This is a genomic window from Streptomyces sp. STAM6, assembly GCF_054963715.1.
In genome coordinates this window covers 1-93,075 of record NZ_JBUEFZ010000027.1, presented here as the reverse complement: position 1 = coordinate 93,075, position 93,075 = coordinate 1, and the positions used below count along the sequence as shown (strand labels likewise).

The window sequence follows — 93,075 nt, the reverse complement described above, 5'->3', positions numbered from 1 at the left end:
TCGAGCCCGGAGGGGCCACACCCCCCACCCACCGGCAGGCACCGAGGCCGCACCCGCAAGGAGGCGGGCCCCCGCCGGCCGGCACCGCACCCGCGCCCGGGGGCGGCGGTCCACGTACTGACGAGCGGCGCCCCCGCAGGGGGCATCCGACTGGGCGGTGGCATCCCGGGCCGCCGTCCCCAGAGGCCTCGGGCGGAGGCCGGCGTGCCCGCGGCCGGTCACGCCGCCTCCGCCCGGGGCCCGCACGCGCGGAACGCGCGAGGAGACGAGAGAACCCGCGCAGGAGAGGACGTCATGCTCGACCACCTGATCAAGGGCGCCACCGTCGTGGACGGCACCGGCGCCCCCGCCCGCACCGCCGACGTGGGTCTGCGGGAGGGCCGCATCGCGACGGTCGCCCCGCCCGGCACCGTCACGGAGCCCGCCCGTACCAGCGAGGACGCCACCGGCCTGGTGCTCGCTCCGGGCTTCGTGGACCCGCACACGCACTACGACGCCCAGTTGTTCTGGGACCCGTACGCCACGCCTTCGATGAACCATGGCGTGACGACGGTCGCGGGCGGCAACTGCGGCTTCACGCTGGCGCCCCTCAATCCCTCGCGCCCCGAGGACGCCGATTACACGCGGCGGATGATGTCCAAGGTGGAGGGCATGTCCCTGGTCGCCCTGGAGGAGGGCGCCCCGTGGAACTGGCACAGCTTCGGCGAGTATCTCGACGCACTCGAAGGACGTACCGCCGTCAACGCGGGGTTCATGGTGGGGCACTGCGCCCTGCGCCGGTACGTGATGGGCCCGGACGCCGTCGGCGGGCAGCCCACCGACGTCCAGCTCCGGCGGATGCTGGACCTGCTGCACGCGTCGATGGACGCCGGCGCCTGGGGCCTGTCCACCACCCGTTCCTCGACCCATTCGGACGGCGACGGCCGCCCCGTGGCCTCCCGGCACGCGAGCCGGACCGAACTGCTCGCCCTGTGCGAGGCGGTCGGCGAGCACGAGGGCACGCAGATCGAGGCGATCGTGGCGGGCTGCCTGGACCAGTTCGAGGACGCCGAGATCGACCTGCTGGTCGACATGACGGCGGCCGCGGGCCGCCCGCTCAACTGGAACGTGCTGACCATCGACGCGGCCGTGCCCGAACGGGTTCCCCGCCAGCTGGTCCCTTCCGAGCGCGCACGCAAGGCCGGTGGCCGGATCGTCGCGCTCACGATGCCGATCCTCACACCGATGAACATGTCGCTCGGGACGTTCTGCGCGCTGAACCTGATCCCCGGGTGGGGAGAGGTCCTGTCGCTCCCCGTCCGGGAGCGGATCGCGAGGCTTCGCGATCCCGCCGTGCGGGCGGAGATGCTGCGCCGCGCCGACTCCAGGGAGGCCGGTGTCTTCCGGCGTCTCGCGCATTTCGGCCGGTACGTCATCGGCGACACGTACAGCGGGGCGAACGAGGGCCTGACCGGCCGGGTCGTGGGGGACATCGCCGCGGAACGCGGACAGGACCCGTTCCAGTGCCTGGTCGAGATCTGCGCCAACGACGATCTGCGTACGGTCCTGTGGCCCATGCCCACCGACAACGACCCCGCTTCCTGGGCGCTGCGGGCCGAGACGTGGGAGCACGAGGACGTCATGCTCGGAGGCTCCGACGCCGGCGCGCACCTCGACCGGATGTGCGGCGCCCCGTACACCACCCGCTTTCTGGGCGACTGTCTGCGCGGTCGCGGGCTGACCGGTCTGGAGAACGCGGTGAGGATGCTCACCGACGACCCGGCGCGTCTGTTCGGCCTGCGCGAGCGGGGCCGTGTCGCGGAGGGGTACCACGCGGATCTGGTCCTGTTCGATCCGGAGCGGGTGGACGCGGCCGCGGCGACCCTGGTCCACGACCTGCCGGGCGACAGCCCGCGCCTCGACTCGCGTGCGGTCGGCATCGTCTCCGTCCGGGTCAACGGCGTGGAGACGATCCGCGACGACGAGATCACCGGCGCCGTCCCCGGCAAGGTGCTGCGCTCGGGCCGCGACACGAGGACGGTGAGCACCAGGTGAAGGGGGAGCGGCTGTTCATAGGAGGGGAGTGGACCGAGCCGGACGCCGGCCACTACGAGGTGGTCGACCCGGCCACGGAGGAGGTGGTGGGTCTCGCGCCCGAGGCGAGCCGCGCCCAGGTCCACGAGGCGGCCCGGGCCGCCCGTGAGGCGTTCGCGTCCTGGTCGCGTACGGCGCCGGAGGAGCGGGCGGCGGTCCTGGCCCGGGCCGCCGACGTCATGGCCCGGGACTTCGAGGGGCACGCGGCTCTCGCGCAGGCGGAGAGCGGCGCGACGACGGCCACAGCCCGCGGTATGCAGGTGGCGGTCGCGATCGCCCGCTTCCGGCGGTACGCGAGGGGGGCGCTGGAACCGGTCGAGGAGGCTCTGCCGCCGCAGGTCGACGAGGGGGGACCGATGGGCCCCGCTGGTGTGGTCGGGGCGGTGGCCGTGCGCCGCCCGGTCGGTGTGGTCACCTGCGTCACCTCGTACAACAACCCGTGGGCGAACGCGGCGGGCAAGGTGGCCCCGGCGCTGGCGATGGGCAACACGGTGGTGGTGAAGCCCGCCCCGCAGGACCCGCTGTCCGTGTACGGCATGGCCCGCGCTCTGGAGGAGGCGGGCGCGCCGCCGGGGGTGGTGAACGTCGTCACCGGTTCGGGCCCGGACGCGGGCCGGGCGGCGGTCGACTCCCCGGACGTGGACATGGTCAGTTTCACCGGGTCCACGGCCGTCGGGCGGAGTATCGGGGAGGTGTGCGGCCGGGGGATGAAGCGGCAGCTGATGGAGCTGGGTGGCAAGGGCGCGGCGCTCGTTTTCGAGGATGCGGACCTGGACGCGGCGGTGCGGGGGATCGGCACCACCTTCTCGTTCTACAGCGGCCAGATCTGCACGGCGCCGACCCGGGTGATCGCGCACCGTTCGGTACACGACCGGCTGGTGGAGAAACTGTCGGCGTACGCGGGTCTCCTGAAGGTCGGCGATCCGCGGGCGCGGGGCACGGTGGTCGGCCCGGTGATCTCGGCGGCGCACCGCGACCGGGTGGAGTCGTACGTGGAGCTGGGCAGGAAGGAGGGCGCCCGGGTGGTGGCGGGTGGGGAGCGGCCCGCGTTCGGCAAGGGGTTCTATGTCGCCCCCACCCTTCTCGTGGACTGCACGAACGACATGCGGGTGGTCCGGGAGGAGATCTTCGGTCCGGTCGTGGTGGTGGTTCCGTTCGAGGACGAGGAGGAGGGTGTCGCGCTGGCCGGCGACAGTGAGTACGGCCTGATCGACTACGTGTGGTCGGGGGACGTGGCCCGGGCCTTCCGGGTGGCGGGGCGGCTGCGCGCGGGCGGAGTGGGCGTGAACACGATCAGCCGCAACATGGAGGCGCCGTTCGGTGGCTTCAAGAGGAGCGGGGTGGGACGGGACGTGGGCTCGTACGCCCTGCGTGCGTACAGCGAGCTGCAGGCGATCGTCTGGCCGGGCTGATCCGGGCTGATCCGGGCCGATCGGGACTGATCGGGGCTGATCCGGGCTGACCCGGGCGGCCGAACCTGTCGGCACCCGGACGGGCGAAGCCGGGAATGTCCTCGCCGAAAAAAGGCTTGGGAAACTTTGTAAAGGGGTAAATCGGACAACGCTGCGGTTCCCGTATGTCGAACGTCGGCCACCGTGCCCGCCAATCGCTCGGCACCGCTCCGCTCGGATCTTCTATTCCTTGCCAAGCAGGGGCATTGACCCATGTAATGCAAGGAAAAGATCGCGGAGTTCCATCGTCCGTATGTGGAAACCGCAGCACCTAACGTCCTGTTCATGACTCAGGTGGAAGCACGGCCCCAGGCCGGAGACACGGTAAGGGGCGTCAACGCCACGGGCGACACCCTTGACGTACGAACCAAGGGGCTCGGCGGGAACTCCGTCGGGCTGATGGGCAGTGCCGTCATCGGCATCTCGACGGTTGCCCCCGTTTACTGCCTCACCTCCACGCTCGGCTCCACGGCCGGCGAGGTCGGGCTGCAGATGCCCGCCGTTTTCCTGGCCGGCTTCCTGCCGATGCTCCTGGTGGCCTTCGCCTACCGCGAGCTCAACCGGGCGATGCCCGACTGCGGCACCTCCTTCACCTGGACCGTGAAGGCCTTCGGCCCGAAGGTCGGCTGGATGTGCGGCTGGGGCCTCGTCATCGCGACGATCATCGTGCTCTCCAACCTGGCGGGGGTCGCGACCTCGTACTTCTGGCTGCTCGCCGGTGAGATCGCCGGCAACCCGGAGATCGCCGCGCTGGACGACAACAAAGCCGTCCACATCCTCACCTGTCTGATCCTGATCGCCATAGCGACGGCGATCAGCTACCGCGGCATGACGGCCACCAAGGGCGTGCAGTACACGCTGGTGGGGCTGCAGCTCGCCGTCCTCGCCATCTTCGTGGTCATGGCGTTCAGCAAGGTGGACAGCCCCGAGTTCACCACCGGCACCGACTTCTCCTGGAGCTGGCTGAACCCGTTCGCGGTGGAGTCCTTCTCCGCCTTCACCGCCGGCCTCTCCCTCGCCATCTTCATCTACTGGGGCTGGGACGCCTGCATGGCGACCAACGAGGAGACCACCGGCAGCGCGAAGACCCCCGGCCGCGCCGCGCTCATCACCATGGTGGTGCTGGTCGGCTCCTACCTGGCCACCGGCATCGCCGCCCAGATGATCGCCGGCTCCGGCGACAAGGGCCTCGGCCTGGCCAACCCCGACACCTCGGACAACGTCTTCGCGGCCCTCGCCGGCCCCGTCATGGGCGGCGTCCTCGGCATCACGCTCTTCGTCGCCGTCCTCGCCTCCGCCACCGCGAGCCTGCAGACCACCTTCATCCCGGTCGCCCGCACGGTCCTCGCGATGTCGACCTACGAGGCCCTGCCGCACTCCTTCACGAAGGTCCACCCGCGCTTCAAGACCCCGGGCCTCGCCACGGTCGTCGCGGGCGTCGCCACCGGCGTCTTCTACACGGTGATGACCCTGGTCAGCGAGAACGTACTGATCGACACGATCTACGCACTCGGTCTGATGATCTGCTTCTACTACGCGCTGACCGCGTTCGCCTGCGTCTGGTTCTTCCGCAAGGAGCTCACCCACTCCGCCAAGGACGCGTTCTTCAAGGGCGTCCTGCCGGCCCTGGGCGGCCTGATGCTCACCGCGGTCTTCGCCAAGACGCTGTACGACATGTGGGACCCGGCCTACGGCTCCGGCTCCGCCGTCCTCGGCATGGGCTCGGTCTTCGTGATCGGTGTCGGCCTGCTGCTGCTCGGTGTGGTGATCATGCTGGTGATGCAGCGCCGCAGCCCCGCGTTCTTCCGGGGCGAGGTCCTCACCAGGGAGACGCCGTCCCTGGTCATGGAGGACTGACCTCCCAGGACGGGAAGGGCGGGCACCGTGGGACGGCACGGCGCCCGCCCTTCCGTGCGCGTCGGCGCCCCTCCGTAATGCGTAGGGGCGCGCGGACGGGCAAGGTGGACGATATGGACGACGTCAACACTTACGACCTGCACGTCCTCGCCGAGGAGTACCTGGCCGCCGCCCAGAACGACGAGCACGGCCGCAGCGCCAACCTGATCGTGCGGGACCGGCCGCTGCGCCAGACCGTCATCGCGCTCACCGCGGGCACGTCCCTCGGCGAGCACGACGCGCCCCCGGCCGCCTCGCTGCAGGTGCTGCGCGGCACGGTGAAGGTCACGGCCGAGTCCGGGGAGGTCGAGCTGACCCGGCACTGCCTCTACCTGCTGCCACCGGAACGCCACGGGGTGACGGCGGTGACGGACGCGGTGATGCTGCTCACGGCGGTCAACGACTGAGACGCCCCGCCCCCGCCGTACGGCCCGGCGACGGTGCACGGCGCTTCCCCGCCGCGCGCGCCCGAGAGCTTTCGGGACCGGGCGCCTCGGACCCGGCGTCCTCGGGGGCGCTTCGGATCCGGCGTCCTCAGGCCCGGGGGCTCAGCTCGGCCATGGTGTTCCAGCCCTGGCCCTCCACCTCGACGTTGATGATCTCCGGTGTCGCCGCGATCGCCCCGGCCATCGTCTCCAGACCCGCCTTGAAGTGGTCGGACGCCACGTGAACCGCCCCCGCGTCCGCGTCCGCGAACGCCTCCAGCAGGACGAACAGGTTCGGGTCGTCGGCGCTGCGCGACCAGTCGAAGAAGAGGTTCCCCGGCTCGGCACGGGTGGCGCGCGTGAAGTCGTCGACCAGCGTGAGCCACTGGTCGCTGTACTCGGGGCGGACGGGGAAACGGACGGCGATGAAGATCATGCCGTCCACGGTGGCCCGGCGCGCCCGGCCCGTCCAGCTACCGCGCCCAGGATTCCGGCACTGCCGGAAACGCGCCCGCCGCCCGGACCACGGCCGCCCGGATCCGGCCCTGCCGGTGGCGGAACTCCACCGTCGGCAGCGACACCGACAACGCGTGCAGCCGCCCGTCGCCGCGGGCGGGCAGCGCCACGGCGAGACAGGTGTACGCCGGGTCCGCCTCGCCCACCGACACCGCGAAGCCCTGCCCGCGCACCCGGGACAGCTCGGCCTCGAACCGCTCGGCGTCGGTGATCGTGCGGTCCGTCAGCCGGGCCATGCCGTGATCGGCCAGATAGCGCCGCCGTGCCGTCCGGGACAGCCCGGCGAGCAGCGCCTTGCCGTGCGCCGTGGCGTGGGCCCGCACCTCGGGCCCCGGCACGAACGGATGATCGGTCTCGGTGACCGGCGCCGTACTGTCGATCATGGTGATCCGGCCGTCGTGGTACGCGGAGAAGTACGCCTCCGCCCCGCCGGCCCGCCGCAGCCGGCCCAGCACCTCGGCCAGTCCGGGGCCGGCCGCGGGCCCGAGCCCGACGTGCCGCTGGAAGGACCGGTGCAGCACGGTGAGACGCGGCCCCGGCGCGTACCCGCCGTCCGCCCTGACCAGGTGCCCGCGCTCGGTCAGCGGCCCCAGCAGGTGGTACACGGTCGACAGCGAGCACCCCAGGCGCCGCGCGAGCGCCTTGGCCCCCACCGGCCCGGACGCCTCCGCCACGACGTCGAGGATCTCCAGCGCGCGGTCGACGGACCGGGGCCCGGTGGGGCCGGTGGGGGAGGTGGTCATGCCGACGAGCCTACGGGGCCACCGCCGGCCGGGTGCTCACCCGCCCCCGCTCCTCCGGGGCTCCGCCGGGTCACCCGCCGCCGAGGAACACCGGGTTCGTGAACGCGGCCACGGGGCCGGGCAGGCCGGGCACCGAGGGGGCGTGGCGCACCTCCGCGCGCACATGGGCGGCGTACGCGGGGGTCGTCGTCCACTCCACGATGCCGTCGCCCGACGCGGGCAGCGCCGCCGTGTGGAGCGTGCCCCGGTCGGTGACGAAGTGCGCCGTGCGGCCGGGTGCGCCGGTCACCTCCAGACGCACCGTCACCGGCGTGTCCTGCGGCACCCGCAGCCGCTCCCCGATGCCCGCGCGGGCGCCGCGGGCGCCCGTCGCCGAGAAGGCGAGCGAGACGGCCGACGACTCGGCGACGTAGACCCGGCCCGCCCGGATGCCCGCCAGGATCGCCTCGCGCGTCAGGTCGTCGGCCAGCACCACGGTCTGCGGGGTGCCGACGCGGTCGGGGTCGCGGTGGGCGTCGCTGTTCCCGATCGCCGGCAGCGGGCGGCCCCGGGCGAGCGTCGCGTCCCACGCCTGCAGGGACACCTCGTCGTCCGCGGTGAAGGGCCCGTTCCACACCTCCACCGCGTCCGCGTCGCCGAAGCCGAACTTCCAGGCGCAGCCGACGCACGGGGCGTGCGGGTGGGCCGGCACGACGAGCCCGCCGGCCCTCCGGATCTCCCGTGCGAAGCGGCCGAACCGGTTCTCCCGGGCCCGGTAGCGCCAGTCCACGAACGTGCCCGGGTCGGTGCCGACCGCCACGACGTGACCGTTGCGGGTGGTGATCTCCTCGCCGAGCAGCACCAGCAGGTCGTCACCGGCCGCGTCGGCCCAGTGGGCGTGTGCCGCATGGGTGTTGTGCTCGGAGGAGTTGATGAAGTCCAGGCCCGCCGCCCGGGCGAGAGCCGCGATCTCGGCGGGGGTGCGGCGGCCGTCCGAGTACCAGGAGTGCAGATGGCAGTCGCCCCGGTACCACGCCCGGCCCCGGCCCTTCGCCCGCTCCGGCGGGTACACCGGCGCGGGCGTCCGGCCCGGCGCGCCGAAGCGCAGGGTGACCGTGACCGTGTACGCCAGTCCCTGGGGCGCGACCGTGTAGGGACCGAGCACGACGTGCCAGGTCCCGGCGCGCACCGGCCCCGGGAGGTAGCCGGGCGTCGCCTCGTCCGCCCGGATGAAGAACTCCGTACGCGCCCCGCCCGACCAGCCGCGGAAGCCCCGAGCGCCGAGCTCGGTGCCGCGCTCGTCGAAGATGCCGATGTCGAGGGCGTTGCCCTGCGTCCCGGCCGGGACGGGAGGACGGTCGTACGCGTACGAGACATGGATCTCCCGCACCCCGCGCGGTACCTCCACCGGCAGGTAGACGTAGTCGGGCGAGCCGGGCGGCAGCGTGCCGCGCACGACCTCGGTCCGGTCCCCGCCGCCGGGCGCGGCGTTCGCGAAGCTCACGCCCCCCAACGTAAGGGCGCTCGCGGCGCCGGTCACGACCAGCCCGCGTCTTCCGATCGATCCGCTCATGGGTGCCACCCTCCTGGCGGTCCGTAAACGTGCCGACAACGGAAGGCGACCCTCTCGGAATTCGCCGCGGTACGCCATACGTTGGCCCCATGCGCATCGCGACGACCATCTTCCTGACGGACGAGACGATCACTCCCGTACGGCTCGCGCGCGAGCTGGAGCAGCGCGGGTTCGCCGGGCTTTATCTGCCCGAGCACACCCACATCCCGACCGAGCGGACCAGCCCCTATCCGGCGGGCGGCGAGCTGCCGCGCGAGTACGGCCGCACGCTGGACCCGTTCGTGGCACTGGGTCAGGCCGCCGCGGTCACCGAGCGGCTCACCCTGGGCACCGGCATCACCCTGGTCGCCCAGCACGACCCGATCGACCTGGCCAAGCAGGTCGCCACCCTCGACCATCTCTCGGGCGGCCGTTTCACCCTCGGCATCGGCTACGGCTGGAATCGCGAGGAGGCCGCCGACCACGGTGTCGAATGGACCACCCGACGGGCCCGCACCCGTGACCGCATGGCTCTGATGCGCGCCCTGTGGGCCCCCGAACCGACCGCGTACCAGGGCGAGACCGCCTCGGTACGCGCCTCCCACGCCCACCCCAAACCGGCCGGCGGCGCCCCGCGCACCCTGATCGGCGGGGCGGAGGGCCCGAAGCTGTTCGCCCACATCGCCGAGTACGCCGACGGCTGGCTGCCGATCGGCGGCCGCGGCCTGACCGAGTCCCTCCCGCGCCTCCGCGCGGCCTGGGAGGCGGCGGGCCGCGACCCGAAGAACCTGGACGTCGTGCCCTACGCGGTCCGCCCCACGCCGGGCAAGCTCGCGCACTACGCGGACCTCGGCATCACCGAGGTCGTACTGCAGCTGCCCCCGGCGGACGAGGCGGGGGTGCTGCGGGTGCTGGACGAGTTCGCGCGGTACCTCTAGGAGTCGGCCTTCGCGTCCTCGAAGCAGCGGGAGACGACGGTGACGTAGAGCACCGACGTCGGGTCGGGGTCCTTGCGGTTGTCCATCAGCCTGATCTCCGCGGAGAAGTCGCCGTCGGGAGAGTCGGCCCCCATGGTGGGCGTCTTCGCCTTGCTCTTGTTCGGGCCGTCCGAGGTGATCTTCCAGCCGTTCTCGGGGAAGGCCGTGCGCATGCGCACGTAGCCCTTTTCGAGCTCTTCGAACGGGAGGCCGTAGATGCTCCAGGTGTGCACCATCTGAACCACTTTGCCCTCGGGCTCGTAGCCCGAGCAGGCCAGCGGCCCGGGGCCGGGCTTGGTGACCTGCCCCTTGAGACCGATCATCTCCAGGATGCGGCTGGAGGTCTTGCCCGTCTCCGTCTCCATCCGCTGGGCGTCGCGGACCTCGGCCGTCTTCTTCTCCATGGATGAGCATCCCGTCAGTAGTGCGCACACCAGCAGCGCCGCCAGGGTCGGTGCGAGTCGCTTAATTGTGGATCACCTCGTCGTACTTGCCGGCCATGACGGCCGCCTGGTTGGCGAGGCTGCGGGAGCCCGGCTCCCAGAAGCCCACGTGATCGGGGGAGTCGCTCTTCATGATGTTTCCGCCGAACTCCGGGTCCGTGGGCACGTTCCACCAGTCCCCGCCGTGGCCCACCAGTCGGCCGCCCTTCCGGACGTCCTCGTCGTCGCCACCGCCGCCCATCGACCACACATGGTCGGCGCCCACACCCAGTTCCCGCGCATGCCCCACCTGCATGCCGGGGCTGCCGACGGGAATGATGTCGTCGGCGATGGGACCGGCGCTCTGACCCTGCTGGGTGGCCACACCGATGACCAGGGAGCCGTAGCTGTGGCCCATGAGGCTCGTGTGTGATTTGTCCGGGCCGCCCTGGGCGGTCTCCAGACCGTTCATGAACTGGCGCAGAGTCGGCGCACCCTCGTCCGCGAACTTGTTGCGCGACGCCTCGGTGTAGATCGTGTCCGGCGCGTTGTAGTCGAACCAGGCGATGGTCGAGACCTTCTGGCCGGGCACCATGCCGTTGGTGGCCGACCACAGCCGGTCGATGCGGTCGAAGTCGCCGCTGATGGTCGGGAGGTTCGTCTTCGTTCCCGGGACGTACACCGCCGTGTGGTCCGCCGTGTCCGGGTTGCCGTTCGCGAGGATCACCCGGCCGTCGTCCTTCTCCGGTTGGAACTGCAGCAGGTACGCCTCGGGGAGACCGCTGTTGTGCTGGCGTTCCAGACGCGCCTCGATGGCGTCCAGACCCGGCTTGAGGGATTCCAGTTTCTCCTTGCGGTCTTCGTACTTGTGGTGCCAGTCCAGCCATTCCTTGGTGTACACCATGCCGCCGCGCGGGCCGTGCGACTGGAACTTCTTCGGCTCCGGCGGGATGGCCGCCAGCTCCAGGTCGTACTTGGCCCTGGTCTCGGCGAAGACCATCCGGTTGGCGTCGTCGCGGACCGTGGAGGGGAGGCCGTCGAGGGCGCCGATGGAGGCCGGGTAGAGGGTGGCGTACTCGTCGCGCTGTTCCTGCGTGAGGCCCTTCCACCAGGCGGCGTTCTCGTCGGTGCTCTTGCCCTTGGGGATCTTGCTCTCGTCGACGTACTTGCCGGCGGCCTCCTGGACGGCCTTGGTGTCCGCGGCGGCGTCGACGAGGGTCTTGTCGTCGACGGTGAGGCCGGGGCCGGCCTTGAGCTTGGCGAGGACACCGGAGTAGCGGCCGTCGATCTCGGCGGCCTCGCGCACGGCGGTCGCGATGCTGTTGGCGATGGCCTGGGCCTTGGCCTGGTTGGGGTTGCCGCCGGTGAACCCGGGGAACGGGCTCTGCGGCTGCAGCAGCGACGGGCCCTGCGGCTGGAGCAGCGGCGGGTTGAGGAGGGGGAACTGCGATCCGGAGGCGCTGCCGCCCGGGATCGGCTTCTTGTCGAGGAGGTTCTCACCGCCGGCCGGGTACTGGACCGAACCGTCCGGATTGACCGTGAACTTGAGGTTCTCGGCGTCCTCGAGTGCCTGCTTCAGCTTCTTCTGCGGGCCGGCGAGTTCGGACGCCAGACCGTTGAGCGCCGTGCGGATCAGTCCGCACTCGGTGTGCAGGTACTGGTAGTTGCGGCTGAGCTGCTCCAGGTCGGAGGTGGCGGCCTTGGCCGCGTCGCCCGTTTGACTGCCGCGGATCTTCGCCAGCATCTCGTTGTCGACGCGGTCCTTGTCCCCGTTGGACCGGCCGGAGACCTTGCCCCAGCCGTCGGCCGCGTCCGTGTACTCGGACAGTTTGACGTCGCGCAGCTGCTGCCAGGTGGGCATCGCCGGTCACCCCCCGGTCTTGGGCTGCTGAGGCGGCACCGCCTTGGCGATCTTGTCCTTGGTGGTGACCTCGCGCTCCCCGAACTCCTTGCCTGCGGTCTTCAGCGCGCCCTGCAGACGCTCGCACTCGTCGCGGACCGCGGTCAGGCGGGTCTTCCACGACTCCAGCACCTCATTGAGCGTGCCGGTCGAGGAGAAGCCCTCGGTGCCGCCCGCGACGCCCTCGCTCGCGGTGGTCAGATCGGTCAGCGAACCCGCCGTCGAGATCTGCAGCGATCCGGCCACGCCGCCGGCCTTGGTCCAGGGCCCTTCGTCCGCCTTCAGGTCCGGGCCGCTCGGACCGCCTCCGCCGCCGCTGTCCGCCGCCGCCGTCGAGGCCAGCTGCATCCTGGCCCCGGAATCACCCGTTCCGAACAGTTCGTCCCACTTGGTGTTGAGTGCCACCAGCGTTCCCCCGAAAACTTGATCAGATGCCGGGCGCCATCCTAAGCACCGGCACGCGGCCGGGCGTGAGTACAGGTACTCAATCCGTACCGGCTTGTGCTCGCCTCCTCGCCCTCGCGGCGCGGCTCGTATGCTCGCTGCATGACGTCTCACGAGCCCGGACGACCCACCGAGAACGCCATGCGCCGTGCCCTGAAGCGGGCGCGGGACGGGGTGGCGCTCGATGTGGGCGAGGCCGCCGTGCTGCTGCAGGCGCGCGGGGAGGACCTCACCGATCTCGCCGCGTCGGCCGCGCGGGTGCGGGACGCCGGGCTGCGGGCCGCCGGGCGGCCGGGGGTCATCACGTACTCGAAGAGCGTGTTCGTGCCGCTCACCCGGCTGTGCCGGGACAAATGCCACTACTGCACCTTCGTCACCGTTCCCGGCAGACTCCGCCGCGCCGGGCACGGGATGTTCATGTCGCCCGACGAGGTCCTCGACATCGCCCGCAAAGGCGCCGAACTGGGCTGCAAGGAAGCCCTCATCACCCTGGGCGACAAGCCCGAGGACCGGTGGCCCGAGGCCCGGGAGTGGCTCGACGCGCACGGGTACGACGACACCCTCGCCTACGTCCGGGCCATGGCCATCCGCATCCTGGAGGAGACCGGCCTCCTCCCGCACCTCAACCCCGGCGTCCTGTCGTGGACGGACTTCCAGCGGCTCAAGCCCGTCGCGCCGTCCATGGGCATGATGCTGGAGACCACGGCCACCCGCCTGTGGTCCGAGCCGGGCGGACCGCACTACGGCTCGCCCGACAAGGAGCCGGCCGTGCGGCTGCGGGTCCTGGAGGACGCCGGGCGCTCGTCCGTTCCGTTCACCAGCGGGCTGCTCATCGGGATCGGCGAGACCTACGAGGAGCGCGCCGAGTCGCTGTTCGCGCTGCGCCGAGTCGCCCGCGCCTACCACGGCGTCCAGGAGCTCATCATCCAGAACTTCCGCGCCAAGCCGGACACGGCCATGCGCGGCATGCCGGACGCCGAACTCGACGACCTCGTCGCGACCGTGGCCGTCGCCCGGCACATCATGGGCCCGGCCGGCAATCTGCAGGCCCCGCCGAACCTCGTCGACGGCGAGTACGCGCGGCTGATCGGCGCCGGGATCGACGACTGGGGCGGCGTCTCGCCCGTCACCATCGACCATGTGAACCCCGAGAAGCCGTGGCCCCGGATCGAGGCGCTGGCCGAACGGTCCGCGGCCGCCGGATTCGAGCTGCGCGAACGCCTCTGTGTCTACCCCGAGTTCGTGCTGCGCGGCGAGCCCTGGCTCGACCCGCGGCTGCGGCCGCACGTGCGGGCCCTGGCCGACCCCGACACGGGCCTGGCGAACCCGGACGCCGAGGTCCGCGGCCTGCCCTGGCAGGAACCCGACGAGGGCTTCACCGCCGCCTCCGGCCGCACCGACCTGCACCGCACCATCGACACCGAGGGCCGCACGCACGACCGGCGCGACGACTTCGACGAGGTGTACGGCGACTGGGACGCGCTGCGCGAGGCCGCCGCTCCCGGCATGGTGCCCCAGCGCATCGACACCGACGTGCGCCAGGCCCTCGCCGTCGCCGCCGACGACCCGGAGCGGCTCACCGACGACCAGGCCCTGGCCCTGCTCCACGCCGACGGGCCGGCGCTCGACGCCCTGTGCCGGGTCGCCGACGACCTGCGCACGTCCGTCGTCGGCGACGACGTGACCTACATCGTCACCCGCAACATCAACTTCACCAACGTCTGTTACACCGGCTGCCGCTTCTGCGCCTTCGCCCAGCGCCGCACCGACGCCGACGCCTACACCCTCTCGCTCGACCAGGTCGCCGACCGCGCCCAGCAGGCCTGGGAGGTCGGCGCGGTCGAGGTGTGCATGCAGGGCGGCATCCACCCCGACCTGCCCGGCACGGCGTACTTCGACATCGCGCGGGCCGTGAAGAAGCGCGTCCCCGGTATGCACGTGCACGCCTTCTCGCCGATGGAGGTCGTCAACGGCGCCTCGCGCACCGGGCTCTCCGTCCGCGAATGGCTGACCGCCGCCAAGGAGGCGGGACTCGACTCCATCCCGGGCACCGCCGCCGAGATCCTCGACGACGAGGTGCGGTGGGTGCTGACGAAGGGCAAGCTGCCGGCCGCCACCTGGACGGAGGTCGTCACGACCGCCCACGAACTGGGCATCCGGTCGTCGTCGACGATGATGTACGGGCATGTGGACCAGCCCCGCCACTGGCTCGGCCACTTCCGCACCCTGGCCCGCATCCAGCGGGAGACGGGCGGTTTCACGGAGTTCGTCACGCTGCCCTTCATCCACACCAACGCCCCGGTGTACCTGGCGGGCATCGCCCGGCCCGGGCCCACGGTCCGCGACAACCGGGCCGTCACCGCCATGGCACGTCTCCTCCTCCACCCGCACATCCCGAACATCCAGACCAGCTGGGTGAAGCTGGGCGCGGACGGCGCGGCCGAGATGCTCCGCTCCGGTGCCAACGACCTCGGCGGCACGCTCATGGAGGAGACCATCTCCCGCATGGCCGGCTCCCGTTACGGCTCGTACCGCTCCATCAAGGACCTGGTCGCCATCGCGGAGGCGGCCGGCCGGCCCGCGCGGCCGCGCACCACGCTGTACGGCGACGTGCCCGAGGAGCGCCAGCGCACGGCGACCGCGTCGGACGGTCATCTGCCGGAACTGCTGCCGGTGCTGACGGACTGACCCATACTGGCCTCATGAGGTCCGGAGCGGGGGCGGGGGCCGCGCGGCCGTCGATGCGGGAGCTGATCGAAAGGCGGCGGCGCGCCGGATTCGTCGGCAGGGGCCACGAGAAGGCCCTGTTCCGCGACAACCTCGACACCGCACCGGACGACGAGCGGCACCGGTTCGTCTTCCACGTCCGCGGCAACGCGGGCGTCGGAAAGACGACACTGGTGCGGGAGCTGCAGGAGGCGGCCGACGCGCGCGGGGCCCTGACCGCGTACGTCGACGAGGACGTCAACAGCGTGCCCGAGGCGATGGCCGCGATCAGCACCCGTTTCGCCCGGCGGGGCCACGCCCTCAAGGCGCTGGACCGGCAACTCGCGACCTACAGGCAGCGCCGCCACGAGGCGGAGATGTCCGCGGTCGCCGAAGCGGCGCCGCGGCCGGACGGCGCCACACCCGCCGTACCGCCCTCCGCACCGTCCCCCGGCAGCATGGCCGCCGCGCAGGCCGGGCTGATCGCCGCGGGCATGCTGCCGGTGGTCGGCGCGTTCGCCGGCGCCTTCGACCCCGCCCGGGTGGCGCGCCGCGGGGACCAGCTGCGAGCGGTGCTCAGCGCGCGCTTCCACGACCCCGCCGACGTGCAGCTCGTCCTCGACCCGCTCAAGGTGCTCACACCCGTGCTGCTGGGCGAACTGGACCGGGTGGCCGCCGAGGTCCCGTGGGTGGCGCTCTTCTTCGACACGTACGAGCGCACCGGGCCCTTCCTCGACACCTGGCTGCGCGACCTGGTCCGCGGCACGCCGTACGGGGCGCTCCCCGGGAACGTCGTCCTCACCCTGGCCGGCCAGCCGCGTCTCGACCCCGCCTGCTGGGCGGACCTCGCCGAGTTCGTCGAGGACCTGCCGCTGGAACCGTTCACGGAACCCGAGACGCGCCGGCTGCTGTCCGCCAGGGGCATCGTGGCCGAGCCGGTGGTCCAGGACGTACTGCGGCTGTCGGGCGGACTGCCCGTCCTGGTCTCCACGCTGGCCGAGAACCCCGGCGAACCGAACACCGCGGGTGCGACGGCGGTGGACCGCTTCCTCAAGTGGGAGCACGATCCCGACCGCCGGGCCGCCGCCCTGGCCTGCGCGCTGCCGCGCCGGCTGAACGAGGATGTGTTCACCGCGGCCACCGGCGGCGACGGGCAGCTGTTCGGCTGGCTGCGAAGCCTGCCGTTCGTGTCCGAGCGCGACGACCACGCCCAGTACCACGACGTCGTGCGCGACCCGATGCTGCGCCTCCGGCGGACGGACTCGCCGCTCCGCTGGCGGGAGGCACACGAGCGGCTCGCCGCGACGTTCGCCCGGGCCCGGGAGGAGGCGGCCCACGGGCTGGACCCGGACCGGCGCTGGAAGGACCCGGTGTGGCGCGAGGCCCGCGACGAGGAGCAGTACCACCTGCTGTGCGCCGCACCGCGCACGGCGCTCCCGGCGGCCCTGCTGGACGGCGTGGAGGCCTGCCGGGAGGGCACGGCCGTCGCCCGCCGCTGGGCGCGCACCCTGGCCGCGGCGGGCAAGGACGGCGACGCGGAGGTCCTGCGGCGCTGGGGGCGGGACTGCCTGGACGCGCTCGGCGACGAGCGGCAGGGCGTCGTCCGGGTGCTGGGACTGCTGCTGGCACGCGGCGGCCTCGACGCCGACGGGCAGGTGCGTGCGCTGACCGCCCGGTCCTTCCGTCACCGCGTGGCGGAGCGGTACGACGCGTCGCTCGCCGACTGCGAGCGGGCCCTGGCCCTCGCCCCGGACGACTGGCGCGGCTGGTTCGACCGCGGACTCACCCACCGCGCGGCGGGCGCATGGGACGCGGCGCTCGCGGACCTGACCCGGGCGGAGGAGCTGCGTCCCGGTACGGCACGGATCGCCCGCGAGCGGGGCGAGACCCACCGCCGCGCCGGCCGTGCGCGCGACGCGCTCACGGAACTGGACCGGGCTCTCGCCCTGGACCCGTCCGACGCGACGGCCCTGGCGACCAGGGCGGCGGTGCACGAGATGCTCGACCGGCCGGTCGACGCCCTGGCGGACATCGACCTGGCGCTGGACATCGAGCCGGACTACGTGTGGGCGCTGCACCGCCGGGCCCACATCGTGCGGGGCACGGGCGACACCGAAGGCGCACTGCGGGACCTCGACCGGGCGGCGGAACTCCGCCCCGACGACCCCTGGATCATCGGTGAGCGCGGCGAGACGCTCCGCCACGCCGGGCGGTACGAGGAGGCCGTCGCCGAGTTCGACCGGGCCGTCGCCGTCGACCCCGCCTACGCGTGGGCGTACGGCAGCCGCGCCATGGCCGAGGAGGCGCTCGGCCGGACGGACGCGGCGCTGGCGGACCTGGCGAGGGCGCTGGAACTGAAACCGGACTATGTGTGGGCGCTGGTCCGGCGGGCCGAGATCCGCCTGCGCCGAGGCGATACCTCAGGCCACTTCGCCGAGCTCGACCGGGCCGTGGCGGCCGCACCCCACGACGGCTGGCCCCGGACGCGGCGCGGCGTCGCCCACAGGGACGCCGGGGCCCACGAGGCGGCGCTCGCCGACTTTTCCCGGGCGCTGGAGATCGATCCGGACAACGCCTCCGCCCTCACCTGCCGCGGGCAGCTGTACGAGAGCCTGGGGCGCCTCGAAGAGGCCCGCGCGGATCTCGACCGCTCGGTGGAGCTGGACGGCACCAGCGTATTGACGCTGACCGTGCGCGCTTCGGTGAGGCGGGTCCTCGAAGGCCCCGGTGGGGAACTGGCCGACTGGGCACGGGCCGCCGCCCTCGAACCCGGGAACCCGAAGCTCCTGACCCTGGCCGGCGAGAGGCACCGGCGTGCCGGCCGGCACGAGGAAGCGATCGGGTACTACGACCGGGCCGTCGCGCTCGCCCCGGACGACTACTGGCCCGTCGGCAGCCGTGGCCAGTCGCTGAGGGCCCTCGGGCGGTACGACGAGGCCCTGCGGGACCTCGACCGCGCGGAGGCGCTCGCGCCGGACAGGGCCTGGATCGTGGCCGAGCGCGGCGGTGTCCTCCAGGACCTCGGGCGGTTGCAGGAGGCCGGGACGGAACTGGACCGTGCCGTCGCCCTGGACACCTCGGAAGGCCACGCCCACCTGCTGCGGGCCCTGTTCCACCGTGCGACCGGCGCCGTGGCCGCGGCGCTCGCCGACCTCGACCGCTGTCTGGAACTCGGCTACGAGACCGACCTGGCGCGCGGTGAGCGCGAGCGGCTGGAGCGTGCCCGGAACCGGCCCGAAGGGCGTCCGGCCACATAACGCTCCCGCACACCGGGACCTCCCCACCCGTTCGATTACAGTGCTGCGCGCAGGCGTACGTCGACCAGTGGGCGAGTGACGGATGGAGGCTCGGTGAGCACAGCAGCGACGGCCGTCTGGGGCCGTGCCGAGCAGCAGGACTTCCGGGCCCGGGTACGCGGCTGTCTCCTCGGGGCCGCCATCGGCGACGCCCTCGGCGCGGGCGTGTCCGCGCTGTCCGTGGAGGCGATCAGAGAGGCGCACGGCGCCGACGGGGTCGCCGACTTCGTGCCCGTCCACGGCCGCCGGGGCAGCATCACCTCCGCCACCCAGCTGACCCTCTTCACGGTCGACGGGCTGATACGCGCCCAGGTCCGCCGGGACACCGGTGCCTGGCACCCGCCCACCGACGTGCACCGGGCCCATCTGCGCTGGGCGGCCACCCAGCGGGAGTGGGGCCCCGACGAGCGGCGCAAGGACAACGGCTGGCTCGCCCAGGAGGAGTGGCTGTACGCCCGCCGCGACCCGTCGCGCGCCACGCTGACGGGTCTCGGCGACGAGATCCTGGGCACCCTGGACAACCCCAAGAACCCCGCGGCCCGGGACGGCGGCGCGCTGGTCCGGTCCGCGCCGTTCGGGCTGCTCGTCGGCTGGGAACCGCAGCTGGTGTGCCAGCTGGCCGTGGAGTGCGCGACGCAGACGCACGGCCATCCCGCCGCGTACCTCGCGGCCGGCGCTTTCGCGGTGATCGTGCACGGCCTGGCCCGGGGCGAGACACTCGACGGTTCCGTCCAGCGGGCCTTCGCCCAGCTCGCCGCCCGCCCCGGCCACGAGCCGGTGACCGAGGCGCTGAAGCAGGCCCTCGGAGCCGTGCGTCAGGGAATCCCGAGCCCCGCCCGGATCGCGTCCCTGGGCGACACCGACGGGGAGATGGCGGAGGACGCCCTGGCCATCGCCGTCTACTGCGCGCTGGTCAGCGAGGACGTCCGGCACGGGCTGCGCCTCGCGGTCAACCACGACGGCCCGTCCGAGGTCACCGGCGCGCTGACGGGGGCGCTGCTGGGCGCCCTGCACGGCGAGACCGCCCTCCCGCCGGCCTGGCTGGCCGAACTCGAAGGACGTTCCACGGTCCTGGAGCTCGCCGACGACTTCGCCATGGAGATGACCCAGGGCCCGGCTCTGCACGGCCCCGCGGTGTCGGCGCCGGGCTGGCTGGCCCGCTACCCCAGGGGCTGACCGTCCGGCACGGCCGCGGCGGCGCCGCCGGCCCCGGCCCCGTCGCGGTTGATCCGGCTCAGGGCCTCGTCCCGCTCCGCTGCCTCGCGGTGGGCGCGCAGGCGCTACCGCATCAGTTCACCGGCGTTGACGAGCAGCGACTGGCCGGTGATCGCCCGGGCCCTGTCGGAGGCGAGGAACACCACCGCCTGCGCCACGTCCGCGTCCGTGGCCAGCTCCGGCAGGACCGTCCGTTCCGTGAGCCGGCCCAGCACCTCGCTCTCCGGTACGCCCTCGGACCGCGCCGTGAGCCGGACGTACGCCTCGACGGGCGGGCCCCACATCCATCCCGGCAGCACGGTGTTCACCCGTATCCGGTGCGGGCCCAGTTCACCGGCCAGCGAGTACATCGCCGAGGTCAGTGCCCCTTTGGACGCCGCGTACGCAGCCTGCCGGACCTGCGACGGCGCGGCCACCGCGGACTGCGTGCCGATCAGGACCACCGAACCGCCGCCGCGCTCCTTCAGGGCCGGCAGACAGGCCCTCGTCATCCGGAGGGTGCCCAGCAGGTTGACGTCGAGGACACCCCGCCACGTCTCGAAGTCGGCGTCCTCCAGGCCACCGAAGTCGCTGTCCCGGGCCGCCACATGGACCACCGCGTCGATGCCGCCGAACCGCTCGCAGGCCAGCGCGGCCAGCGCCGCGCACCGCTCCTCGACGGTGATGTCCGTGGGCAGGTACGCCGTGTGCCGCCCCTCCGGGTCGATCTCCGTCGCCGACGTGGCCAGACGGGCTTCCGTGCGCGCCCCGAGCACGGCGTTCCCGCCGTCGCGCACGACCGCCGCGGCGACCCGGTGGCCCAGTCCGGTGCCGACGCCGGACACGATCACGGTCTTCCCCTGGAGCAGCATCCCGGCGCCTCCCCGGCCCTGGCCATCTATCTGACGGACCGTCAGAGTAGGGGGTGTGAGCCACGACGACAACGACACCCGCAGCGCGGTGTACGCGGATCTGGCGGCCGTCGGGCCGTACGGCGTCCGGCCCGGCCATGCCCTGATCACCATGGTCGAGCCCCACCCCGGCCAGGAATACGCCTACAACCGCTGGTACGAGGACGACCACTACTACGCCGGCGCGATGGCCATGCCCTGGATGTACGCGGGCCGCCGCTGGGTCGCCACCCGCGAACTCCAGCTGCTGCGCTACCCCGAGAAGTCCGCCGTCGCCCAGCCGGTGACGGCCGGCTGCTACCTCTCCACCTACTGGATCACCGAGGGCCGCTACGCCGAGCACATGAAGTGGACCGTCGCCATCAACAAGCGGCTGAACCGCGACGGCCGGGTCCACCAGGCCCGTACGCACGTCTTCACCGCCTTCCAGGACCACGAGGCGACCGTCTACCGGGACGGGGCCGCCGGCCCGCGCGACCACCACGCGCTGGACCACCCCTACGGCGGGCTCGTCCTGCAGGTGATCGACGCCGAAGACCCCGAGCGACGGGCCGATCTCCTGGAGTGGCTGCGGGGGCGCCACCTGCCCCTCCGGCTGGCCGGCACACCCGCCGCGATGGTGACCGTTTTCCGGCCGACACCACTGCCCGGAGACCGCATGACGTATGTGCAACAGGTGGAGGGCGTCCACACCCGGCTGACGCTGCTCTGGTTCCTGGAGCGCGATCCGCGCGAGTGCTGGGAGGCGCATTTCGCGGACCTCGACGCGGGCGGCCTGGGGCGGGTGGAACTGGTGGCGCCGTTCATCCCGACGGTGCCGGGCACCGACCGGTACGTGGACGAACTGCGCTGAGACACACCGAAGCCCCCTCGGCCGGGACGGCGGACCAGTCGAGAGGGCTCTTCGGTGACGCGGGGCCGAACTCAGAGAGTCCCGTTGCCGACTTCACGCACGAACGCGTTCCAGGACGCGGGTACGAACGTGATCGACGGGCCCGCGGGAACCTTCGAGTCACGGACCGCGATCTCCTGGACGACGGGGGACTTGACCTCGACGCATGCGCCGTTACCGCCGGAATACGAGGACTTCGTCCAGGTGTCCGTGGCGCCCTGAGTAATTGCCATTTTCTCCGCTCCGGTTCTTGCGGTGACGAGTGGTGACATGCCGACCCGAACCTGCGGGCCGGCGTGATCGACGCTACTCGTCGGCATCGGTGCGCGGGACAGTCGTTCACTCGACTGGATGGCATATTCCATGCGGGACTTCCGCTGGAAGGTGAAGGGGTGTACCGTACCGGCCTCTTCCCCGGCAGGGGCGGCCGAATCCCCGTGATCCGGGACAGAATTGGCGGATTCCCGAAAGCTGCTCAATGGCTCAGGTATCGGCACCGGAATCCGCTTAGCGTGCGTAGTCCTTGACGACATCCGCGATGAACTGCCGAGTCTGTTCCACATTCAACGCCTGGGCACGCAGGTGCTCGTACATGACGCTGTACTTCTGCACGTCGTTCGCCTTCTCCAGATAGAGGTCACTGGTGACCCCCTCGATGTAGACGACGGACGAGTCGGAAGTGTCCGGGAATTCCAGGATCGCGTAGTGGCCGCTGATCCCCGGGTGGGCGCCCATGTCGAAGGGCAGCACCTGCACCGTGACGTGCGGCTGGTGCGACTGCTCGATCAGATGCTCCAGCTGATCGATCATCAGCTGCTTGTCGCCGACCCGGCGGCGCAGCGCCGACTCGTCGATCACCGCCCAAAGGCGCAGCGGCGCCTCCGACTCCTTGATGCGCTCCTGGCGCCGCGCGCGAACGTTGACGCGCTTCTCGATGTCCGTCGGCGACGTCTCCGGCAGGGCGCCGGTGATCAGCGCCTCCGCGTACTGCCGGGTCTGCAGCAGACCGGGCACGATCTGCGGCTCGTACACCCGCAGCGAGGCCGCGTCCGTCTCCAGGCCGATGTAGACGCTGTACGGGATGTCGCCGAAGGCGTGCCACCAGCCCTGCTGGCGGGAGTCCTTCGCCATCTGCATCAGGGAATCGACGATCCGGTGGTCCTCGACCTCGTACACCCCGCACAGGTCACGGACATCGCGCTGACTGATCGAGCGGCGGCCGTTCTCGAGGCGGCTGATCTTCGACTGGGAGACCAGCAACCGCTCCGCCACCTCCTCCGCCGTCATGCCCTTGAGCTCGCGCAGCCGGCGCAACTCCTGGCCCAGTCTGCGTCGCCTGACGGTGGGGTTGACGTTGGACGCCACGGGAAACTGCACCTCCGGCTGCACTAGCGGTAGCAAGCGTCACGCTGCTCTGCGTTGCTCTGCGTATCTACTGCTCAGCAGACTGCCACCAAAGCGCTTGCCGCGCTGGAAAATCGCCATACGCGTGCGTACGTGCGAACGCGCGGGGCGGGCCTGGCCGGCCTGCCCCGCGCGCTCATGCGGCTCCCGAATCGGGCTTCGTGCTCATGGTGCATCGTGCATCGCGCGTGGTGCGTGGTGCTCGTGTCGGTCACGTGCGTCCGTGGTTCAGTGCGCGACGACCCGGGCCATCGACCCGCTGCGCGCCTGGTGCTGCATCGGTACGGCCGCGGCCTGCCGGCCACCGCCTCCCGGGCCGGGGCTCCGGCGTGGCTGTGCCGCCGCACCGTTCTGGACGTCCATCACGGCGTGCGCCACGAGACCGCCCATGGGGTCGTGCCGGATCAGATCCCGCAGCCTGGAGCGGGACGACCGTCCTTCATTGCCCGGGTAGAGGTGCTTGCCGAGACCGACCGCGTGGGCCAGCGCGGCGAGCGCCGCGGTCCGCGGGTCCGGCGGTACACCGGTGCGGATCGCATTGTCCAGCCGGGACCTGATTTCCCGGCTGATCGCCGTCTCCGTCGCCTGGTAGCGCGTCGTCGGCAGCACCCCGCACATCTGACCCTCGACGGCATGCACCATGCCGCACCGTTCCAGATGCGAGAGATACGTCTGGCGCAGCCCCAGTCGGGGCCCGCCGATCCAGTGGACGGCCCGCACCGGGCTGCCACGCCTGCGCAGCAGTTCCAGCGCGGAGTCCAGTGTCGGATCTCCTGTGGGCCGTGGCATCACCACGGCGATACGATCCCCGTCTGGGGCTATCCGTCCTGCCAGAGCCAGCTCCACTAGCTGTGCTCCGGCCAGGCCGAGGTCGAGCGACTGCGGCTGCGCTGTGGTACCCGTGGCCGGGTCCAGAGCGAGCAGCAGAAGCTCCTCCGGAAGTGTTCTGCGGCTCCTGCCCATCCATGCCTCCCCGCGTGGATGAATGACAGGGTGACCCCTCTCACATTGGTCTGTCGAGAGCGCCTGGGTGCTTCGTACGGGAACCGGTAGGTATGTCGTTCTCGTCTTGCAACCTGAGCCGAGCGCTCACACAGGACACTGGTACATGGTTCGGGCAACGCGTTGTTTGAAGGAGGCACGGTGGCGGGCGAGTCCCCCGACAAGTCGGAGCAGCAGAAGTCGTCGGGGGAGACGGCTTCGGACGAACGCGACCCGAGGCTGGCCGTCTTCGGTGACGCACCGTCGTCGAACGGGGACGGAGAGGTGAAGGTCGACCAGCCTACCGCCGTCTTCAAGACCGTGCCCGAGCGGGCCCCGGCGGCGGAGTCCGCCGCCGCGTCGGACGGCGACGCCCGCCTGCGCGCGGCGGTCGCGGCATGGGTCGCCAAGGGCGACGGCGACGCACCGGAGGAGACGGAGAACCCTTCCCCGGGTGAGCCCGAGGCCACCACCGAGTCCGACGCTGAGGCCACCACCGAGCCCGAGGCCGCCACCGAGCCCGAGCCCGAGCCCGAGTCCGCGGCCGCTTCCGAGCCCGGGGACGGCACCGAGTCCCGGGAGGGCTCGGCCGGGGACGGGGACGCGAGAGCCCCCGAGGGGGTCAGCGACCGTGACGGCGACGAGGCTTCGGCCCCGTCGCCTCGTTCCGCCGGGGCCGGCGTCGCGGCCGACGCGTCCGGGGACGCGAAGACCGACCGGACCTCTTCCGCGCCGTCGCGCCCCGCCGGGGACGCCGTCCGCGCCGAGGCGGCGGCGAGCAAGGACGAGGAGGGCGACGAGCCCGCGTCCGCGCCGTCGCGCCCCGCCGGCGGCGCCACCGAGGAAGCCGGCAGCGCCGAAGCCGCGAAGGCCACTGAGTCCGCGAAGGCCGCCGAGGCGCCGGAGCGCCGTGGTGACGCCGGCGACCGTGCCCCCGCGTCCGGGGAGCGGAAGAGCCCCGCTCCCAAGTGGGCCGCCAAGGACACGGCCGAGGACAAGGACGGCGCCGACGCCGACGCGGCGCCCGTCGATCAGCCCACCGCCGTGTTCAAGGCCGTCCAGCGCAAGCCGGTCGACCAGCCCACCACCGCCCTGAAGGCCATGGGCCCCAAGCCGGCGCAGGAGCCGGCGGCCGAGCGGACCAGCAAGTTCGTGCCCCTGCGCAGGGACGACGTGCGGCCCGCCCCGTCCCCGTCCACGCCGTCGCCCGCCGCATCGTCGGCCCCCGCCGCGCCGTCGTCCGCCGCGGCTTCGGCCGCGCCCGCCGCGCCCGAGGCCGCCGCCCCGCCGCCGTCCCTCACCGAGGCCGAGCGGACCAAGCAGCAGCCCGTGCCGCCGCTCCCGCCGCTCGATCTGCTCGCCGAACTGACCAATACGCCGCCCCCGCCGCAGACCCCGGTCCGCACGGTCGTCCGGCGTATCAAGATCTGGACCCCGCTGGTCGTCCTGCTGGCGATCATCTTTGCGATCGTGCAGTTCGTGCGGCCGCTGCCGGCCCCCAAGCTGACGCTGGCCGCGGAGCCCACGTTCACCTTCGAGGGCGGGCAGCTGAAGATGCCGTGGCCCAGCGAGGGTCAGGGCGCCGTCGAGGTCGAGGGGGTCGGCTCGCTCGGTACGTACGGCGCGCAGAAGCCCGCCCCGCTCGCGAGCGTCGCCAAGACGATGACGGCGTACGTGATCCTCAAGAACCACCCGATCAAGGTCGGCGCCAAGAGCCCGGTGCTCACGATCGAGAAGCTCACCGCCGAGCAGGCGAGCAACCCGGACTGGTCGGTGGCCCACGTCAAGGAGGGGCACCAGTACACCCTGGAGCAGATGCTCCAGATGCTGATGATCCCGTCCGCCAACAACGTGGCCCATCAGCTGGCGCGCTGGGACGCCGGCACCGAGGAGGCGTTCCTCGAGAAGATGAACGACGCCGCCAAGGACCTCGGGATGACGAACAGCACGTACACCGACCCCAGCGGCTTCGAGAAGACCACCGTCTCCACGCCCACCGACCAGCTGAAGCTCGCCAAGGCGGTCATGCAGTTCGAGGTCTTCCGCGACATCGTCAACCGGCCGAACCTCACACTGCCCGGTGTCGAGAAGCGGATGGAGAACGGCAACACGATCATCCTCAGGGACGGGGTCTCCGGCATCAAGACCGGCTCGTCCACCCCGGCCGGCGGCAATCTGCTGTGGTCCGCCAACGCCGTCGTGGACGACGAGCCCCGCCGGGTCCTCGGGATAGTGATGGGTGCCCAGAACGCCAACGGCGTGCGCGAGAAGCTGAGGCTGGCCGTCGAGACGTACAGCTACAACCTCATCAAGGCCGCTCAGGACGGCGTCACGTCCGCCACGGTCGTCAAGAAGGGCGAGGTCGTCGGCCATGTCGACGACGGGCTCGGAGGGCTCACCCCCGTCGTCGCCACCAAGGACCTCAAGCCGGTCGGCTGGGCGGGTCTGGAGGTCGACCTGGAGATCGGGAACGGCGGCAAGGGCATCCCGCACTCCGCGCCCTCGGGCACGGTCGTCGGCCAGATCTCGGTCGGCTCGGGCACCGGCAAGGTCAGCGTCCCCGTGGCGCTGAAGGAGGACCTCGCGGAGCCGGGCCTCGGCGCCAAGCTCATCCGCCTCGGCTGAGCCGGTGCCGGCCCCGGCCCCGCCGGGCCGGCACCGATCCGGACACCGACACCCGCACGCCGCACCGGCGCCCCGGATCTCCGGGGCGCCCCCGTGTTAGCGTCCGGGCAACTGCGAGCCGCCAGGAGGCGTCTTCGCAGAAGACAAGGGGCCCCTGGGACGACGCAGAGAGCAGAGAGCCGCGTGACCACCGTTGAGTCCACCCGGGCGGAGGACGAACCCGTCGGGGCCGCCGACACCGCCCAGTACCGGCCGGCCGGTACGGCGCGAATAGAGCGGGGGACCCGGACGGGGCTCCTGCGCCACCCCGTCACCGTCGCCACGGCCCTCGCCGCCCTCACCCACGTCGTGTGGTTCCTGTTCTTCGCCAACAGCGGTGGCGACCTCGCCGCGCAGGACGCCTGGGCGGAGTTCGTGGGACGGCACCCCGACTCCGCGTACAACCTCGCCTGGTACGGCGGGATGCACCCGGTGTCGTACAGCGTCGTCTCGCCGTACCTGATGTCGCTGCTCGGTGTGCGGGCCACGATGATGCTCGCCGGCACCGCGTCGGCGGCCCTGACCGCGCTGATCCTCGTGCGCGTGCGGGCGGTCCGCAATCCGCTGGCCTGCTCGCTGGCCGCGGTCTTCGCCTTTCTGTGCAACGCGCTGTCCGGCCGGGTCACCTTCGGGCTCGGCATGATGTTCGCCCTGGGCGCGGTGGCCGCCGTCTTCTGCTGGCCGGTGCGCTGGCGGCACAAGCGGTGGGCCAAGGCGGCCGCGGCCGCGCCGCTCGCCGGGCTCGCCACCGCCGCGAGCCCGGTGGCCGGACTGTTCCTGGGAGTGGCGGCGGCGGCCCTGTTCCTGAACAAGCGGCGTCCCGGGGCCTACGCGCTCGGGCTCGCCCCGGTCGCCGTGGTGGCGCTGTCGTCCTGGCTGTTCCCCTTCTCGGGCACGCAGCCGATGTCGTTCGGCTCGACGCTGCTGCCGTTCACCTTCGGCGTGCTGGTCTTCCTCCTCGTCCCCGAGGACTGGCGCACGGTGCGCACCGGCGCGGCCGTGTACGCCCTGGGCACGCTGCTCACCTGGCTCATCGACTCGCAGATCGGGTCGAACGTCTCACGCCTGCCGATGCTGTTCGCCGGTGTGGTGCTGCTGGCCGCGCTGCCGTACACCGTCCCGCGCACCCGCAGGTGGTACGCGGTGGTCCTCGCGTTCGTCGCGCTGAACGGCTGGATCGGCTTCAAGAGCGCCGACGACATCATCCGCACCGCGCCGGACGCGTCCTGGGCGCGTGAGGCGGCACCGCTCATCAACCAGCTGCAGAAGCTCGGCGCGGAGAAGGCCCGCGTCGAGGTGGTCCCGGCGCGCAGCCACCGGGAGGCGTCCGCGCTCACCCCGTACATCAATCTGGCCCGCGGCTGGAACCGGCAGGCCGACATGGAACGCAACCCGGTCTTCTACGACGACACGCTCAACTCCGCCACCTACCGGGACTGGCTGCACCGCTGGGCCGTCCACTACGTCGTGCTGCCCAAGGGCGAGCCGGACACCGGAGCCGAGCAGGAGGCCGAACTCGTCCAGGACGGCCAGCCCTACCTGAAGCCGGTCTGGTCCGACGCCAATTGGCGGCTGCTCGCCGTCGAGGACCCGACCCCGCTGGCCGATCCGCCCGCGACGGTGGACCGCGCGGGTGCCGGCGAGGTGACGATCCGGGTGAAGACGGCGGGACGGGTGCTGATCCGCGTCCCCTACTCGCCCTGGCTGGCGCTCCTCGACGAAGAGGGCAAGAAGGTGGAGCCGCCGCAGGAGACGGAGGCGTCGAAGGAGCGCGAGGAGGGCCCCCCGACCTTCACGAACACACACGGCTGTCTGCTCAAGGCGGAGGAGGACCGCGAGGGCGACGAGTGGACGGAACTCCTGGCGCCGAAACCGGGCGTGTACCGGCTGGCCGCACCGTACAAGATCTTCCCCCGCGGCACTCCCTGCCCGGAGGAACTCCGCTGACCTCTCCTGTTACCGGGGGTCCGTATGCATAGTGGTCGCCTATGGCGAGCGACCGACTTCCCCGTAGGCGAAAGACCGTGCTGGCCGCGGCGGTTGTGGCGGCCTGCGGCTGCCTGACCGTCGCGGCCGCCCTGTTCGGCGGCAGCACCGAGCAGAAGGCCGCGGCACGGGACGACTCCCTGCCGGAGCGCTCGGTCCCGTCACGGATCGCGCCGACGGGGACGCCCGAGCAGGAGACCTACACGGCATGGGCGGGTCCGGGGTGCGACGGGGTGACCGGCGCCGGCGGCAAGAGCGGCACGTACCGCGAGACCGGCCGCTTCGAGAACGGCGACGCCGCCTGGTACACCGTCCGTTCCGGCGGACATCGCGGCAACGGCTGCGACGGCCGGTTCACGGCGGTGCCGATGTCGGGCAGTCCCACGCGCGACGGCACGGGCTCGGCGACCTGGACCTGGCCGGTCGGCGAGGGGTACGAGCGCTGCGCCCTCGCGGTGTTCGTTCCCGACGGCCCGCGCGACATCGATGTCTCCGGCAACCCGACGATCTACCGCGTCCTCGCCGACCCGTCCGACCCCGGCTCGGCCTACGCGGCCTTCGGTGTCCGCCAGACCGTCCACCGGGGCACGCTGGTCCAGGTCGGCAGCTACCCGGTGCGCTCGAAGACCTTCGCGGTCCGCCTCACCGACCGCGGCCGGGACTGGGGCGCCGCCACCCTCAGCGGCGCCCACCACGCGGCGGCCCAGCTCCATCTCACCTGCCGGCCCGCCGACGGCTGACCCTCACACGGACAGGGGCACGGCGTGGATCTCGTCGGCGGCGTGCCCGGTCCGCTCGTGGATCCGCTGCACGGCATCGGCCGACGGCGCCTCGGAGAGGCAGTACACCGTCCCGGACTCGGGGTCCGCCCAGGCCCGCTCGAAGTGCACCCCTTCCTCCTTCTCGATCGCGAGATCCGCCCGGTGGGCGGCGCTCAGCTGCTCGGACGTGATGCCCTTCATCCCTCGGTGGACGTCCATGTACTTCGTCATGGCTGTTGCACCTCCGAATCACCTCTCGACGACAGCCTCACCTCTCATGGTCCGCTCGCCGCGCGGCCTGTGCTACTTCCGCCGGGTGCGTGCGAGACCCCGGATGGCCTTCCCGGTGAGCGCAAGACGACACGCCGATCTAGCCTCCGAAAAGAGCGCTTAGTGGATCTATTGACGGTGCGCTCTACTCAGCTCAAGGAGGAGACATGCGCAAGCTCCACAAGGCCGCTGTGGCGGTCGCGATCATTGGTGGAATCGGCCTCATAGGCACCGGCCCCGCCACCGCTCGGCCCGCCGCGGGAGGCGGCGGATGCCACTCGCACGACATGAACATCGACATCCTCGGTGAGGTGGGCATCCTCAACGGCTTGGCAGGCAACCTGCTGAACGGCGAGGGCAGCCCCGGGGCGCAGTCCACCGACATCGGTTCCGACTGCAGGCACGGCCATTAGCCGCCTCGCGTGAGGCGCTGAACCGGGTCCTCGCCCGGGCCGCAGGCCCGGCATCCGCCCGGCCGACAGTGGCTGCTTGTGTCATCCAGGAGTGAATGGGGAAGGCCCCGGACCGTGATCGGTCCGGGGCCTTCGGGTGTGGTGCCCCGGCAGGACCCGAACCCGCGGCACCCGCTTCGGGAGTCCGGTCCGCGCCCCGGGTGACCTCGGTGCACGGTCGGTCCCGGTCCGGCGTGCCTCAGCGCAGCGCGCCATTCCGCCGCCACTCGGCCCACGAGAGATTCCACGCGCCGAAGCCGTTCCCGGGCGCGACGACGCCCTTGGTGTCCTTGCCGGTGATCTCGAACGGGTCGCCCGGCCGCACCTGCCCGTAGAACCAGGCCGCGTCCGCGTCGCTCATTCCTATGCAGCCGGAGCTCTGATTGGCCCTGCCGAAGTAGCGGGCGTTCCACGGGGCGGCGTGCGCGTACATGCCCGACCAGGTCAGCCGCATCGAGTGGTCGACCATCTTGTCGTAGGCGTCGGCGAGGCCCACCGTCTCGGAGTTCATGTTGATCGTGCCCTCCTTCGCCATGAGTACGGCGGTTCCGCGCCAGGAGCGCTTGTCACCGCCCGGGGTGCCGCCGGAGACCGGTATGTGCCGGACCTTCTCGCCGTCGCGGACGAGGGTGAGCCGATGACGGTCGAGGTCGACCTTGACGATCTGCCGGGCGCCGACGGTGAAGGTGGTCGTGTAGTCGCGTACGAACCAGCCGCCGTCAGGGCCCGAGTCGGTGCCGTTCAGCTCGGCGTTCAGCGTGACCCTGGTCCCGGGCTTCCAGTACTCCTCGGGCCGCCAGTCCACCCGGTCCCTGCCCGACCAGTCGCGCATCCAGCCCCAGGAGCCCTCCGTGCCGTTCGAGGTGGTGATCTTGAGCTGCTTCTCGACCTCCGCCCGGTTCCCGACCGGACGGTCGAAGACCAGGGAGACCGGCTGGGCGACACCGACGGTGGTCCCGGTGCCCGGCCGCCAGTCCACCTTGTTGACCTTGTCCGCCGGAGCCGTGGTGAAGGCGGCCCCGGTGCTCTTGGCGGCGCCGCCCTCGGTGCGGGTCGCAGCCGTCACCGTGTACGCCGCGCCGGGTACGGCCTTGCGGTCGGAGACCCACGACCGGCCGTCGGCGGCGATCTTGCCGGTGAGCCGGTGGCCCTCGGCGTCGGTGACGGTCACCGAGGTGAGCCTGCCGCCCGCGGCCGTGACCCTCACGGGCCGGCCCGCCGGGACCCGTTCTCCCCGGGGCGTCACGGTGACCGTGACGGGTCGGTCGCCGGCGCCCGGCGTCCCCCCGGCGTCCGGGGCGCCGGGCGAGGAACCCGTCGAGCAGGCGGCGAGCGGCGCCAGCAGCGCGGCCACGACGGCGGCCCGGACGCGGCCGGTGGCGAACGGACGGGTGCGCGGCAGTACGCGTGTGCGCGACAACGGGACCTCCGGAAAGGACGGGAACGGGGGTGAGCGCGGGAGTGCGTGCGGGGTGAGTCGGCGATGCCGTGACTGTAGAGCCGGAAAACCCGAGGTCAGCCGCTATGGGGCAATGTGACGGCGACTGGTGAGGAACGGTCATGGACCGGTCACATTCGCCGGACGGGGCGGTCATGGACCGCTGTGAGCCTCCTGTGTGTCCCCGCGACAGGTCCGGGGAGAAGGAGAGGCTCAGACTGTGTCAGCGCTGCTCGTGCCGCCCAGCCGCGTGCCCCCGGCACGGAACCGGGACTTGGCCCTGCGAACCATCACCGCGGAGACGTACCGCGCCTTCCTCGCGTCCCCCGGCGGCGAGGCGCTCGGCGCCGGTTTCCTGCAGTGCCCGTCCTGGGCCGACGTCAAGGAGGGCTGGCGCGCCCAACTGCTCGGCTGGGGACCCGACCCGGAGGCGGGCGCACTGACGGGCGTCGCCCTGGTGCTGCTGCGGCAGTTCCCCGGCACCCGCAAGCACTTCGCCTACCTCCCCGAAGGGCCCGTCGCCGACTGGACCGACCCCGACGTCGACGGCTGGCTCGGCCCGCTGCTGGAACACCTGCGCCGCACGGGCGCCTTCGCCGTGCGCATCGGCCCGTCGCCCGCCTACCGGCGCTGGGACGCCGCCCTCCTCAAGCCCCTCGCCGGCCCGGGCCGGCGCCTGGGCGACGTCCTCGCCAGTGAGGTCGACCCGCTCGGCACCGCCGTCGCCGAGCGGCTGCGGGCCCGGGGCTGGCGCCGCTGCGGCGGTGACGGGACCGGAGACGACGGGGACGCCCAGCCCCGGCACGTCTTCCACGTGCCGCTCGCCGGACGCACCACGGAAGACCTGTGGTCCGGGCTCAACCAGGAGTGGCGTCGCAATGTCCGCCGAGCCCAGAAGCAGGGCGTGGAAGTAGTGGTGGGCAGTGCGGCCGAACTCCCCGAGTTCTACCGGCTGCTCGGCATCACCGAGCGACGCGACGGCTTCCGGCTCGGCCGCTCGCTCGCCTACTACGAGCGTCAGTACGCGGCGCTCAACGCCGAGGAGCCGGGCCGGATGAAGCTGTACGTCGCCCGCCACCGAGGAGAGATCCTGGCCGCCCACACGCTGATCACCGTCGGTCGCCGGGCCTGGTACCAGACCGGCGCCTCGGCCGACCACCGGCGCGAGGTCCGGCCCTCCAACGCCCTGCAGTGGCGCATGCTGCAAGACGCCCACGCCCTCGGCGCCGACGTCTACGACATGCGCGGGGTACCCTCCACTCTCGATCCTGAGGAACGTTCGTACGGACTGCTGCGGTGGAAGCTCGGCACCGGAGGACAGGTCGTCGAAACGTTGGGGGAATGGGAGAGACCCTTGGGCGGCAGCGCCAACCACACGCTTTACCGCGCCTTCCAGGCGTACCTGAACCGCCGATGAGGCCGACGACGGCGACCACGCCGACGACACCGGCCGGCACGGACCGTGCGGAAGCGGCGGACCGTGCGAAAGCGAGGGGCGCCGCGGAAGCGAGGGGCGCCGCGGAAGCGAGGGGCGCCGCGGAAGCGAGGGGCGCCGCGGAAGCGGCGGACACCTCGGCGGGAACCAAGGCGGGCTCCGCGGCGCGCGGCAGTGCCGTCATGGCCGCCGGATCCCTCGTCGGCCGGGCCACCGGTTTCGCCCGGTCCGCCGTGGTCGCGGCGGCGCTGGGCACCATCGGGCCGGTCGCCGACGGCTACGTGGTCGGCAACGCCCTGCCCACCATCGTCTACATGCTGCTCCTCGGCGGCGCGCTGAACGCCGTCTTCGTGCCGGAGCTGGTCAAGGCCGCCAAGGAGCACGACGACGGGGGCGCCGCGTACACCGACCGGCTCGTCACCGTCTGCGTCGTCGCCCTCCTGGCGATCACCGCGGCCGCGGTGTGGGCCGCTCCCGCGATCGTCGACGCGTACACCGACTACACCGGCCGGCAGGCGGCCATGACCACCGCGTTCGCCCGCTACTGCCTGCCCCAGATCTTCTTCCTCGGACTGTTCACCCTGCTCGGGCAGGTACTCAACGCACGGGGCCGGTTCGGCGCGATGATGTGGGCGCCGGTCCTGAACAACGTCGTCGTCATGACCGTCTTCGGTCTGTACCTGGCCCTGGCCATGGGCGGCGGTGACACGCTGACCGCGACCGAGACCGCGATGCTCGGCTGGGGCACGACCGCCGGTATCGCCGTCCAGGCACTCGCCCTCGTCCCCGCGCTGCGCGCGGCCCGCTTCCGCTGGCGGCCCCGCTTCGACTGGCGCGGCAGCGGACTGACCCGCCCCCTGCGCTCGGCCGGCTGGCTGGTGCTGCTGGTCCTCGCCAACCAGGCCGCCTACTGGGTCACCACCCGCCTGGCCACGACCGCGGGTCTCGGCGGCGGCCCCGGATACGGCGCGTACAACAACGCCTACGTCCTGTGGGTCGTACCGCACGGCATCATCACGGTCTCCGTGGTGACCGCGCTGATGCCCCGGATGAGCGCGGCCGCCGCCGACGGCGACACCGCCGCCGTACGGCGCGACGTCTCCCACGCCCTGCGCGTCTGCGCATCCGGCGTCGTACCCGCCGCCTGCGCGCTGTTCGCCCTCGCCCACCCGGTGATGGCCCTCGTCTTCGGACACGGCAGGACCAGCGCCGACGACACGGCCGCCATGGCGTGGATCCTGATGGCCTTCGCGCCCGGACTCGTCGCCCTGTCGGGCCAGTACGTCCTCTCCCGCGCCTTCTACGCGCTCTCCGACACCCGCACGCCGTTCCTGCTCAACCTCGTGATCGTCGCCCTGAACGCGGGACTGTCCGTGGCGGCCGCGCAGCTGCTGCCGGCCCGCTGGGCCGTCACGGGCATGGCGGCGGCGTACTCGCTGGCGCTGTGCGTGGGCTGGGCGGTCACCGGCCTCGTGCTGAGCCGCCGGCTCGCCGTCGCCCGCCCCCTGCGGTCGTCCGCCGCCGGCGCGCACGCGCGGCTGGTGCTCGCCGCCGTCCCCGCCACCGCGCTGGGCCACTTCGCGGTCCTCGGCGCGGTCCGGGCGGGGGCCCTGGCCGCCACGGCCGCCGGCGCGGCGGCCGTCGTCCTGACCTTCGCCCTGCTCGCCCGTCCACTGCGCCTCGCCGAACTCGACGCGCTGCTCTCCGGCGTACGCCGGAGACGGACCCGCACCTGACCACCCACCGAGGGAGAACTGCCGATGCCCCGCGTGCTCCTCATCGAGGACGATCCTTCCGTCCGCGAGGGGGTCGAACTCGGTCTGCGCCGCCGAGGCCACGACGTACGGGCGGTGGCCACCGGCGAGGCCGGCCTCGCCGCGCTGACCGAATTCCGCCCCGATCTGCTGCTGCTGGACCTGATGCTGCCCGGAATGAACGGCGTACAGGTCTGCCGACAGGTCCGCGAGCGCAGCCAGCTGCCGATCATCATGCTCACCGCGCGCGGCGACGACTTCGACGTGGTCATCGGCCTGGAAGCCGGTGCCGACGACTACATCGTCAAGCCCGCCCGCACCGAGGTGATCGAGGCCCGGATCCGTGCCGTACTGCGCCGCCTCGACGACGGCGGCGCGGGCCGCCCGGCCGTCGAGGTCTACGGCGAACTCGCCGTCGACCGGGCCGGCCTGACCGTCACCAAAGCCGGCCGGCCGCTCGCGCTCGCCCCCTCGGAGCTCAAGCTCCTGCTGCACCTCTCCGCCGCTCCCGAGCAGGTGTTCAGCAGGCAGCAACTGCTGGAGCACGTCTGGGACCACAGCTACCACGCCGACGCCCGGCTGGTCGACGCATGCGTCGCCCGCCTGCGCGGCAAGATCGAGGACGAGCCCGGCTGTCCCCGCTACGTCCAGACGCTGCGGGGCTTCGGCTACCGCTTCGGGCCGCTGTGATCACCCGCCCTCCACTCGGCCGGCTCCGTCGCGGCAACGACGGAGGACGGAAAGCACGGGACGGCAGGGCCGCCGACGGACGGGCGCGGGTCAGGGCGTTCGGACTGCGTACGCGCCTCTTGCTCGCGTTCCTGCTGGTCGCGGCCGTCAGCGCCGGCACCACCGCCGCGCTGACCTACCGCGAGGCCCGCAACGCGATGCTGCAGACCGCCCAGGACACGGCGGTCACGTCGTTCCGCGACCACGTCCAGCAGACGGGCTTCGGGCTGCCCTTGCAGGGAGGTGAGGGCCTGGAGGAAGTCCTGCGGGACATCGCCCGCAAAGGCAAGCCGCATCCCTGGGTGGTGTTCGCCGAGTACGGGTCGATCCGCGCCTCGTCGGGCGAGAACCCCGTCTCCACCGTCATCACACCCGAACTGCGCCGCGCCGCACGGGCCAATCCGCACGGCAGCTTCGAGCGGGTCGTCAAGGACGGCGTCCCCTATCTGACCATCGCCATGCCCACCGTCTTCAAAACAGGCCCGGACAGCCTGCTGCCCAGCGGACTCGTCCTCTACGCCGTCATGCGGATGACCGACGAGCAGGTCAACGTCGACGCCCTCCTCGTGGCCGCCCGGGACGGCGCCCTGCCCGGTCTCGCCGTCGCGCTGGTACCCGGCCTGCTCGCCGCGCGCAGCGTGCTGCGTCCGGTGCGGGAACTGCGCCAGGCGGCCCTGAGCATGGGCAGCGGCCACCTCGACACCCGGATCCCGGTCCGCGGCAGCGACGAACTGGCCGACCTGGCACGCACCTTCAACGACTCGGCGGGCGAACTCGAGCGTTCCGTGCGGGAACTGCGCGAGGCCGAGGCCCGCGCCCGCCGTTTCGCCTCCGACGTCTCGCACGAGCTGCGGACCCCCCTCGCCGGAATGCTCGCCGTCACCGAGGTCCTCGACGAGGACGCGCACCGCCTGGACGCCGACACCGCCCGGGCGGTCCGGCTGGTCAGCGCCGAGACCGGGAAACTCGCGGTGCTCGTCGAGGACCTCATGGAGATCTCCCGCTTCGACGCCCGCGCGGCCGAGCTGAACGCCGACGAGGTCGACGTCGCCGAGGCCATCCGCAAGACCCTGCAGAACCGGCACTGGACCGACGGCCGGGTCCGCGCCGAACTCCCCGAAGGCATCCGCGCCCGGCTCGACCCGCGCCGCTTCGACATCGTGATCGCCAACCTCGTCGGCAACGCCCTGAGGCACGGCGGCACGCCCGTCACGGTGCGCCTGCGCACCGAGGCACGCTCCCCGGGCACGCCCGTACTGATCACCGAGGTCATGGACAGCGGCCCTGGTGTCCGGCCCGACGCGCTCCCGCACATCTTCGACCGCTTCTACAAGGCCGACGCGGCCCGCACCCGCTCGGTGGGCAGCGGCCTCGGACTGGCGATCACCCTGGAGAACGTGAAGCTGCACGACGGGACGATCCGCGCGGGGAACCTGCCCGGCGGCGGGGCCGTCTTCACCGTCGAGATACCGCTTCACGCGGAGGGGGCCGGCGGATGAGGCGTGCGCGGACGCGCCGGTGCGCGGTGGCCGTCGCCGTCGCGGTGGCCGTACCGCTGCCCGGTGGCTGCGGGATCCAGGAGACCGACGTCATCGAGGCGGGCGGTCCCGCCAGCGTCCAGGCGTTCTTCAACCGCGACCAGGACATGCTGCTCTTCTTCCGTTCCCCCGACGGAGGGCTGAGCCCCGTGATCCGGACGACCGCGCCCCCGGCGGGCTCCGGAGACCGGAGCCCAGGCGCCACGCCGGGACCGGTGCCGACCGAGAAGGTCGTGCTGGCGTTGCTCGCCGGGCCGGGCGAGGAAGACCGAGCCGCGGGCCTGACCACCTCCCTGCCCTCCGCCCCTCCCGGCGGGACCGTCGAGGTGGCGCCCGTCCCCGGCGGCAGGGTCACGGCCCGCCTGCCCCTCGCCCTGACGGGACTCGACGGCACCGCTCTGCGTCAGCTGACCTGCACAATCGCCTACAGCCAGGACACCGACGGCCAGGTCGTCGTGGAACTGACGGGGCAGGACGGCACATCGAGGTCCGGCACCTGCGGCCTCGCCCCCGGCGGCGCCCGGAACACAACCGAGGAGACCGAGAGCCGGATTCGGACCACACCGCCCGCGACGGGCGGCTGAGAAGCCCCCTCCAGGGGGTGCGGCCTTCGGCGCGGCATCCCGTGATCAGCCCGAACCGGGATCGGGGCGGTGGGACGCTTCAGCCGCGGCACGGCGGTACTCGGCGTTGATGCGCTGGGCTTCCTCGAGCTGGTCCTCGAGGATGATGATGCGGCAAGCAGCCTCGATCGGGGTTCCCCTGTCGACGAGCTCCCGGGCGCGAGCGGCGATCCGCAGCTGGTAGCGGGAGTACCGGCGATGTCCGCCTTCGGAGCGCAGGGGAGTGATCAGCCGAGCCTCACCGATGGCTCGGAGGAAGGCGGGGGTGGTGCCGAGCATCTCGGCGGCCCGGCCCATGGTGTAAGCGGGGTAGTCGTCGTCGCCCAGACGATCGCTGAGTGGGGTATCTGCTGCCATGTCACCTCGTTGTGCAACGCGTCGAGGGGCCCTGGTGCCGTACGGCACCAGGGCCCCGAAGGAAATGAAACACCATCTGTCGACCCTGATGCTCTGCCGACCTCCGGTTTCCCGCTGTCCGGCCGGGCAGGGCGGCGGTGCGACGGCGAGACGGCGATACGACGGCGATACGACGGCGAGAAGGTGAAACGACGGCGATGCGACGGCGACCAAAGGCGAGACGGTGAAACGACGGCGATACGACGGCGGCCAAAGGCGAGACGGTGAAACGACGGCGATGCGACGGTGCGGCGCTCACTCCACGTGAGGCGCGATACGACAGTGAGGGCCCTGCCGACGCGCGTCGGCAGGGCCCTCACCGGGTCTCTGGGTGGCGGTCGTCCGCCCGTCCTCACACGTCCCTGGAAGCGGTGCCCCCGAGCAGCACCGAAGCGGTCCGGAGCGCAGTGGGCGCACCCACCGGCGCGCTCTCGGGGTGCTCGTGGCAGGTGAAGCCGAGGCGGGTCAGGGCCCGGACGACTTCGCCGCTGGTGAAGTCGCGGCGGTCCTGACGGGTGATGGCCTGGCCCACTTGCTTGACCGGGTAGCGGCGGCGGCCGATGGTCACGGACTCACCCGTGATGGGCTCGGGCGTGACGCCCTCCATCGAGGCCAGCACCCCGTTCTTGGTCAGATCGAACGGGTACCGGGCGATGACACAGCGCATGAATGCCTCACAGAGAGGAAGGGGGAACGGGCTGACCGGGCGAGGTGGATCGACGAGCGAGGGTGAGGACGGCGCGGGGCCGAGCGGCGGTCGACGTGAACGGTCCGTCGAGGACGTCCCGCAGACGGATCCGGTCCGTGTAGGCGGCGCTGTCGCGGAGCACGGCGAGTCGGGCCAGGGTGATCAGGCCCGTGCTCTGGTCGTCCCCGTCGCACAGGACGAGGTGATCGACACGGGCGCCGGCCATGAGGGACAGAGCCACCTCGACCGTCATGTCGTCACGGACCCGGGGTCCGGACGCGTCCCTGTCGTCGACCACGGTCCTGGGGGAGCGATCCGCTACCTGGTGTCGCGGCTGAGCCGTTGTCACAGCTGCCTCCTACCGGAGTGTGATGGGCTGGTGATCATGGCGGTTCCAGGGCGTGTTCCGACAGTCCCGTCTGGCCGGGGGCGTCCGGCACGCACGCTCCAGACGCCCCCGGCCCCGCCCTCCGGGCGGACGACGCTCCTGTCGAAACACGCTCTAGGCGGCCGAGCCGAAGCCGGCCCGCCGCTGTGTCCCGCGGCGCGCCGCGTCACCGACGGGCCGGCCCTGTCCGCCGCGGCGCCCGCGGCCCCGACGGCCCCGATGCGAGGAAGGGGCACCGTCGCGGGGACGTTCCACCTCCCGCGCGGCGATGACGACGGGGACACCGGAAGGGGCCTGGGCACCTGTGATGCGGCTCAGCTCCGCCTCGCCCGAACGTACTTGGGCGATCCGGGGGGTGATGCCCGCCGAGGCCATCAGGCGGCTCATACCGCGCCGCTGATCAGGGGTCACCAGGGTGACGACGCTCCCGGACTCACCGGCACGGGCCGTACGTCCGCCGCGATGCAGGTAGTCCTTGTGGTCACTGGGCGGATCCACATTGACCACCAGGTCGAGGTTGTCGACGTGGATACCGCGCGCCGCGACGTTGGTCGCCACCAGTACCGTCACGTGCCCGCTCTTGAAGTGGGCCAGGGTCCGCGTGCGCTGCGGCTGGGACTTGCCACCGTGCAGGGCCGCGGCGCGGACACCGCTGCTCAGCAGGTGCTTGGTCAGCCGGTCCACCGCGTGCTTGGTGTCGAGGAACATGATCACTCGACCCTCTCGTGCGGCGATCTCGGTGGTCGTCCGATGCTTGTCCGCGTCGTGCACATGGAGGACGTGGTGCTCCATCGTCGTGACCGCGCCCGCCGAAGGGTCGACGGAGTGGACCACCGGGTCCGTCAGGTAGCGGCGGACCAGCAGGTCCACGTTGCGGTCCAGGGTGGCCGAGAAGAGCATCCGCTGCCCGCCGGGACGCACCTGGTCGAGCAGGGCGGTGACCTGGGGCATGAAGCCCATGTCGGCCATTTGGTCGGCCTCGTCGAGGACCGTGATGCCGACATCGTCGAGCCGGCAGTCGCCCCGGTCGATGAGGTCCTTGAGCCGCCCGGGCGTCGCGACGATCACCTCGGCCCCGGCGCGCAGCGCACCGGCCTGCCTGCCGATGGACATCCCGCCGACGACGGTGGTCAGCCGCAGGCTCACGGAGCGGGCGTACGGAGTGAGCGCGTCGGTGACCTGCTGGGCGAGCTCGCGGGTGGGGACCAGGACAAGGGCGAGCGGCTGCCGCGGCTCGGCACGCCGCCCCGCTGTACGGGCCAGGACGGCGAGGCCGAAGGCGAGGGTCTTGCCCGAGCCGGTGCGGCCACGGCCGAGTACGTCACGCCCGGCCAGGGAGTTCGGCAGGGTCGCCGCCTGGATCGGGAACGGTACGGTCACGCCTTCGTGGCCGAGCGTGGCCAACAGCCGTGCGGGCATGTCGAGATCGGCGAACGACCCGACGGCCGGCAGTGCGGGCGTGATCGTCCTCGGCGGCGCGAACTCGCCCTGTACGGCTCCTCCCGGCTGTCGATTTCCGTAGCCCCTTGAACGGCGGGGACCACCGGAACGATTGCCGCCGGCGCCTCCTCCGAAGCGGTCATACGATCGGGATGTGCGGGAGGTGCGGGCACGCTGCATGCGAAACCTTCCTTGTACGCGGCGCGTGGCAAGGAATTCCCGCAGCAGCTGAGCGGCGCAGAGAATCTCGAAACGACGAGCCGGAAATGATGGGGGGCGATTCGGGCGGACGGGCGGCGTGTCACCGGTCGGCGACGCGGTGGAGTATTTCGTCTCGTGCCTGAAACGCAGCGAGCCGGGGCCCGCACCCCAGAGGTGCGGGCCCCAGCTGCGAAGTATGCGTCAGCGCCGGTGTCAGGCGGAAACGATGTTCTCGGCCGTCGGGCCCTTCTGGCCCTGCGCGATGTCGAACGACACCTTCTGGCCTTCCTGCAGCTCGCGGAAGCCCTGGCTGGCGATGTTCGAGTAGTGGGCGAAGACGTCGGGGCCGCCGCCGTCCTGCTCGATGAAGCCGAAGCCCTTTTCCGAGTTGAACCACTTCACGGTGCCAGTAGCCATTTTATTTTCCCTTCGGAGGCGGTGTCAGGAATTCACCCTGTGTGAATTCCGTGTCGCCGTGATGATTACCCCGTCGGAAATGAACCCTCTGGCAACCACACCTGCAACTGGAATCGACAGTAGCACGGTGCGATCGGCCCTGCACGGTCGATAATTTCACTCCGGTCGACGGTCGAGGAATACTCGTCGTGCCCCACCCCTATTTCTCATCTCACGGATACAGATATCGTTCTCCGTGGGCGCGCTGTTTTCTGCCCCGTGCTTCCTGCCGCGGCGCTGTGACCTGCCCGGACGGGAGATGTGCCGCTGCCGCCGCCGTCGGCGGGCGGCGCGACGGTGAACGCGCCGGGACTCCACTGCAGCGATGTAGGTCACATAACCGGACAAACGGCATGATGGGTGGTGGTGCCGGACAGCCGGACGTGATCGCCCGCACCCTCCTCAAGCGCTCCCGTCGAGGCCGGGCGCCCGATCCTCAAGGGGCTCGTGCGGTCCCGAGGGGCGTCGAGAGACCGCGGCTCCCATGCGGCTCCCGGGAGGCCTCGGTGGGGAGCGACCGGACGCGGCGTCAGTCATCCTGAGCGGGTGCGGCCGACTCTTCTTCCTCTTCCATGAAGCGGATGCCCTCGTGGGTGAGTGAGGCGGTGGCGGGAGTCTTGTGCGACGTCCACTCGACGGTGATCAGGCCCGCGTCGGCCAGGTAGGCGCAGGCCGCATAGAGGTCCGCGTCGGGAAGACGGACCTCGTCACGGAGTGTCGCTCCGCTGACTTCGGGACGATTGCGTTCGACCCCGCCGTACAGGGCCAGGAGAATAGCTTTGCGGTAGGTCTTGCGTTCACGGAGTGTCGCCATGGCTGTCGCTCTCGGGCTCGTGGCCGACGGTGCGGGCGCTGACGGGGGAGGCAGGTTCGAAGCCGTCGAAGTCCGGTCACACCCCGTCCGCGCCGCGGCGTGACTGATCCGCCGGCTGCCGGCCAGGACGGTGCCGACTGGGAGGCGTGCCTGCCGGTCGATGGTGCGACGGAGACGGGGCGCCCCTTCACGGCCGGCGGGGCAGCCGCGCCGCTCCTTCGAGGTGAGCCGCGACGTCCCCACTCGGCGACGCCGCGAGCGGCCTCCGGAGCCGCCGCGACGAGGCGGACCCGGGCATCCGCGGAGACCGGCCGTTCGTCATCCACGCGTACCTCCTGCGGGCGGTGGCGCCGAGGACATCTGCGGCCACCGCGCGGAACCTCCGGCGTCCGGGCGGCGCCGCGCTTCCGCATACGCCCCTTTCCTGAAGCGTAAGCCGCGACGGTGGTTCCCACCGTCGAAGCGGCCCCCACCGTCGAAGCGGCCCCGGGGCCGGGCCGCTCCCGGCGATTCCGGCCCGGGCTACGCGGGGGTGGTCCTGGTGACCGGCTCTGATCCACAGGTGGCGGCCGCGGTCGCGCGACATCGATGCCGAGCCGCCCCTCCTGCCGAGCGCCCGCGTCGCACATCGCGTCCCCGTGGCGCGCGGCGACCGGGACGCGAGGGCCCGCACACGAGGGCCCGACGCGGCGGTCCCGCGCGCGGCGGCCCGGGAAGGCCTCCCGACCGGATGGTCGTCGGCGACCGGATCGTGCGCGGAGGTCCGTGCCGCCCGTCGACCTGCGTGTGCGCGCGAGGGGAGATACAAGTGAGAAAGGAGCCGACGCGACGGATACGACGCTTCGCCGCCCTGCGCTCTCTGCTGAATCTCCCCAGGACCCGAGAAGCCGGGCAGGATGGGCGATGGACGACATGGAGAATGCCGACCCTCTCGGAGACGGCCTCGATCAATCTCCGGATCAGCCCGCCTCGGCCACGGCAGTCGTCGACGCGCGCGGGATCGTGACGGGGTGGAGTTCCGACGCGCAGCGGCTGCTCGGATACCGGTACGAGGACATCGCAGGGCGTCCCGCCGGGCGCCTGCTCGGCGGGAACGCCGACGTCACGGTGGATCTCTCCGCGGTTTTCGAGGGACGAAGCGGGCCGATCCCGCTGAGGCACCGGGACGGCCACCACGTGGAAGCCGAGTTGCAGGCGTACGCGTCACTCGACCGCGAGGGCAACGCACAGTGGCTCATCGTGGCCGGGTCGCCCCAGCGGCCGCGTCCGCACCGGGAGCCACGTCCGCACAAGGACGAGGCGACGACGGAAGAAGCCTTCGCACAGTGCCACCTGCCTGTGATGATCTACGACGCCGAGTTGCGAGCCCTGCGCGCGAGCGCCGGCGCGAGCCGCGAACTGGGTCTCGCCGAGGACCAGATCCGCGGTCGGCGCGTCACCGACATCCTGCCTCCCCACATCTGCACCACGGTCGAAGAGGGCATGCACAGGGTGTTCGAGACAGGAGAACCGGAGCGGTTCCAGGTGCACGGCCGACCGCGGCGCGGAGCGCGCGACAGGTACTGGGCCGTATCCGTGTCCCCCCTGAGGGACCCCGCGGGACAGGTAAGACATGTGCAGCTCATCGCGCTCGACGTCACCCAACAGCACCAGGCCCGGGAGCGGCTCGTCCTGCTGAACGACGTCAGCGCACAGGTGGGCAGCTCCCTTGACGTGATGCGCACGGCCCAGGAGATGGCCGATGTGGCGGTGGGGCGGCTCGCCGACTTCATCAGCATCGACCTGCTGGACGGACTGTTCCGTGGCGTCGAGCCCAGGCCATCCGCCACGGGCACCGTCGCGCTGCGCCGCGCCGCGCAGCGGTCCGTCCTGCCCGGCACCCCCGAGGCGGTGATCCAGCCGGGCGAGGTGGACTACTACCCGGAGTCCTCACCCCCAGCCCGCTGCCTGAACACGGGCCGGTCGTCGCTGCACCGCACCGTGGACGAGGCCATCGAGAGCTGGCAGGTCGCCGACCCCGAACGCGCGGGGAAGGTCCGCGACTTCGGGATGCATTCGATCATGGTCATCCCGCTGCGCGCCCGCGGCACCACGCTCGGCGTGGCCGTACTCGTCCGCCACCGCCGCCGGGACTCCTTCGACGAGGACGATCTGCTCCTCGCCGAGGAGATCGCCGCACGTGCTGCCGTGGCCGTGGACAACGCCCGACGCTTCACCCGCGAGCGGACCACCGCGCTGGCCCTGCAACGAAGCCTGCTGCCGCAGCGACTCGACCTCCAGGAGGCCGTGGAGGTGGCCTACCGCTACCTCCCGGCCCGCTCCCGGGCGGGGCTCGGCGGCGACTGGTTCGATGTGATCCCGCTGTCGGGCGCCCGGGTCGCCCTGGTCGTCGGAGACGTGGTGGGCCATGGCCTGCGCGCCTCCGCCACCATGGGGCGGCTGAGGACCGCGGTACGCACGCTGGCGGACGTCGACCTGCCCCCCGAGGAGCTCCTCGTCCATCTCGACGACCTGGTCACCCACCTCAGGGTGGAGGAGGGCGCGGCAACGGATCCCGAGCTCGAGGTCATCACCGATCTCATCGCCACCTGTCTGTATCTGGTCTACGACCCGGTCTCGCGCCGCTGCGCCGCCGTCGGCGCGGGCCACCCCCCGCCTGCCGTGATCACTCCCGACGGCAAGGCCGAGTTCATCGATCTTCCTGTCGGCCCTCCGCTGGGAGTGGGTGGGCTGCCTTTCGAAGCGGTCGAATGGGAAGTGCCCCGAGGCAGCCTCCTCGTGCTGTACACGGACGGCCTCGTCGAGGTCCCCGAACACGACCTCGACAAGGGCATGGAGCTGCTGCGCCGGCGCCTGGAGCGGCCCGCTCACTCGCTGGAGGCCACCTGCGACGACTTGCTCCAGAGCTTGCTCCCCGCACAGCCGTCGGACGATGTCGCACTGCTCATCGCCCGCACCCGGGCCCTCGACGCGGACCAGGTGGCCACCTGGGATCTGCCTTCCGACCCGGCCGCCGTGGCCGACGCCCGTAACAGGGTCTCCCGCCGCCTCACGGACTGGGGACTGGACGAGGTGGCCTTCACCGCCGAGCTGGTGGTGAGTGAACTGGTCACCAACGCGATCCGGTACGGCACTCCTCCCGTTCAGCTGCGCCTGATCCGCGACACAGCGCTCATCTGCGAGGTCTCAGACGCCAGCAGCACAGCCCCGCACATGCGGCGAGCGCGCATGTTCGACGAAGGCGGGCGCGGGCTGTTGCTCGTCGCCCAGTTCGCCGAGCGTTGGGGCACACGCCACCGGGCTGGAGGGAAGTCGATCTGGGCGGAGATCGGCCTTCAGGACGAGCGCTCATGACGGCGCCCGGCCTCCCGCATCCGCCGCCTTCCGTCCCTCCGCCCCACCCGGCCGGAACGGCCATGGCAGTCGGGCGGGAAGGGGCCGCTACCTCGAGGACGCCGGTGAACACGTCGCCGTCCCGGCAGGTCTTCGAGAACGCCGAACGGCGGTTGGACTCGACGATCCCGGGGTGAACGGATCGGACCGTCGCTCCGTATCTGTATCCGATCGAGGTGCGTATCCGGATGAATCACTCGATCTTCATGGGGTTTGTGCATACGGGTCGCGAGTGCCGCGGCCCCGGTGGGATGTGAGGCGACCATGGCGATGGCGAGTAACACGGTGCGCAGAGGCGCCGTGGTTCCGGTCGACGCGGCGCGCCGGGCGATGTGGATCTTCGTCGTCGTCAACACGGTGATCGTCGAGGCGCTGTTCATCAGTGCCGATCCGGGCAAGAACGGGGTGCTCACGGTCGCCAAGTTCTTCGGACTGCACGCGGCCCTGCTGATGCTGTTCCAACTGCTGCTGGTGGCCCGGCTGCCCTGGCTGGACCGTCGCACAGGGATGGACCGGCTCACGGTGTGGCACCGCTGGGTCGGCTTCACCCTGCTCTGGACGGTCCTCGCCCACGCCACGCTGGTGGTGCTCGGCTACGCGACCCTCGACGACACGTCCATGGGGAAGACGTTCTTCGCACTGAGCGGGGTGCCGGCTTCCCTGCTGGGCATGCTCGCCGCGGCCGTCATCGTCGTGATCGGCGTGATCTCCACCCGGCCCCTACGGCGGCGACTGCGGTACGAGATCTGGCACGGTCTGCACTTGCTGCTCTACGTGGCCCTGGGCCTGTCGTTCGTCCACCAGCTGCAGGAGTCCACGACGTTCACGTCCTCCGCGTTCGCCACGGCCTACTGGTGGATCCTCTGGCTGTTCGCCTTCGGCGCCCTGCTGACCGGACGTGTCGCCATGCCGCTGTGGCGCAACGCCTACCACCGGTTCACCGTCGCGGCCGTGGTACCGGAGTCGGACAACGTGGTCTCCGTGTACGTCACCGGCCGACACCTCGACAAACTCCCGGCCCGGGCGGGGCAGTTCTGCATCTGGCGGTTCCCCGGGCACAACCACTGGTGGCTGGCCAACCCTTTCTCCCTGTCGGCGGCGCCGGGCGGACAAGGTCTGCGCCTGACGGCGAAGGCGGCGGGCAGTACCAGCGCCGGCCTGCGGAACGTCCCGGTCGGCAGCCGCGCCTTCGTCGAGGGACCGTACGGGGCGTTCACCTCGCTGCACCGGACCCGCCCCGGCACCCTGCTGATCGCCGGCGGCGTGGGGATCACGCCCGTGCGGGCCTTGCTGGAGGAGGCGACCGGTGACGTCGTCGTGCTGTACCGGGTGCGCAGCGAGGCCGACGCGGTGCTGCTGAACGAGGTGCGCCAACTGGTCGCGCTGAGGGGCGGACGATTGCACCTGCTCACCGGCAGAACCGGCGAGGGCGGCGCCCCGCCGTTCGGCCCGGGCAGCTTGCACCGGCTGGTCCCCGACATCACCGAACGCGACGTGTACGTCTGCGGCCCGCCCGCCATGACCAGGGCCGTACTCGCCGGCCTGCGAGACCTGCGGGTCCCCGCGCGACAGGTGCACGCCGAGAGGTTCGGCCTGGCATGAACCGGAAACCGACAACCGGCGTCACTGGGATAGGCGCTGTGCACAACTCAAGGAGCGCGCCGCCTTCCCGGAGGCCTTCCTCAAGGCAGTGCCCTCGATGCGTGCCGTGTCAGTCACCCGCATCACGGGCACCGACGGCTGCGGCAGCGCGTCGCTAGGCCGGGGCGAGGGGGTGCCTGAGCGGTTCTCCGGCCTGGTGGAGACTGGCGAGGGCCAACCGGTAGGAGGCGATCAACCCGGTCTCCACGTACGCCACGCCCAGGTCCTCGCAATGGCGCCGGACGATGGGCCGGGCCCTGCGCAGGTTGGGGCTGGGCATGCAGGTGGTGCTCGATCTGGTGGTTCAGCCCGCCCAGTGCGATGTCGGTGAACCGGCCGCCGCGCACGTTGCGTGAGGTGAGCACCTGGCGGCGGAGGAAGTCGGGCGGTCCTCGCCCGTCAGGATCGGCATGCCCTCAGGAGCGGGAAGAACAGGAACGCCTGCCAGCGGCCGATCAGGCGGGGGAGGCCCGTGGCGGCCCGGGCCTGGTCCTGGGACCAGACCAGCAGGTCGGGGTCGAGGTCCTCGTGGTTGGGATGGGCGTGGTGGCGGGTGTGCTTGTCCTGCCACCACCCGTGGCTCATCCCGATACCGGCGCCGGCGATCCGCCCGGATGCTTCGCTGGCCCGGCGGCGGCGGAACACCTGGCGGTGGGCCGCGTCATGAGCGAGCAGGGCGACCTGGCCGAAGACGACGGCCAGGAAGGCGGCGACGGTCAGGGTCCACCAGCTGTCACCGATGAGCGCGACGGGGGCCCACCCACCGACGTACACCGTGGCAGGACAGGGCCGGCGGAGCGGTCCGCGCACTTTCAGGGAAGAACCGGGGCGGCCGGTGAAGGGGGCCGGCTGATCACTGAGGGGCACTCGTCACGGTGACCGGCGAGGTCGGTCGCCAGGCCGCGGTTTCCGTGATGAGGACGGCGACGGTGACCGGGCCCGGGGTGTCAGTGGTGGCTGCCTCGGCCACCGCCTCCCGGACGGCGCGGGCGACGTGCAAGGGATGGTATCCGGGGCCGGCCGCGAGGTGAACCTCGATGTGTCGGCCGGGTGGATCACCATGGTCCTCCACCCTTACCGGGCGGCTGCCCAGCACGGCGGTGAGGTGGGCGACGCCCGGCACACCCGCCGCGACGTCCGCCAGCTCCCCGGCGAGTCCCCGCATGGACCCTGTTCCGGCCACCGGGGGCGAACTCCGCGCGGCCGCAGCTTCCGGCGTGGGCCTCATGGCCGTCGCCGTGGTCCGAGACGCGATGCCTGCCTCCGGGACCTCACGGAGATCCGTTACGCGCATGTCAGCGGTCACCGTGGCCAGCCCGAGCCGTTCCGTGGCCGCGCCCAGCAGTGTGCTCCTCAATTCGTCGGCGGTCTCCGGCAGCGGCCGTACGCGGGATGCCGTGAAGGCGGCCTCAATGGTGAGCGGGCCGGGCGGTAGCGCGCCGGCCGGCGGACGGACGGTCGGCTCGGACACGGGTTGGAGCGGTGCCGGCCCGATGCGCAGGGACTCCAGTCGGACACCGGGGACCTCGGCGGCAGTGCGCCCGAGGGCCTGGACCGCCGCTTGCTCGGTGATCCACGTCCCGTCGTCGGGCCCGCCGAGCGGGAGCAGCCGGCCCAGGCCGAGCCGGGTTCGTACTGCCTGCGTCCACGCCTCGGTCACCGGCCTCTCACCCTTCTTCTCCACGGCCGCGGTTTTCTTCCCGCGGCGCTCTGCCCGGAGTGTCCGCGAGAGCTCGAGGCAGGGGGCCCTGGACTACTCGTCGGACCACCCCGGCTCACGCTCTACAGCCGGGCAAAAGGTACTAAAAGACTATAATCCGAGTGATTGGTGTCCTGTGGCCTCGCGAGGGAGGGATATCCCGATGACCGAGAACACCGGCGTCGGGCTCGGCGCTGCGCCCGGTTCTCGCGGCCGTACGACCATCGCCGATGTGGTGGTGGAGAAGATCGCCGGAATGGCGGTACGGGACGTACGCGGCGTCCATGCCCTGGGCAGCGGATTCGCTCGCTCGATGGGATCCGTGCGGGAGCGGATGCCCGGCGCCGGCAGCGGCAAATCCGTCACGCGCGGGGTCAGCGTCGAGGTCGGAGAGCTGCAGGCGGCCATCGATCTGGAGCTCGTCGTCGAATACGGCGTCGCGATCACGGACGTGGCCGCCGCGGTGCGGGAGAACGTGATCTCCGCCGTGGAGCGGATGGCGGGTCGGGAAGTCGTGGAAGTCAACATCATGGTCAGCGACGTGAAGCTGCCCGACGAGGAGGGCGAAGGGGAGGAGCGGCAGCGGATCCGGTAGCCGGGGCAGCAGCCCGCATGAGTGAAGGAGCGCGAAATGAGCAGGGCCGTGGTGGGCTTGATGGCCGGAATGGCGCTGGGTTTCGCCGCGTATTTCGGCAACTTCTGGGCTTTCCTGCTGGTGCTGGGATTGGGCCTCGTCGGTCTCGTCATCGGGCGGTTCATGGAGGGTGATCTCGAACCGGGCGACTTCGTCCGCCGCCGGGACCGGCAGGATCGGATCCGTGACGACCGGCGACAGGCCCGGGGAGACTGGCGGCGGTGAGCGGCGAAGCCGATGAGCGTCCGGGCGTCCCCCGCGGGGAGCGCGGGGCGACCGCCGTCACCGACCGGGTCGTCGCGAAGATCGCGGCCCGGGTGGCGCGCGAGGCGCTGAGCCGGTTCGCCGAGTCGGCCGGCCACGTACCACTCGGCCGCCGGACGCCACACGTGAGCGCATCCGTACGGCGGGCGCCGGAACGGACCAGCGCGGGACGGGACGCCGAGTCCGCCGCCGAACGGCAGGCGGTGCTCGGCGAGGCACGGCTGCACATCAGCGTCGATCTCGGGTACCCGTCCGACATCGGGGCGCAGTGCGCCGCGGTGCGCCGGGAGGTCACCGAGCGGATCAGGGCATGGGCCGGCATGGAAGTGTCCGACCTCGCGGTATCGGTCGAGCAACTGCACTCGGCGCATACGCGGCACACGGACCGGGAGAGGGTGCGATGAGCGCGAACACCTCGCGGCAGCCGACCGGTGACAGCGACCTCTCCTCCGGTCCGGGACAGGCGGCTCCGTCCGCCGACGGCACCCCGGGGGCGGCCGAGGGCGCTACGAAGGTGAGCGACGGGTCAGGCCGGTCGGCGCACCGGTTCTGGTCGTCGCGGCGGATTCCGGCGGCCCTGGCAGCCCTGCTGTCCGCCGCGGCCGTCGGATTTCTCCTGTACGACGTGGTCGCGGTGCGGGCAGGCCGGAATGCGATGCGTTGGCGGCGGCGGCTCGCCGAGGAACTGGCCACACGGCCCCTGGACGACGTCTGGATGATCGTCGGGGCCGCGGTGGCGATGGCCCTCGGCCTGTGGCTCTTCCTGCTGGCGGTGACGCCGGGACTGCGCAGGCTGCTGCCCATGCGGCGGCCCACCGGCATCCCCGGGACGGAGGACGTCCGAGCCGGGCTCGACCGCCGCGCGGCCGCCCTGGTCCTGCGCGACCGGGCCATGCAGGTGCCCGGTGTCCAATCGGCACAGGTCGATGTCGGCCGCCGGAAGGTCAAGGCCCGGGCACGGGCACATTTCCGCGATCTTGAGGAGGTCCGCTCCGACCTGGACGCCGAGCTGGGCGAAGCCGTGACGTCCTTGGGCCTGGCCCGGCAACCCACACTGGCCGTGCGCGTCCGGCGCCCCAAGAAGGGCTGAGTGATCCTGATGCTCAAGACGGTGAACCGGGTGCTGCTCGGGCTGCTCGGCCTCGGACTGTTCGCCCTGGGCGGCGGCGTGCTGCTGGGCGCACTGGACCTGCAGCGCCACTGGGATTTCGAGGTGCCGGGCTGGTGGCCCTTCCGTGGGCCGGACGATGTGGTGCTGGGCGCCTGGGGACGCACCCGGTGGCGGGACGAGGGCTGGTGGTGGCCGACCGTGATCGCGGTGCTCGCCGTGCTGCTGGCCCTGCTGCTGTGGTGGCTCATCGCGCAGCGCAGACACCGCCTGGACCATGTCCTCGTCGACAGCGAAGACGGCGCCGCGGCCCGACTCAACGGCCGCACGCTGGAGAGGGCCATTGAGGAGGAGGCACAAGCCCTGGATGGGGTCTCGCGGGCTCATGTCCGGGTGACGGGCCGACGTACCGCTCCGACCGCACGCGTACGGCTGCTGCTGGAGCCACACGCGGACCCGGCGCGGACTCTGGGGCGAGTGAGCCGCGAAACACTCGCACACGCACGAGACTCGGCCGGCCTGGACCGCCTCCCGTCCAAGGTCCGACTCCGGGAAGTCCGCCACCGCGCCGAACGCACCACCTAGCCAGGAGTGGGATCGCGTCCTTGCCGGGCGGTGCCCGGTGCTGCCGCGCGGTGCTGTTTCCCCTGGTCGGAACGGCCCAACTTGATCCGGCTCATGCCGCCTTGTGTCGGAACGTCCGCTCACGCATCGCTCACGCGCTGTTGGCTGCCGAGCAGCGCCTGGTCAGACCTGCCCGAGGTCGATCTGCACCGGGAACGGGGCCACCATCTCGGCCGTCATGAAGCACCTCGCGGACACTGTGCTGCGGGCCCGATCCCGCTGGATTCAGCGTACTGTCCGCCATCCGTCCGGCATGCTGATGTCGCTCACGGCCCCTCCCCGGCTGCCGGCATCCGACAGCGAGCTCAGGGTGAGTGAGGAACCAGTGCCGGCCTGCGGAACGTCCTGGTCGTCAGCCGCGCCCGCGTCGAGGGACCGTACGGGGCGTCCACCTCGCTGCGCCGGACTCGGCCCGGTGCCCAGCTGATCGCCGGGGGGTGTGGGGATCACGCCCGTGCGGGCCATGCCGGAGGAGGAGGCGCCCGGCGACGTCGTCGTGCTCTACCGGGCGCGCAGCGAGACCGACGCCGTGCTGCTGAAGAGGTGCGCACCTGGTCGCGCTACGGGGGCGGGCGGCTGCACCTGCTCACCAGCAGAAGCAGCGAGGGCGGCACCCCGCCGTTCGGCCTGGGCAGCCTGCACCGGCTGGTCCCCGACATCACCGAACGCGACGTGCGCGTCCGCGGCCCACCCGCCCGCCATGACCAGGGCCGTGCTCGTCGGCCTACGAGACCCTGCGGGTCCCCGCGGGACCGGTACACGCCGAGAAATTCGGTCTGGCCTGAACCGGAAAGGGGCCCGGCGTCCAGACCCGCTACCGGCCGAGCAGTACCCGTCGCTCACGCAAAACGGCCCCGGACGAGGAGTCCGAGGCCGAGTAGGAGCCCTCCCTCGGGAAGAAACCCCACATCAGAGCGGTAATGCGTTGTGCCCCCGGCAGGATTCGAACCTGCGACACCCGCTTTAGGAGAGCGGTGCTCTATCCCCTGAGCTACGGAGGCGTGGCCGGAGGCGCGTGCCGTCAAGGTCGCGCCGCCGCCGACAGTGTAGCGGGTGGTCCCGGCGCGGCCGCGGGGCCCGGGTCAGGCGGCCGGGAGTGTGCGGTGCAGGCGGACTTCCCGGGAGGCGGGGGTGCGGACCGCCACGGCCGCGGCGTGGGCGGGGTCCACCGCGAGGTCCGCGATGTGCCAGTCCGGCAGGTCGGCGCGGACGTCGTCGGCGGCCAGGTCGCGGCCGAGGCCCGTGCCCAGGCCCTTGAGGTAGGCCTCCTTGCGGGCCCAGAGGCGGGCGAAGGCGGTGGTCCGGGAGGCGGGTGGCGCGGTCTCGATCTCTTCGCGTTCGGCCGGGTGGAGCATGTGCGTGAGCTGGGTGACCGTCTCGGGCTTCGGCAGCGGTTCCACGTCGACGCCTATGGGGGTGGCCGCGACGCCTATCAGCACCAGGTCGCCGCCGTGGGAGAGGGAGAACTCCAGCGGCGCGGGCGTGAGCACGGGCCGGCCGTGCGGTTCGTCGCAGCACGGGCAGGGGTCGCGGGCGAAGCGCAGATCGGCGGGGGCCGTGCCGGTCAGGGTGCCGAGGATCATGCGCAGCGCCGCGTGGGCGAAGCTGTAGCGCACCCGGTCCTCGTCGCGCATGAAGGCGGCCGTGCGGCGGCGCTCCTCCTCGTCCAGGATGCCCAGGTCGGGCATCGGCGGGCCGCTCGCCCCCGGCACCCGAAGCGCCCACACCGTCACGTCGCTGCCCGCCCCTGATTCCATGGCGGCATTTTGGCAGAGGAGGTGAGTCGGAGGAGCGAGCGGGCGTACACGGTGTGTAATATGCTCCGGCACACAGTGAACTGTAAGGGGATCATGGACGCGATCAATTCGCCCGCCCCGCTGGTCTCGGTCGTGACGGATGTCAGCGACCTGAGCGACGCAGAGCTGGCCGAGCTGCCGGACACTGTTTTCGGCGCCATGGTGGCGCGGCTGCGGGACGATGTGCTCCATCCCTCGAGTGAGCCGGTTTCGGCGTTCGGCTCGGCGCTGGTCGAAGTGGGCCGGCCCGGGCGGTGACGCCCCGCCAGTTTCTGCTGAAGCTGCACGGCCGGTGCAATCTGGCCTGTTCGTACTGTTACGTGTACGAGGCCGCTGATCAGAGCTGGCGCGTCAAGCCGCGGCGCATGGCGGTCGAGACGGTGCGCCGGACGGCGCTGCGGATCGCCGAGCACCGGCGTGACGGTGTGGCGATGTCGGTCATTCTGCACGGCGGTGAGCCGTTGCTCGTCGGCCCCCGGCACCTCGACGAGACGCTGAGCGTGCTGCGCGGCGCCCTGGACGGGGGCGCGGGCGAGGTCGTGCTGGGGATGCAGACCAACGGGGTGCTGCTGCGCGACCCGGAGGTGCTGCGGGTGCTGCACCGGCACGGCGTACAGGTGGGGGTGAGCCTGGACGGGACGGCGCGCGACCACGACCGCAACCGGCGGTTCGGGAACGGGCGGGGCAGTCACGCCGCGGTCGCCGAGGGGCTGAGGATCCTCGGGTCGGCGGCCCACCGGCGGCTGTACGCGGGGGTGTTGTGCACCGTCGATCTCGCCAACGATCCGGTGGAGACCTACGAGGCGCTGCTGGAGTTCGCCCCGCCCCGGATGGATCTGCTGCTGCCGCACGGGAACTGGCACGCTCCACCGCCGGGGCTGGAGGGCGGGCCCCCGGTGGGGACGCCTCCCGTGCCCGGGGAGGGGAGGACGCCGTACGCCGACTGGCTGTGCGCCGTCTTCGACCGCTGGTACGGCGCGCCCCGCCGCGAGACCGGCATCCGGCTCTTCGAGGAGCTGATCACGCTGCTGCTGGGCGGCCGGGCGAGCAGCGAGATCGTCGGCACCGGACCCATGGACCTGGTGGTCGTGGAGACGGACGGCACGCTGGAACTGGCCGACAGTCTCAAGGTGGCCTACGACGGCGCCGCGACCACCGGCCTCGACGTCTTCCGGCACTCGTTCGGGGACGTGGCGCGCCATCCGGCGTTCCGTACGCCGGACAGGTCCCCGGTCTGCGGCTCCTGCCCGCTGGAGCGGGTCTGCGGCGGTGGTCTGTACGCCCACCGCTACGCGGAACGGCCGGGCGGGGGCGACCCGTTCGGGCATCCCACGGTGTACTGCCGGGACATGGCCGCCCTCATCACGCACATCGAGGCCGCGGTGGGCCGGGACGTCGCGGCCCTGCGCAGAAAGGCGGTGGTGGGATGACCGCCAGGCACGTGGTTCCCCGCGAGACGTTCCTCGCCCTGGCCCGCGCGCGCGGCGGCGCCGAAGCCGTCGCCGTCCTGCGGGCCGGGCAGCTCAGCAAGCGGCGGCTGCTGCTGGGCGCGGTGCGCCGGGCCGCCGAGGAGCGCCGGCCGCGCGCCGCCCGCGAGGCAGGGCTGGCCGAGACGTACGCGGCCCTGGAGCGGCTCAGGCGGCGCTCCCGCGAGCAGTGGGAGGAGGCGCTGCTCCAGCCGTACGTCGACCTGTGGGCGGCCGAATGTCTGCGCCGGATGTACGGGGAGGGCGGCGAGGAGCCCTGGCTGCGGGGGCTGGCCGAACTGCTGGAGACCAAGGGGCATCTGGTGCGGTTGGAGGCCGCCGGGCACCGGCTGACGCTGCGGATCGACGACCGGGGCCCGTACCGCGAGGCGCACGGGGAGCCCGTGCCGGGGCCGCTCGACGAGGGGGCGCTGCGGGGGTGGCGGGAGGCGCTGGCCGGTGCGTGGCGGGTACTGGCCCACCGGCACCCCTGGTACGCGCGTGCCGTCGGAGCCGGGCTGTCGACGCTCGTTCCGCTCCGGCCGCGCCCGGACGGCACCGGCGTCTCGTCGGCGGTGCGGCGCGGCTACGGCGCGGTGGGGGTGTCCCTGCCGCCCGACCCGGAGCGGCTCGCGCTGGCGCTGGTCCATGAGTTCCTGCACGTCCAGCTCGGTGCGCTGCTGGATCTCGTGCCGCTGCACGGGCCGGACTCGGGTGCCCGCTTCCACGCGCCGTGGCGACCGGACCCGCGGCCGGCCGGCGCGTTGTTGCAGGGGACGTACGCGCATCTGGGCGTGTCCGACTTCTGGCGGGTGGAGAGGGGGGCGTACGCCGGGGAGCAGTACGCGCAATGGCGTGAACGGACCCTGAAGGCCGCCGGGACGCTGCTGGGCAGCGGTGAACTCACCGCGGCGGGCGAGGAGTTCGTGCGCGAGGTGCGGGGGGTCATGGTGGCCTGGGACGGGGCGTAGGCGACTTCTGGCCAGAACGTGACACTTCGCCTGCCGGAAGCGTTCGCGGCGCAATAATCGGCTGACCCGGAGGGTATCCAGGCTTGGCCGGGGGCGCTGTTCGCCTGCGTACAGCATCGGGAACCGTGGGGGCGCGGGTGGGGCCGTACTTCTTTCTGAGCTACGCCAGAACCGACGACAAAGACGCCTATGTGCGGCAGTTCTACGACGACCTGTGCGACCGGATCATCGAGCTGTCCGACAGTGCCGCTCAGGTCCCCGTCGGATTCCGCGACAACAGTTCCATCCGCATCGGCGAGCACTGGAGCGAGCAGCTGGAGCGGGCGCTCGGCAGCTGCCACTCCATGGTCGCCCTCTACTCGCCGGCGTACTTCCGCAGCGAGTGGTGCTCGCGGGAGGCGGGCGTGATGATGCGCCGTGCCGGACAGTACTTCGCCCGCACGCGGCAGGGCTCCTCGGCACTCATCCCGGTGCTGTGGCAGCCGGTCGAGGTGCCGCAGGAGGTCGCCCACATCCAGTACGTCACCGACGGCCTCGGCTCCTGGTACGCCGACGCGGGTCTGCAGCGGCTCCTGCAGCGCGACCCGACGGGGGACGACTACCAGGGCGCGGTCCGGCTGATCGCCCAGCGCGTGCTGGACGTCGCCCGGGCGGAGGAGCTGCCCGTCCCGGAACACCCGGTCCGCCTCGCCCAGGAGCCGCTGTCGTTCCAGCCCCGCACCACCCCGACCCGGCCCGGGAGCACCGTCCGGTTCTTCGTGGCGGCCGGTACGTCGGAGACAGCGCCCGAACACCGGCGCGGGGCGCCCTATTACGGCAGGGCCGGTCTCGACTGGAACCCGTACCACCCGCAGGAGGAGTACCCCCTCTACCAGCAGGCTCAGCGGCTGGTCACCGCACAGGGGTACGGCACCGCCTACGACGAGGTGGGCGCGGGCCTCGCCCGCCGGCTCAACCAGGCGTGGAACGACGACCAGGTCACCATCCTTCTGGTGGACGCCTGGAGCGCGCCCGCCGCGCCGCACCGCAAGCAGCTGGAGCAGTTCGACCGGGCCGAGCACCCCGCGACCGGCGTCCTGGTGCCCTGCCACCCCCAGGAGGAGCGGGACCGGCACGAGCTGTGGAGCGCGGTGACGGAGGTCTTCGAGCGCAAGGCGTCCCGCGGTGCGCACGACCGGCAGTTCCAGATCCGGGTGTGCTTCGGCGACTTCCAGAAGGCCCTCGGGCAGATGGTGTCGGCCGCGCAGAACAACCTGATCCGCAAGCGCCGCGCCACGGTGCCGCCGGGGGAGGACGACGAGGACGGGGCGCCCGCCGCCCGCCCGATCCTGCGCGGTCCGAGCGGCGGCCCGGCCCGTGTCCCGCCGCAGAAACCGGGCGCTTCCGGCACCACCCCGGCGCAGCGCAGGCCGCCCCGCTGGTCCGGCGGCCGCGGGCCGTACATCCCGTACAACCCCTACGCACCGCAAGAGTGGCGCGACCCCCGCAGTGAGGGAGGGCCAGGGCGATGAGCAGTCCCGGCACGGACGAGCACGGCACCGTCGTCACGTTCTACTCGTTCAAGGGCGGAGTGGGCCGCACCATGGCCCTGGTCAACACGGCCTGGATCCTGGCCAGTAACGGGCTGCGCGTCCTCATGGTCGACTGGGACCTGGAGGCGCCCGGCCTGCACCGGTACTTCCACCCGCTGCTCGTCGACCCCGAACTGAACTCCACCGAGGGTGTCATCGACCTCATCCGGGGTTACGCGCTGCGCGCCGACGAACCGGGACCGGACACCCACGAGGACCGCGTCCAGTGGTTCCGCGACCGTACCGACGTGGACCGCTGCATCGTCGGTGTCGGTCTCGACCTCGACGGCGGGGGGCGGCTGGACTTCCTGCCCGCGGGGCTCCAGGACGACGGGTACTCGGCCGCCGTGTCCACCTTCGACTGGGACCACTTCTACACCCGGCTGCGGGGTGCCTCGTTCCTCACCGCGCTCCGCGACGAGTTGCGCGGACGCTACGACTACGTCCTGATCGACAGCCGCACCGGCCTGTCCGACACGGCCGGCATCTGCACCGTCCTGCTGCCCGACGTCGTCGTCGACTGCTTCACGCTCAGCGCCCAGTCCATTCAGGGCGCGGCCGCCGTCGCCGAGTCGGTCCGCGCCCAGCTCACCGCGCGCCCGGTGCGGATCCTGCCCGCGCCGATGCGGGTCGAGTACGCCGAGCAGAAGAAGCTGGAGGCGGGCCGCGACCTCGCCCGCAGCCGCTTCCTGTCGTTCCTGGACGGCATGAGCCGCGAGGAGCGCGACCGGTACTGGGGCGACGTGGAGATCCCCTACCGGCCGTTCTTCGCGTACGAGGAGATCCCTGCGCCCGTCGGTGACCGCCCCCACCAGGGCACCAGCCTGCTCGCGGCGTCGGAGCGGCTCACCGGCCGGATCACCGAGGGCCGGATCACCCGGCAGCGGCCGATGCCGGAGACCATGCGCCGGGCGTTGCTGTCGTCGTACGAGCGGACCAAGCCGCCCGTGCCGTCGGACATCTTCCTCAGCTACGCGCCGGCCGACCGGATGTGGGCCGAGTGGATCGCCGCCCGGCTCACCGGCGTGGGCTACCACGTCGCGCTCAGCGGTGCGGCCGAGCACGCGGGCGCGGACACGCTGACCGAGGTGCGCCGTGCCCTGGACGGGTCGGGGCGGATCGTGGCGCTGCTGTCGCCGGACTATGTGCGCCTGCCGCACGCGCACGAGGTGTGGAAGGCGGTCTCGGCCCGGGACCCCGAGGCGTCGCAGCGGATGCTGATCCCCATCCGTATCCACGCCGCCCCGCTGCCCAACCCCTTCGCCGACCTGGTCGCCGTCGATCTGGTCGAGCGCGACGGGCAGGACGAGGCGGAGGCGGCGCTGCTGGCCGCGGTGGGGCGGCCCGACATCGCGACCCTGGACCGGGTGCCACCCGCGCCGCGCGCCCCGGCCGACGAGGACCGCGGACCGCGTTTCCCCGGCACGCCGCCCCCGGTGTGGCACGTGCCCGCGCGCAACGCCGCGTTCACCGGGCGCGGGCGGACCCTGGAGGAGATCAGGGACGGGTTCGCGGCGGGCGGGCCGCTGGGCGGTCCGCCGCAGGCCGTCTTCGGCATGGGCGGCGTCGGCAAGACCCAGGTCGCCATCGAGTACGCGCACCGGTTCGCCGCCGACTACGACGTGGTCTGGTGGATCAACGCGGGCCAGACGGGGCTCGTCCGGCAGGAACTGGCGGCGCTCGCCCCCCGGCTGGGCCTGCCGACCGGTGACGATGTGACGGTCACCTCCAACACCGTGCTGGAGGCGCTGCGGCAGGGCCGGCCCTACCGGCGCTGGCTGCTGGTGTTCGACAACGCGGAACAACCCGAGGCGCTGGCCCCGTTACTGCCGTCCGGCGGCCCCGGGCACGTCGTCGTCACGTCCCGCAACCGGGCCTGGGTCGAGCGGGCCACGCAGGTCGAGGTCGACGTCTTCACCCGCGAGGAGTCCGTACGGCTGCTGCAGGCGCAGAACCCGGACCTGCCCGACCGGGACGCCGGCCAGGTCGCGGAGGCGCTCGGTGACCTGCCGCTCGCGGTGGCCCAGGCGGCGGCCTGGCTGGAGCAGTCCGCGATGCCGGTGGAGACGTATCTGGAGCTGCTGGAAACCCAGTTGGCCACCATGCTGGAGCAGGACCCCGTCACCGCCTACCCCCGGTCGGCGGCGGCCACCTGGCTGCTGGCGCTGCGGTCCGTGCGCGATTCGATGCCCGCCGCGGCCCAACTCCTGGAGCTGTGCGCCTTTTTCGGTCCCGCACCCATCCCGATGTGGGCGCTGTACGGGAACAGGGCCGGTGAGCTGCTGTCCCGGCACGATCCTCGGCTGGTCGACCCGATGCGGATGGGCGCCCTGTTCGCCGAGATCAACCGGTACGGTCTCGCGCGGACCAACCAGAGCGACAAGACCATCACCCTGCACCGGCTGGTGCAGGAGGTGCTGCGCTCGCAGGTGCCGCGTGAGGAGTGGACGCCGATGCGCGCCCATGTGCACGCGATCCTCGCCGAGGCCAACCCGAGGAACACCGAGGACCCCGCGTCGTGGGACCGGCACGCCGCGCTGCTGCCGCACATGCGGCCCTCCCGGGCGTTCAGCAGCGGGGACAGCAGGGTGCGCCGCTGGATCGCCGAGTCGGTGCGCTACCTGTGGCGCCGCTCGGACTACACCGCCGCGCAGGAGACCGCGGAGCGGGCGCTGGCCTCGTGGATCCCCGACTTCGGCGAGGACGATCCGCTGGTGATCTACCTGCGGACGCAGTACGCCAACGCGCTGCGGTCCAGCGGGCGGATCGACGAGGCGTACGCCATGGACGAGGCGGCGCTGCGCCGTGCCCGGGAGGTCCTCGGCGCCAACGACCAATACACCTTGGTCGCGGCCGGGAACCTGGGCGCCGACCTGCGCAGCCGCGGCGCCTACACCCAGGCGCGGGACATCGACCGGGAGACGTACACACTCTCCCGGCAGGTCTTCGAGCACAACCACGCGCGCGTGCTGTTCGCGGCCAACAACCTCGCCGTGTCGCTGTTCCTCGTCGGCGACCGGCTGGCGGCCCGGGACATCGACCGGGAGGTGTGGCTGGCCCGGCGCGAGGTCACCGGCCCCACACACCCCGACACGCTCAACTCGGCCAGCAACTACGCCCGCGACCTCAGGGAGACCGGGGCGCTGACGGAGGCGCTGAAGCTGATCCAGGAGACCGTGGAGGCGTTCCGGCGGACGACCGGTGAGCGCCACCCCGCGACCCTGCGCGCCAGCCGCAACCAGTCCGCGGTGCTGCGCCGCATGGGCCGGTACGAGGAGGCCAGGGCGCTCAGCGCGGACATCTACGACGCCTCGATGTCGGTGCTGGGGCCCGACCACCCCGACACCCTGTCGGCCGCGGTGAACCTGGCCTGCGCGCTGGTCGCCACCGGCAACGCCCAGGGCGCGCGGGCGCTCGCCCGGGACGCGCTGGACCGGTACCGCACCCAGCTGGGCGAGCGGCACCCGTTCACCCTGGCCTGCGCCAACAACCTGGCGATCTACCTGCGGCTGACCGGCGAGCGGGAGGAGGCGCTCGCGCTGTCCCGCCGGACCGTGCGGCAGTACCGGGAGGTGCTGGGGGAGCACCCCTACACGCTGACCAGCATGATGAACCACGCCACCGACCTGGTGGTGGACGGCGATCTCGACGGGGCGGTCCGGCTGGAGCGCGAGGCGTACGACGCCTTCGTGCGGGTGCAGGGTTCCGACCACTACGACGCGATCGGCTGCGCCTCCAACCTGGCGCTGGACCTGCGGACGGCCGGCGCGGAGGACGAGGCCGCGGCGCTGCACCTCGAAGCGGTGCGGAGGGCCCGGACCACGATGGGACCGGACCACCCGACGACCGCGGCGGTGCGGGGGTGGGTGCGGCTGGACTCCGACATCGAGCCGCCCGCCACCTGACCGAAAATAAGTGGCCCATGCATCTACCTCCTTGACGAGGAGCCGCACGGGCACATAGCGTCACGGGCGCAGTCAGTGAGCAAGCGCTTGGGAAGAGGCCCCGGGGTGTCGTACACCGATCCGTCGACGCACGATCCGCTCACCGCGCCCGGGGCGCCCTTCGAAGCCGTGGACGGGGTGTACGTGTCCGGGCCGCGCACCCTGCGCGAGTTCGTCGAGACCACCTGGGCCTTCGGCGACCGGCCCTTCCTGGTGGCCGGAGACACGACGTACACCTATGCCGAGTTCTTCGCGTCCGCGAGCGCGCTCGCCCGGCGCCTGGTCGAGGTGTACGGACTGCACCCCGGGGACCGTGCCGTCGTCGCGATGCGCAACCACCCCGAGTGGCAGATCGCGTTCTGGGCCGCCCAGCTGGCCGGGCTGGTCGCCGTCCCCCTGAACGCCTGGTGGACCGAGGACGAGTTCACGTACGCCCTCGACGACTGCCGGCCGCGCGTCCTGCTCGTCGACGGGGAACGGCTGCCGCGCGTGCGCGCCTGGTCCGAGCGGCACGGCGTGCGGGGCGTGGTCTTCCACGGGCGGCCGGGGGAGACCGCGGACGGGGACGGAGGGCCCTTCGAGCGGTACTTCGAGCGCTACGAGGACCTGCCGGCCGCCGATCCGGCGCTCGGCCCGCCCGACGCCGACGTCCGGCCCGAGGACGACGCCACGATCATCTACACCTCCGGCACCACCGGCCGCCCGAAGGGCGCGGTGGCCACGCACCTGGCGCAGGCCGCGGCCGCCATGAACCCCCGCTACCAGGCCGCCGCGGCCGCCCTGGCGCGCGGCGACGTGCCGGGGGCGGGCCCGGCGCCCGTGTCGCTGACGACCTTCCCCTTCTTCCACGTCGCCGCGTTCACCTCCTTCTACGCCGTGATGGCGGCCGGCGGCACGCTCGTCCTGATGCGCAAGTGGAACGCCGGTGAAGCGCTGGACCTCATCCACGAGCACGGCGTCACGCACTACGCGGGCGTCCCCACCACCGCACTGCACCTGCTGGACGAGGCCGCGGCGACGGGCCGGGACCTCGGCCCGTTGAGGCACCTCAACACCGGTGGCGCGGCCGCCCCGCCGGAACTCGTCGGCCGGCTCACCGCCCGGTACGGCGAACGCGTCGAGCCGCGCAACGGGTACGGGCTGACCGAGACCTGCGGCGGCGTCACCGCGAACTTCGGCGCCTCCTACCGCCGCTTCCCCGGCAGCGTCGGTCGTCCCACCCCGGTGACCGAGGTGCGGATCGCCGGACCGGACGGGCGGCCCCTGCCCGACGGCGAGGTCGGCGAGCTGTGGCTGCGCGGCCAGTCCCTGGTCCGCGGGTACTGGGAGGACCCCGAGGCGACCGCCGCGGCCTTCACCCCCGAGGGCTGGTTCCGGACCGGGGACCTCGCCACCCTGCACGACGGGCGGGTCAGCGTCGTCGACCGGATCAAGGACATGGTCGTCCGCGGCGGGGAGAACGTGTACTGCGTGGAGGTCGAGGCCGCGCTGCACGAGCACCCCGACGTGCTGGACGCGGCGGTGCTGGGGGTGCCGCACCCGAGGCTCGGCGAAGAGGTCGCGGCCGTGGTCCGGCTCCGGCCTGGCGCCACCACGGGGGCCGAGGAGCTGCGGGCACACGTCGCGCGCGGCCTGGCCGCGTTCAAGGTGCCCGCGCACGTCCTCCTCCAGGAGGGGCCGCTGCCGCGCAACGCCACCGGCAAGGTCCTCAAGCGGGAGCTGCGCGGGCAGGTTCAGGCCCGGGTCACCCTTATGCGGTAGGCGCCCTTCGCGCTCTCGGACAGCACTTCGATGACGACGCCGGTCTCCTCGTCGGTGAACGACTGGCCGGGCCGGTAGGGGGCGTCCGAGAGCTCCGCGTGGACGTTGGGGCGCCGGGTGCAGCCGCCGCTGTCCCGGTCGCTGTCCACGACGGTGATCGGCCCCTGCCCGGTGTCCACGTCCGACTGGACGCGATAGATCAGGACGCCCGGTTCGCACACCGCCTCGTCGTTGCCCTCCCGCGTCCGTACCTCCACCGCGTACCCGGACTCGGCCGACACCGGGACGAAGGCCAGCTTGGTGCCGCCCGTGCGGGCCAGCGGGGTCAGGGTGTAGTCGCGGCTGCCGGGCGTCGACGCACAGCGCACCTGGTCGTTGTCGAGCCAGCCGAGCTTCCACTTGTGCCAGCCCAGCAGGTCGTTGTTGGCGCCCCAGTCCTCGGACATGATGTCCCAGTGCCCCACCGAGCCGCCGCCGTCGGCGGTGTAGAGGTCGGGGAGGCCGAAGACATGGCCGTTCTCGTGGGGCAGGACCCGGTAGCCCGTCTCGTGGTAGCTGCCCGAGCCGTCGTCCTGGCGGCTGTAGACGAAGGACGTGTTGGCGAGCGGTACCCCGTCCGCGTAGGGCGCGTCGCTGTTCCCGGAGAAGGTCACGGACAGCACGGTGTCCAGCGCCGAGGGCCCCGCGTTGGGTGTCACCAGCACATTGACCAGGTCGTACGCGCTGAAGTCGACCTTCGCGTCGGCCGCCGTCACGAGGTCCTCGACCAGCCGGCGGTAGCCCGGCTCATAGGGGGAGCCCCGCTCGATCCCGTACGCCTCGAACGGCTGCGGCATGCGCAGCCAGCCGGGCAGCGGCGCCTCGGGGCGGTAGCCGAGCCGGCCGTAGGAGCTGGTGCGGAACCAGTCGGTGGTCTGCGGGAAGAACTCGTCGTAGCGGCTCATCGCCGGGCCCTCGCCGGGCGCGTCCGGGAAGTCGACCATCAGATTGAGGGCGCGGACCTGCCCGGTGGAGCGGGTGTAACCGGGGGCGGTGGGCATCCCCTCCGACATCTGCACCCCTACGGTCGCCGTGATCCGGCACGGCCCGAGGTTGAGCTCGTCGGGGGCGGCCTCCGTGGCGATGGGGCCGGCCGAGACGCGGGGCGGGGAGGGAAGGATCGAGCTCGCCGTGGCCAGTGAGGCGAGGGCGAGGGTCGTCGCGGCACCGAGCGCGACCGGTCTGCGTATCCGCCGGCGGGTCTGCTGCATGCAATCGCCTTCGGTCGGGCGGCAGCAGGCCGGATCCGTGCTGCTCTCCGTTGCGATCAGCCTGTGGCGGGTGGTGCGCGGGCGCGCGTCGGGGTGGCCCGATCGTGGGTTTCTGACCGCTTCGGTGAGTGATGTGGATCACATGGGGGAGGGGAAATAACCGGGGACTGCCTCCCCGTTTGAACTTGCGTACCGACAAACGGGGAACAGGTCCCCGGATAGGTTCAAGGAGCAGACGTGAGCAGCACCGCCGGCACCACGACGCGCCGCGCGCCCCGGCCGCGGGCGGACGCCCTGCGCAACCGGGAGCGGATCGTCACGGCGGCCCGCGAGATCTTCGTCGAGCACGGCCCCGACGTGCCGTTCGACGAGATCGCCCGCCGGGCCGGGGTCGGCAACGCCACGCTCTACCGCCACTTCCCCGATCGCGACGCCCTCGTCCACGAGGTCGTCCTCTCCGTGATGTCCCGCACCACCGAAGCGGCGCTCGCGGCGGCCGCCGAAGAGGCCGACGCCTTCCAGGCGCTGCGCCGCTTCACGCACGCCGCGGCCGACGAGCGGATCGGCGCGCTGTGCCCGATGCTCTCCGGCGTCTTCGACAAGGACCACCCCGAACTGATCGCCGAGCGCGACCGGCTGGAGGAGGCCGTGCAGGACCTCTTCGACCGGGCGCAGGAATCCGGCAGGCTCCGCGCCGACGTCGCCGTCGGAGACCTGCTGGTCGCCCTCTCCCAGCTCACCCGGCCGCTGCCCGGCACCGCCTGCCCGGAGTTCGACCGGTTCGTCCACCGTCATCTGCAGCTGTTCCTGGACGGCCTCGAAGCGCCCGCGCGCTCCGTGCTGCCCGGCGCGCCCGCGACCCTGGAGGACATGCGGCGCGAGCCCTGATCCCCGCCTCCCCTTCTTCCTTACTCACACTTCTTCCTTACGCACATCCCTTTTCGCCGTTCTTCACCCGATACGCATCCCCAGGTGGCTACCCCCATGGCAAAAACGTCCTCACTTCCCGAGCTCAGCCCTGATCCCAGCCGCTGGAAAGCGCTGGTCTTCATCGCCCTGGCCCAGCTGATGGTCGTGCTCGACGCGACGATCGTGAACATCGCGCTGCCCTCCGCCCAGCAGGACCTCGGGATCTCGGACGGGAACCGGCAGTGGGTCATCACCGCCTACGCCCTCGCGTTCGGCGGTCTGCTCCTGTTCGGCGGGCGCATAGCCGACCTGTGGGGCCGCAAGCGCACCTTCGTCGTCGGCCTGCTCGGCTTCGCCGCCGCCTCCGCACTCGGCGGCGCCGCCACCGGCGAGGCCATGCTGCTCGGCTCCCGCGCCCTCCAGGGCGTCTTCGGCGCACTGCTCGCCCCGGCCGCCCTGTCGCTGCTCGCCGTGATGTTCACCGACGCCAAGGAGCGCGCCAAGGCGTTCGGCATCTACGGCGCGATCGCCGGCGGTGGCGGAGCGGTCGGCCTCATCCTCGGCGGCTTCCTCACCGAGTACTTCGACTGGCGCTGGACGTTCTTCGTCAACATCCCCTTCGCCGTGGTCGCCGCGGCCGGCGCCTACTTCGTCATCCGTGAGCCCGCCGGCGGCCGCAACCGCTCGCCGCTCGACATCCCCGGCGTCGTCCTCTCCACCCTCGGCCTGGTCGCCCTGGTCTACGGCTTCACGCGCGCCGAGTCCGACGGCTGGAGCGACTCCGGCACCGTCGGCCTGTTCATCGGCTCGGCCGTGCTCCTCACCGCGTTCGTCGCCGTCGAGGCGAGGGTGAAGCACCCGCTGCTGCCGCTCCGCGTGATGACCGAGCGCAACCGCGGCGGCGTCTACCTCTCGCTGGGCCTCGCCATCATCGCGATGTTCGGGCTCTTCCTCTTCCTCACCTACTACCTCCAGATCGTGAAGGGGTACTCCCCGGTCAAGACCGGCTTCGCCTTCCTGCCGATGATCGCGGGCATGATCACGGGCTCCACGCAGATCGGCGCCCGGCTGATGACCCGGGTCCCGCCGCGGCTGCTGATGGGACCCGGCTTCCTGACCGCCGCCGTCGGCATGCTGATGCTGACGCAGCTGGAGATCGGCTCGTCCTACACGGCGCTCATCCTGCCCGCGCAGCTGCTGCTCGGCCTCGGCATGGGTACGGCGTTCATGCCCGCGATGTCCCTGTCGACGCACGGCGTCGAGGCCCGGGACTCCGGTGTGGCCTCCGCGATGGTGAACACCTCGCAGCAGGTCGGCGGCGCGATCGGCACGGCGCTGCTCAACACGATCGCGGCCTCCGCCACCACCGCCTACATCGCCGACCGCGCGGCCGCCGCGACCTCCCCGCAGGCGCAGAAGCTGCTCCAGCTGCAGGGCATGGTCGAGGGCTACACCAGCGCCATCTGGTGGGCGGTCGGCATCCTGGCGGCCTCCGCCGCGATCGCCGTGACCCTCATCAACACCGGTCGTCCGGGCTCCGGTTCGGTCCGGGCCTCCGGCGGCGGCGCCGCCGAGGACGAGGTGAAGATCCCCGTCGTCGCCCACTGAGCCACTCCCGAGGGGGAGTTTCCCGCCGGGTTCTTCGGAACCCGGCGGGAAACGTATATTTCCGTACCCCAACTTCTGCTTATGCTTCTGACGTGTTCGATTCCCGGTACATCAAGACCTTTCACGAAGTGGTCAGGACCGGTTCCTACACCGCGGCCGCCCGCTCGCTCGGCTACACGCAGCCGGCCGTCAGCCAGCAGATGAAGGCCCTCGAACGCGACGTCGGCACCCCTCTGTTCACCCGGGTGGGCCGCGGACTCAGGCTCACCGAGGCGGGCGAGGCACTCACCCGCCACACCTCCACCATCCTCGACAGCCTCGCCGCCGCCCAGCAGCAGATCGACGCCATCGCGCGGCTGCGCTCCGGGCGCGTACGCGTCTGCGCCTTCCCCAGCGCCGGGGCCACGATCATCCCCGAGGCCATGGCCCGGATGTCCTCCGAGCACCCCGGGATACGGGTCGAGTTGGTGGAGAGCGAACCGCCCGAGTCCCTGCGGATGGTGGCCCGTGGCGAATGCGACATCACGCTGGCCTTCAGCTATCCCGGGCTGCGGGTCGACATCCCCGACGAACTCGAAGAGGTCCAGCTGCTGGAGGACCCCGTCACGGTCCTGCTGCCCAGCGGCCACCCACTGGCCCGGCGCCGCGCCGTGCACCTCGCCGACCTGGCGCACGAGCGGTGGATCGCCGGCTGCGCGCGCTGCCGTGCCAACTTCCTGCATGCCTGCGCCGAGGAGGGGTTCACCCCCGACATCGCCTGCACCACGGACGACAACCTGGTGATGCAGAGCCTGGTGGCGGCCGGAGTCGGCATCGCCATGGTCCCCCAGCTGGTGCTGTCCTTCCTCTGCCACAAACAGGTCACCGGCCGGATCGTGGAGCCGCACACCCGCCGCCAGGTGTACGCCTACGTGCTCCGCGACCATATGCGGATCCCCGCCACCGCACTCATGCTGGACGAGATCGTCGCCTCCGCCGAGGCCAGGGTCGGCTGCTGAACCGGGCGCCGCACGCGGGCGGCGAACCATAAGCAGTTGCTGGGGCCCCCTCAAAGAACACTCCTTGGACGTGCCGCTCCCGCCGCCGGACGCTGCCGTCATGACCACGACCTCCCTGGCCCCCAGCACCGCGCGCCTGCGCACCCTCGTCGCCGAGATACGCGAGACCGTGGAACGCGGACTGCCTCCGGAGCCGACCGCCCGGCTCGTGGCGGAACGCCTCGCCCCGCACCTGTGTACGCCCGACCTGCTCACCGAGGCCCAGTGCGAGGGCGATCCCGACCGCTACCGCCAGCACGTGCTGCACGCCGAACCCGACGGCGGCTTCTCCGTCGTGGCCATCGTGTGGCTCCCCGGACAGGCCACCCCCATCCACGACCACGTCTCCTGGTGCGTGGCCGGCGTCCACCGGGGCGAGGAGCACGAGCGGCGCTACCAGTTGGTCCCGCACGGCACTACCGCCCGGCTCATCGCCACCGACGACGTGGTCGCCCCGGCCGGCACGGTCGCCTCCTTCGCCCCGCCCGGTGACATCCACCTCGTCCGCAATGGCGGCACCGACACCGCCCTCTCGATCCACGTCTACGGCGCGGACATCTCCCGCCTCGGCACCAGCGTCCGGCGCGTCTACCGCCTGCCGGCCGACCGGTGATGGCCCTCGCCGGACCGCGCACCCACACCGTCACCGGCAGCCACAAGGCGCCGGACCGCCCAGGAACCGGCCACCGCGGGCGCTTCGGGGCACGGATCGGGGCGCGCCTCGCGGTGCGGCCCGGAACCGGCCCCGCGGCCGGGCTCACCCTGGCCACCGCGGGGGTCGGCGCCGCCTGGCTGGTGCACCTCGCGCTGCCCGCCGTCCCCGTGCTCACCGCCGCGGTCGTCCTCGGCGTCGCGGCCGCGCACACCCCCTGGCTGCGCACCCGGGTCCGCGGCCGCTGCCGCGCCGGACTCACCCTGGCCGGCAAGCGGCTGATGCGCGCCGGGGTCGTCCTGCTCGGGCTCAAGCTGAGCCTGTCCGACGTCCTGGGCCTCGGCTGGCAGTCGGTCGTCATGGTGCTCGCCGTCGTGGCCGCCACCCTGGCCGGCACCTGGTGGCTCGGGCGGCGCCTGGGCCTGCCCGGGGACCAGCCGCTGCTCATCGCGACCGGCTACGCGATCTGCGGCGCCTCCGCCATCGGGGCGGTCGGCGCGGTGCGCGACAGTGACGACGACGATGCCGCCGCGTCCGTCGCCCTGGTGACCCTGTGCGGCACGCTCGCCATGGCCGTACTGCCCTTGCTGCACGGGCCGCTGGGGCTGAGCGACGCGGAGTTCGGCCGGTGGGTGGGCGCCGGTGTCCACGACGTCGGCCAGGTGGTGGCGGCCGCGCAGACCGCCGGCCCGGCCGCTCTCGGCGAGGCCGTGCTGGTCAAGCTGATGCGGGTCGCCCTGCTGGCGCCGCTGGTGGCCGCCCTCGTCGTGGCGGCCCGCCGCCGGGGCCGCGCCTCGACGGGTGGTGCCCGGCCGCCGCTCGTACCGCTCTTCGTCGCCGGGTTCCTCGCCATGGTGGTCCTGCGTACGACCGGGGTGCTGCCCGCACCGGTGCTCACCGTCGCCGGTACGGCTCAGGAACTGCTGCTCGCCGCCGCCTTGTTCGGCCTGGGCAGTGCGGTGCACCTGCCGACGCTCGCCCGGACCGGTGCCCGGGTCGCGGCGCTGGGGCTCACCGCCTGGGTGCTCATCGCCGCGGCGTCCTACGCCGGCGTCCTGCTGACCGCGGGCGCCTGAGCGGGCCCGTCCGCCGGGCGCTAACGCAGCCAGGGGAGGTCGGCGCCCGGCTCCGCCGGCTGGAGTCCCTCGGCCATCACCCGCATGATCTCGCCGAGCTGCTCCACCTGGTCGGCCGTGAGCCGGTCGAAGAGGGCCTGGCGCACCGCCGCGACATGGCCGGGCGCGCTCCGCCTCAGGACCTCGAAGCCGTCGTCGGTCAGGCAGGCGTTCTGGCCGCGCTTGTCGGACGGGCAGTCCTCGCGGCGCACCCAGCCGCTCCTCTCCAGCCGGGCGACGGCGTGCGACAGCCGGGACCGGGTGATCTTGGCGTCCTTGGCCAGCTCCGTCATCCGCATCCGGCGGCGGGGCGCCTGGGACAGCTTGACGAGCAGCCCGTAGTAGATGTGCGGCATCCCGGCGTCGCGCTGGAGCTGCCGGTCGAGGTGGTCCTCGAGCAGCGTGGTCGCGTGGAGGTACGCGCGCCAGACGCGCTGCTCGTCGTCGGTGAGCCAGCGCGGCTCCTCCGCCCGCTCCGTCCCGCCCTCGGGTGCCCTGTTCATGTATCCCACTCTACGGCTTCTTGAAAATTAAACTAGCCCGCGTTACGGTCGTGGACGAGAAAGCTTGAAGGTTAAAGCAGCTACCATGGAAGACACCCTCGGGAGCCGTCATGACCGCCACGACCAGCGGGCGGATGCCCGCCCTCTACCTCTCGCACGGCGCGCCGCCGCTCGCCGACGACCCGGTCTGGCCCGGTGAGCTCGCCGCCTGGTCGGCGGACCTGCCCCGGCCCACCGGGATCCTGATGGTCTCCGCCCACTGGGAGGAGGCCCCGCTCGCGCTCGGAGCGACCGCGACCCTGCCGCTGGTGTACGACTTCTGGGGCTTCCCGGAGCACTACTACGGCGTGCGGTACGCCGCCCCCGGCGCCCCTCGCCTCGCCGACGCGGTGCGGGGGCTGCTGCGCGCGCCGGGCACGCCCGTGCAGGACATCCCCGGCCGGGGTCTCGACCACGGTGCGTACGTCCCGCTCGTGGAGATGTATCCCGACGCCGACGTCCCCGTCCTCCAGATCTCCCTGCCCACCCTCGACCCCGCCGGACTGATGGAGATCGGGCGCAGGCTGGCGCCGCTGCGCGACGAGGGCGTCCTGATCGTGGGCAGCGGGTTCTTCACCCACAACCTGGCCGCCCTGCGGCACGACGGCATCCCCGGCTGGTCCGCGGAGTTCGACGACTGGGGGCGGCGGGCGCTGGAGGCCGTGGACGTGGACGCGCTGCTCGACTTCACGCGCAAGTCCCCGGCGGGACGGCTCGCCCATCCGCGCACCGAGCACTTCGCCCCGCTGTTCGTGACGCTGGGCGCCGCCGACGCGACCGGTGACCTCGGTGCCGGACGGAGCGTCATCGAGGGGTTCTGGATGGGGCTGGCGAAGCGGTCGGTCCAGTTCGGCTAGGCCGCCGACCCGGCGCTCGGCACCCCGGCGCCGGTGTCCGCGGCGCCGGTGTCCGCGGGGCCGCGCAACTCCTTCTCGTACCAGGCCACGTCCCAGTACCGGCCGAACTTCCGGCCCACTTCGCGGAACGTGCCCACGTGGCGGAAGCCGAACCTCGTGTGCAGGCGTACTGACGCCTCGTTGGGCAGCGCGATCCCGGCGTAGGCGCGGTGGACGTCCTCGTCGGCGAGGGCCTCGAAGAGGCGCTCGTACAACACGGTGCCGATGCCGCGGCCCGCCGCTTCGGGGGAGAGGTAGACGCTCACCTCGACGGAGGTCCCGTACGCGGCCTTCGCCCGGAAGGGACCGCTGGACGCGTACCCAAGAACATTTCGGACATCCCGAGCAACCAGAAGGCGGTGGGGGCCGTCTTCAGGGTGGGAGTGCAGCCACGGACGCCGTTGTTCGGGGGTGAAGGGCGCGGTGTCGAACGTGATCGCCGTCTCACGGACGTAGTGGTTGTAGAGCTCCGTGAGGCCTGCGAGGTCAGCCTCCGTCCCCGGCCTGACCTGCACCTCCGCCGGTTCCTGCGGCATCCGTCCTCCTTGGGTGGCGGGACAGGGTACTGCATGATCACGAAAATCGATGGGTGGCATGGGAATTCTGTCCGGATTCCAGTCGTTGTTTCCGTCGGATGCAGGGCACCCGGGAGGGTGTCGCGACCTACTCAGTAAGGGAGCTCGCATGGCAACCCGTGCCGTCGCCCGTAGCCAGTCCGCCACCACCGGGACCGATCGGGCCAGCAGCGTTCGCGCCGTGGGCGGGGAGATCGCCGACCGCGACCTGGTCGGCATGTATCTCGACGAGATCGCGCGCACGCCCCTGCTCGACGCCGCCAGGGAGGTCGAGCTGTCCCAGACGATCGAGGCGGGGGTGTACGCCCGGCAGATCCTCGACGGCGAGATCGAGAGCGAGGCGGGGGCCGTTTCCGCGGGCGCCTCCCGCGAGGAGCTGGAGCGCCTGGCCCTCGAGGGCGAGCGCGCGAAGGACGTCTTCATCCGCTCCAACCTGCGCCTCGTGGTGGCGGTCGCCCGGCGGTACCCGCGCAGTGGGCTGCCGCTCCTCGACCTGATCCAGGAGGGCAACGCGGGTCTGGTGCGCGCGGTGGAGAAGTTCGACTACACCAAGGGCTTCAAGTTCTCCACGTACGCGACGTGGTGGATCCGCCAGGCCATCACGCGGTCCATCGCCGACCAGTCGCGCACGATCCGGCTCCCCGTCCACCTGGTGGAGGAGCTCGGCCGCATCCGGCGCGTGCAGCGGGAGTTCAACCGTGAGAACGGCCGGGACCCGGAGGCCGCCGAGATCGCGACCGAACTCAGCACGACCCCGGAGCGCGTCACCGACGTCCTGGACTGGGCCCGTGACCCGGTCTCGCTGAACATGTCGGTCGACGACGCGGGCGAGACGCAGTTCGGCGACCTCCTGGAGGACACCTCGGCGGTGTCGCCCGAGCAGTCGGTGATGACGCTGCTGCGCAGCGAGGAGCTGGGCGACCTGATCGGCCGGCTCGACCACCGCACGGCCTCCATCATCCGCATGCGGTACGGCATCGAGGACGGCCGCGAACGGACGCTGACGGAGGTCGGCAAGGAGCACGGCCTGACGCGCGAGCGGATCCGCCAGATCGAGAAGCACGCGCTGCTGGAACTGAAGCGGCTGGCCCGCGACACCGGCTTCGACGCCGCGGCCTGACCGCGCACGACGCCCCGCCCCCGGGCGAGCCCCGGGGGCGGGGTGGTGATCGCCGGGCGCCGGGCCGAACCGGCGCGAGGGCGGGGGAGTGAGGGCGCCCGGCCGCGCTGCGCCGCGGCTCAGCTCACCGAGCGCGTCAGGCGGGCGCCCAGGTGGGCCATGTAGGCCGCGAGGGGCTTGGGGCCGTGGACCGTGAACTCGCAGTCCACCAGCGCCAGTCGGAGGGCCAGCCACTCCACGGAGTCCGTCGCCCGGACCCGCAGCCGGCATGTGCCGTCGTCGAGCGGGGTCGGCGTGAGATGGGACGGGAGGCGCGCCGCCACGAACTCCTCGGGCGCGGCGAAGGTGACGTCCAGTTCGTGCTCCGGCTGCTGCCGGTGGATAGACCGGGAGAGCAGCTGCGCCGCGTCTCCCGTCGGCATCTCTCGCTGCGCGAAGCGCGCCCCGGTCGGGAAGGGTTCGCTGACCCGGTCGACCCGGAACGTACGCCAGTCCTCCCGTTCGAGGTCGTACGCCACGAGGTACCACCGCCACCCCGTGGAGACGAGGCGGTACGGCTCCACCTGCCGCTTCGTCTGCGCGCCGTCCCCCGCGCGGTAACCGAACCGGAGCCGCTCCTGCGCCGTGACCGCCGCCGCCAGCGCGGTCAGCGTGGACGGTGCCACCGTCGCGCCGTCCCCGCGGGTCAGCGGGATCGTCGCGTTCTGCAGCGTCGAGACCCGGTGGCGCAGCCGGGACGGCAGGACCTGCTCCAGCTTCGCCAGCGCCCGTACGGACGCCTCCTCGACGCCTTCGATGGCGTGGCCCGCGCCCGCGCGCAGCCCGATCGCGATCGCGACGGCCTCCTCGTCGTCGAGGAGCAGCGGCGGCATCGCGGCCCCGGCGACCAGCCGGTACCCGCCCACCGCGCCCTTCGTCGCCTCGACGGGGTAGCCGAGGTCGCGCAGCCGGTCGATGTCGCGGCGGATCGTGCGCGAGCTCACGCCGAGCCGCCCGGCGAGCTCGCTGCCCGGCCATTCGCGCGGCGTCTGGAGCAGTGACAGGAGTTGGAGAAGTCGTGCCGGAGTGTCGGTCATGGTTCCAGGATGCGGCTCATCTAGGACACGATCTGGCCTATACGCCGACTAGGTTTTCCGCATGACCTCCAAGACCTCCCCTCCCTCAGCCGTGCCCGGTGCCGCCGACCGGCGCCGATGGCTCGCCCTGGCCATCGTGATGACGGCAGCCTTCATGGACCTCGTCGACGTGACCATCGTGAACATCGCGATCCCGAGTATCGAGCGGGACCTCTCGGCGTCCTTCGGCGCGATCCAGTGGATCACCGCGGGCTATGCGCTGGCCTTCGCCGCCGGGCTCATCACGGGCGGCCGCCTCGGTGACATCTATGGCCGCAGGCGGCTCTTCCTCGTCGGCATCGCCGGCTTCACCGTCGCCTCCGCGCTCTGCGGCTTCGCGGCGAACCCGGAGATGCTCGTCGCCTCCCGCCTCCTCCAGGGCGCGATGGCCGCGATGATGGTGCCGCAGGTGCTGGCGATCATCCACGTCACCTTCCCGGCGCACGAGCGCGGCAAGGTCTTCGGGATGTTCGGCGCGATCGTCGGCCTGGGAGCCGTGTCCGGTCCGCTCCTCGGCGCCCTGCTGACCCAGTGGAACCTGTTCGGTCTCGAATGGCGGCCGATCTTCCTGATCAACCTGCCCGTCGGCATCGCCGGACTGATCCTGGGCCGCAAGTTCATCTCCGAGTCCCGTGCCGACAAGGCGCTCCGCCTCGACCTCGCGGGCGTCGCGCTGGTCACGCTGGGGCTGCTGATGCTGCTGTACCCGCTGACGCGCGGCCGTGAGCTGGGCTGGCCGCTGTGGGGTCATGTCTGCATGGCGGGCAGCCTGGTCGTGTTCGGCGCGTTCGTGGCGTACGAGAAGTACAAGACCCGCAAGGACGGCTCGCCGCTCGTCGAGCTTGCGCTGTTCCGGGTCAAGAGCTTCGCCGCCGGTATCGCCGTACAGCTCACCTTCGGGGTCGTGATGGGCATCTTCTTCCTGGTGTGGACCCTGTACATGCAGATAGGGCTGGGCTGGACCCCGCTGAAGGCGGGACTGACCGGGGTTCCCTTCTCCCTCGCCGTGTCGACGGCGGCCGGTCTGTCCGTGCAGAAGCTGGTGCCGCGCTTCGGGCGGAAGGTGCTGCAGGCGGGTGCGCTGACCATGGCCGCCGGGCTGCTGATCTACATCTGGGAGGCCGGTCGGTACGGCACCGCCATCCACTCCTGGCAGATGGCCCTGCCGCTCGTCGTGATGGGTGTCGGCATGGGCCTGATCGTGGCGCCGCTGACGGACGCGGTGCTGTCCGAGGTGCCGCGTGAGCACGCGGGTTCGGCGTCCGGCCTGATCAACACGACCGGTCAGATGGGCACCGCGCTCGGCCTCGGCCTGGTGTCGGTGGTCTTCTTCGGGACGATCGACGAGGAGCGCCTCGCGACCACGCCCTCCGCCGTCGGCACGGCCTTCGTGAACGCCTTCGAGAACTCGCTGTGGTGGGTCGTCGCCGTACTCGCGGTGATCTTCCTGGTGATGTTCGCGCTGCCCGGCCGGCCGAAGCAGCACGTCGAGGGCGAGGCGGTGGCGGAGCCGCTGCGCGACGAGCCCGAGGCGGTGCTCGCGCACTGAGCGGTCCGTACGGAGGCGAACGAGGCCCGGCCCGGGGAACGACCCGGGCCGGGCCTCGTCGCGTATGCCCGTTCTGGCCCGATTTTTACGCCCGAGTGTGTTTACTCCGTGCGAACACGGACGTAGTCTGATGGTGAAACCACAGGTTCGGGCATGGAACGGACGTAAAACCACATGTACGCACCGGAGCGCCAACAACGGATCCTGCGGCTCGCCCGTGAGAGCGGCCGCGTCGATGTGCTCTCGCTCGCGGAGGAGTTCCAGGTCACCGCCGAGACCATCCGGCGCGATCTCAAGGCGCTGGACCGTGCCGGGCTCGTCCGTCGTGTGCACGGCGGAGCCATCCCGGCCGGCCGGCTCGACTTCGAGCCCGATCTCGCCGAGCGCGAGTCGACCGCCGCGGGCGAGAAGGACCGCATCGCGCGCGCCGCGCTCGCCGAACTCCCGGAGAACGGCACCGTCATCCTGGACGCCGGCTCCACCGTGGCCCGGCTCGCCGCCGAGGTCCCGCTCGACCGCTCCCTCACCGTCGTCACCCACGCCCTGCCCGTCGCGTTCCGGCTGGCCGACCACCCGGGCATCTCCCTCCACCTCGTGGGAGGCAGGGTCCGCAACCGTACGCGCGCCGCGGTCGACGCCTGGGCGCTCAGGGCCTACGGGCAGATCCGCGCCGACGTCGCCTTCCTCGGCGCGAACGGCTGGTCCACCCAATTCGGGCTCACCACCCCTGATCTCGCCGAGGCCGCCGTCAAGCGGGCCGTCGTCGGGGCCGCCCGGCGCGTCATCCTGCTCGCCGACTCCGCCAAATACGGCAAGGACCACTTCGCCCGCTTCGGGGAACTGGCCGATGTGGACCTGGTCGTCACCGACACCGGACTCGCCCCCGAGGACGCCGCGGCCATCCGGTCCGCCGGCACGGAAGTGATATGCGCATGATCCTGACCGTCACCCCCAACCCCTCCCTGGACCGGACCTACGAAGTCCCCTCCCTGGAGCGCGGCGAGGTGCTGCGCGCGACCGGCGAACGCACGGACCCCGGCGGCAAGGGCGTCAACGTCTCCCTCGCGGTCGCCGCGGCGCGCCGCCGCACGGTGGCCGTCGTCCCGCTCGGCGGAGCGCCCGGCGAAGCCGTCGCCCGGCTCCTGGCCGCCCAGGGCATCGAGGTGGCGCCCGTCCCCCTCAAGGGCGACACCCGCTCCAACATCGCCGTCGCCGAACCGGACGGCACCCTCACCAAGATCAACTCACCCGGGCCGCAGCTGACCCCCGGGGAGTCGGAGGCCATCCTGGCGGCCGTCGGGGCGTACTCGCCCGCCGCCGACTGGGTCGCCTGCGGCGGCACCCTGCCCGGCGGCCTCGGACTCGCGTGGTACGCCGACCTCGTCACCCGGGCCCACGGCTACGGCGCCCGGATCGCCGTCGACACCTCCGGCCCATCGCTCCTCGCCGCCCTGCGCGCCCAGCCCGACGTCATCAAGCCCAACGCCGACGAACTCGCCGAGGCGGTCGGCCGCCCCCTCGCCACGCTGGGCGACGCGGTCAAGGCCGCCGAGGAACTGCGCCAGGCCGGTGCCCGCACCGTTCTGGCCAGCCTGGGCGCGGCCGGCCAGCTCCTGGTCTCCGAGGACGGCGTCCACTACGGCTACGCCCCCGTCGCCGCCGTACGCAGCAACGTCGGCGCGGGCGACGCCTCCCTGGCGGGCTTCCTCGCCGCGGGCGGCGAGGGCCCGGCGGCGCTCGCCGCGGCCGTCGCGCACGGCGCCGCTGCCGTCCAGCTGCCCGGCAGCGAGATGCCGACGCCCGCCGAACTCGACCCGGCGGCCGTCACGGTGACCACCGACATACCCCTCGACCGAGAGCTGAGCGAGTAAGGGAGCCCGCGATGAGCGAGACGATCACCGCGGACCTGGTCGATCTCGACCTGGCCGCCACCACCAAGGAAGAAGCGGCCCGTTCGCTCGCCCTGCGCATGGTGGAGCGCGGCAGGGTGACCGACCTCGACGGTTTCCTCGCCGACGTCGCGGCCCGCGAGGCGCAGATGCCGACCGGCCTGGACGGGGGCATCGGCATCCCGCACTGCCGCAGCGCACACGTCACCGAGCCGACGCTGGCCTTCGGCCGCTCGCCCCGGGGCATCGACTTCGGCGCCCCCGACGGCCCGGCGGACCTCATCTTCCTGATCGCGGCCCCCGCGGGCGCGGACGACGCCCACCTGACGATCCTCTCGTCCCTGGCGCGCCGCCTGACGAACGACGACTTCACGACCACGCTCCGCACCCTGACGTCCCCCGCGGCCGCGTCGGCTCTCATCCGCGGCGAGGCACCCGCCGGGACGGCATCGGGCCCCCCGGTGCCGCCCGCCCGGCCCTCCGACCGGACGCCCACGGACGCCACCGCCCCCGACGCGGCGCCGCCCGAGAGCCCGGCGCCCGCGCCCGCTCCCGCCGCCGGGCGTACGGAGCCCAGGGCGGGGAAGCCGTCCGAGGCGTCGCCCGGCCCGGAGACCCCGCCGAGCGCAGAGCCCGCCCCGGGTGGGGCTCCCGCCGGGGCGGGCGACGTCTCCGGAGCGGGCGGGCCCCGGGACGGGGCCTCGGGCGGAACGCCGGCGACCGGGCGGGACGTCACTGCGGCGGCGAGCGCCGGGCGGGAGACGAGTGCCGCGAAGGCAGGAGGCCCGGTCGAGGGGCCGGAGCCCGGGTCGGGGAAGCCGTCCGAGGCGTCGCGGGCGGAGGGCGCCGGCGTGGGGACGGGGGCGGGCGAGCCCGGGCGGCAGGTGTTCCGGATCGTGGCGGTGACCTCGTGCCCCACGGGAATCGCCCACACCTATATGGCCGCCGAGGCGCTGGAGAAGGCCGGGGCGGCCGTCGGCGTCGACGTGGTCGTCGAAACCCAGGGGTCCGCCGGCTTCATCCGGCTCGACCCCGCGGTCGTCGCCGCCGCCGATGGCGTGATCTTCGCTCATGACGTGCCCGTTCGCGAGAAGGAACGGTTCGCCGGGAAGCCCGCCGTCGACGTGGGCGTCAAGGCCGGCATCAACCGGGCCACCGAACTGGTCGCCGAGGTACGGGACAAGGCCGCCCGGGGCGAGGTCACCGCCCCGGCCCCCGCCGGCGCCGACAGGGGCGGCGGCACGCCCGTCCAGCAGGCGGGCGAGCCCGGCGAGGGCTACGGCGCGCGACTGCGGAAGTGGCTGATGTCCGGCGTCGGTTACATGGTCCCGTTCGTCGCCGCGGGCGGCCTCCTCATCGCGCTCGGGTTCGCCATCGGCGGCTACACCATCGACAAGGCCCCTTCCGTGGCCGAGCACTTCGCCTGGGGCCAGGCCGACAGCTGGGCCGCGCTGCTGTTCCAGATCGGTGGACTGGCGTTCGCCCTCCTCATCCCGGTCCTCGCCGGTTACATCGCGTACGGGATGGCCGACCGGCCGGGCCTCGTCCCCGGCTTCGTCGGCGGCTCCATCGCGCTCACCATCGATGCCGGTTTCCTCGGCGGCCTGGCCGCCGGACTCCTCGCGGGCGGGGTGGTGCTGGCGATCCAGCGGATCAGGGTGCCCGCGCCCCTGCGGGGCATCATGCCCGTCGTCGTCATCCCGCTCGTCTCGGCGGCACTCGTCGGCTTTCTGATGTTCCTGGTCGTCGGCAAGCCCATCGCCTCGCTCCAGAAGGCCCTCACGGACTGGCTGTCCGGGTTGTCCGGGGCCAACGCCGTCGTCCTCGGCGTCATCCTGGGCCTGATGATGTGCTTCGACCTGGGCGGCCCGCTCAACAAGGTCGCCTACGCCTTCGCGGTCGGCGGACTCGCCAACCCCAACGAGGGTTCCCTCAAGGTCATGGCCGCGGTGATGGCCGCCGGTATGGTCCCGCCGCTCGCGATGGCACTGGCCACCGTCGTTCGCGGCAAACTCTTCACCAAGGCCGAGCGGGAGAACGGCAAGGCCGCCTGGGTGCTCGGCGCCTCGTTCATCACCGAGGGCGCGATCCCCTTCGCCGCCGCCGACCCGCTGCGCGTCATCCCGTCGGTGATGGCCGGCGGCGCCGTCACCGGCGCGCTGTCGATGGCCTTCGGCTGCACCCTGCGCGCCCCGCACGGCGGCGTTTTCGTGGTCCCCCTGATCGGCAGCCCCTTCCTCTACCTGCTCGCCATCCTCGCCGGCACCGTGGTGAGCGCCACGCTCGTGCTCTTGCTCAAGGGTGCCCGCAGGACACCCGCCCCCGCCCCGGCGGGCGAGAACGGGACCGGGGCCGGGACCGCGGAGAAGGTCGCCGTCGCGGCCTGAACCCCCGGCCCCGCACCCCCGCCCCGAGAGGGCGGATCGGTCAGCGCACCCGCGCGCGGAGCTCCATCGCCTCGCGCGCGGTGCGCTCCTCCTCGTACACCTCGCACATGTGGCGGCCGTCCGGCGTCGCCGTGTGCTCGACCTCCCACACGCTCAGCTCGGTGCCGTCCAGCAGCAGGAACGCGTGCTCGTAGAGCGTGAAGCCCGCGTCCTTTCCGAGGACGCTGCACTGACGGCCGAAGACCTGCCGGATGTGGTGCGCGAACGCGCCCCTCAGCCGCGCCGCCACCGCCTCGCCCGGACGGTCCCGGTTCTCGGCGCGGCGCAGTACCCGCCGCGCATGGTCCGCGGAGTTGTCCGGCACGTACATCCGCGGCGGCGGGGACACCGGACGCGTCAGGATCGCGCCCAGCAGCTCCAGATCCGCGTCGAAGCTGTCGCCCGGCGGCGGCACCGCATCGAGGTCCCGGGCCCCCGCCGGGAAACCGGCCGGCAGCCGTGAGGCGGCCAGCCGGACCTCCGCCTCCTCCGTGTACAGCTCGTGCTGCTCACTGCGGTCCCGGCCGGTGTTGTGCACGAGCTCCCAGAGCGTCAACGACGTCCCGTCCGCCAGCAGGTACGTGTGCCGGTAGGTCGCCCGGTGCAGCCGCTCGTCCGCGCCGCGGCCACCTCTGCCGCCGCCGCTGTGGTGCGACGCCCACAGCGAACTGGAGTGCGCGAGCGCCGAGTCCAGTCGCTCGACCACCGAGTCGGGCAGGTCGAACGAGTTGAGCGCCCGGCCCAGGAGCCGCTCGACGTGGGTCTCGGTCGTCTCGTACGGGTCCGTACCGCACGGATCGCTCGCGAACGGGTCGTGCGGGAGCGGGTCGCCGGGACGCACGTCGCCCGCGTACGGGGTGCTCGGATGCCCGTCGTTCGGGTTGATCGGCTCGTTCGGAACGTTCAAGAGGGGTCTCCAGGCCGTCGCCGCGTGTCACTCGATGCTTGCTTAAGGTAGTCCCTGGGTCTGACAACGCGTCCGGCTTCAGCAAAACGAGGGGCGCACATGGCGAGTTCCCGCGCGCCCCCCGTCCGCCCGGTGTCCCACCTCTCAGCCGGTGCCGTAGAGGGAGCCGTACGAAGGGAAGTCGCCGCCCGGCCCCGTCACCGGCCGGGCAGCCCGTACGGCCCGCACGATCGCCCGCGCGACGACATCGGCGCCGGCCGCCAGCACCTCGTTCAGCGCGAACGGATTCCCGGCCTCCAGGGGGCGTACGCCGGTCGCAAGGGTGAAGACGGTGTCGCCGTCGTTGAGCAGGTGCACCGGCCGCACGGCGCGTGCGATGCCGTCGTGCGCCGTACCCGCGAGCTTCTGCGCCTGGGGGCGCGTCAGGTCGGCATCCGTGGCCACCACGGCGAGTGTCGTGTTCAGGGACGGCCGGCCGCCGGCGCGCGCCTGTGCCTCGTCCAGCCGGCGCATCGCCACCGCGTGCACCTCCGGGTCGGGAACGTCCGGCACACCACCCCCGTACGCCCCGTACAGCACACCCGTCGCCGGGTCGACCGCCGAACCCACCGCGTTGGCCACCACGAGAGCGCCGACCGTGATGCCGGACTCCAGCACCGTACCGGCCGTCCCCACACCGCCCTTGAGCCCCCCGATCACCGCGCCCGTCCCGGCGCCGACGCCTCCGCACTCCACCGGCGCGCCCGGCTCCGTCGCGGCCGCCGCCTCGATCGCCGCGCGTCCCGTCGAGGCGTCCGGGCGGGCCTTCCAGTCGCCGCCGCGGCCCAGATCGAACACGCAGGCCGCCGGCACGACCGGCACCACGTGCGAAGGGTCGGGCCCGACCCGCACCCCGCGTCCCCGCTCCTCCAGCCAGGCCATGACCCCGGCCGCGGACTCCAGGCCGTAGGCGCTGCCGCCCGTCAGGACCACCGCGTCGACGCGCTGGACCAGATTGCGCGGGTCGAGCGCGTCCGTCTCCCGCGTCCCCGGCCCGCCGCCCCGCACGTCCACCGCGGCGATCGCGCCACCTTCCGGCGCCAGGACGACGGTGGTGCCACTGAGCGCGCCCGCACCGGGCACGCGCGCGTGACCCACCCGCAGCCCCGCCACGTCCGTCAGTGCGTCATTGGTTGCCATGTTCCCTGCGTATCACGCGTGTCCACACGTCACCCGGAAGTCGTCCGGGCGGTCAGTGTGACCCCCGTCGCCACCGCGGTCGCCGCGACGAACCCCGCCGCGAGAACGCCCCAGTGCCCGGCGAACGTACAGAGCAGGATGCCCAGCGCGGCACACGGCAGCACCAGCTGCTGCGCGATGCCCACCTTGAAGTACCGCGAGTGCAGCACCCACACCAACAGCATGAACAGCGCCGCCGGCAGGGTCACCGCCGCCGCGGCCGCGGTCTGCGACAGATGCGCCTTGCCCACGGTCTGCTCCACGGCCACCTCGATGCCCGCGCCGATCGCCGCCGCCGAGGCGAAGATCAGGTAGTGGCCGTACCCCCACAGGAAGCCCTGCCGGTTGCTCAACAACCGCTGGTGGACCGGGACGACGAAGTAGATCCACCAGGCCGCGAAGATCAGCAGCAGCCCGCCCGCGGCGATCGGCAACAGGTCCCGCAGCGCGTCGTTCTCGTCGACGCCGGTCTTCACGGCGACGGTGGCCGCGGCGACCGTCTCGCCGAGCACGATGATGGTGAACAGCCCGTATCGCTCGGCGATGTGATGCGCGTGCCAGCTGGAGGCGTAGTCCTTCTCGGCGAACGGCGGTACGCACATCTCGGCGATCGCCATCACCAGGAACACCCACGGGCGGGCCCCTTCCGGTACGAAGAGCAGCGCCGTCCAGCCCACCTGGCAGGCCATCACCCCGCCCGCGTACCGCAGGGCCATCGTCCGCTCGGGGCCCAGCGCCGCCCGCGCGACCCGCAGCCACTGCGAGGTCAGCGCCACCCGCATCACCAGGTAGCCCAGCCACACGACCAGGAAGTCGTGCTCCTCGAACGCCCGCGACACCCCGGCGGCGAGGATCAGCACGCCCGCGATCTGTACCAGCGTCACCGCCCGGTAGAGGGCGTCGTCGTTGTCGTACGCCGAGGAGAACCAGGAGAAGTTCATCCAGGCCCACCAGATCGCGAAGAAGACCATCGCGTAGTCGACGATCCCCTCACCGGCGTGCCCCTCGGCGACCGCGTGCACGAGCTGGACGCCCGCCTGGGCGACCGCCACGACGAAGCACAGGTCGAAGAAGAGCTCCAGGGGCGTGGCGGCGCGGTGCGCCTCGTCACGGCTGCGCGACACCAGGGGCCGCAGGGGCCGGGTGCTGGGTGTGGACGTCATGGGCCCAGGACAGTAGAGGCAGGTGAGAGCGGGCGAGGCGCGCAACGCCAGCCGCGGGAAGGTGTCACCCCCACAGTGCATTCAAAGGGCGAACACGTATCCGTCGCACTACGTTGGCCGGGTGATCGAGCCCCCGCCCCCCTCCCCGGAGCCCCCGCCCCCCTCCCCGGACCGCCCGCCCCGGGACCCGGCCGTCCGCCCGTCCCCGAACCGGGCCGTATCGACCGTCCCGGCCACGACACGAGACGTGGCGACGCCGGACGGACCCGCGCGGACGGAGCGGACGGGGCCGGACGAGCCCGCGCCGACCGGTGAGCCGGGGCCGCGGCAGCCGCCCGCGCCGACGGGGGAACCCGGGCCCGGCCGCCCGCCCGCGCCGGCGGAGCCCACCGGCCCCGGGTCATCGCCCCCGCCGGACGAGGAGCCCGCGCCGGATCGCGAGCCGCCGACGGAGGACGAGCCGCCGCCCGGCGGAGCGCCCGCGCCCACCGGTGAGCCCGGCCCGGCCGAGCCGCCCGCCCCCACGGGAGACCCCGGTCCGGGAGAGCCGCCGGCGCCGACCTCGTCCCACGCGGCCGTGGACGCCACGGCTCCGGCGTTCCCGGCCCCGGCGTACGCTGAGGGCATGAGCACCGCCCCCGCCCCCGGACCGCGAGACGCGAAGCCCGCACCGTCGTCGCCGAAGAAGAAGACGCCGGCACTGGTCTTCGACGATCCGCTGGACCAGCAGTCCGCGGACGACACGGACCGCGGGTGGGGTGAGCGGACTCCCGCCGGCGACAGCGCCGCGGATCTGGCCCGTTTCCTCGACGAGAAGCCGCCGCACCACCTCTGAACCGGCGGTGCTACGGAGTGCCGTGCCCGGCGCCACGCCCGGCGCCGCGCTGCAGGACGAGCGCGTCACGGATCTCCTTGAGCACCTCCAGCTCGCTGACCTCCAGGGTCTCCTGGATGCTCTCCCTCGCCCTGTCCTCCTCGGCCCGCCTGGCCATGAGCCGTGACATGGGCAGCACCATGCCGAAGTAGACGATGACGGCGGTGATCAGGAAGCTGAGCGTGGCGCTGAGCACCGACCCCCACAGGATCGGGATGCCGGACACCACCTCGCCGGCGGCGGAGACCCGGCACGGCTCCTTCAGACAGGACTGGTAGCCCTCCAGGTTCTGGGTGCCGAAGGCCCCGACGATCGGGTTGATGATCCCCCGCACCACCGAGTTCACGATGCTGTTGAACGCGGCACCGATGACCACCGCGACCGCCAGATCGATGACGTTCCCCCGCATGAGGAAGGCCTTGAAGCCCTCCAGCAGGCTCTGCTTCTTCTCCTGGCTCACCGCGGTGCCTTTCGTCACGTGTGCAGTTGGCTGAGCCATTACGCCGTTCTTCGGGCATAACCGTCCAATCCGTACGCGCATGCAGGTGACCTGACAGGAAGTCCGTGCGAGCCGGCGGGGAAGTCAGCCCACCGTCACCGCCAGCCGGCCGCCGACACCGGCACCGGCCAGCGCGGCCGCGGACGCACGGGGGACGGTCAGCACGACGAGCGCGCCGCGGTCGGCGGACTCGCCGTCGGCGCGGGGCACTCGCGCCACCCGGGCGCCCCTGGCCACCACGCGGGCCTCGCCCTCCCCGCCCGAGGCGGGATCCCCGGCGGCGACCACGTCGACCCGGTCGCCGGGGCGGAGCAGCCGGACGGACGCGGCATCCGCGATGCGCACGGGAGCGGACACCACTTCGACGGGCCCTCGCTCCGGCTGCCGCACCGGCGTCGTCGCGGAATCAGGAGCGGCGGCCGGGCCCCGGGGGCCCACGGCGGCCAGCGCCGCCGCGGCCATGGCCAGCCCCGCGGCCACCACGGGTCGCCGCCGCCGCACCGCCCGGCGCATCCAAAACCGTCCGCCGCGCACCCGCAGCGGCGGGAACAGCGGCACCGCGCGCGTGTCCGGCACGGACGACGGGCCGGGCGGAGGCACGAACGGCCGCTCGAAGGAGACCGTGGCCCCGGGCGGGGGCACGGAGGAGTGGAGGGGAGCGGGACGGGTCGTCATGGCGGACACCACCTGCCGGAGAGCGAGGCCGAAGGGGAAGTGGAGCCCTTACGATCCCGCGAGGCGGCCGGTCCCGCTCGCCCCTGTGGACAGCCCCCGCCGTGTGGAGAACGCACTCACCCCTGAAGGTGAACCCCGGGCCCCGGCGACCCGGCGCGGGGATGTGCCGAGGTCCCGGGGCCAACCCCCGGGCCCACGGCGCCCCCGAGGGAACGCCATCGGGCTACGGCAGCTCGATGCCCAGGTCCCAGCCGTCGTGGGCGTGCGTGCACAGGCAGGAACGGTCCTTCGTCTCCGGCAGGCCGGCGACCGTGTCGAAGAGGACCTCGCGCAGCCGTCCGACGTTCTGGCCGAAGACCCGCAGGACCTCGGTGTGCGAGACGCCCTCACCCGTCTCCGCGCCCGCGTCCAGATCGGTCACCAGCGCCAGCGAGGTGTAGCAGAGCCCCAGCTCGCGAGCGAGGATCGCCTCAGGGTGCCCCGTCATGCCGACGACGGACCAGCCCATCGCGGCATGCCACTGGGACTCGGCCCGGGTGGAGAAGCGGGGGCCTTCTATGACCACCATCGTGCCGCCGTCCACGGCGTTCCAGTCGCGGCCCTGCGCCGCGGCCAGGGCTGCCTTGCGGCCGTCGGGGCAGTACGGGTCGGCGAACGTGGTGTGCACGACGTTCGGGACGGTGCCGTCCGGCAGCGGCTCCCCGTCGAAATACGTCTGGACGCGGGACTTCGTCCGGTCCACCAGCTGGTCCGGGACGAGCAGCGTGCCCGGCCCGTACTCGGCGCGCAGCCCGCCGACGGCGCAGGGGCCCAGCACCTGCCGTACGCCGGCCGCGCGCAGGGCCCAGAGATTGGCCCGGTAGTTGATGCGGTTCGGCGGCAGGTGGTGCCCGCGGCCGTGCCGGGGCAGGAACACCACCCGCCGGCCCGCCAGCTCGCCGAAGAACAGCGAGTCGCTCGGGCTGCCGTAGGGGGTGGTCACCTCGACCTCGGTCACGTCCTCCAGGAAGGAGTAGAAACCCGAGCCGCCAATGACGCCGATCTCCGCGCCGGTCTCTGCGTTCACCATGCGGTCACCCTAATCGGCCGCGACGGGCGGGTGACCGCGCGGCCGGAAAGGGGCCCCGGCGGGCGGCGACGGGGCCGCGTACGACGAGAACCCCGCCGTCGGAGAACGGCGGGGTCCCGGTTGCGCTGGATCAGGCGGCGGTGCTGGAGCCGCCGGACGTGCTCGACGTCGCCGGCTTCGAGTCGGACGACGAGGCCGCCGAGGACGAGGAGGAAGTCGTCGAGGAGGACGACTTCGAGGCCGGGGAGCTGCTCGACGACGCACCGCGGCTGTCGTTGCGGTAGAAGCCGGAGCCCTTGAAGACAATGCCGACGGCCGAGAACACCTTCTTGAGGCGTCCCTGGCAGTTCGGGCACTCGGTCAGGGCGTCATCGGTGAACTTCTGCACCGCCTCGAGGCCCTCGCCGCACTCGGTGCACTGGTACTGGTAGGTCGGCACTTGTCTTCCTCCTGGCACTCTCACTCAATGAGTGCTAACGAACATCCATAGTGACGTATTCCGCCGCATCAGTCCACCGTCACCGGCACGCGGTGACCGACGCCACGTGCCACGGTCCGGGGCGCGGGGCTCGGAAGCAGGCGTGAGCGGAGCGCCACGAGGGTGACCAGCGCCAGGGCCGTACCGGCCAGCGGGACCAGGAAACCGGCGCTCGCGCCGTACCCGTCGGCCAGCCGTCCGGCCACCGTCACGGCGGTCGCCTGACCCAGGGCCACGGCACCGGTCAGCCAGGTGAACGCCTCCGTCCGGGCCGAGGCCGGCACCAGCGACTCGACCAGGGTGTAGCCGGTGATCAGGGCGGGCGCGATGCACAGGCCCACGACCAGGCCGAGCGCACCGAGCAGCAGCATCGAGTGCGCCGACCACAGCAGCGAGGCCGCCGCGGTCAGGGCCGCGTAGCCCAGGATGAGCCGGCGCCGGGGGCCGATCCGCCAGGCGACGGCGCCGCACGCGATACCGGCCAGCATGTTGCCGGCGGCGAAGACGCCGTACAGCAGACCGTTCGCGCCCGGGTTGCCGATCTCCTCGGTGAACGCGGTCAGCGAGACCTGCATGCCGCCGAAGACGGAGCCGATACCGAGGAAGGCCACCGCCAGGACCCGGACGCCGGGCACGGACAGCGCGGAGGTGTGCTCCACGCGCGCGTGGCCCCCGGGCCGGCCGTGGGGCGGCTGGGTGCGCCGCTGGGCGGCGAAGAACAGGCCGCCGGCCAGCGTCAGCGAGGCCTCGGCGATCAGGCCGGCCGCCGGGTGGACCCCGGTGCACAGGGCGGTCGCCAGGACCGGGCCGATCACGAAGGTGAACTCGTCGGTGACGGACTCGAAGGCCGCGGCCGTCGGCATCAGCGGTGAACCCTGCAGGGTGGCCGCCCAGCGGGCCCGGACCATGGGGCCGACCTGCGGCACCGAGGCACCGCTCGGCACGGCGGCCGCGAACAGGGCCCACAGGGGGGCGTCCCCCAGGGCCAGCACCGTCAGAGCCAGGACCGCGGCGGTGTGGACGAGGACGCCCGGAATCAGGACGGCACGCTGTCCGAAGCGGTCGGCGAGCTTGCCGCTCTGCGGCGCGAACAGCGCCATGGAGACACCGGTGACGGCGGCGACCGCACCGGCGCTGCCGTACGAACCGGTGGTGTGCTGGACCAGCAGGACGATGCCGATGGTGAGCATCGCGAAGGGCTGCCGGGCGGCGAACCCGGGCAGCAGGAACGTCCACACGCCGGGGGTGCGCAGGAGCCGGCCGTAGCCGGGGCGCTTCGCCCCGGCGGACTGCACAGCGTCAGAAGTGACCGTGGATGCCACGGCCCGTGCCTTTCTGCCGCCTGGTAGCGCTCCCCTGGGTGTCGGGAGCCGCCGAGAGCTGTCCTCTTGCGCGGAACTGCGGTAGATACCGGTGCCCCACTGCAAGGGGTCTCACGGCCGCCATACGGTCGCGCCAGCTCTGCGTCAGGCAGAGTTGGTCGATCAGTGTGCCTTCATGGTACAGGGAGCGACGCGGGTCGTGCCTGTGAAATCCACGACGCGACCTGGTCCGGACCTGGGATGACCAGGGCGCCGGGATGTGCGGCACCCGCGCGTCAGCGGGACGACTGCCCTCCGGTGCCGAGCCAGTCCGCCAGCTTGCCGCCCTGCCCGACCGCCCGCAGCCTCCGCTCGGCCGCGTCCCGCACCGGGTCCGTCGCCACCACCAGCAGCTCGTCGCCGTGCCGCAGCACGGTCGACGGGGCCGGTACGAAGCTCTTGCCGTCGCGTACGACGAGGGTGACCGCGGCGCCGGGCGGCAGTCGCAGCTCCGCGACCTCGACGCCGTGCATCTTGGACTTCCCGGGGATCGCCACCGACAGCAGGTGGCCGCGCAGCCGTTCCAGGGGTGCCGATTCGACCCCGAGGTCGGCGGCCTCCGCCGGGTCGGCCAGGCGCAGGGCCCTGGCCAGCCAGGGCAGCGTCGGCCCCTGGACCAGGGTGTAGACGACGACCAGCACGAAGACGATGTTGAAGAGTTTCTCGCTGCCCTCGATGCCGGACACCATGGGGATGGTCGCCAGGATGATGGGCACCGCGCCGCGCAGGCCGGCCCAGGACATCAGGGCCTGCTCCCGCCAGGGGATGCGGAACGGCACCAGGCTGACCAGGATCGACAGGGGCCGCGCGACCACCGTGAGCACCAGGCCCACCACCACCGCCGGCCAGAAGTCGTCCAGCAGCTCGTGCGGGGTCACCAGCAGCCCGAGCAGGACGAACATCCCGATCTGGGCGATCCAGCCGAGCCCCTCCGCGAAACCGCGGTTCGCGGGGGCGTGCGGCAGTTTTGCGTTGCCCAGGATCACGGAGGCCAGGTAGACCGCGAGGAAGCCGCTGCCGTGCGCCATGGCGCCGGCCGCGTACGCCACCACCGCGATGGCCATCACCGCGATCGGGTAGAGGCCGGAGGCGGGCAGGGCCACGTGCCGCAGGCCGTACGAGCCGACGAAACCGACCGCGAGTCCGACGGCCGCGCCGATGGCCAGCTCCAGTGCGATCTTGCCGAGCAGCAGGTACCAGCTGTCGACCGGGCCGGTCGTGGAGAAGGCCACGACCAGGATCACGACGGGGGCGTCGTTGAAGCCGGACTCCGCCTCCAGGGTGCCGGTCACCCGGGACGGCAGAGGCACCTTGCGCAGGACGGAGAAGACGGCCGCGGCGTCCGTCGAGGAGACGACCGCGCCGATGATCAGCGCCTGGCGCCAGTCGAGCCCCACGAGGAAGTGCGCGGCCGAGGCCGTGACGCCCACGCTCACCGCGACGCCGACGGTCGACAGCACGGCCGCCACGGGCAACGCGGGTTTGATCTCCTTCCACTTGGTGCCCAGGCCGCCCTCGGCCAGGATCACCACGAGCGCGGCATAGCCGATCACCTGCGTCAGCTCGGCGTTGTCGAACGCGACGCCGCCGATGCCGTCCTGGCCGATCGCGATCCCGATGCCCAGGTACAGGAGCAGGCTCGGCAGCCCGCTCCGGGACGAGATCCGCACCGCCGCGACGGCGACGAGCAGCACGAGCGAGCAGATGAACAGGAGTTCATTGAGCTGGTGGACAGTCAGTGGCCGAATCCTTCCCCTCATGTGCACGCCGGGTCCGCCGGCCGCCGGAATGTCACGGGTGGTACTTCGTTACCTTACCTAATCTTTAACGTTTTCTTGACGCCACCTTCCTGTTCGAGTTGGCCCCGTGCAAGAACCGGTCAAAAGCCTCCTTGTCCACACCGCGTCCGGCCCGGGCGAGCGCTGCGCCTATGGTTGCTCCCAGCACTCCCAGGACCAGCCTGCGCCTCGAAGGACAGCGATGCCCGCCAACACCACCGCCGCTTCCACCAAGAAGAAGGGGCGACGCGCCCGCCTGCTCGTGATCGCCCTGGTGCTGGCGCTGGTCGCGGGCTTCGGCTACGGGTCGTACTGGAGCGTCAGTACGGTGCGTGCCTCCTTCCCGCAAACCACCGGAACGCTCAAGGTCGACGGCCTCAGCGGCCCCGTCGACGTCAAGCGCGACGAGCACGGTGTCCCGCAGATCTACGCCTCGACCGACGAGGACCTGTTCCGCGCCCAGGGCTTCGTCCACGCCCAGGACCGGTTCTGGGAGATGGACGTGCGCCGCCACATGACAGCGGGCCGGCTCTCCGAGATGTTCGGCAAGGACCAGGTCGAGACGGACTCGTTCCTGCGTACGCTCGGCTGGCACCGGGTGGCCAAGGAGGAGTACGACACCAAGCTGTCGGCCGACACCAAGAAGAACCTCCAGGCGTACGCCGACGGCGTCAACGCCTACTTGAAGGGCAAGGAGGGCCGCGACGTCTCCGTCGAGTACGCCGCCCTGTCCTTCGGCAACGACTACCGGATCGAGCCCTGGACGCCGGTCGACTCGGTGGCCTGGCTCAAGGCGATGGCCTGGGACCTGCGCGGCAACATGCAGGAGGAGATCGACCGTTCGCTGATGACCAGCAGGCTCAACGACAAGCAGATCAAAGACCTCTATCCGGCATATCCGTACGATCTGCACCGTCCGATCGTCGAGGAGGGCGGCGTCGACAAGGTCAGGGGCACGTTCGACCCCTCCGCCAAGAACGGGACCGCGGCCGGCGCCGACAGCGTCCGGGGCGCCACCCAGGGCCTGCAGTCGCAGCTGTCCGCGCTCTCCGAGACCCTGGACGAGATCCCGGCGCTCCTCGGCCCGAACGGCAACGGCATCGGCTCCAACTCCTGGGTCGTCTCCGGCACGTACACGACCACCGGCAAGCCGCTGCTCGCCAACGACCCGCACCTCGCGCCGCAGCTGCCCTCGCTCTGGTACCAGATGGGCCTGCACTGCAAGGCCGTGTCGTCGAAGTGCCGGTACGACGTCGCCGGCTACACCTTCTCCGGCATGCCGGGCGTGGTCATCGGCCACAACCAGGACATCGCCTGGGGCTTCACCAACCTGGGCGCGGACGTCAGCGACCTGTACCTGCAGAAGGTCACCGACAGCGGCTACCGGTACGGCAACAAGGAGCTGCCCTTCGTCACCCGCGACGAGGTCATCAAGATCGCGGGGGGCGGCAGCCGGACCATCACCGTCCGCACGACGAACAACGGACCCCTGGTCTCCGACCGCAGCGGCGAGCTGGAGAAGGTCGGCGAGAAGGCCCCCGTCGACACCCTGGCCCCGGACCGCGGCGAGGGCTACGCGGTGGCCCTGCGCTGGACCGCCCTGGACCCCGGCAAGTCGATGGACGCCGTCTTCAAGCTGAACCGCGCGACCGACTTCAAGCAGTTCCGTGAGGCCGCCCGCGACTTCGAGGTGCCGTCGCAGAACCTGATCTACGCCGACGCCAAGGGCACCGAGGGCCACATCGGCTACCAGGCCCCGGGAAGGATCCCGGTCCGCGGCAAGGGCCACGACGGCACCCTGCCGGCGCCCGGCTGGGACCCGAAGTACACCTGGAAGAAGAAGTTCGTCCCCTTCGACGAGCTGCCGTACGAGGAGGACCCGGAGCGCGGTTACATCGTGACCGCCAACCAGGCCGTCATCCGGGCCGACAAGTACCCGTACCTGCTCACGCAGGACTGGGGGTATGGCTCGCGCAGCCAGCGGATCAACGACCTCATCGAGTCGAAGATCAAGGACGGCGGCAAGATCTCGACCGACGACATGCGCACCATGCAGATGGACAACCGCAGCGAGATCGCCAAGCTGCTCACGCCGTACCTGCTGCGCATCGACATCTCCGACCCGTACGTCCGCGAGGCCCAGAAGCTGCTGGAGGGCTGGGACTACAGCCAGGAGGCCGACTCCGGTGCCGCCGCGTACTTCAACGCGGTCTGGCGGAACGTCCTGAAGCTGGCCTTCGGCGACAAGCTGCCCAAGGAGCTGCGGGTCGAGGGCGAGTGCCTCAACGTCCGGCCGGCCGACTCCACGGTTCCCGTCGACGAGCAGAACAAGCTGGTGCGCGAGTGCGGCCAGCGCGACCCCGAGACGGCCCAGCCGGACGGCGGGGACCGCTGGTACGAGGTGGTCAGGCCGCTGCTGAAGGACCCCAAGAACGAGTGGTGGCAGTCCGCCAAGAGCCGCACGGACGCGGCCACGACCACCCGTGACGAGCTGCTGGAGCGGGCCATGGAGGACGCCCGCTGGGAGCTGACCGCCGAGATGGGCAAGGACGTCTCCAGCTGGAGCTGGGGCCGGCTGCACCAGCTGAACCTGAAGAACCAGACCCTCGGCACCGCGGGCCCCGGGTTCCTGCAGTTCATGCTCAACCGCGGCCCGTGGAACCTGGCCGGCGGCGAGGCGGCGGTCAACGCCACCGGCTGGAACGCCGCGGGCGGGTACGGCGTCGTCTGGGTCCCGTCCATGCGGATGGTCGTCAACGTCGGCGACTGGGACAAGTCCCGCTGGATCAACCTCGCCGGCGCCTCCGGGCACGCCTACAACGCGCACTACACCGACCAGACGGAGAAGTGGGCCAAGGGCGAGCTGCTCGACTGGCCCTGGACCGACCGGGCGGTGGACGCGAAGACGGCCGACAGGCTCGTCCTCACGCCGTAGCGCCACGCGGCGCGGGGGGCCCGCCGGCTGCCCCGCGTCCCGTCAGGCGTGCCGGGGCGCCCGGAAGTGGAAGGTGACGTCGGGCGTCACCGCCGCGTCCACGGGGTGGTCGTGCGGTTCCTCCGGGACCCACTCGACCACCTCGTTCGCGTACAGGAGCACCACCAGGGCAGGGTCCGTGCCCGCCTGCGCGATCCGGGCCAGGACCCGGTCGTACGAACCGCCGCCCCGGCCCAGCCGCATCCCGCGCGCGTCCACCGCGAGGCCGGGCAGCAGCACCGCCTCCGCCGCCAGGACGGCATCCACGCCGAGCGGTGCTCCGGAGGGCTCCAGCAGCCCGCGTCGCGCGCGTACGAGCCCCTCGGGGCCCTCGTAGGGCGCCCAGTCGAGATCGTTGTCCTCCAGCAGGACCGGCAGCAGGACCCGGACGCCCCGGGCGCGCAGCCCGTCGATCAGCTCACGGGTGCCCGGTTCGGTTCCCACCGAGACGTACGCGGCGACCGTCCCCACGCCCGACAGCTCGGGAAGTTCCAGGGCCGTCCGAGCGAGAACCGAAGCGGCCTCCTGGACGTCCTCACTGGTCAGAAGGGCACGCGCAGCGAGGAATTGGCGCCGCAGAGCGGTCTTTTCGGACATGTCGCCGGTCATCAAGAACCCACAAACCCTCTCATATAGGCCTTTATGAGAAGGAAGTTAACCGGAGGCTAAACTTCCACCCATACCGACCGGATATGGTGCTCCGCATGAACGAGTCGCACCCCAGGATCA

78 protein-coding genes, 1 tRNA gene and 1 pseudogene are annotated in these 93,075 nt (G+C 72.2%); 44 read left to right on the top strand and 36 right to left on the bottom strand.

The genetic code is table 11. The features are described 5' to 3' along the window. Nucleotides 1-294: 294 nt before the first annotated feature. From ACY34K_RS25975 to ACY34K_RS25960, 4 genes are all read left to right on the top strand, one after another. Nucleotides 295-2,034, top strand: a complete 1,740-nt coding sequence (locus ACY34K_RS25975; RefSeq protein WP_462751174.1) for an N-acyl-D-amino-acid deacylase family protein — start codon at nt 295-297, stop codon at nt 2,032-2,034. Then, on the top strand, nt 2,031-3,485 hold the full coding sequence (locus tag ACY34K_RS25970) for an aldehyde dehydrogenase family protein (protein ID WP_462751172.1): 1,455 nt from the start codon (nt 2,031-2,033) through the stop codon (nt 3,483-3,485). The genes ACY34K_RS25975 and ACY34K_RS25970 overlap by 4 nt, the downstream gene beginning before the upstream one ends. 324 nt (nt 3,486-3,809) lie before the next feature. Then, complete coding sequence (locus tag ACY34K_RS25965; protein WP_462751170.1) at nt 3,810-5,381, top strand: APC family permease; 1,572 nt, start codon at nt 3,810-3,812, stop codon at nt 5,379-5,381. 113 nt (nt 5,382-5,494) lie between these two features. Further along, nucleotides 5,495-5,827 carry a cupin domain-containing protein gene (locus ACY34K_RS25960; RefSeq protein WP_462751168.1) on the top strand — a complete coding sequence of 111 codons (333 nt, stop codon included), beginning with the start codon at nt 5,495-5,497 and terminating at the stop codon, nt 5,825-5,827. A gap of 127 nt (nt 5,828-5,954) precedes the next feature. Here the strand turns inward: ACY34K_RS25960 and ACY34K_RS25955 are convergent, their stop codons facing one another. The 3 genes from ACY34K_RS25955 to ACY34K_RS25945 all read right to left on the bottom strand — a co-directional run bounded on the left by ACY34K_RS25955 (nt 5,955) and on the right by ACY34K_RS25945 (nt 8,656). Next, a complete protein-coding gene (locus ACY34K_RS25955) occupies nt 5,955-6,281 on the bottom strand; it encodes a putative quinol monooxygenase (protein WP_462751166.1) in 327 nt (108 codons plus the stop codon). A 37-nt stretch (nt 6,282-6,318) separates the two neighbouring features. Further along, nucleotides 6,319-7,104, bottom strand: coding sequence for an IclR family transcriptional regulator (locus tag ACY34K_RS25950; RefSeq protein WP_462751164.1), 786 nt, complete (start codon nt 7,102-7,104; stop codon nt 6,319-6,321). A 70-nt stretch (nt 7,105-7,174) separates the two neighbouring features. Beyond that, on the bottom strand, nt 7,175-8,656 hold the full coding sequence (locus ACY34K_RS25945; RefSeq protein ID WP_462751162.1) for a CehA/McbA family metallohydrolase: 1,482 nt from the start codon (nt 8,654-8,656) through the stop codon (nt 7,175-7,177). Between the two features lie 89 nt (nt 8,657-8,745). On the opposite strand from ACY34K_RS25945, the gene ACY34K_RS25940 reads away from it, so the two are divergent. Then, on the top strand, nt 8,746-9,573 hold the full coding sequence (locus ACY34K_RS25940) for a TIGR03619 family F420-dependent LLM class oxidoreductase (protein ID WP_462751160.1): 828 nt from the start codon (nt 8,746-8,748) through the stop codon (nt 9,571-9,573). Here ACY34K_RS25940 and ACY34K_RS25935 read toward each other — a convergent pair. The 3 genes from ACY34K_RS25935 to ACY34K_RS25925 form a co-directional block, all read right to left on the bottom strand. Then, nucleotides 9,570-10,016 carry a hypothetical protein gene (locus tag ACY34K_RS25935; protein WP_462751158.1) on the bottom strand — a complete coding sequence of 149 codons (447 nt, stop codon included), beginning with the start codon at nt 10,014-10,016 and terminating at the stop codon, nt 9,570-9,572. The two genes, ACY34K_RS25940 and ACY34K_RS25935, sit on opposite strands and share 4 nt — an antisense overlap. A 61-nt stretch (nt 10,017-10,077) precedes the next feature. Beyond that, nucleotides 10,078-11,895 (bottom strand): alpha/beta hydrolase, encoded by a 1,818-nt coding sequence (locus ACY34K_RS25930; protein WP_462751156.1) that lies wholly within the window; start codon nt 11,893-11,895, stop codon nt 10,078-10,080. A gap of 6 nt (nt 11,896-11,901) precedes the next feature. After that, nucleotides 11,902-12,339 (bottom strand): hypothetical protein, encoded by a 438-nt coding sequence (locus ACY34K_RS25925; protein ID WP_462751154.1) that lies wholly within the window; start codon nt 12,337-12,339, stop codon nt 11,902-11,904. A 141-nt stretch (nt 12,340-12,480) separates the two neighbouring features. Between ACY34K_RS25925 and ACY34K_RS25920 the strand changes: the two genes are divergently transcribed. The 3 genes from ACY34K_RS25920 (at nt 12,481) to ACY34K_RS25910 (ending at nt 19,556) form a co-directional block, all read left to right on the top strand. Continuing rightward, nucleotides 12,481-15,066: a bifunctional FO biosynthesis protein CofGH gene (locus ACY34K_RS25920; protein ID WP_462751152.1), complete on the top strand. Its 2,586-nt coding sequence runs from the start codon at nt 12,481-12,483 to the stop codon at nt 15,064-15,066. A gap of 14 nt (nt 15,067-15,080) precedes the next feature. Continuing rightward, entirely contained in the window at nt 15,081-18,341 is a 3,261-nt protein-coding gene (locus tag ACY34K_RS25915) for a tetratricopeptide repeat protein (RefSeq protein ID WP_462751150.1), read from the top strand. Between the two features lie 93 nt (nt 18,342-18,434). Then, entirely contained in the window at nt 18,435-19,556 is a 1,122-nt protein-coding gene (locus tag ACY34K_RS25910) for an ADP-ribosylglycohydrolase family protein (RefSeq protein ID WP_462751148.1), read from the top strand. Between the two features lie 104 nt (nt 19,557-19,660). Here the strand turns inward: ACY34K_RS25910 and ACY34K_RS25905 are convergent, their stop codons facing one another. Beyond that, nucleotides 19,661-20,446: an SDR family oxidoreductase gene (locus tag ACY34K_RS25905; protein ID WP_462751146.1), complete on the bottom strand. Its 786-nt coding sequence runs from the start codon at nt 20,444-20,446 to the stop codon at nt 19,661-19,663. A 55-nt stretch (nt 20,447-20,501) separates the two neighbouring features. On the opposite strand from ACY34K_RS25905, the gene ACY34K_RS25900 reads away from it, so the two are divergent. Then, nucleotides 20,502-21,338, top strand: a complete 837-nt coding sequence (locus ACY34K_RS25900; RefSeq protein ID WP_462751144.1) for a hypothetical protein — start codon at nt 20,502-20,504, stop codon at nt 21,336-21,338. Between the two features lie 71 nt (nt 21,339-21,409). Here ACY34K_RS25900 and ACY34K_RS25895 read toward each other — a convergent pair whose 3' ends face one another. The 3 genes from ACY34K_RS25895 to ACY34K_RS25885 form a co-directional block, all read right to left on the bottom strand. Further along, nucleotides 21,410-21,610, bottom strand: coding sequence for a DUF397 domain-containing protein (locus ACY34K_RS25895; protein WP_462751143.1), 201 nt, complete (start codon nt 21,608-21,610; stop codon nt 21,410-21,412). 274 nt (nt 21,611-21,884) lie between these two features. Continuing rightward, nucleotides 21,885-22,742: a helix-turn-helix domain-containing protein gene (locus tag ACY34K_RS25890; RefSeq protein WP_462751142.1), complete on the bottom strand. Its 858-nt coding sequence runs from the start codon at nt 22,740-22,742 to the stop codon at nt 21,885-21,887. A gap of 267 nt (nt 22,743-23,009) precedes the next feature. Further along, entirely contained in the window at nt 23,010-23,744 is a 735-nt protein-coding gene (locus tag ACY34K_RS25885; protein WP_462751141.1) for a GOLPH3/VPS74 family protein, read from the bottom strand. A 180-nt stretch (nt 23,745-23,924) separates the two neighbouring features. Here ACY34K_RS25885 and ACY34K_RS25880 point away from each other — a divergent pair, with 180 nt between their 5' ends. The 3 genes from ACY34K_RS25880 (at nt 23,925) to ACY34K_RS25870 (ending at nt 29,152) form a co-directional block, all read left to right on the top strand. Further along, nucleotides 23,925-26,387, top strand: coding sequence for a D-alanyl-D-alanine carboxypeptidase family protein (locus ACY34K_RS25880; RefSeq protein ID WP_462751140.1), 2,463 nt, complete (start codon nt 23,925-23,927; stop codon nt 26,385-26,387). A gap of 270 nt (nt 26,388-26,657) precedes the next feature. Then, nucleotides 26,658-28,373 (top strand): MFS transporter, encoded by a 1,716-nt coding sequence (locus ACY34K_RS25875; RefSeq protein WP_462751186.1) that lies wholly within the window; start codon nt 26,658-26,660, stop codon nt 28,371-28,373. Nucleotides 28,374-28,414: 41 nt separating this feature from the next. After that, a complete protein-coding gene (locus tag ACY34K_RS25870; protein WP_462751139.1) occupies nt 28,415-29,152 on the top strand; it encodes an adhesin in 738 nt (245 codons plus the stop codon). A gap of 3 nt (nt 29,153-29,155) precedes the next feature. On the opposite strand, the gene ACY34K_RS25865 is transcribed toward ACY34K_RS25870, so the two are convergent. After that, a complete protein-coding gene (locus tag ACY34K_RS25865; RefSeq protein WP_462751138.1) occupies nt 29,156-29,404 on the bottom strand; it encodes an SCO4226 family nickel-binding protein in 249 nt (82 codons plus the stop codon). Nucleotides 29,405-29,610: 206 nt separating this feature from the next. On the opposite strand from ACY34K_RS25865, the gene ACY34K_RS25860 reads away from it, so the two are divergent. After that, a complete protein-coding gene (locus ACY34K_RS25860; protein WP_462751137.1) occupies nt 29,611-29,856 on the top strand; it encodes a hypothetical protein in 246 nt (81 codons plus the stop codon). Nucleotides 29,857-30,094: 238 nt separating this feature from the next. On the opposite strand, the gene ACY34K_RS25855 is transcribed toward ACY34K_RS25860, so the two are convergent. Continuing rightward, nucleotides 30,095-31,315: a L,D-transpeptidase gene (locus ACY34K_RS25855; RefSeq protein ID WP_462751136.1), complete on the bottom strand. Its 1,221-nt coding sequence runs from the start codon at nt 31,313-31,315 to the stop codon at nt 30,095-30,097. 238 nt (nt 31,316-31,553) lie between these two features. Between ACY34K_RS25855 and ACY34K_RS25850 the strand changes: the two genes are divergently transcribed. From ACY34K_RS25850 to ACY34K_RS25830, 5 genes are read left to right on the top strand one after another with little or no spacing between them, the layout of a single operon-like run. Then, on the top strand, nt 31,554-32,750 hold the full coding sequence (locus ACY34K_RS25850; RefSeq protein ID WP_462751135.1) for a lipid II:glycine glycyltransferase FemX: 1,197 nt from the start codon (nt 31,554-31,556) through the stop codon (nt 32,748-32,750). Next, nucleotides 32,747-34,504 carry a murein biosynthesis integral membrane protein MurJ gene (gene murJ, locus ACY34K_RS25845; RefSeq protein WP_462751134.1) on the top strand — a complete coding sequence of 586 codons (1,758 nt, stop codon included), beginning with the start codon at nt 32,747-32,749 and terminating at the stop codon, nt 34,502-34,504. Before ACY34K_RS25850 ends, murJ begins: the two co-directional genes overlap by 4 nt. 24 nt (nt 34,505-34,528) lie before the next feature. Continuing rightward, on the top strand, nt 34,529-35,212 hold the full coding sequence (locus tag ACY34K_RS25840) for a response regulator (RefSeq protein WP_462751133.1): 684 nt from the start codon (nt 34,529-34,531) through the stop codon (nt 35,210-35,212). Continuing rightward, nucleotides 35,209-36,750 (top strand): ATP-binding protein, encoded by a 1,542-nt coding sequence (locus ACY34K_RS25835; protein ID WP_462751132.1) that lies wholly within the window; start codon nt 35,209-35,211, stop codon nt 36,748-36,750. The genes ACY34K_RS25840 and ACY34K_RS25835 overlap by 4 nt, the downstream gene beginning before the upstream one ends. Next, nucleotides 36,747-37,373 carry a hypothetical protein gene (locus ACY34K_RS25830; RefSeq protein ID WP_462751131.1) on the top strand — a complete coding sequence of 209 codons (627 nt, stop codon included), beginning with the start codon at nt 36,747-36,749 and terminating at the stop codon, nt 37,371-37,373. Before ACY34K_RS25835 ends, ACY34K_RS25830 begins: the two co-directional genes overlap by 4 nt. Before the next feature lie 45 nt (nt 37,374-37,418). On the opposite strand, the gene ACY34K_RS25825 is transcribed toward ACY34K_RS25830, so the two are convergent. From ACY34K_RS25825 to ACY34K_RS25800, 6 genes are all read right to left on the bottom strand, one after another. Next, nucleotides 37,419-37,769 carry a helix-turn-helix domain-containing protein gene (locus ACY34K_RS25825; RefSeq protein WP_462751130.1) on the bottom strand — a complete coding sequence of 117 codons (351 nt, stop codon included), beginning with the start codon at nt 37,767-37,769 and terminating at the stop codon, nt 37,419-37,421. Between the two features lie 391 nt (nt 37,770-38,160). Then, entirely contained in the window at nt 38,161-38,475 is a 315-nt protein-coding gene (locus ACY34K_RS25820) for an SCO5918 family protein (RefSeq protein WP_462751129.1), read from the bottom strand. Between the two features lie 7 nt (nt 38,476-38,482). Continuing rightward, complete coding sequence (locus ACY34K_RS25815; protein ID WP_462751128.1) at nt 38,483-38,845, bottom strand: CBS domain-containing protein; 363 nt, start codon at nt 38,843-38,845, stop codon at nt 38,483-38,485. A gap of 153 nt (nt 38,846-38,998) precedes the next feature. Further along, nucleotides 38,999-40,504: a DEAD/DEAH box helicase gene (locus ACY34K_RS25810; RefSeq protein ID WP_462751127.1), complete on the bottom strand. Its 1,506-nt coding sequence runs from the start codon at nt 40,502-40,504 to the stop codon at nt 38,999-39,001. A 234-nt stretch (nt 40,505-40,738) separates the two neighbouring features. Then, nucleotides 40,739-40,942, bottom strand: a complete 204-nt coding sequence (locus tag ACY34K_RS25805) for a cold-shock protein (protein WP_462751126.1) — start codon at nt 40,940-40,942, stop codon at nt 40,739-40,741. 568 nt (nt 40,943-41,510) lie between these two features. After that, entirely contained in the window at nt 41,511-41,795 is a 285-nt protein-coding gene (locus ACY34K_RS25800) for a hypothetical protein (RefSeq protein WP_462751125.1), read from the bottom strand. A 903-nt stretch (nt 41,796-42,698) separates the two neighbouring features. Between ACY34K_RS25800 and ACY34K_RS25795 the strand changes: the two genes are divergently transcribed. Next, on the top strand, nt 42,699-45,149 hold the full coding sequence (locus tag ACY34K_RS25795; protein ID WP_462751124.1) for a SpoIIE family protein phosphatase: 2,451 nt from the start codon (nt 42,699-42,701) through the stop codon (nt 45,147-45,149). 309 nt (nt 45,150-45,458) lie between these two features. Next, nucleotides 45,459-46,790 (top strand): ferredoxin reductase family protein, encoded by a 1,332-nt coding sequence (locus ACY34K_RS25790; RefSeq protein WP_462751184.1) that lies wholly within the window; start codon nt 45,459-45,461, stop codon nt 46,788-46,790. A gap of 154 nt (nt 46,791-46,944) precedes the next feature. Here ACY34K_RS25790 and ACY34K_RS25785 read toward each other — a convergent pair. Further along, nucleotides 46,945-47,627 (bottom strand): annotated as a pseudogene (locus ACY34K_RS25785) (acyl-CoA desaturase); the annotation flags it as partial. A gap of 55 nt (nt 47,628-47,682) precedes the next feature. After that, on the bottom strand, nt 47,683-48,489 hold the full coding sequence (locus ACY34K_RS25780) for a hypothetical protein (protein WP_462751182.1): 807 nt from the start codon (nt 48,487-48,489) through the stop codon (nt 47,683-47,685). 202 nt (nt 48,490-48,691) lie between these two features. On the opposite strand from ACY34K_RS25780, the gene ACY34K_RS25775 reads away from it, so the two are divergent. Genes ACY34K_RS25775 through amaP form a run of 5 tightly spaced genes read left to right on the top strand, consistent with a single transcriptional unit; the run spans nt 48,692 to nt 51,119 of the window. Continuing rightward, the gene (locus ACY34K_RS25775) at nt 48,692-49,123 is read left to right on the top strand and encodes an Asp23/Gls24 family envelope stress response protein (protein ID WP_462751123.1); all 432 of its coding nucleotides are present in this window, start codon (nt 48,692-48,694) and stop codon (nt 49,121-49,123) included. 36 nt (nt 49,124-49,159) lie between these two features. Beyond that, nucleotides 49,160-49,387, top strand: a complete 228-nt coding sequence (locus ACY34K_RS25770) for a hypothetical protein (protein WP_462751122.1) — start codon at nt 49,160-49,162, stop codon at nt 49,385-49,387. After that, nucleotides 49,384-49,830, top strand: a complete 447-nt coding sequence (locus ACY34K_RS25765) for an Asp23/Gls24 family envelope stress response protein (protein ID WP_462751121.1) — start codon at nt 49,384-49,386, stop codon at nt 49,828-49,830. Before ACY34K_RS25770 ends, ACY34K_RS25765 begins: the two co-directional genes overlap by 4 nt. Beyond that, the gene (locus ACY34K_RS25760) at nt 49,827-50,516 is read left to right on the top strand and encodes a DUF6286 domain-containing protein (protein WP_462751120.1); all 690 of its coding nucleotides are present in this window, start codon (nt 49,827-49,829) and stop codon (nt 50,514-50,516) included. Before ACY34K_RS25765 ends, ACY34K_RS25760 begins: the two co-directional genes overlap by 4 nt. 9 nt (nt 50,517-50,525) lie before the next feature. After that, entirely contained in the window at nt 50,526-51,119 is a 594-nt protein-coding gene (amaP, locus tag ACY34K_RS25755) for an alkaline shock response membrane anchor protein AmaP (protein ID WP_462751180.1), read from the top strand. Between the two features lie 967 nt (nt 51,120-52,086). Here the strand turns inward: amaP and ACY34K_RS25750 are convergent. Next, nucleotides 52,087-52,159, bottom strand: a tRNA-Arg gene (locus ACY34K_RS25750). An 81-nt stretch (nt 52,160-52,240) separates the two neighbouring features. Continuing rightward, nucleotides 52,241-52,915 (bottom strand): 4'-phosphopantetheinyl transferase family protein, encoded by a 675-nt coding sequence (locus ACY34K_RS25745; RefSeq protein WP_462751119.1) that lies wholly within the window; start codon nt 52,913-52,915, stop codon nt 52,241-52,243. Between the two features lie 93 nt (nt 52,916-53,008). On the opposite strand from ACY34K_RS25745, the gene fxsA reads away from it, so the two are divergent. From fxsA to ACY34K_RS25715, 6 genes are all read left to right on the top strand, one after another. Further along, nucleotides 53,009-53,212 (top strand): FxSxx-COOH cyclophane-containing RiPP peptide, encoded by a 204-nt coding sequence (fxsA, locus tag ACY34K_RS25740; protein ID WP_462751118.1) that lies wholly within the window; start codon nt 53,009-53,011, stop codon nt 53,210-53,212. Beyond that, nucleotides 53,209-54,384, top strand: coding sequence for an FxsB family cyclophane-forming radical SAM/SPASM peptide maturase (locus tag ACY34K_RS25735; protein WP_462751117.1), 1,176 nt, complete (start codon nt 53,209-53,211; stop codon nt 54,382-54,384). Before fxsA ends, ACY34K_RS25735 begins: the two co-directional genes overlap by 4 nt. Further along, nucleotides 54,381-55,391, top strand: a complete 1,011-nt coding sequence (locus ACY34K_RS25730) for an aKG-HExxH-type peptide beta-hydroxylase (RefSeq protein WP_462751116.1) — start codon at nt 54,381-54,383, stop codon at nt 55,389-55,391. Before ACY34K_RS25735 ends, ACY34K_RS25730 begins: the two co-directional genes overlap by 4 nt. Before the next feature lie 125 nt (nt 55,392-55,516). Beyond that, nucleotides 55,517-56,902: a TIR-like protein FxsC gene (locus tag ACY34K_RS25725; protein WP_462751115.1), complete on the top strand. Its 1,386-nt coding sequence runs from the start codon at nt 55,517-55,519 to the stop codon at nt 56,900-56,902. Next, a complete protein-coding gene (fxsT, locus tag ACY34K_RS25720; protein WP_462751114.1) occupies nt 56,899-60,867 on the top strand; it encodes an FxSxx-COOH system tetratricopeptide repeat protein in 3,969 nt (1,322 codons plus the stop codon). The genes ACY34K_RS25725 and fxsT overlap by 4 nt, the downstream gene beginning before the upstream one ends. Before the next feature lie 105 nt (nt 60,868-60,972). After that, the gene (locus tag ACY34K_RS25715) at nt 60,973-62,667 is read left to right on the top strand and encodes a class I adenylate-forming enzyme family protein (RefSeq protein ID WP_462751113.1); all 1,695 of its coding nucleotides are present in this window, start codon (nt 60,973-60,975) and stop codon (nt 62,665-62,667) included. On the opposite strand, the gene ACY34K_RS25710 is transcribed toward ACY34K_RS25715, so the two are convergent. Further along, entirely contained in the window at nt 62,640-63,917 is a 1,278-nt protein-coding gene (locus tag ACY34K_RS25710; protein WP_462751112.1) for a M6 family metalloprotease domain-containing protein, read from the bottom strand. The genes ACY34K_RS25715 and ACY34K_RS25710 overlap by 28 nt on opposite strands. A 237-nt stretch (nt 63,918-64,154) precedes the next feature. Here ACY34K_RS25710 and ACY34K_RS25705 point away from each other — a divergent pair, with 237 nt between their 5' ends. The 5 genes from ACY34K_RS25705 to ACY34K_RS25685 all read left to right on the top strand — a co-directional run bounded on the left by ACY34K_RS25705 (nt 64,155) and on the right by ACY34K_RS25685 (nt 69,199). After that, the gene (locus ACY34K_RS25705; RefSeq protein ID WP_462751111.1) at nt 64,155-64,805 is read left to right on the top strand and encodes a TetR/AcrR family transcriptional regulator; all 651 of its coding nucleotides are present in this window, start codon (nt 64,155-64,157) and stop codon (nt 64,803-64,805) included. A gap of 96 nt (nt 64,806-64,901) precedes the next feature. Then, nucleotides 64,902-66,434 carry an MFS transporter gene (locus ACY34K_RS25700; RefSeq protein WP_462751110.1) on the top strand — a complete coding sequence of 511 codons (1,533 nt, stop codon included), beginning with the start codon at nt 64,902-64,904 and terminating at the stop codon, nt 66,432-66,434. Nucleotides 66,435-66,526: 92 nt separating this feature from the next. Beyond that, entirely contained in the window at nt 66,527-67,432 is a 906-nt protein-coding gene (locus ACY34K_RS25695) for a LysR family transcriptional regulator (RefSeq protein WP_462751109.1), read from the top strand. 100 nt (nt 67,433-67,532) lie between these two features. After that, entirely contained in the window at nt 67,533-68,084 is a 552-nt protein-coding gene (locus ACY34K_RS25690; RefSeq protein WP_462751108.1) for a cysteine dioxygenase family protein, read from the top strand. Then, on the top strand, nt 68,084-69,199 hold the full coding sequence (locus tag ACY34K_RS25685; protein WP_462751107.1) for a YeiH family protein: 1,116 nt from the start codon (nt 68,084-68,086) through the stop codon (nt 69,197-69,199). The genes ACY34K_RS25690 and ACY34K_RS25685 overlap by 1 nt, the downstream gene beginning before the upstream one ends. A 20-nt stretch (nt 69,200-69,219) precedes the next feature. On the opposite strand, the gene ACY34K_RS25680 is transcribed toward ACY34K_RS25685, so the two are convergent. Further along, nucleotides 69,220-69,750: a MarR family winged helix-turn-helix transcriptional regulator gene (locus ACY34K_RS25680; protein WP_462751106.1), complete on the bottom strand. Its 531-nt coding sequence runs from the start codon at nt 69,748-69,750 to the stop codon at nt 69,220-69,222. A gap of 101 nt (nt 69,751-69,851) precedes the next feature. On the opposite strand from ACY34K_RS25680, the gene ACY34K_RS25675 reads away from it, so the two are divergent. Continuing rightward, entirely contained in the window at nt 69,852-70,637 is a 786-nt protein-coding gene (locus tag ACY34K_RS25675; RefSeq protein WP_462751105.1) for a dioxygenase family protein, read from the top strand. On the opposite strand, the gene ACY34K_RS25670 is transcribed toward ACY34K_RS25675, so the two are convergent. After that, nucleotides 70,634-71,212 (bottom strand): N-acetyltransferase family protein, encoded by a 579-nt coding sequence (locus tag ACY34K_RS25670; protein ID WP_462751104.1) that lies wholly within the window; start codon nt 71,210-71,212, stop codon nt 70,634-70,636. The two genes, ACY34K_RS25675 and ACY34K_RS25670, sit on opposite strands and share 4 nt — an antisense overlap. Before the next feature lie 148 nt (nt 71,213-71,360). Between ACY34K_RS25670 and ACY34K_RS25665 the strand changes: the two genes are divergently transcribed. After that, nucleotides 71,361-72,371 carry a sigma-70 family RNA polymerase sigma factor gene (locus ACY34K_RS25665; protein ID WP_462751103.1) on the top strand — a complete coding sequence of 337 codons (1,011 nt, stop codon included), beginning with the start codon at nt 71,361-71,363 and terminating at the stop codon, nt 72,369-72,371. Between the two features lie 119 nt (nt 72,372-72,490). On the opposite strand, the gene ACY34K_RS25660 is transcribed toward ACY34K_RS25665, so the two are convergent. Then, nucleotides 72,491-73,447 carry a helix-turn-helix transcriptional regulator gene (locus tag ACY34K_RS25660; protein WP_462751102.1) on the bottom strand — a complete coding sequence of 319 codons (957 nt, stop codon included), beginning with the start codon at nt 73,445-73,447 and terminating at the stop codon, nt 72,491-72,493. Nucleotides 73,448-73,508: 61 nt separating this feature from the next. On the opposite strand from ACY34K_RS25660, the gene ACY34K_RS25655 reads away from it, so the two are divergent. The 4 genes from ACY34K_RS25655 (at nt 73,509) to ACY34K_RS25640 (ending at nt 79,311) form a co-directional block, all read left to right on the top strand. After that, nucleotides 73,509-75,035: an MFS transporter gene (locus tag ACY34K_RS25655; protein WP_462751101.1), complete on the top strand. Its 1,527-nt coding sequence runs from the start codon at nt 73,509-73,511 to the stop codon at nt 75,033-75,035. 174 nt (nt 75,036-75,209) lie between these two features. Further along, nucleotides 75,210-75,971, top strand: coding sequence for a DeoR/GlpR family DNA-binding transcription regulator (locus ACY34K_RS25650; RefSeq protein WP_462751100.1), 762 nt, complete (start codon nt 75,210-75,212; stop codon nt 75,969-75,971). Continuing rightward, complete coding sequence (pfkB, locus tag ACY34K_RS25645) at nt 75,968-76,906, top strand: 1-phosphofructokinase (RefSeq protein ID WP_462751178.1); 939 nt, start codon at nt 75,968-75,970, stop codon at nt 76,904-76,906. The genes ACY34K_RS25650 and pfkB overlap by 4 nt, the downstream gene beginning before the upstream one ends. Before the next feature lie 11 nt (nt 76,907-76,917). Continuing rightward, nucleotides 76,918-79,311: a PTS fructose transporter subunit IIABC gene (locus ACY34K_RS25640; RefSeq protein WP_462751099.1), complete on the top strand. Its 2,394-nt coding sequence runs from the start codon at nt 76,918-76,920 to the stop codon at nt 79,309-79,311. Nucleotides 79,312-79,351: 40 nt separating this feature from the next. Here the strand turns inward: ACY34K_RS25640 and ACY34K_RS25635 are convergent, their stop codons facing one another. The 3 genes from ACY34K_RS25635 to ACY34K_RS25625 form a co-directional block, all read right to left on the bottom strand. Next, a complete protein-coding gene (locus ACY34K_RS25635; RefSeq protein WP_462751176.1) occupies nt 79,352-80,191 on the bottom strand; it encodes a DUF6227 family protein in 840 nt (279 codons plus the stop codon). A 210-nt stretch (nt 80,192-80,401) separates the two neighbouring features. Next, nucleotides 80,402-81,436: a P1 family peptidase gene (locus ACY34K_RS25630; RefSeq protein WP_462751098.1), complete on the bottom strand. Its 1,035-nt coding sequence runs from the start codon at nt 81,434-81,436 to the stop codon at nt 80,402-80,404. 29 nt (nt 81,437-81,465) lie between these two features. Beyond that, the gene (locus ACY34K_RS25625; RefSeq protein ID WP_462751097.1) at nt 81,466-82,638 is read right to left on the bottom strand and encodes a low temperature requirement protein A; all 1,173 of its coding nucleotides are present in this window, start codon (nt 82,636-82,638) and stop codon (nt 81,466-81,468) included. A 625-nt stretch (nt 82,639-83,263) separates the two neighbouring features. Here ACY34K_RS25625 and ACY34K_RS25620 point away from each other — a divergent pair. Further along, the gene (locus ACY34K_RS25620; protein ID WP_462751096.1) at nt 83,264-83,473 is read left to right on the top strand and encodes a hypothetical protein; all 210 of its coding nucleotides are present in this window, start codon (nt 83,264-83,266) and stop codon (nt 83,471-83,473) included. Nucleotides 83,474-83,483: 10 nt separating this feature from the next. On the opposite strand, the gene ACY34K_RS25615 is transcribed toward ACY34K_RS25620, so the two are convergent. The 6 genes from ACY34K_RS25615 to ACY34K_RS25590 form a co-directional block, all read right to left on the bottom strand. Beyond that, on the bottom strand, nt 83,484-84,011 hold the full coding sequence (locus ACY34K_RS25615) for a large conductance mechanosensitive channel protein MscL (protein WP_462751095.1): 528 nt from the start codon (nt 84,009-84,011) through the stop codon (nt 83,484-83,486). Between the two features lie 84 nt (nt 84,012-84,095). Further along, nucleotides 84,096-84,686, bottom strand: a complete 591-nt coding sequence (locus tag ACY34K_RS25610; RefSeq protein ID WP_462751094.1) for a hypothetical protein — start codon at nt 84,684-84,686, stop codon at nt 84,096-84,098. 223 nt (nt 84,687-84,909) lie between these two features. Then, nucleotides 84,910-85,755 (bottom strand): S-methyl-5'-thioadenosine phosphorylase, encoded by an 846-nt coding sequence (locus ACY34K_RS25605; RefSeq protein WP_462751093.1) that lies wholly within the window; start codon nt 85,753-85,755, stop codon nt 84,910-84,912. 130 nt (nt 85,756-85,885) lie between these two features. Next, nucleotides 85,886-86,194 (bottom strand): FmdB family zinc ribbon protein, encoded by a 309-nt coding sequence (locus tag ACY34K_RS25600; RefSeq protein WP_462751092.1) that lies wholly within the window; start codon nt 86,192-86,194, stop codon nt 85,886-85,888. Nucleotides 86,195-86,262: 68 nt separating this feature from the next. Further along, the gene (locus ACY34K_RS25595; protein ID WP_462751091.1) at nt 86,263-87,555 is read right to left on the bottom strand and encodes an MFS transporter; all 1,293 of its coding nucleotides are present in this window, start codon (nt 87,553-87,555) and stop codon (nt 86,263-86,265) included. A gap of 275 nt (nt 87,556-87,830) precedes the next feature. Continuing rightward, entirely contained in the window at nt 87,831-89,354 is a 1,524-nt protein-coding gene (locus ACY34K_RS25590; protein WP_462751090.1) for a potassium/proton antiporter, read from the bottom strand. A 220-nt stretch (nt 89,355-89,574) separates the two neighbouring features. Between ACY34K_RS25590 and ACY34K_RS25585 the strand changes: the two genes are divergently transcribed. Then, the gene (locus ACY34K_RS25585; RefSeq protein ID WP_462751089.1) at nt 89,575-92,307 is read left to right on the top strand and encodes a penicillin acylase family protein; all 2,733 of its coding nucleotides are present in this window, start codon (nt 89,575-89,577) and stop codon (nt 92,305-92,307) included. 42 nt (nt 92,308-92,349) lie between these two features. Here ACY34K_RS25585 and ACY34K_RS25580 read toward each other — a convergent pair whose 3' ends face one another. Next, nucleotides 92,350-92,955 (bottom strand): 5-formyltetrahydrofolate cyclo-ligase, encoded by a 606-nt coding sequence (locus ACY34K_RS25580; protein WP_462751088.1) that lies wholly within the window; start codon nt 92,953-92,955, stop codon nt 92,350-92,352. Nucleotides 92,956-93,075: the final 120 nt, after the last annotated feature.

Coding starts and splice junctions, on each gene's coding strand:
- ACY34K_RS25895 (WP_462751143.1), bottom strand. CDS start 21,610: ATGGCAATTACTCAGGGCGCCACGGACACCTGGACGAAGTCCTCGTAT.
- ACY34K_RS25885 (WP_462751141.1), bottom strand. CDS start 23,744: ATGGGCAGGAGCCGCAGAACACTTCCGGAGGAGCTTCTGCTGCTCGCT.
- ACY34K_RS25585 (WP_462751089.1), top strand. CDS start 89,575: ATGCCCGCCAACACCACCGCCGCTTCCACCAAGAAGAAGGGGCGACGC.
- ACY34K_RS25770 (WP_462751122.1), top strand. CDS start 49,160: ATGAGCAGGGCCGTGGTGGGCTTGATGGCCGGAATGGCGCTGGGTTTC.
- ACY34K_RS25800 (WP_462751125.1), bottom strand. CDS start 41,795: ATGGCGACACTCCGTGAACGCAAGACCTACCGCAAAGCTATTCTCCTG.
- ACY34K_RS25650 (WP_462751100.1), top strand. CDS start 75,210: ATGTACGCACCGGAGCGCCAACAACGGATCCTGCGGCTCGCCCGTGAG.
- fxsT (WP_462751114.1), top strand. CDS start 56,899: ATGAGCAGTCCCGGCACGGACGAGCACGGCACCGTCGTCACGTTCTAC.
- ACY34K_RS25745 (WP_462751119.1), bottom strand. CDS start 52,915: ATGGAATCAGGGGCGGGCAGCGACGTGACGGTGTGGGCGCTTCGGGTG.
- fxsA (WP_462751118.1), top strand. CDS start 53,009: ATGGACGCGATCAATTCGCCCGCCCCGCTGGTCTCGGTCGTGACGGAT.
- ACY34K_RS25655 (WP_462751101.1), top strand. CDS start 73,509: ATGACCTCCAAGACCTCCCCTCCCTCAGCCGTGCCCGGTGCCGCCGAC.
- ACY34K_RS25825 (WP_462751130.1), bottom strand. CDS start 37,769: ATGGCAGCAGATACCCCACTCAGCGATCGTCTGGGCGACGACGACTAC.
- ACY34K_RS25670 (WP_462751104.1), bottom strand. CDS start 71,212: ATGCCGCAGGAACCGGCGGAGGTGCAGGTCAGGCCGGGGACGGAGGCT.
- ACY34K_RS25660 (WP_462751102.1), bottom strand. CDS start 73,447: ATGACCGACACTCCGGCACGACTTCTCCAACTCCTGTCACTGCTCCAG.
- ACY34K_RS25625 (WP_462751097.1), bottom strand. CDS start 82,638: ATGACGTCCACACCCAGCACCCGGCCCCTGCGGCCCCTGGTGTCGCGC.
- ACY34K_RS25915 (WP_462751150.1), top strand. CDS start 15,081: ATGAGGTCCGGAGCGGGGGCGGGGGCCGCGCGGCCGTCGATGCGGGAG.
- ACY34K_RS25615 (WP_462751095.1), bottom strand. CDS start 84,011: ATGGCTCAGCCAACTGCACACGTGACGAAAGGCACCGCGGTGAGCCAG.
- ACY34K_RS25640 (WP_462751099.1), top strand. CDS start 76,918: ATGAGCGAGACGATCACCGCGGACCTGGTCGATCTCGACCTGGCCGCC.
- ACY34K_RS25940 (WP_462751160.1), top strand. CDS start 8,746: ATGCGCATCGCGACGACCATCTTCCTGACGGACGAGACGATCACTCCC.
- ACY34K_RS25690 (WP_462751108.1), top strand. CDS start 67,533: ATGACCACGACCTCCCTGGCCCCCAGCACCGCGCGCCTGCGCACCCTC.
- ACY34K_RS25630 (WP_462751098.1), bottom strand. CDS start 81,436: ATGGCAACCAATGACGCACTGACGGACGTGGCGGGGCTGCGGGTGGGT.
- ACY34K_RS25935 (WP_462751158.1), bottom strand. CDS start 10,016: ATGGAGAAGAAGACGGCCGAGGTCCGCGACGCCCAGCGGATGGAGACG.
- ACY34K_RS25820 (WP_462751129.1), bottom strand. CDS start 38,475: ATGCGCTGTGTCATCGCCCGGTACCCGTTCGATCTGACCAAGAACGGG.
- pfkB (WP_462751178.1), top strand. CDS start 75,968: ATGATCCTGACCGTCACCCCCAACCCCTCCCTGGACCGGACCTACGAA.
- ACY34K_RS25685 (WP_462751107.1), top strand. CDS start 68,084: ATGGCCCTCGCCGGACCGCGCACCCACACCGTCACCGGCAGCCACAAG.
- ACY34K_RS25795 (WP_462751124.1), top strand. CDS start 42,699: ATGGACGACATGGAGAATGCCGACCCTCTCGGAGACGGCCTCGATCAA.
- ACY34K_RS25950 (WP_462751164.1), bottom strand. CDS start 7,104: ATGACCACCTCCCCCACCGGCCCCACCGGGCCCCGGTCCGTCGACCGC.
- ACY34K_RS25870 (WP_462751139.1), top strand. CDS start 28,415: ATGGCGAGCGACCGACTTCCCCGTAGGCGAAAGACCGTGCTGGCCGCG.
- ACY34K_RS25810 (WP_462751127.1), bottom strand. CDS start 40,504: ATGCAGCGTGCCCGCACCTCCCGCACATCCCGATCGTATGACCGCTTC.
- ACY34K_RS25700 (WP_462751110.1), top strand. CDS start 64,902: ATGGCAAAAACGTCCTCACTTCCCGAGCTCAGCCCTGATCCCAGCCGC.
- ACY34K_RS25860 (WP_462751137.1), top strand. CDS start 29,611: ATGCGCAAGCTCCACAAGGCCGCTGTGGCGGTCGCGATCATTGGTGGA.
- ACY34K_RS25955 (WP_462751166.1), bottom strand. CDS start 6,281: ATGATCTTCATCGCCGTCCGTTTCCCCGTCCGCCCCGAGTACAGCGAC.
- ACY34K_RS25975 (WP_462751174.1), top strand. CDS start 295: ATGCTCGACCACCTGATCAAGGGCGCCACCGTCGTGGACGGCACCGGC.
- ACY34K_RS25710 (WP_462751112.1), bottom strand. CDS start 63,917: ATGCAGCAGACCCGCCGGCGGATACGCAGACCGGTCGCGCTCGGTGCC.
- ACY34K_RS25865 (WP_462751138.1), bottom strand. CDS start 29,404: ATGACGAAGTACATGGACGTCCACCGAGGGATGAAGGGCATCACGTCC.
- ACY34K_RS25805 (WP_462751126.1), bottom strand. CDS start 40,942: ATGGCTACTGGCACCGTGAAGTGGTTCAACTCGGAAAAGGGCTTCGGC.
- ACY34K_RS25945 (WP_462751162.1), bottom strand. CDS start 8,656: ATGAGCGGATCGATCGGAAGACGCGGGCTGGTCGTGACCGGCGCCGCG.
- ACY34K_RS25760 (WP_462751120.1), top strand. CDS start 49,827: ATGAGCGCGAACACCTCGCGGCAGCCGACCGGTGACAGCGACCTCTCC.
- ACY34K_RS25920 (WP_462751152.1), top strand. CDS start 12,481: ATGACGTCTCACGAGCCCGGACGACCCACCGAGAACGCCATGCGCCGT.
- ACY34K_RS25620 (WP_462751096.1), top strand. CDS start 83,264: ATGAGCACCGCCCCCGCCCCCGGACCGCGAGACGCGAAGCCCGCACCG.
- ACY34K_RS25840 (WP_462751133.1), top strand. CDS start 34,529: ATGCCCCGCGTGCTCCTCATCGAGGACGATCCTTCCGTCCGCGAGGGG.
- ACY34K_RS25605 (WP_462751093.1), bottom strand. CDS start 85,755: ATGGTGAACGCAGAGACCGGCGCGGAGATCGGCGTCATTGGCGGCTCG.
- ACY34K_RS25730 (WP_462751116.1), top strand. CDS start 54,381: ATGACCGCCAGGCACGTGGTTCCCCGCGAGACGTTCCTCGCCCTGGCC.
- ACY34K_RS25790 (WP_462751184.1), top strand. CDS start 45,459: ATGGCGAGTAACACGGTGCGCAGAGGCGCCGTGGTTCCGGTCGACGCG.
- ACY34K_RS25590 (WP_462751090.1), bottom strand. CDS start 89,354: ATGAGGGGAAGGATTCGGCCACTGACTGTCCACCAGCTCAATGAACTC.
- amaP (WP_462751180.1), top strand. CDS start 50,526: ATGCTCAAGACGGTGAACCGGGTGCTGCTCGGGCTGCTCGGCCTCGGA.
- ACY34K_RS25665 (WP_462751103.1), top strand. CDS start 71,361: ATGGCAACCCGTGCCGTCGCCCGTAGCCAGTCCGCCACCACCGGGACC.
- ACY34K_RS25580 (WP_462751088.1), bottom strand. CDS start 92,955: ATGACCGGCGACATGTCCGAAAAGACCGCTCTGCGGCGCCAATTCCTC.
- ACY34K_RS25775 (WP_462751123.1), top strand. CDS start 48,692: ATGACCGAGAACACCGGCGTCGGGCTCGGCGCTGCGCCCGGTTCTCGC.
- murJ (WP_462751134.1), top strand. CDS start 32,747: ATGAGGCCGACGACGGCGACCACGCCGACGACACCGGCCGGCACGGAC.
- ACY34K_RS25960 (WP_462751168.1), top strand. CDS start 5,495: ATGGACGACGTCAACACTTACGACCTGCACGTCCTCGCCGAGGAGTAC.
- ACY34K_RS25675 (WP_462751105.1), top strand. CDS start 69,852: ATGACCGCCACGACCAGCGGGCGGATGCCCGCCCTCTACCTCTCGCAC.
- ACY34K_RS25905 (WP_462751146.1), bottom strand. CDS start 20,446: ATGCTGCTCCAGGGGAAGACCGTGATCGTGTCCGGCGTCGGCACCGGA.
- ACY34K_RS25965 (WP_462751170.1), top strand. CDS start 3,810: ATGACTCAGGTGGAAGCACGGCCCCAGGCCGGAGACACGGTAAGGGGC.
- ACY34K_RS25610 (WP_462751094.1), bottom strand. CDS start 84,686: ATGACGACCCGTCCCGCTCCCCTCCACTCCTCCGTGCCCCCGCCCGGG.
- ACY34K_RS25830 (WP_462751131.1), top strand. CDS start 36,747: ATGAGGCGTGCGCGGACGCGCCGGTGCGCGGTGGCCGTCGCCGTCGCG.
- ACY34K_RS25930 (WP_462751156.1), bottom strand. CDS start 11,895: ATGCCCACCTGGCAGCAGCTGCGCGACGTCAAACTGTCCGAGTACACG.